We start from the raw sequence: 115,343 nt of genomic DNA, 5'->3' as shown, positions 1-115,343 counted from the left end.
GGGCGCAGCACTCTCGATGTTGCCCCAAAAGTTGAGGACGGGGAAGTTGTGAAATCAAAGCCTCATGCCAAAGTCTCATGGGAGTCTCCTTTCAGTAAAGTCGAATGTTGCAAGTAGGTATTGGGATAGCGTTCAAGCAAGTATCGAGTCTTAGCAATCAAGTCTTCCTTAGAAGCCTGACCAAAGCGGTAGCGATCCAGTAAGAGCATATAGTCCTTACGCTCGGCATCTGTCGCTTTCTTTTTGAAATAGCCCCAAACATGCTGGAAGGCATTGCAAACCTGACCCTTGTGTTCTGGGATTTGACAGGCACGGTCAATCATCTCTTGAACCAGACTCAGCTCCACCTGTTCATTCTTCAAATATTGACGAATCTCATTGTAAATATTGCTAGAATGGCTCAAAACGAGGTATTTATTTCTAGCCCAGAGTTGTTGGCACTGGGATTTTTGATTAGTTTGTTCCATCTTTCTCCTTGTTTTCTATCCGTTTCCAGGAAATATGGAAACAAAGTTGTATTTAAAAAATGAGTGAATTATAAGCGAATCAATATTTTTTGTAGCTCCTGATTTTTCTAATAAATCGTGTTCGACAACCCCTTAAATACCTGAATAAGTCTCTACTAACAACTGAATCTTACGTAAAACTTCTTGCTTTTTCCGTTCACGCGCTCCCTGTCTACGAGAAGTTGGTGGAATAATCGAATCCAAATCAGTCCCACTATTTTCAGCATAACCTCGTTGAATTGATTTGTCGATAAACAATTGATAGTCATCTACAAGTTTCTCAGCCTCAGCTAGGTCTTGAATCGCGATTTTCTTGCGCTCCTTGCCATATTCGTAGAAAGCATGGATAATCCCATCATGGTCTTTCAATTTTTGCAAATCGGTGTCATTGATAAATCCAATAACCAACTCTTCTTTGGCACGGATATCAATACTAGAACGAATCACACGACTAACTTCTGCTTTCATTACTTCTTTAGACTCAGAATTCTTCGATTTTTCAACAATCAATGCCAAGATATAGTCTAGGTTAATCTCATCAGTTTTTAGTAACTCAATTTCAAATTCGACATCTGAAAGGTCAACATCCAAATCCTTAGTCTTTTCATAGTTTTTAAGATTCAAAAATTCATCTCGAATTTCCACATAGGCACTTCTTAAATCTTGAAGATAACCTTCAGAAATAGGTTTGTCGATTTCTTGGAATTCGTCATAATTTCGAAGAACATTATCAAGTTTCAATAACTCACCAAATAACTTAACAAACTCTTTTTTATCGTGCTCTGTTTCAATCTCTTGCGGATTTGGGAATTTTTCCAGAATTTCCTGACAAACCGCAGTATATCCTTTGACCTCGATACCCGTTACCTGATCGACAAAACCATCCATGTATTCACTAAAGCTTTTTTCTAAGATGATTTCAAGCTTATTTGTGTCTCCAAAAGTCTTAATAGCTTCTTGCGTAGCCTTTTCTAAATCACGAAAACAAACAATATTTCCAAAAGGTTTAACCCTATTAAAAATTCGATTGGTTCTCGAGAATGCCTGAATCAATCCATGATAACGAAGGTTTTTATCGACAAAGAGAGTATTCATGGTCGGAGCATCAAATCCTGTCAAGAACATACCCACTACAATCAGTAAATCCACTTCCTTGGACTTAACTCGTTTAGAAAGGTCACGATAGTAATTTTGAAACTCTTTACCATCTGTCGAAAAGTTCGTCTTGAACATTTGATTATAGTCGTAGATTGCCTTAGCCAGAAACTCTTTAGAAGATAGAGACATAGCTGTATCTTGAGGGTCTAGCTCTTCGTCTTGAATTTCCCCATAAGCTGACTGTTCTTCGTTAGGTGCAAAGCTAAAAATGGTTGCAACTTTTAAGCGTTTAGCTTCTGGTAAAGCTGCTTGTTGTCGCTGGATTTCTTCATAGTATAATTTTGCTGCTTCAATACTTTGTACAGCCAGCATGGCATTAAATCCAAACAGTTGTTTTTGCTTATGAGTATAATGTTGATTTCGATGCGTTTTGTCATTATAAACTCTCAACAGGTACTCTGTGATGGTTGCTATCCGTTCTGGATGCAAAAGGAGTTCCTTCTCCATCTTTTTGAGTTTCTTCTCATCAAGCTCTTGACCAACTGCTTTTTCTGCTTCTCTATATTTATTGATTTCAGGCTTGATATAGTTATAGTCAACCTTGAACTTCAATACTTTTTTATCTCGAATAGCATCTGTGATAACGTAATTATGAAGTTGTTCTCCAAAAACTTCCTGGGTCGTTTCACCCGTTAAGCTATTTTCTGGGAAAATCGGTGTTCCTGTAAATCCATACAAAGCATACTGTTTAAAGGCCTTCTTAATCCGCTTCTGCGCCTTCCCAAACTGCGAACGATGACACTCATCAAAAATCAAGACACATTTTTTAGCATAGACTTCATGATTTGGATTTGCTGTTATAAACTTGTTTAACTTTTGAATGGTTGTGACAACGATTCGATCATCATTTTCTTCGATACTTCGTTGGAGTTCTTTGGTATTGTTGCTACCATTGACTGAATTTGGCTGGAATTTTTGATACTCCTTCATGGTCTGATAGTCAAGGTCTTTTCTATCAACGACGAATATCACTTTGTCAATGTAGTCCAACTCTGTTGCCAAGCGTGCAGTCTTAAAGCTGGTCAAGGTTTTCCCCGACCCTGTCGTATGCCAGATATAGCCACAAGCATTGATAGAGCCAAAGTTCTTCATTTCATTGGAAGAATGAATCTTGCGCAAGATACTCTCAGTTGCTGCTATCTGATATGGGCGCATGATGAGCAAGGTATTATCAGCATCAAAAACACAATACTTGGTCAAAACTTCTAAGAGGACTCGCTTACTTAAGAAAGTGACAGTAAAGTCCTCGAGGTCATGAATTGTTTTATTTTTGCGGTCCGCCCACTCACAGGTGAACTCATAATGATTTTTATTTTGAGCTGTCGTATTTGCAAAGTAGCGTGTATAAGTGCCATTGGAAATCACAAAAATCTGAATATATTTGTATAAAGAATTTTCACTATTGAAACTTTCCTTACTATATCTATGAATTTGTTCAAAAGCTTCTTTAAGACTAACCCCTCGTCTCTTCAATTCAATCTGAACTAACGGCAGACCATTCACTAAAATAGTCACATCATAACGGTTGGTATGACTGCCCACTTGGGTCACCTGGTTGATGACCTGCATGCTGTTGTTATGAATGTTTTTCTTATCAAGGATGAAAATATTTTTAATTTGCCCATCATCAAAGACAAAATCATAGATATGATTTTCTTGGATTTTTCGTGTTTTTTCAACTAACCCTTCATTGGGACAGTCTAAATACTCCATTACAAAGCGATTCCACTCAACATCCGAAAAAGTCACCTTATTAAGTTTTTCTATTTGCACCTTGGCATTGGCTAAGAGTTCGGCAGGCGTATGAATATCTAGTCGCTCATAGTTTAGGCTATTAACCAGATCAGATATCAGCTGATTTTCCAAGTCTGCCTCAGACTGATATTCTCTATCTGTGCGATACTCTGGTTGATACTCAGCCAAGAGAATCCCTTCATTTGTTTCCGCAATTACTTCATGTATTTTTGAATAATCAACCATATCATGCTTCCTCGGTATTCTTTGTATATTCTAGTGCAAATGACTAATATCTTTATTGAAATAGTATTTCTCAATAAACTTCTTGTAGATCACTTTAAATTGTTCTTTATCATCTTCTGTAATATCGGGAAACTCTTCAACCGATTGTTTATCATGACTAAATAAATTTAAGTATCTTCTATGAACCTTATCTCTTTCACTTTCAGGTATAATTTCTTCCCACGATTTATATCCTAAAAAAGTAGAAGTTTTTTCAAAAAGTGATCTTAATAAATTATAGTGATATTTTTCTAATTGATTCACTTTAATAGCTTCATCTATTATATCTATAACCTTCAAGTGGTAAGCAAACGGAGAATCAGAGGTCTCTTTCAAATGATAGGTTTCATCACCAGTAGTCAAATCCAACTTGTGTTCAAGTACAAATCTACTACATGAATCACCTTTTAATTCATTAAATAACACGTTAAAAAATAGTGGATGATGAGTTGTGATAATAAATTTTAAACCACTAGATTCATGAACGGTTTCAGTCGTTTTTTCAAACTTACTTTCCTTTATTAAACTAGCTAAATCAACAGCCATTTCAATTATTTTTCTGTCATCTAAAGAGGAAACAGGATCATCTATAAAAATATACTTTAAATTTGGGAAAGAGTCCTGAGCATTCTTACTTTGAATAACTTCATTCAGAAAAGTATAGAAAATACTCCAGATAAAACTATTTTCTTCTCCTTTAGAAATTTTTATATTATTCTCTGTAATTCTTTCATCTTCACCATGTTCATTTTTGGCAGTATAGGTTTTTGAAAATTTAACTGTCCTAAAGTTGTCTTGGAAATTTGGTGAAATAATTTGCTGTTTACTTCTTAAATCATTACCTTCAGGGAAAATTCCAAGGTAATCTTGAAATAAATCAATTATCTCATTTTCCTTTCCCTGATCTTCAAGAATATACTTCAAAAATGTTGATTCCAGATTTATATTTAATTTTCTATCCCAATCGTCTTGCAAATCATTATCCCAAGAAAATAAATCTTCTGTAAATGCATTAAAATAAAAAATTTTCTTTTCGTCTATCCCCTTATTCTGAAGTTGACCAAGTTCATCGCCATCCAATTTTTCCTTAACAGCCATAGATAGTCTAGTTTTTCCACTTCCATTAAAAGCATATAGAAGGGAACTCTTTGATTTTTTTGAAATAAGATTATCCGCAAGGCTTTCCAATGTTTCGAATTCTGTCATAGTATACTGTCACCTTTTTTATTAAAATTGAACATCATTTTTCTCCAATATTCATATTGTTTTTGACGCAGTTCAATCTCCTTAGGCAATCCGATGTTTAGGTCATTACAAACCTTGTCAAAGTTGTCTAGAACTTGAACAATACGAGATTGGATTTCGAGAGAAGGGACTGGAATTTTCAATGATGAAAATGTAGATAAATTAAGATTATCCTGTGCACTACCATAACTCTTATTTGCAAGATAATCTTTTATTGAATTTAAGTAATAGTAAACATATTCTGTAATGGCAAATTTTGGATTTGCAACAAACCCTATAATACTATCAGGGAAACAAGCATCAAATCCTAATAATCCAGTTTCCGCTATATTAGCAGCAATTGTGATACACAATGTTCCCTTTTCCCACTGCTTACTTTGTTGCAATCCAAAAGCACTATAAGTTTGAGAATAGTTTTCAATCCATTTACCAGCCTCTCTTATATCTCCCGTCTGTATGAACGGTATATCGCCACCATATAATCTTGCATCATTTCTAGGCCTATGTTTCGATTTCCCTCGACCAAAATCTTTTGCTACTTCTTCTAGAGTCTTCCACTCAACCTGATAGAACTCATCCTCAAATGATAAAAGCTTATCTCGATAATAAGAATATTGCTTTTTACGTGAGGTCAATTCTGAGGTCAATTCTGAGGTCAATTCTGTAACATAATCAGTCATTTTGTCAAGTGTTTGCACTATTTTTTCTTGGATTTTTCTAGGAGGGATAGGGATTAATAATCCCTCTAAAGATGATTTATTTAAGGCTGGTATGCCATCAAACGTGCATAAGTTTTCAATTTCTTTGGAACTATTCTTTAAATAAAAATATAAAAATCTAGGTAGTAATACTTCCTCATCTTTAGCTGTCGCAGAATAATTCAAATTTCCTCTAAAATACTTACCTTCATTCCAAGAAACATAACCAACACCTGCTCCTCGTGAAGTTATTCCAATAGGATCATTTTGTGTGTTAAAAATATTGATATAACCTAACGGTTCTTTTCCACTATTAATTACCGGGAAATTCCCTAAATTATTTTGAATAAAAGTCTTATTTATATTTTTTCCTGCCTTTACTTCACACACTTCCCCCAACTCTTTCCACTCAACGGGACAGTTTTGGATTTCTTCTAGGATGTTCATCACTTACCTCCTTCCTTGGCTAGATTTTCAATGCTTTTAATTTCTTTGAGGTAATCTTTTTCAACTTGACTAAGGGTTTTGGCTTGGTAGCTCTTATATTCCTTATCTACCTTCTGCTTCATCTGTTCACGAGAGATCGAACCACTGTTATCCAGTAAGTCTTCTCCAGTAGCCTGAAGGATACGATCTACATGTGTCGCCCAGTCCGCCATAGTCATGACTTCTTCTCGCTCTGCCTGTCTTTCAGCAAAGTCTAGATATCCTGATACAAGCTGATTGAGTCCACGGAGTTCCTTTTCTGTCAGATAGTTCTTGGCAACTTTTGCTTCAGATAGGGTAGGGAGGTCGCCCTTAAAAGTGGTCAAGCCCATAAACTCCTTTTCACTATCAACACGATTGTAGATGAGTTCGCTCGCAGTATTGTGGTGAATAGCATAATGCATCTTGTTTTGTACTGTCGCAAAGAATTTCTTTGCCTCTGGTGAGTTTGCATTGTAGTCACTTGATGTAGCAAAGAGATCCAAAACCTGACGGTAAAAGACTTTTTCACTCGAGCGAATGTCTCGGATTCTTTCAAGGAGTTCTTTAAAATAAGAGCCTCCACCCAAGTTTTTCAAGCGCTCATCATCCATAGCGAAGCCCTTGATCAGATACTCTTTCAAGACTGTCGAAGCATAATGTCTGAACTGGATTCCACGAAGAGAACGCACACGATAGCCAATTGCCAAAATCATATCGAGATTATAGTAGGCGACTTTTTTTGACTGAGTTTTACCTGCTATTGCACCGTGACGAGTGGTTGTCAACTGATAGTTGACAACCACTGTTTCATCCAATTCACCATCTTCAAAGATAGCCTTGATATGTTTACTAATGTTTTGCTTGGAAGTCTGAAAAAGCTCAGCTAGTTCTTGTTGGGTCAGCCAGACCGTTCCATTATCCAAGTGGAGTTCAATAGCGGACTCCCCGTCATCAGTTCTATAGAGAATCACATCATTAGTCATGGCTCAATTCCTCTACAATCTTATCTATCTCTACACGCAAGTGGTCAATCTTGGCAACAGTCTCAGCGATTTCTTTATTGAGCACATCTATATCAATCTTCTCACGTGTGTCTTCTTGTTCGACATAAGTTGACACAGATAGATTGTAATCCTGCTCTGAACCAATCACATCATTATCAACAAGAGCTGCTTTATAGTCTACACTTTGATAATTAGCGAACAATTCAACAATATGCTCAATATTGCTATCTGTTAAAACATTGTTATTGGTCTCTTTTTTGAACTCTTTACTCGCATCAATAAAGAGTGTTTTATTTTCAAGTTTATTCTTCGCCAGAACTAAAATCGTAGTTGCGATAGAAGTGCCAAAGAAGAGATTATCTGGAAGGGCAATGACTGCTTCAACAAAGTTGTTATCTACCAGATACTGACGAATGGTCTTTTCAGCACCTCCACGATAGAAAATGCCTGGGAAACAAACAATTGCTGCCCTACCTTTATTAGACAAGTGGTTGAGACTATGCATGATAAAGGCAAAGTCAGCTTTTGACTTAGGAGCTAGTTTCCCTGCTGGAGCAAAACGGTCATCGTTTATCAGAGTTGGATCTCCATCTCCCACCCATTTAACAGAATACGGAGGGTTAGAAACGATAGCATCAAAAGGCTTTTCTTCCAGATGCTGAGGATTTAAAAGGGTATCTCCTCGCTTAATATCAAAGTTATTGTAGTTGATATTGTGTAGGAACATATTCATACGAGCCAAGTTGTAGTTGGTCATATTGATTTCCTGACCAAAGAAACCATCCTCCAAGATATGGTCTTCGTATTGTTTTTTCATTTGAAGAAGGAGAGAGCCTGAACCACATGTTGGGTCATAGACCTTGTTAATCTTGTTTTTTCCGACCATGACTAGTCGAGCTAACAGTTTAGATACTGTCTGTGGTGTGAAAAATTCACCCCCACTTTTTCCTGCATTACTAGCATAGTTTGAAATCAAGAACTCATAGGCATCACCAAAGGCATCAATGTCATTTTCCTCAAAATTGCCAAAGTTAATACTATTGATACCATTAAGAATGTCAGAAAGGCGTTTATTTTTTTCTGGAACAGTTCCACCAAGGATATTGCTTCGTGTGTCCAAGTTATCAAACAAACCTTTGATATCGTCCTCTGATTTGAACCCAATCGCTGACTTCTCAATGTCTTGGAAAATATTAGCTAAGTCTTCGTTTAGATTTTCATTTTGCGAGGCGTTCTTGACGACATTTTCAAATAATTGACTTGGAAGGATAAAGAACCCCTTATCCTCAACTGTCCCTGGTTTGAAATCTTGCTCAGCTTCTTGGTCACTTAAGTCAACATAACGGAATTCTAAATCACCAGCTTCGTGCTCAGCACGGTCAAAATAGTCTGCCATATGCTCTGAAATAAAGCGATAGAATAGGATACCTAGGATATACTGCTTAAAATCCCAACCATCTACAGCTCCACGTACATCGTCCGCAATCGCCCAAATTTTACGATGCAGCTCCTTGCGTTCTGCATTTTCTTTACTTGCCATTTTTACTTTCCTTAATTAATGTATTATCTTTTCTATTTTATCATATTTTCGATAGTAAAAAGCAAACGAACTAAGAAAAACCACTCGACCTGAATAGAGCGAGTGGGGTATAAACTATTTTTTAAATATGATTTTATAATTATACTCTATAAATTCAATTATTTTTTGACCATATTAAGGTAGTAGCACTTTTTCCATACCAGCCTTATCATCACTCTTTATAAATACAACATTTCGTTTTCCTGTTAACTCTACTAGTTTTTCCTTACCAAGAATGATTGCAAGATTCTTAATAATCGAACGTTTTGCTGTCTCATCAAAATAAGTGAAAATAAATCTATAATCAGACTTTCCATTTTCTGCTAATTCAAAACATTTTTGAAATATTTCCTTATCCAGAGGGTCAACAGAATGACCAAACACAACTATGTTTTTAGAAGTTATATGTCTAATAGGGATATTTGTTCCTGGTATAGATGAATTCTCCTTAGTATAATTTGTTCTACTAAAAAATTTCTCAAATTCACTTCCTGTTTCTTTAACAACTCTTTGATAATATTTTTGATAAGGTATCAAATCACTGTTGACATCATTTTCTTTATCTTCAATTCCAAAGACCATAGTATTGATGCGACTGAGGGTTCTATCTAAATCAATTCGCCCATGTATAAAATGTGTTCTTTCTTCAACAGTTGCAAATAAATAAGCTGACGTGTTAGTATAATTAAAGTTTAAAACATAAGAACTTAATAAATGAGGTACTGCATCCAAAGCCGTTGGTCTTACTTGAATATTTCGTACACTAAAATCAAGATAGTCCAAATATGACAGATAGATTTCTAATAGTTCAATTAGTAAATCAAGTTGTCTGATAAATTCGTTATTAAATTTATCCAATGCAAGTTCTCTTTCTAAGGAACTCCAGCATTTTTCATCGAATAGGGAGAGAAAAGTATATGCAATATATAATTTTGAACTGCAATTAGCACTCATACGCCAATCAGTCTTATGTTGCTGTATAATACTTGCTAGCGGTCTATTTAATTGATTAGAGTATAACAAACTACTATTTTCTTTAAAATACATTATCGCATCTGCAAGTTGAGAAATCATGATTTCAAGATTAGACCAATTATCTCCAAGAGTACCTTTATTCTCATTGATAAATTTCAAATATAAATTATCTTTGTATTTCTCAATCTTTATATTTTTAACTTTTAAAAACTCCAGTAACTCCTCATTTGGATTAGAGAATAATTGTTTTTCAAAGTCAATAAAATCTGTATACTTTGTTTTTCGCCCCATTGCAATATCAAAGCCATTACCTAAAATTAAAATTGTATCTGCCATATTTTCTCCCTTTGCTTTTTTATTTTCTAGAGGGGTATATTTTACCTCCCCTACTCCAATCGGCTTTTAACCTTCTTCTTAGTCAAGGTACGGTCATTTTTATTGGAGAGAGCTTTGATACGAGCTTCGAGAAGAGTTTTCCGTCCTGCCTCTGTTCGTGTGTAGACGAGATGATAACGTCCGATAGTCGGCGTCAGAAAGTCGAGGAATTTCTGTGCTTCATCCTTGCGCTTGTCAAAAAGACTAGGCACGGCATAGTAAGGTGACTGACCTTGTCGGACTTTCTCTGCCTTCAAGAGATAACGCTGGTTATCCACTGGAGCAAAGAACTCTCCCACAGTCTGCGCAAACAGCTCCTTGTCCCTCATGCTTCCTCCCTTGAGATAGGCGAAAACCATATAATTTTCCTTGTCCTCCTCTACCTGAACACGGGATTGATCATCCGTTAGATGCCCCGAATCTAGCAGAGCCGTTCGGATTTGCTCCCCCAGAGACTGCAAGCGTTTATAGGGACTTTTATAACGGAGGTAGCGCCAAGATGCAAAGACCAAAAAGAGGAGACAGGCTGCTGTAAGCCACCAAACACCGATCAGTCTCAGTCTAAATAGCAAGACTAACAAATCTACTGCCAACAAGAGCAATGACATGCGAACCCATTTTAATGCATCAAGCAAGAGCATGACTGGGACCTTCTGTTTTTGAGTCGCGACTTCTGTAACTATCTCGAGCTGATCCGCTACGACAAGAGCATCTTGCCATTTTTTTCTCAATCCTGCTCGATCCTTGGAGAGACTCTTAACTCGCTCATTGTACTCACTAATTTGCTTTTTCTTAAAAGGGGGCTTTGGAAAATCCAAACGATCCAAACCGGTCTCAATACTCTCCTGATTATAAGCCAAGCCAAGAAAATGCTCCATCCTTCGCGACAAGGTCTGCAGATCCTGATTGCTCTCTGGTATAAGCTCCTCACCAGGAAGAGTGATGAGTGCTTGCGCTTGTACGGCTACCAGATGCCAGATGTTGCTGGTCTTTTCTGGATGCCCCGGCCAGATACGAATGGCACGGCCACGCATCTGGTTACTCAGCATAAAGCTCCCCACAAAGCTTCCGAGGATTAGGGAATTAACACAAGGAGCATCCCAACCCTCTCCGAGGAGAGATTTGGTTCCGACTAGGACTTGAATCCGCCCTCGTTGAAAAAGCTCCGTCACTGCCGCTACGATTCCCTTAGCTGAGCTCGGAAAACCGACCTGCACATAATCTTTTTGATCCAAGTGACCAATAGATGAGAAACTAAGAGGGACCTGAGGCAAGAGTTCCTTCAACTCTGCTGCCACATCGGTAGGCAAAATAACGACACTACCTGACAAGACAGCCAAAGACACAGGTATCTCTTGCTCCTGAGCTTTTCGACGAATGCTTTCAAAATAAGGGAGAACCCCCAACTGAGAAATGGTTGCCTGATTATCTCCCAGATAGGTAGCAAAATCCTTGCGAATATAGTCAGCTAGTACTAACTGTCTCAGTTCCTGACCTAGACTCTCATACTCCGTCAAAAAGATATCGACAATGGCAGACAATTTCCCCAGAGATTGGGTTAAAAGCTGGTCAGAAGCCTTAGACTTAACCAGATAAACCTGACGTTTTTCCACCAACCCACGCGCCTTCAAGTCAGCCTCTAACTTTTTCCTATATCCATCTGGATCCTCATACCAATCTGGTGTCTGATAGAGTATGCTCTGCAACAGCGTCTCCAGCCAGTAGGAGGTCAATGCTGGAAGCTTCTGGGTTCCCAGTAAATTTTGTAAAGAGGGAGGAATCGTTAATCCCTGAGAATGCATATAAATCAACATAGCGGACAAATACTTAGGATCTTCTAAGAGCAAATCAGATGAAATATCCCCTTTAAGGACCTTTGAATCTGCTACAAATGTTTGAAAATCAGGATCGACTATAAGGCGATGAATATAGTCCCACTTAGTCTCCTCAAACCGTTTGAGACGTTCCGCCTCTTCAGCTGTTGGTGAACACATATAGACAAAATCCTGATGAGGACAAAGAGTGTCTTCCTTGACTAGTTCAGGTACCGTGATTTCTTGGTCGATTTCCCCACACATACGGATATAGCGTTCCCAGAGTTCAGGATCGCTGTCATAAGGTGGTGTCGCTGTCAAGGAGATGAGTTTCAGCGGTCCATACTGCTTGCGAAAGGCTTCCAGACTTTTCCACCATTCATTGCGCAGGTGGTGGCATTCGTCCAAACAAAGAGTCGCAACTTTCTGAGCTCTTAGGCTTGCAAGCAAATCAAACCCCACAAAATCCTCTGCTTCTCCATCTTCTTGTGATTGCAGTTGGTTCATGGCACTATGAAAAGCCTGATAGGTCACAATCGTTAATGCCTTCATCTCCTTTAAGTTTTGGGAAACGAGGTCTGAAAGCCTCTGACCATCCTCTAGAAAAGCAGCTTGAATCCTATCTACCCATTGTTCACGAATGGTGACAGTCGGAACTAAGATGAGGGCTGGGTTGCCAAAACGAGCGATTAGCTCGATACCAATGGTGGTCTTTCCAGACCCTGGGGCAGCCACTAGATGAACATGACCGTCTGCTTGATAGTCCTGAAAACGATCCAAGACCTGTTTTTGATATTGGCGCCAGCTTCCTTTAAAGTTTAAATCTAACATGATACCCCTCATTCTATACCGTCATTTTCTTATTCTCATTTTACCACACTTATTTCTCCAGTCAGATAATACAGATAGTTTTTCTCCTCAAAATATGGTATAGTAGAATCATACTATCTATGAGGAGTTTACATGTCACAGGATAAGCAAATGAAAGCTGTTTCTCCCCTTCTGCAGCAAGTTATCAATATCTCATCTATCGTCGGGGGAGTCGGCACCTTGATTTTCTGTATTTGGGCCTATCAGGCGGGTGTTTTACAGTCCAAGGAAACCCTGTCGGCCTTTATCCAGCAAGCTGGGGTTTGGGGACCACCACTCTTTATCTTTTTACAGATCTTACAAACCGTCGTTCCGATCATTCCGGGAGCTTTAACCTCAGTGGCTGGGGTCTTTATTTACGGCCACATCATCGGGACTATCTATAACTATATCGGCATCGTAATTGGCTGTGCCATTATCTTTTACCTCGTGCGTCTCTATGGAGCTGCCTTTGTCCAGTCCGTCGTCAGCAAACGCACCTATGACAAGTATATCGGTTGGCTAGATAAGGGCAATCGTTTCGAACGTTTCTTTATCTTTATGATGATCTGGCCTGTCAGTCCAGCTGACTTTCTCTGTATGCTGGCTGCCCTTACCAAGATGACCTTCAAACGCTATATGATTATCATCATTCTGACCAAGCCCTTTACCCTAGTGGTTTATACTTATGGTTTGACCTATATTATTGATTTCTTCTGGCAGATGTTTTGAGAATAGAAAATAGCCTGATACTAAATATACTTTGGTATGGAAATCATGCCTATTTGTCAATAGTGAAGCGAGGACTTACCTAGCCTTTCCGCCGTGATAAAAACACCTGAAATCTAATGGTTTCAGGTGTTCGGAAACTTTGAGACATTAGGCTCAAAGTTAAGGTATGGAATTTCGAAGAAAGTCGCTACCGTCCGTCATCACTTAAGGAAAGGCTCAAAAACGTTTTCGTCAAACAAAACATCCGTTTGGTTTCCCAAGCGGATGTTTTGTTTATTTTATTTTGCGACACTCTTAGCAAGGACAAAGTTTCCAAGTGTGGCAGAACCATTTCCTGCAACTGCTGGAGTGACAATGTAGTCACGCACGTCTGGTACTGGTAGGTAGCCATTAAGAAGAGCAGTGAATTTCTCACGTACACGGTCCAGCATGTGTTGTTGGGCCATAACCCCACCACCAAAGACGATGACATCTGGACGGAAAGTCACTGTAGCATTGACCGCAGCCTGAGCGATATAGTAGGCTTGAACGTCCCAGACAGGACTGTTGAGTTCGATGTTTTCACCACGAATACCTGTACGAGCTTCAAGACTTGGTCCAGCCGCAAAGCCTTCCAAACAGCCCTTGTGGAAAGGACAAACGCCGTTAAACTCTTTCTCCTCGTCCATTGGGTGTTTGGCCACATAGTAGTGACCCATCTCAGGGTGACCCACACCACCGATAAACTCACCACGTTGGATAACACCTGCACCGATCCCTGTACCGATCGTGTAGTAAACCAAGTTTTCGATACGGCCACCAGCATTGTTACGGGCAACCACCTCACCATAGGCAGAGCTATTTACGTCCGTTGTGAAATACATGGGTACGTTGAGGGAGCGGCGAAGGGCACCAAGTAGGTCTACATTTGCCCAGTGAGGTTTTGGAGTCGTTGTGATAAAGCCATAGGTTTTTGAGTTTTTGTCGATATCAATCGGACCGAAGGAACCGATGGCAAGACCTGCAAGATTATCGAATTTAGAAAAGAATTCGATGGTTTTATCGATCGTTTCGATAGGAGTTGTTGTAGGAAACTGTGTTTTTTCTACAACATTAAAATTTTCATCTCCGACAGCACAGACAAACTTTGTACCACCCGCTTCTAAGCTTCCATATAATTTTGTCATGATAAACCTCTTATCTTTGTTTTCTCTATTATAGCACATTTTAAAGAGCTAGATTTCTCAATATTTTAGATTTTCCTCTGTAAATCTTACCATCCAAGTAAAAACGAACAAACATGATATTTGTTCGTTTTGTTTTTAGATTTGATTTTCGAAGAGGACTAGGCTTTCACTTCGATGATAGCGTCACCCTTGACAACTGAACCGCTTGCGACTGGTGTCACAGAAGCGTAGTCTGCTGTGTTGGTTACGATAACCATTGTTGTGTCATCAAGACCTGCAGCAGCGATTTTGTTTGAGTCAAAGGTTCCAAGAACATCACCAGCTTTAACCTTGTCGCCTTGAGCAACTTTTTGTTCAAAGCCTTCACCGTTCATAGTCACCGTATCGATACCAACGTGGATCAAGATTTCAGCTCCATTTGCTGTCTTCAAACCATAAGCATGTCCTGTAGCAAAGGCGATTGATACTTCTGCATCAGCTGGTGCATAAACTACACCTTGGCTTGGTTTTACAGCAATCCCTTGTCCCATTGCACCACTTGAAAAGACTGGGTCATTAACATTCTCAAGAGCAACTACGTCCCCAACGATTGGAGTTTGGATTGTTTCATTTTGAGGAGCTACTGGAATGTTACCAGTTGTTTCTTCTTGAACCAAACGTTCTGTTGCCACTTCAGAAGCAACTTCTTTTTCGTCCTCGTAACCAAACATGTAAGTAAGTGCAAAACCAAGAACGAATGATACAGCTACCATAAGGATGTATTGGAATAATTGACCGTTACCAATGTACAACATTGTACCAGGGATGACTGTGATACCATTACCAGTACCAGCAAGTCCAAGGATTGAAGCCAATCCACCACCGATAGCACCAGCGATCAATGAAAGGAAGAAAGGCTTACGGAAACGCAAGTTAACCCCGAAGATAGCAGGCTCAGTAATACCTAGGAAGGCAGAAAGAGCAGCTGGGAAAGCAAGAGTTTTCAGTTTAGGATTCTTCGTTTTAACACCAACGGCAACAGTTGCAGCACCTTGAGCAGTCATAGCTGCAGTAATGATAGCGTTGAATGGGTTAGCGTGGTCAGCAGCAAGCAATTGAACTTCAAGCAAGTTGAAGATGTGGTGAACACCTGATACGACGATTAATTGGTGAACTCCACCAATCAAGAAACCACCAAGTCCGAATGGCAAGTTAAGAATAGCTTTTGTTCCAATGAGAATGTAGTTTTCAACAACGTGAAAGACTGGTCCGATAACAAACAATCCAAGGATTGACATTACAAGGAGTGTTACAAACGGTGTTACCAAGAGGTCAAGTACATCTGGAACAACCTTACGAACTGCTTTTTCAAACTTAGCTCCGACAACCCCGATGATGAAGGCTGGAAGAACTGAACCTTGCAAACCAACAACAGGAATAAAGCCAAAGAAATTCATTGCAGTTACTTCACCACCAGACGCAACAGCCCAGGCATTTGGAAGTGAATCAGAAACGAGCATCATACCAAGAACGATACCAACAGCTGGGTTACCACCGAATACACGGAAAGTTGACCAAACAACCAAACCTGGCAAGATGATGAAGGCTGTATCTGTCAAGATTTGAGTATATGTTGTCACGTCAGCTGGAAGTGTCATTCCAAGAGCAGTCAAGAGACCACGCACACCCATGAAGAGACCAGTTGCTACGATAACTGGGATGATTGGTACAAAGACGTCACCGAAAGTACGGATTGCACGTTGGAACCAGTTTCCTTGTTTAGCAGCTTCAGCTTTCATATCTTCTTTAGAAGAGGTTGGCAAACCGAGTGCAACGACTTCGTCGTACATCTTGTTTACTGTACCAGTACCAAAGATGATTTGGTATTGACCTGAGTTAAAGAAAGCTCCTTGAACTTTATCCAAGTTCTCAATCACTTCCTTATTGATTTTCCCTTCATCTTTGACCATGACACGTAGACGAGTCGCACAGTGGGCTACACTGTTGACATTTTCACGTCCGCCAAGGGCTTCGATGACCTTTTTTGCAATATCCTGATTGTTCATTTGCAAAAATCTCCTTATAAAATTTTGTTCTTGTTTGAAAGCGATTTTATTCGCCCTACGACTATTATTTTATCACGTTTCCAAGATATGTCAAGCGTTTTGCAGAAATTTTTATTCCCTTTCTTTTTTCTCTGATTATTTTTGCTCGTTTTTGAGGGTTATTCTCTTTTTCCTCAAAAAAATATCTTTATACTTGAGGAATCAAGGCTTTTATTTACATTTTCTTTCATTTTTTCGTGAAAATTTGTTAGATTTCCTTTACTTAATTTCTGGCAATCGTTTAACATATTTTTCTTTTTTTTAACATAAAAGACTTGCTTTTTTTGCCGAAAACGTTTACTATTAATAGTAGAATAGAACTTATGGAGGAAAGATAAAATGGAATGGACAACTGAGCGCCGTTATAGACGCTATGAAGACTGGTCTAATGATGAAATCAAACAAATCAAGGAAACGATGGCACAATCTCCTTGGCATACTCGTTACCATGTCGAGCCTAAAATGGGGCTTCTCAATGATCCAAATGGCTTTTCTTATTTTGATGGCAAATGGATTCTCTTTTACCAGAACTTCCCCTTTGGTGCAGCTCATGGGTTGAAGTCTTGGGTGCAGCTTGAAAGTGATGATTTAGTGCACTTTACAGAAACTGGAGTCAAAGTTTTGCCAGATACTCCATTAGATAGCCACGGTGCCTACTCTGGTTCTGCCATGCAGTTTGGCGATCAGTTGTTCCTATTCTATACTGGAAATGTCCGTGATGAAAACTGGATCCGTCACCCTTACCAGATCGGGGCTCTTTTAGATAAGGATGGCAAGATTACAAAGATTGACAAGGTCTTGATTGACCAGCCAGCAGACTCTACTGATCACTTCCGTGACCCACAAATTTTTAACTTCAAAGGTCAATATTATGCTATCGTCGGTGGACAGGACTTAGAGAAAAAAGGCTTCGTCCGTCTCTACAAGGCTGTGGACAATGATTACACAAACTGGCAAGCAGTTGACGACCTTGACTTTGCTAACGACCGCACTGCCTACATGATGGAATGTCCAAATCTAGTCTTTGTAGGGGAGCAACCTGTTCTTCTCTACTGCCCACAAGGATTGGATAAGAGTGTTCTAGACTATGATAATATCTATCCAAACATGTACAAAATCGGGGCTTCCTTTGATCCTGAAAATGCTAAAATGGTAGAGGTGTCTCCATTGCAAAATCTAGACTATGGTTTTGAAGCCTATGCAACGCAAGCCTTCAACGCTCCAGATGGACGTGCACTAGCAGTAAGTTGGCTTGGGTTGCCAGATGTTTCTTACCCATCTGACCGTTTTGACCACCAAGGAACCTTCTCATTGGTCAAAGAACTCACTATCAAAGATGGCAAACTCTACCAATATCCTGTCTCAGCCGTCAAAGAACTTCGTTCTTCTGAAGAGGTCTTCTCAAACCGTACTCAAACCAATAACACCTATGAACTCGAGCTCAACTTGGAGGCCAATAGCCAAAGCGAGATTGTCTTGCTCGCTGATAAAGAAGGCAAGGGGCTTTCAATCAACTTTGACCTTGTCAATGAACAGGTGACAGTGGATCGTAGTCAGGCTGGTGAACAGTATGCTCAAGAATTTGGTACGACTCGGTCTTGCCCTATCGATAACCAAGCTACTACTGCCACTATCTTCATCGACAAGTCGGTCTTTGAAATTTTCATCAATAAAGGAGAAAAAGTATTTTCTGGTCGTGTCTTCCCACATGCGGACCAAAATGGTATCCTCATCAAGTCTGGAAACCCAACTGGAACTTACTATGAATTAGATTATGGTCGCAAAACTAACTGATGTCGCAAAACTTGCAGGCGTCAGCCCCACTACCGTCTCACGGGTCATCAATAAAAAGGGTTATCTATCTGAGAAAACCATTCAAAAGGTAAATGAAGCCATGCGAGAGCTAGGCTACAAGCCCAATAATCTGGCTCGAAGCCTTCAAGGAAAATCTGCCAAGTTGATTGGACTTATTTTTCCAAACATCAGTCATGTCTTTTATGCAGAGTTGATTGACAAGTTGGAACACCAACTCTTCAAAAATGGTTACAAAACCATCATCTGTAACAGCGAACATGACTCTGAAAAAGAACGGGAGTACATTGAAATGCTGGAGGCCAACCAGGTCGATGGTATCATTTCTGGAAGTCACAACTTGGGAATCGAAGACTACAATCGTGTGACGGCACCGATCATTTCCTTTGACCGAAATCTATCACCAGACATTCCTGTCGTCTCCTCTGATAACTACGGTGGCGGGGTCCTCGCCGCCCAAACCTTGGTCAAGACTGGCGCCCAGTCTATCATCATGATTACAGGAAATGATAACTCGAATTCACCGACTGGACTTCGTCACGCTGGCTTTGCCTCTGTTCTTCCGAAAGCGCCTATTATCAATGTTTCGAGTGACTTTTCACCCGTCCGAAAAGAAATGGAAATCAAGAATATCTTGACCCATCAGAAACCAGATGCGATTTTTGCTTCGGATGATTTGACAGCTATCCTGGTTATCAAAATCGCTCAAGAACTAGGAATTTCTGTTCCTGAAGAGCTCAAGGTCATTGGCTATGATGGGACTTACTTTATCGAGAACTACTATCCTCACCTGACAACGATTAAGCAACCTATGAAAGAGATTGCCCACCTCACTGTTGATCTCCTCTTGCAGAAGATTGAAGGCAAAGAGGTCGCGACAACTGGTTACTTCTTACCCGTCACCCTATTACCTGGAAAAAGTATTTAAACACAAAAAAACTCAGACTGATTCGTCTGAGTTTTTTATGATCTTAAGTTTTCTAGATAACGCTGGGCTGTCTCTAAGTTAAAGGTTTTATCTGCGATGAGGCGCTCAACGAGGGGAGCAACTTCAGACTCACTAGCACCAGCTAACAGAGCTAAGGATTTGGCCTGCAATTTCATGTGGCCTTGCTGAATGCCCGTACTTACCAAGGCTTTGAGAGCCGCAAAGTTTTGGGCGAGACCGATGGATACGATAATCTGAGCTAATTCTTTGGCAGAAGGATTTCCCAGTAGTTCATGACTGAGGGCTACACGTGGGTTGAGACCGATAGAGCCCCCCTTGGTCGCTACGGGCATAGGTAGTGTTATCTCACCGACCAATTCTTCTGTGTCCCTATCTAGACTCCATCGACTGAGACCTTGATAGTGTCCATCTCGACTGGCAAAGGCATGGGCACCAGCTTCGATGGCACGCCAGTCATTACCCGTGGCTATTAAAATGGCATCAATACCATTAAAAATCCCTTTATTGTGAGTCGCTGCTCGGTAGGGATCAGCCTGCGCAAACTGGCTGGCCAAGGCTATTTTTTCCGCAATTTCTCGTCCTTGATCCCTTTGAGGGCTCAAGTAGCGAAAGGCGATACGACAGCTTGCAGTCACCAGAGAATCGGTCGCGTAGTTGGACAAAATTCCCATAAGGCTCTGTCCTTGACTGAGTTCTTCTAAGACTGGTTTCAAGGCTTCCAGCATGGTGTTGAGCATATTGGCTCCCATGGCTTCCCGAGTATCAACATGGAGATAAACAACGAGAAAGTCTGTTTCACCTTTGATCTGCTCTACATGCAAATCACGCGCCCCGCCACCACGTTTGACGATAGAAGGATAGGCTTGATTTGCAAGTTCCAAGAGCTCCGCTTTCTTATTGGCAATCTTCATTTGAGCTTGTTCAAGATCAGCAACTTGATAAAGGGCTACCTGACCGATCATCTGGCGCTCATGTACTTGAGCAGTAAAGCCACCTGCTCGCTTGATGATTTTGCTGGCATAGCTGGCCGCAGCAACCACTGAGGGCTCTTCTGTCACATAGGGAACTGTGTAGTCCTGACCATTCACCACAAGCTCTGGAATGATCGAATAAGGTAGAGAAAAAGTTCCCACCACATTCTCACTCAGCTGATCTGCAACAGCCAAGCTGACTTGTTCATCCTGCTCCAGACTCGTTTGCTTTTCAGGACTAAGGAGCGCCTGAGCTTTCAATAACTCAAGGCGCTCATGGTATGTTTTTTTAGAAAATCCATTCCAACTTATCTTCATCATTTTTCAACCTTGCTATAACGGCGTTGGTGGTCGAGAATTTCAACCAAGGCATAGTCTTGATTTTCAAAATCTGCAAATTGAGCTGAACCAGACTCATCCAACTCCACCTCTTCAAAGAAGACTTTTTCATAGTCTGTAACAGACAATGCTGTACGTTGCTTGAGTTTGGTCAAACGATCCTTATCAAGGTAGGCCTCATAGCCTTCAACCAGTTCTCCACTAAAGAACTCTGAAACCGCTCCACTTCCGTAACTGTAGAGGACAATTTTATCTCCAGCCTTCAAATTCTCTGCATTTTCCAAAAGGGAGAGAAGCCCAAGGAAGAGAGAGCCTGTGTAGATATTCCCAATCATCTGACTGTAGAGAATGGACTTATCAAAGTTTTCTTGCAGACTATCCTTTTTTTCCTGAGACAAAGTCTTATCCATCATCTTGCGCAAGCCTTTTAGGGCTAATTTGGGATAAGGCAAGTGAAAGCAGATAGCCGCAAAATCATTCATAGTCCAGTCATAGCGTTTCTTGTATTCATCCCAAGTCGTCGTAAGACTGTCAAGATATTGCTGAGTTGAGTACAAGCCGTTTACATAAGGAGTAGTTGAATAGTTCGGACGCCAGAAATCCATAATATCACGCGTTTGGGCAACATTATCATTGTTAAAGGCCATGGTACGCGGATTTTGCGTAATCAGCATCGCCACACTCCCAGCTCCCTGAGTTGGTTCACCTGGAGTCGCTACACCATACTTGGCAATATCGCTGGCGATGACCAAGACCTTGGACTCTGGAGAATTTTCCACATGCAACTTGGCATAATGGAGGGCAGCTGTTGCTCCGTAACAAGCCTCTTTGATTTCAAAACTGCGAGCGAAAGGCTGGATACCTAATAGACCGTGAACAAAGACTGCCGCTGCCTTACTCTGGTCAATCCCTGACTCGGTCGCCACGATGACCATGTCAATTTCTTCTTTTTCTTTATCTGTCAAAATAGAGTTACTTGCACTGGCAGCTAAGGTGACAACATCCTCAGTCAATGGTGCAATGCTAATTTCGTTTAATAAGAGACCCTTACTATATTTATTCGGATCAACTCCTCTTGCTTCTGCTAGGTCTTGTAATTTCAAGACATATTGACTGGTTGCAAAACCAATCTTATCAATACCGATTGTCATATTTACCTCTGTTTTTTCATTCATTGTAAAAAATCGTTCTATTCTATTTTATCACAAATAGGAACAAATGAGAGAAAAAAGACTTGATTCAACAAATCAAGCCTTTGCTTTGACTGCATTAGGAGGAGATTCCTCGTTGTTTTCGGATGTAGTAATAGAGCTTTAAAATCACCGTTCCACTTGCCATCCCGATAGAAATGACCAGAGCCAACATAACCACTAAAGTCGCACTGGCAAGGGCATGACTGTAATCGCCTGTTACAAAAAAAGCAGTCGTCCGATAGGATAAATAACCTGGCACCAAGGGGGCAAGAATGGCCAGAACAAAAACCACTGCTGGCGTCTTATAGAGAATACTTAAAATCTGACTGATGCAAGAGCCAACCACCGCCGCGATAAAGGTCGCAACAATAACATTGGTTGGTTCTTTGAGGACGAGATAGAGGAGCCATACGCCCATCCCCAAAACTCCACCAGGAAGGAGCATGGAGCGTTGGACATTCAGTACGATTAGAAAGGTGATAATGGCGAGTAAACTCGCCACCGCTTGGAGTAAAATACTTGTTAGAGTCATCTTATGTCATCAAAACCAGGGCGACTGAAGTGCCGGCCCCTAAAGCGAGGGTAATGAGCAGAGATTCAAACATCTTGCTCATACCAGAGTTGATATGGTTAGTCATGATATCCCGAACCGCATTTGTCAGAGCAATCCCTGGAACAAAGGGCATGACTGCTCCTGCTATGATCAGGTCTGCTGTCGAAGGAAATCCAGTGTAGCGAGCCCAAAACTGAGCAATCAAGCCAAAAACAAAGGCGCCCGCAAAGGCTGTTACAAATGGAATTCGGACAAACTTCTCGACATAGAGAGAGAAGGCAAACCCAAACAAGGTCGCAATGGCAGCACCAAATGCGTCATAGACATTTCCCCCAAACATAATCGAGAAGAAGGGGGCACTAAGGGTCGCTGCGATGGTTACTTGAAACTTGCTATAAGGAAGGGGTTGATTGCCGATTTCTTTGAGCTTTGTAAAGGCTGTAGAAAGATCAATCTGCTCACCCACAAGTTCACGAGATACTTGGTTGACATCACAAACTTTTTCGATGTTATAGGAGGATGATGTCACCCGCTTCATTCGAGAAATATTAGTATTTTCAATAGAAAAGAAAATAGCAGCGGGCATGGCAAGAACATTGCAATCCATAATCCCTTGTGAATGGGCAATACGAATCATGGTATCCTCAACCCGATGAATCTCCGAACCACTTTTCAAGAGAATGGTTCCAGCTAACATAATGACATCAATGACGGCATTCAACTCTCTCGATTCGTCCATTTTCTCCTCCTTTTTTCTACTCCCTATATTTTATCACAAAATCTTGTTAAAAAAAATCTTTGTCATGAAATCATGACAAAGATTCGTTTAATCTCGAGAACTTTCACGGGTTCCTTCACTATTTGATTGACTAGTTGAAGGAGTGTTTCCTTGTTGGTTCCCCTGATTTGGAGTTGTAGAAGAACCTTGGTTCCCACGTTGTGCAGAACTAGAAGATGAAGTTGACGGTGGTGTTTTCGGTTTGTAGATGGAAAGTTTGATACGCGTGCTAGCAAGGTCAACCTGTTCACCCGCTTTTGGTGTTTGATCTACAACTGTACCTTCTGCTGTCCCTTCAGGAGCAGTCGAAACCTCGACAACCTCAATATTAGCCTCTTTTACACCGACAATCTGAGTCAAATTATTCTTTGTAAATTCGAGACTTGAACCAATATAACTTGGCATAGAAACGCTTGTTACTTTCTTAGCAACCGTTAAAGTAATTATGCTAGCTTTTGAAAGATCATAAGTCGTACCTGCCGCAGGACTTTGTTTGAGAATGGTTCCAGGTTCGCTTTCGCTGGATTCTTCCTCTTCCATCTTGATTAGATTTTCAGGAACCTTCTTCTCCTTGAGTTCAGCTACAACATCCGTATACTTACGTCCGACGTAATTGCTCAATTGGAAGGATTGCTTGCCAGAAGAGACAACCAAATTGACCTTGGTCCCTTCTTTGCGGCCGCTGCCAGCTTCAGGATCGGTTCGAATAACGCGTCCTTCCGCTACTGTATCACTAGCTTCAGATTTCTCCTCACCAGCTTCAAACTTAGATTTTTTGAGTGCTTCTTTGGCCTCTGCAACAGTTTGTCCAGCCACATCAGGAATAGGAATCGTTGCAGGTGTTCTAGACAAAATCCAGACCAAAGAGGCTGCAACCAATAGAAGACTGGCCAAAAGAATCATATAGCGAGCCTTAAACTTCCGTTTCTTGGCAGGTTTTGGCGCTGGAGCCGGTTCTGCCACTGGTTGAGTTGGTTTCTTTGACTGAGGACGTTCTTCCTGCGCCGGAGCTTTTGGAATCGAGGTCAATGTACTTTGTGGGACTTTAGGTAAAGTCTTCGTATCCGCCTTACTCGCATCGTCAAAGACCAGTTTCGGTTCATTCCGACGATTATAAGACAAGCTAGTTGACAAGTCCATATACATTTCTGAAACAGACTGATAGCGATCAGACAATTTCTTAGCAGTTGCCTTGATGACAACATTTTCCAAAGCCTGAGGGACAGATGGATTTTCAGCAATGACGGACGGAAGTGGCTTCTGGAAATGCTGGAGTGCAATCGTAACCGCGCTATCTCCATCATAAGGGATATGTCCCGTCAGCATCTCATAGAAGATAATCCCCATCGCATAGATATCGCTCTGGAAAGTCGCTTTAGAACCACGCGCTTGCTCAGGTGACAAATAATGAACCGAACCCAGCATCGAGTTGGTCTGGGTCAGACTCGTCTCTGCAAAGGCCACTGCAATCCCAAAGTCAGTAACTTTAGCAGTTCCATCTGGTGTCAAGAGGATATTTTGAGGTTTCAAATCTCGGTGAACAATTCCTCTAGCATGAGCTAAACGCATAGCCAAAAGAATCTGTCCCATAATCCGAACCGCTTCTTCATTTGAAAGAGGATAGTGTTCTTTGATATAACGCTTGAGGTCGAGTCCTGCTACGTATTCCATAGCTAGGTACTGTTGGCCATCTTCCTCACCAATATCTGTTATCCGAACGATATGAGGATGGTCCAGATCCGCCATAGCCCTCGCTTCCCGCTGGAAACGTGCCACAGCAATCGGGTCCGTCTGGTAGTTGGTCCTCAGGACCTTAACTGCCACTTCTTCCCCATCTAGGATCAAATCCTTGGCCAAGTAAACATCTGCCATGCCTCCTCGACCAATCTGCTTGACAATCCGATACCGCCCGGCAAAAATCTTGCCGATTTGGATCATTCTGCCGCCTCCTCGTTCATGTAAACAAGGGCAACCGTAATGTTGTCTAAACCTCCTGCATTGTTAGCGAAGCGAATGAGGGTTGCCGCCTTGTCTGCTAGAGAAATATCGCTGGTTACGATATCATAAATCTCACTTGCCGAAATCATATTGGTCAAACCGTCACTATTGAGCAAGAGATAATCTCCTGACTCCAGTGTAATCATCCCAAAATCAGGCTGGATTTCATCTTTTTGTCCGATAGACTGGGTGATGATATTCTTTTGAGGGTGAGTTTCTGCTTCTTCTGGAGTCAATTGACCAGCCTTGAGCAATTCGTTGACCAAAGAATGGTCACTTGTCAACTGGTGGTATTCTTCCCCACGAATCAAACCGATACGAGAATCTCCAATGTGAGCATAGATGGCTTGGTTGTCAATAAACGCAACAGCTTCTAGCGTTGTTCCCATGCCTCTGTAGGCTTCGTCCTGACCTAGTTGATGAATTTTTTGATTTTCAATCTCCAGGTAGTGGGCAAACCACTCACGAACTTCATTGACTGAGTCAATTTGGGTATCCACCCAATCTACACCGAGGTCTGTTACCGCCATCTCACTAGCGATATTTCCTGCACGGTGCCCTCCCATCCCGTCAGCCAAGATGATCATAGTGCGTCCTGCTCGGTTGACAAAGTGATTGACATAGTCCTGATTATTTGTCCGTTTCTGACCAACATCTGTTAATAATGCTATTTCCATTGTGTCAGTTCCTTCCTATTCTGATATCTTGCGAAATTGGCTGATAAAGAATCCATCACTTCCATACAATTCAGGAGTGATCAGGATGCAGCCATCTTTCAGGATATCTTTACATTCGTGTTCTAGTTTAACCTGCTCGAACTCGGGATGACTTTCTAAAAACGCCTCAACGACTTGAAAGTTCTCCTCAGAGACAATAGTACAGGTACTATACGTTATTATACCACCTTTTCGTAGTGTTTGACAAACACTACCTAATATTTCCAGCTGAATTTCCTGTAGGGACGTGAAATCTGCCGTTTCTTTATTGTATTTGATATCTGGTTTGCGGCGCAAGAGGCCGATTCCAGAACAAGGGGCATCTACTAAAATCTTATCAAAGGAGTCTTTTTCAAAAAACTCATGTACTTTTCTGGCATCCAATTTTTGCGTTTGCACTCGTTCTGCCACACCTAAACGCTCCGCATTTTCTTGGATCAAGTCCAACTTATGAACATAAAGATCCAAAGCCGTCACCTTACCAGATGTGAGGTAGGAAGCCATATGGGCTGTTTTCCCACCTGGAGCGGCACAGGCATCCAGGACCTGTTCATCACCTTGTAGATCAAGAGTCGGAGCAACCAATTGACTGGACTCGTCTTGGATGGTTATAGCCCCTTCTGCGAACAAATCATGTCCTGCAAAGTGGCCTTGCTCCTTGACCAGACCAGTGGCTGCCAAAGGGGAATCAGCCGCCTCTAACACGGCTTTAATTTCCTCTTTTCGGCTCAAGTTGGTCACCCGGATGCTAGCCTTATTGCGTACCAAGAGACTTTTAAAGATGGCTTGTGCTCGCTCTTCACCGTATTCTTCCTTGAGCTTAGATACTAGCCAAACTGGGAGAGAATAGGCAATGGAATCACGCTTATTTTTGCGTTTGATGCTGTCAATATCTGGCCAGCCTTCTCGCAAAATACGACGAAGGACAGCGTTGACCAATTTTTCACTACCTTTTTTACGGGCTTTAGCTAGCTCTACCGCTTCATTGACTACAGCATGATTAGGAATCTTATCCAGATACCGAAGTTGGTAAGCGCTCAGGAGGAGCAGGATATAGAGCCAGTTATCTAGCTTATCCCGGTCTTCGATAAAGTGGGACAGGTACCATTCCAGAGTCAGTTTTCGGGCTACCGTACCGTAGACAATTTCTGTCACCAAGCCCTTATCTGCTGCTGAGAGTTGACTCCCCTTAAGGTGTTTGTTTAAGGCAATATTGGAGTATGCTTGGTTAACCAAAACATCCTCTAGCACTGCTAGAGCTAGACTTCTAGCCGTTTCTACTTTAGTCACCAAATCGTTCTCCTACAGTCAATGTCCGTCCCACTCCGTTGAGGAAGGAAGAAATATCCATCTTAGGCTTACCAGCTGGCTGCACTTGCTTGAGAGACAGAGCACCTTCAGCCGTTGCGACAATCAATTCCTTCTTGCCAATAGACAGAATCTCACCTGGAGCTCCCTGACCTTCTACTGGCAGGGCTTCATAAATCTTAAAGCGATCACCCTTGAGAAAAGTGTGAGCAACAGGCCATGGATTCATGCCACGTATTTGGTTGAAGAGTTGACGATTGGTTTTAGTCCAATCGAGTTTCTCTTCCTCTGGTTTGATATTTGGCGAGAAAGTGACTTGGCTTGGGTCCTGAGGCACAGGTTTGATCTCCCCGGCAATATAGCCAGGCAAAGTGTCCAAAAGCAAGTCACGGCCAACAATCGCTAATTTCTCAAACAAGGTGCCGACATTGTCCTCATCTGTGATAGGAATACTGCGACGAGAAATCATATCCCCTGCATCCATTTCCTTGACCATCTCCATAATGGTCACACCAGCTTCCTCATCCCCTTGAATCAAGGCATAATGAATGGGAGCTCCACCACGGTGTTTGGGAAGAAAGGAAGCGTGAACATTGACCGCAAAGTCCATGCTATCAAGAAGTTTACTTGGGAGAAATTGCCCAAAAGCAGCGGTCACAATCCCATCTGCTCCTAGCTTCATAATGGCTTCCATCTCTGGACTTCCAGATAATTTTTCAGGCTGGTAGATAGGAAGGCCTGCTTCTTTGGCAGCCTGCTTAACCGGGGTTTCTTGGATCACTTTTTTACGGCCGACAGCGCGATCAGGCTGAGTCACAACTGCTAGAATTTCATAACGGTCGTCTGATAACAACCCCTTCAAAACTGTCGCTGAAAAATCGGGAGTCCCCATAAAGATTAGTTTTGTCATTTCTTCTCCTTCTTATAAAAATTGCTGCGGTTCATGGTCAATGCTGAGACGAAGCTCACTATTTTCCCGTTCTTGAGTCAAGGCCAAAACCCGATTGAGAGTCTGTCCCAGCTCATCTTCTAAACGGTATTTAATCAAAATCTGGTAATGATAAAGGTTGTGGGTACGGGCGATGGGTTTTGGCGTTGGTCCAAGGATTTTACTAGTTTCCGATAAACCTGAGCGTAAAATTCCCATAACTTCATAAGCACGTTTGACAACCTCTTCTTCTTTCTTGTGAGAGAGGGTAATCCCAATCGTAAAATAATAAGGCGGATAGCCGAGTTGGCGCCTGATTCCCATTTCATAAGCATAAAAGCCTTCGTAGTCCTGATCCTTGGCAAAACGAATGGCATAGTGCTCCGGATTGTATGACTGAATCAAGACCTGCCCAGCTTTTTCCGCACGACCTGCCCGTCCTGCCACCTGAGTTAAGAGTTGGAAGGTTCTCTCAGAAGAACGGAAATCAGGCAGATTCAAGGCTGTATCCGCATTGAGGACTCCGACTAGGGTCACATTTGGAAAATCCAAGCCCTTAGCAATCATTTGAGTTCCCAGCAAGATATCTGCTTCCCCTCGGCCAAACTGGTCTAGAAGAGCTTGGTGACTGCCTTTCTTGCGAGTCGTATCCACATCCATCCGCAGAATGCGAGCCTGAGGAAAGAGCTCTGCTAGCTCATCGTAGGCTTTCTGAGTCCCCGTCCCGTAGTAACGAATACTGCGACTCTGACAGTTGGGACAGACCTGAGGAATCCCCTTGGAAAAGCCACAGTAATGGCAGTTCATGGTCTTGGTATCCATGTGGAGAGTCAGAGAAATGTCACAGTTGGGACAACTATCCACCGTCCCACACTCCCGACACATAACAAAGCTAGAATAACCCCGACGGTTGAGCATGAGGACTACCTGCTCTTTTTTATCCAGGCGGTCTTGGATGGCCTCTAGCAAAGGGGGCATAAAGTTTGACGTCTCATTCTGCCCGATATAGTCACGAAAGTCAATCACTTGAACCTCAGGAATAGTGGCTAAAGGATTGGCCCGTTGGGTCAGGCGTAAGTGTTGATAGACACCTTTGCCAGCCCGCGCACGGCTTTCTAAGCTCGGTGTTGCCGAACCAAGGACTAGGGCTGCTTGATTGTACTGGGCCCGTAAAATGGCGACCTCTCTGGCATGATAACGGGGATTGCTGTCTTGTTTGTAGCTGGCTTCATGCTCTTCGTCAATAATCATAACACCTAGATTTTTCAAAGGAGCAAAGATAGCTGATCGAGCGCCAACGACAACTTGGGCATCTCCACGCTCAACCTTGCGCCATTCGTCGTACTTTTCACCATTGGATAGGCCTGAGTGAAGAATGGCTACTTTCTCACCAAATCGAGCAATAAAACGCTCCGTCATTTGTGGCGTCAGAGAAATCTCAGGTACCAGCAAAATGGCCGTCTTACCCTTGTCCAAGGCTCCTTGGATAATCTGCAAGTAAACCTCAGTTTTCCCACTTCCTGTAATCCCTTGAAGGAGGAATGGAGGCTGTTGACTGCCAATAGCACTGACAACGGCATCACGCGCCTGTCTTTGTTCCCGATTCAATTCCAAAGGTATACTTGCTTCAATGCCTTCAAAATAAGCGGCTGAGCGTTGCACTTCCTTTTGGACTAGGGTTAGAGCGCCTTGCTCCACAAAGAAGTTGACTTGCTCGCGTGAGTAGGACTCTAACAAACTAGCCAGAGGAGCACTCTTAGGATGAGACAGCAAATAGTCTCTCAGCTCTGCTTTTTTCTTAGCACGCGCAGAAATCTCAATCTGCTCTAGTCGAGTAGCATCAACCTCATACCAAGACTGGGTCTTGACCTTCTTTTGATCGACTGCCTGGTATTCTAAACGGAGCAAACCTTTCCTGGTCAAGCGCATCATTTCTGCCTGCTTGGCCAAATCTAGGGAAGAAAAGGCTAGCGAATCTTCTGAACCAAACAGACGCTCTCGTTCTGCCTGGCTCAGACCTTCCAGAGGATAGAGAATCTTATCATAACTGGAGTTTAAAAATCCTGGAAGCATGGCCTTTAGGATGGAGATTTTGTAAGAAAAGACGGACTTGCGTAATTCCTCAGCCAACCAGAGTTGCTCTCGAGTCAATACTGGAGAAAAATCCAGCACTTCCGCAATCTCTTTCAAGTTCTGATTGGCAGCTTCTTCATCCGACTGGGACTCCAAGCCTAGCACAATCCCTTGAATCAAACGATTGCCCTTGCCAAAAGGAACATGGACCCGCATACCGACTTCCAGCATCTCTACAAATTCCTCTGGGACCTTATAACTATAGGGCTGGTCCGTCTGCATCAGGGGAACATCCACGATAATCTTTGCGATAGCCATTCTCTCACCTCCTTCTTGTCAGTAAATTCTTGCAATAGAAAAAATAAGATTGAGTCCCCCCAACCTTAAATTTTTTCACCATCTTCTTTTTCTTTAGCAATTTGCTCTTTGATTTTCTTTTCTTCTTCTTCTTTGCGGCGTTTTTCTTCTTCGATACGGAGACGAACCGCTTCACGTTTTCCTTCTGGATCTGGGTGAATCGTAACATTTCCTGACTCGATTTCTTCTAAAGCACGAAGAGTTGATTTTTCGGACTTAAACTCTTGAGTCGCTGGCGCACCTGCTTCTAGTTCGTGGGCACGTTTTGCTTCCAAGATTACGAGTGAATATTTTGATGGTACCTTGTCTAGCAAGGTATCAATAGAGGGTTTTAACATCATTTGCTTGTACCTGTTTCCTATAGTTTATCGAGTAGTTGGAGATTTTGGCAACATCTCCTGGTAGTGACCAATGACACGGTCCACACGGAAGTGTTCTGCTTCGATCACACGCTTGACACGTTCAGCAGCGAGGGGCACCTGATCGTTGACAATGGCATAATCATACTCACGCATGAGAGCAATTTCTTCCTTGGCTTTTTCGATTCGTTGGGCAATCACTTCTGCACTATCTGTTCCACGACCTACCAAGCGGTCTTGCAATTCATCCAAATCTGGTGGCGTTAAAAAGATAAAAACAGCATCTGGAACCTTTTTCTTAACCTGAAGTGCTCCTTGGACTTCAATCTCAAGAAAGACATCGATTCCCTTGTCTAGGGTTTCGTTGACATAGGTCAGCGGAGTTCCATAGTAGTTACCGACATATTCTGCATATTCCAACATCTGACCTTGACGGATCAGCTCTTCAAACTCTTCACGAGTACGGAAGAAATAGTCCACTCCGTCCACTTCACCAGGACGTTGCGCACGCGTCGTCATCGATACAGAGTATTGAAATTGATTCTCAGAACTCTCAAAAATCTCTCTTCTAACCGTTCCTTTCCCAACTCCTGAAGGACCAGAAAAAACGATTAGCAAGCCTCGGTCTGCCATTATGTCTCCTTTAGTTAGTCTGTGAAATAAAGTGAAATTTCTCTTGGATACTGATGATAGCGTCAGTTATCCTTCTACAGTCTTTCTATCTAGTGTAACAAAAAAGCAGTAATATTTCAACTGCTCTTTCTTATTTATTTAGCATAATCTACTGCACGAAGTTCGCGGATCACGGTTACCTTGATATTTCCTGGGTAATCGAGATTGTTTTCAATTTTCTCACGAACTTTGTGAGCCAAGATTGTGACTTTGTCGTCCTTGATTTGTCCTGGATTAACCATGATACGGATTTCACGTCCTGCTTGAAGAGCAAAGCTATTTTGCACTCCTTCAAAGCCGTTGGCGATTTCTTCCAAATCATGGAGACGCTTGATGTAGCTTTCAAGAGATTCACTACGAGCACCTGGACGCGCTGCACTCAAGGCATCTGCTGCAGCAACAATCACTGCAATGACACTTTCGGCTTCGACATCACCGTGGTGGCTAGCAATGGTATTCACCACAACTGGGTGTTCCTTGTACTTACGAGCCAACTCTGTACCAATCTCAACGTGGCTACCTTCAACCTCGCGGTCAATAGCTTTCCCGATGTCGTGAAGGAATCCAGCACGACGGGCAAGAGCTGCATTTTCACCAAGTTCACTCGCGATGATACCAGATAACTTAGCAACCTCAATCGAATGACGCAAGACATTTTGTCCATAAGAAGTACGGAACTGCAAACGTCCCATGATCTTCATCAAGTCTGGATGGAGGTTTGGCGCACCAATCTCATAGGCAGCAGCCTCACCGTATTCACGGATTTTATTGTCAATCTCTTGACGGTTTTTCTCCACCAACTCCTCGATACGAGCTGGGTGGATGCGACCATCCTTGAGCAACATTTCCATAGTCATACGAGCAATTTCACGACGAATCGGATCAAATCCTGACAAGGTTACCACTTCTGGTGTATCGTCGATAATCACATCGACCCCTGTCAAACTTTCAAAGGTACGAATATTACGCCCTTCACGACCGATAATACGTCCCTTCATGGTATCATCTGGTAGGTGAACTGTCGAGTTTGTTGACTCTGCCACATACTCACCAGCGATACGCTGCATAGCCTGAACCAAGATATCTTTCGCAATCTTGTCTGAACGTTCCTTGACTTCTTGCTCAGCCTCACGGATGCGGCTAGCAATTTCCTTAGTTAAGTTTTCCTCTGTTTGAGCCAAGATAATATCTCGAGCCTCAGTTTGGGAAAGGGAGCCGATACGTTCAAGTTCAGCTTCTTTTTGTCTTTCGACTTCCTCTAATTGCTCTTCACGTGCATCAAGGTTTTTTGCTCTATCAGAAATACTTTGTTCTTTTTGTTCAAGTGTTTTTTCTTTGTTCGTCAAATTGTCGTCCTTACGGTCAAGGCTCGTAGCTCTCTCCGTCAAACGACTTTCAATTTGCTTGAGCTCCTGACGTTCTGACTTAAATTCAGCGTCCACTTCTTCACGGTATTTTCTGGCTTCCTCTTTGGCCTCCAATAGTGCTTCTTTTTTAAGAGACTTGCTTTCGCTCTTGGCTTCATTTAGCAGTAAATCCGCTTCGCGCTCAGCTTGTCCTCGTAAATTAGTTGCTTCTTGTTCAGCATTTAGAAGCATCAACTCTGCAGCCTCTTGAGATGATTTCATCTTAGCTGAGATGCTGACATATCCAATGACTAAACCAATGATGACGGCAAAAACAGCAATCGCAAGTGTCATGATTTCCATGTTTTTACCTCATTAAATTTGTTTATCGAATGACATACATTCCTTAATATTCTATCATAAAAAACCGATTTTCACAAACCCAAATTGAAGAGTTTTGTGTGAATTTTAGGACTACAATTCTTCGGATCCCTTCAAACTTTTATACACATCATCAAAAAATATATTTGCTACTCTCTTCTTGAACGAATCATTATTTAATAGAGCACCATACAAATCCTGACTCTGAGAGTACCCTTCTATCAAGACATTGTCAATTTCTTCTTCAAAGGCAAATACGAAATCATCCCTAGAATTAACACGCGCAGATTGTTTAAGCCTTGGATTCTTTTTCATCAATTCACGAATCGAAACAGCTCCACTTAAGCCAACTTGCTGGTCAATGTTCAAATTTAACTGTTCGTTCATTTCGTCTAAGATTTCAGATAAATGTTTTTCTTGATCTCCAGTAACATCGCTCAAACTTGGTTTAGGAAGAGTTAATTCAGGCTGATATTCTAATTCAGAAACTGCCCTGAAAGAACCTGTTTGCTTATGTTTCATATAATCAACGACAATCTTATCTGCAATTGTAAAATCATTTCCTCCTAAACGAACATCAATCATCTTAACAAGACTTTGAAGATAGTTATATCGTTCGTGTAAAACCTCATTTTGATAAGCCGTTGCCTGAATCAAGAAAGTATACATCCGAAGAAAACCGCGAATAACCTTTCGAATAGACAATTGTTCTTTTTCATCAAAGCGTTTCACTCTATCATAACCTTTATTCAACAAAGCGACCATCTTTTGTTTTTCTCTACTTGAACGTTTTTCTTGATATAAAAATTGATTAAACTCTTGAACCTCTTCGCTGTCCAGAATACCATATTCATCAATTTTACGATCCAACTTTAAGACATCACTAGGAGCAATGGTATCAGCTAAAATCGTCTCTCGATAGTAGGGAGCAAAGGCTGAGCGAATATCGTCGTAGGTATTTTTAAAATCAAGGATAAATGTTTTCTTGTTATAGCCTCTAAAGATCCGATTCAGGCGCGACAACGTTTGCACCGCAGCCACACTACGCAATTTTTTATCCACATACATGGCAACCAACTTAGGTTGGTCAAAACCAGTCTGATACTTGTTCGCAACTATCAACACCTGATAAGCATCAGTATCAAAACGTTCTTTTAAATGCTCTTCCTTAAACTGATTCATTTGAGATTCCGAGAACTCTCTCCCTAGATAATCAACCTTACCAGAAAAAGCAATCAAGGTACCAATGCTGGTGATACTGTGATCTTTAAAGTATTTTTCAAAAGCCAACTGGTACTTGACCGCCACTTCACGACCAGATGTCACAAGCATGGCTTTTCCTTGACCACCCAACTCTGCCATAATATCATGACTGATAAAATGGTCCATGATAATTTCAACCTTTTGATTGATATTCTCATCAGATAATTCCACGAATTTAGCAATCTTACGCTTAGCAAGCGTAGTTTTTAGTTCAGGATCTTCTTCTACTACTTTATTAAGTTGGTAGTAGGTTTTATAAGTCGTATAGTTATCTAAGACATCTAGGATAAAACCTTCCTCTATAGCTTGCTTCATACTGTAGACATCAAAAGGGGCTTTAGAGCCATCGGGCTGTGTTGTACCAAACAACTGTAGGGTAGTTGCCTTAGGAGTTGCCGTAAAAGCAATGATTGAAACATTGTCTTGCTTTCCTGTACGCGCAATCTCCTGCTCAATGGCATCCGCAACTGTCACTTCCTGAATCTCATCAATAGTTCCATCCTCCGTATCCGTTTCAGTCAAGACCTGACTAACTGAACTCATGTAGGAGCCTGTCGTTGAACTATGGGCTTCATCAATCAGGATGGCAAATTTCTTTTTCGCAGTATTCCCTACAGACATCCAGTTGGATTGGTTGATTTGGGCAAACTTATGGATAGTCGTTGCAATGATCTTTGTGTTCCCAGCAATGGCATCAGCTAAATCACTAGATGTCTCACGATCACCCATCACCTTCACAACACCGTTCTTATGGTCAATCTGTCTAACAGCATCTTGTAACTGACGGTCTACTACTATACGGTCTGTGACAATTAAAACTGTATCGACGATATTTCTATTTTGGTCATCATGAAGTGAAACCAGACTATGAGCTAACCATGCTATGGTATTGGTTTTACCAGAACCAGCCGAATGCTGAATCAGATAATTACTATCAGTATGGTTGACTTTCATGTCTTCTAGGAGACGACTAACAGCTCTACGCTGATGGTACCTAGGAAAAATTAGTGTTCTCTTTTTAGCATCATTCTTATCAAGCTCAAAGAAGATAAAACTTTCAATCAGCTGAAGAATACTATCCTTGGTCAATACATCAAGCCACAAGTACTCTGTATCTACACCATTAGGGTTGTGAGGATTGCCACTCCCCATATCAATACCTTCCCCTTTCCCCATATTAAAGGGAAGGAAGTAGGTTTCTTGACCCTTTAACTGAGTTGTCATGTAGATTTCCATAGTATCTACAACAAAGGAAGCTAAGACTCCCTGCTCAAAACGAAAGAGACGATTATTAGGATTGCGACCTTTGAGTTGTTTGATGGCATCCTGAACTGACTGACCACTAGGATTAAACTTGAGCTCGATAGCAAATAGCGCTAACCCATTGATAAAGATAACAAGGTCAATGCGGCCACCCTCTTCATAAACCACTTCCTCAATTACCGACAAACGATTGGCATTATATTGCTGAACAGCTTTTTCATTAAAACTAGTAGCTGGTTTACGATAGAGGAGGCGCAGTTGCTTGTTTTCAATAAAGACTCCCTCTTTTAAGGCGAACAAAAAACCACCCTTGACGATTTCCTTATTGATAAGAGTGATAATCGTCTCCTTGCTCAGTTTTTTAAGGAGATAATCCACGGTCTCTTCCTGAGTCTCCATCAGAAAATCCCATAGGAGTTCCTCATCCATGGCTAATCGAGGATTGTACTGAGCATTATCCCGCTGAATATAGCCATTCTTATCTTTCAAGTCTTTGATAATCCACTGCTGGAAATCATAGCGCTCCTTCAAGCCCAAATTTGCCATAGTTTCTCACTTTCTTGATTTTAAAATTATATTATTCGATACATTCCAATCAAATTTCTATCAGTCAAATAAGGTCATTTGACCAGAAATTTCTTTATTCTTAGATTTTATACGGTGTTCAAATTCGACGACATGTTCATCATCTACAGCATAATGAGTAACTTCCAGAACTTCCCATGCACACTGCTCCTTACCAGCAATACTTTTATCAATCTTTCGTAATTTACATCTTATGAAAAAACCTGTGTTGAACGAGATAACTTTGTTTTGTGATTTTTCTAAAAAATCCTTGTCCTTGATACTAAAACGTATTTTATCCCCTTCATACTCACCTGTCCACTTTTCTGTTACACCAGCTACTAACACAGGAGATATAATATAAACTTTAGCATCGTAAATAACTGTCTCACTAGTCTGGTTATTAGAAATGTAATTATTAAATTCGCCACTACCTATATTACTGGTTACTTGCCCTTCTTGTGTTATCTCGATTTCTGAAATCTCTTTATCAATTTTATTTGCTTTAAAAAAAGCATTTTTGTACTTAGCAAGGCTAGAAAATTCTTCAATGTATGTCTTTGCCTGTTCTAGTGTCAGATCTCCCTTATTTATTTTTTCTTGTAAATCAAGTACTAATTTTTCACGATCTAACGTTGTACTTTTAGGTTCTTGAACTTGTTGAAAAAAAGCAGTAAGACTTATTGAAATAATAGACGTAATACCAGCTATAAAAATTTTGTCTAGATTCTTTTTCCATAAAATTTTAAACTCCGATTTAAAACTGCCTTTATCTCTCGCCAATGCTCTAATTTCAATTGAGAGACCAAATTGATTGGTTATTTCATATAAAAAATCAGCTAAATTTTGTTCAGATTTTAATAGTGTCTTAGCATCTAACTCATGTTTTTTAGAATCCTCAAAAATCCATCGAATGGAATAACTATATTCTCCTATTTCTGTATCCATTACACCCTCCTCTTCCCTGTCACATAATCATAAATAAGAGTTTGTCGTTGTTTGTTAATATTTTTAATTTGCTGATTCTTGATTTGTATAAGGTTATCAATTTGAGCGGTTTTTTCATACAAAAGATTAGCAATTTTTTGTTGCTCAACAAGACTTGATGGAAAAGTAATTTTCATATTTTTTATATATTCCCAACTTGCTCTAGGCATTTTACTACCATAAGTAGAAGTATTAACTTCTTCAATAAAACTATCACTTTGAATAGCATAGTAGAGAAAATTCATGTCTAATTCTGAAGATTGAAACACAAGAAATTCTGAACTAGCTGTTGAAGGGAAGGTAGCTCGCCAAAATTTTCTCAAATATGGTCTTAGCTTTCCAAATAAAACATCTCCAATTTCGACTACAATATTTTCACTCTTATCAACTTGTATACCAGTTTCAACAAATTTCCCAGTTTGACTTTCTATATTTTCTAATCCTATGTAAGGTATAGAAGAGTCTGTTATTCTTTTTTCACTTCGAGTAGTTACTAAATATCTTATTTTAGAAATCTCCCACCCTTGAGGAACCTGTCCGATCCAGTCGATTCCTGAATCTTTCATTGGGACTGTTTTGTCCAGTCCCTTTGTGACAGTCTCATAAATCAAGCTTGCGCGGTAGTCTTTTAGTTTTTGAATTTGCTCCTCCAGTAGATTTTTTGCCTTATCCAGCTGGGCCGTTTTCTTATCAAGAAAACCAGCTATTTTTTGTTGTTCAACAAGACTTGTTGGAAAAGCAATTCTCATATTTTTTATATATTCCCAACTTGCTCTAGGCATTTTACTACCATAAGTTGAAGTATTAACTTCTTCAATAAAACTATCACTTTGAATAGCATAGTATAAAAAATTCATATCTAATTCTGAAGATTGAAACACAAGAAATTCTGAGCTAGCCGTTGAAGTGAAAGTGGCTCGCCAATATTTTCTTAAATATGGTCTTAACTTCCCAAATAAAACATCTCCAATTTCGACTACAATATTTTCACTCTTATCAACTTGTATACCAGTTTCAACAAATTTCCCAGTTTGACTTTCTATATTTTCTAGTCCTATATAAGGTACAGAAGAGTCTGTTATTCTTTTTTCACTTCTAGTAGCTACTAAATATCTTATTTTAGACATCTCCCACTCTTCTGGTATCTGTCCGATCCAGTCGATGCCACTCTCTTTCATCCTAGTCATGTTTTAGTTCCTCCAAGAGAGTCTGTAGCTCTGCTTCTAGGTCATAGAACTCTTCCAAAAGCTTCTCTGCACTTTCTGGTGCTTGGTATTTATAGAAATAGCGGGTAAAAGGAATCTCGGCTCCATAGCCCTTTTCTTCATCAAACCAGTAGTGGGCGTCAGGTACATGGGGATAGACCTCACGAGCAAAGTAGTCTTCCACATCCTCTGTCAGTTTGACGATTTCACTGTCCTTGGTGGTCTTATCATAGACAATCCCTCCAGCAATCTCATTTGGCTTGTCCTTCTTCTTAGTACGGATGACTTCTGCCGTCTTGTCCATTTCACTCATAGCCAAAGCTAAAGCATTTATGTTGGCAGGCGTTACCTTGATGTCTCCCAACAAGTCCTTAATGACTTGGACAAAGCTTTCAAAGTTAGGATAACTGTCATCTGTAATTCCCTCACGAAGAGCATCTAAGATAGCTTCTTGCTTGGCCTTCCCAGCTTCAAAGTCTTGTAATTTCTTCTCATCCTTGGCTGAGCGTGGTTCCATCTCTAGCAATTCTTGAAACTGGTATTCGTCAAACAGTTTAGCTAGGAAAGGAACGCTTTTTGCCTTTTCAATGGTTTCTTCAGTAATCCAGCCACGACGTTGCAGAGGTTGCATGACTGTATATTCTCGGTAAAGAAACTCTTCCTTATCAAAGATTTTCACATGGTCATTTTCTTTGAAATCATCATACCATTGGAGGATCTGGCGGATATTGTCTTGAGACAACTCACGACGTTTTTGTCCAAGTGACTTACGCAAAGGGACAAACTCCTCTGTCGCATCGATAAACTGGACCTTGTTTTGACGCTCAGGAGATTTATTTTTATTGTAAATCCAGATATAAATTCCAATCCCTGTATTGTAGAAAAACTGTCCTGGAAGGGCAATAATAGCTTCCAACAAGTCATTCTCAAGGATGTAACGGCGGATCTGACTTTCCCCAGATGAAGTACCTCCAGAAAAGAGAGGGGAACCATTTGAGATGATAGCAGCTCGACCATTTTCTTCTAATTTCGCTAACGCATGAAGATGAAAAAGCAGTTGGGCATCGCCAGTTCCCGGAGTCGCTACAAAACGTCCTTGTTGACCTTCTGTACTCTCAAAGAGATTATGGTCTCTTTTAACTGCGTCTTCTACGCCATCATCTGCATCTTTCCCGCCCCAGGATTGACCAAAAGGAGGATTGGCAATGACAAAACTCATCTTCTTATCTGGGAATGGATCCGGATCTTTTAAGGTATCGGTCTTCACGAAATAGTCCGAGTCTTCCTGACGAATCAACATATCCGCTTGACCAATCCCGAAAGTCTCAGGTAAAACTTCCTGACCAAAAAGACGGACAGTTGCCCCTGTATCGAGCTTACGGATATAACTTTTGGCTGTCGCTAGCATACCACCTGTCCCAGCAGCCATATCTAAGATTTTCAACTCTTTTTTATCGACAAATAATTCTTCATCGGCTTCGATCAAGAGAAGATTGACCATTAGAGCAATTACTTCACGAGGCGTATAGTGGGAACCTGCTTCCTCATTTTCAGAAAAACGGCGGATAATATCCTCGAACATATAGCCCATCACCATAGAGTCAACAGAACTTGGCGATAAATCAATCTGAGAAAATTTCTTAATCACTGTAAAAAGACGTCCAGACTGTGCAAGTGTGCGGACCTGCTCTTTAAACTTAAGGTTTTCGATAATGTCCTTCACACGACAAGAATAACCATCTAGGTAGTCGATGAAATTTTCTTCTATCGCATTAGGATCATTTTGGAGATTTTCTAGCGTGAAAGAACTGGTATTATAGTATTTGTAGCCAGATTTATTCTCAAGAACTTTTTCAGGCGTATTGGGATTTGACTTATAAAGTGCAACTACTTCATCTTTCGTTGGCAATAAAGCAGCTTCTAAGCGAGTCAAGACAAACATCGGAATGATGACATCTCGATACTTATCTGCACGGTAAGCCCCACGTAAGGTATTGGCAATCGACCAAACTGCATTGACTACATTTGAAATCTGAACATCGTTCGACTGGAATAGCGGTAGTTTTTCTTTGAAATTAGACATTTGCTTCCCCTGTTTTTAATATTAACAATTCTCTTCATTATACCACAAAATAAGAGTTATAAAGCGGATTCAAGGGACAAGAATCTAATTATTATACTAATAATTTTTCACTGATTTTCTAACTTAGGAAATCTATCATTTTCCAAAAAACTTTATCTTCAATTGACTATCTAAAATTTCTAAAATAAAAAAGCCTACCTTTCAATAGACTTAGTAATAATCTTTAAAGGATAAGAAAGCCACGCTATCTCCATCCATCATATAAATCAAGCGATTTTCTGCATCAATGCGCCGCGACCAAGCTCCTTGATAGTCATACTTGAGTGGTTCTGGTTTCCCCATTCCTACAAAAGGATCGCGTTGAATATCCTTGATTAATTTATTGATTCTTTTTAATGTTTTCTTATCTTGGTTTTGCCAATAGCAATAATCCGCCCGGGCATCTTCTGTAAATTTGAGCAGCATTCCTCACTCCTCAATCACATGCACCTGAGTGCTTCTAGCACGAACTTGAGCCATTCCTCGCAAGACCTTGTCAGAAAGTTCCTTATTTTGAGCGATTCTCAGGGTTTCCTGAATACTATCCCACTCGCTCTTTGAAAGGACTACAATATCCTCATCTGGATTTTTATTGACCACCGTTAAAGGCTCAAACTCATCGTTTACCTTTTTCATGTAGTCCTTTAAATGATTTCGGAATGTTGAGTAAAGAACTGCTTCCATAACCATACCTCGTTTTACCTCTTTTCCACTATTATACACAAAAAGAAAGAAATTGTCAGGAACTTGTACAAGATTTTTCTTTTCTATCTATTTATTCGAAAATCTTCTAAAAAAGCCTACCTTTTAGTAGACTTAGTTTGTTTCTATTCTAATCGGAACCCTGCCAAAATTCTGTTCTGCTATACTTGGGTGTCCTAGTTGGTAAATCTGGTCTGCCTTTTGAGTCATGGCATCCCAAGGTTCTTTGCCAATTCGGCTGACTAGATTAACCTGCCCTTTCAGAGACTTGAGATGCTGTCTACCTTTTTCGGTAAAGCCAAGGACATGGATGCCTTCTGGCAAGTCGCTTTCTCTGGCCTGCACCAAGATATAGGTCAAGAGGCGTCTGACACGCGCCTTGGTATAACGCTTGGTCACAACTGCCTCGACCAATTCTTCAACAGACTGGGCTATCTTGATGGCATCCTTGATACGCACTGCCATTTCTTGATTGACCTGATAGATGGTCGTTAGGTCTGGATTTGACAAAATTTGATAGCGGAGCAAGGGAAAATAGTCATCCCAACTCACCTTATTAGCATTTTCAAAGAGGGCAACAGAAGGCATAAAGCGTTCTAAGAAATCTTGGTCTGATTGATGCTGACGGAGAGCTGTTGCCGAGGCAAAGTCCACTTCCTTGTCCACAGAATGATAACCAGCCCCCTGACGCTGAATCGGATGGAGTTTGATTCTACGTCCCGCAACCCCCTTGGCATAGGCCAAAGCTAGAACATGATTGGGTGTATTGCCTGAAAAATCAAGACCTGCAAATTCCTTCCACATGGCTTGGGTTTTCTGAGGATAGGAAAGGGAATCAGGCAGATTTTCCACAAATTTCTCCATCTCAGTGCCTTGCTCCGTGTATAGGTCAGCAATTTTCTGATAATCCAGAACTTCCTCCGTCCCGAAAGCGAGGGTATCAATGCCCAAGCGAGCCAAGATATCCACAGCTCCTTGGCCAAAGAAATCTGCCGCCTGAACACTGACTAAAAAGGGCAATTCCACTACCAGATCTGCTCCATTTTCCAGCGCCATCTGAGCCCGTGTCCACTTGTCTACGATAGCAGGTTCTCCACGCTGCATGAAATTCCCAGACATGGCAACGATTTTCAGTCCCTCCGCCTGCTCAAGCAAGTATTTGTGCCCATTATGAAAAGGATTGAACTCTGCGATAATACCTGTGATGGTCATGATGTTCTCCTACTTCTGCGCGACAAAAAACCAACGGGTGCTGGTTTCTGTTGGCTCCTTGTCCTCAAAGTCCGCATAGAGTTTGAAAGACTTGAAACCAGCCTGCTCCAGCAAAATATCATAGGTCAAAACTTCATAGGTCCGCTCCTCATGCACTTCATCGTGACGACTAAAGGAACCGTCAGCCTCCTTGATAAAGAAAGTCAACTCATGCACGATGGAGTGAGGAGCTTCGTCCTCATAGGTATCCCAAAGCATGGCAAAATCTTCCGCATTTTCATGGTAGGAATAGCCTGGAAAAACCTCATCTGTCTGGTAGGTCGAATGCACATCAAAGATGAATACTCCGTCTTCATTGAGGGCATTATACACTTCTTTAAATACGTCCCCTACCTCCACCTCATCCTGCATGTAGCAGATAGAGTCCGAGTAACACGTAACAAAGTCGTACTTACCAGCCTTGGATAAATCCAGCATATTACCTTCGATAAAATCAATCTTTTGCTTGGCTGAAGTAGCTCTTTTCTCCGCAATCTTCAGCATATCAGCGCTCAAGTCAAGTCCTGTCACATCAAAACCAGCTTGAGAAAAGCGGACAGACTGGATACCTGTTCCACAAGCCAATTCCAAGAGTTTCTTTCTCTCCTTGGTCTTTGGCAAATGACGGAGGGAAAAATCCGTCCATTTATCGTATAAACTGTCATCCATGACCGCATCATAAACAGCCGCAAAGGTTTCATAAGTTGCCATAATCATGATACCAAGTCCGCCCGTAATCGGAATGAAAATTAGGAGCTTGACGATGGAGCCGAGCTCCAAGGAAGGCTATCTATTTTCCGACGATTACAGGACGGGTTCAAATCCTTTCTAAGATACAAAGAGCGTTAAAGACTAAGAGAAAATAGGAAACTTTCTGCTGTATCATCAGATACAAAGGAAGTTACTCTTTTTCTCGCAGCTTTTAGCTCGTGTTCAGTTTCAAGATCAACCAAACACGTCGCCCTCACCTTTCCATCAATTTCTTTTAAAATAAGCAAAGAAACCCAGTTGACTGCAACTGAGTTCATATCCTATGCTAAGGCTTCTGAAATGTCTATTGAGCTCGCCTCATGCCATAGTTTTTCTAAGTTATAATGGGCACGCATTTCTTCTGAGAAGATATGCACAACGACACCACCGAGGTCTAGCAAAACCCAGCCTCCAGCTGCATCGCCTTCGACATGGCTGCCTTTAACACCAGCTTCGGCTACTTTTTCACGGATATTGTCAGCGATAGCATCCAACTGGCGGCTATTCATTGAGCTCGTGATGACAAAGTAGTCCGTCACGCTGGTCAAATCTTGTACATCAAGTGCGAGGATATCCTCCGCACGTTTCTCATCAGCCGCTTTCACGACTAGTTCTAGTAATTCTTTTTCGTTCATTTAGTCCTCTTTCAAATAGTGCACAAAGGCGTTATAGGTTTCAAGGGTTTGGGGATAGATGGGTAATCCCTGATGAGCTAGATGCTCCACGGTACGAGCTGTTTCGTAGGCCACTGCCTTATTGAGCGATAGCTCAGCAATTTCACGCGCCACATCCACACCTGGAAAGGCGCGGTTATGCTCGATATAATCTGCAACGTAGACAACCTTGTCTAGGTCTGTCATCTGACCAGCACCGACTGTATGGATTTCAATAGCTCGCAGGATTTCTGAATCATGCAAATCCAAATCTTCCTGAATCTTGTAGATACCAACCATGCCATGCCAGACATTATTGCCCCAGTTTTTGAGGTCAGGGTCTAGCTGATAATGGTCAATCAAGTCTAGAAATTCCTGATCTGACAGCTTTTTAGCATAATCATGAAGAAGGCCTGCTAGACCAGCTTTCTCGGCATCGACTCCAAATCGTTTCGCAAGTTCTATGGCTGCACGCTCTACACCCAGACAATGGGTTAAGCGTTTTTCAGGCAGAAGCTCTGCCATTTTTTTCAACAAAGCCTCGCGGGAGCAGTTGATATAGTCTTGGTATGCCATCAGTAAAGCCCCTCCTTCTCGATGTAGTCTAGCACTGGCTGAGGTAGGAGAAAGTTAGGTTTCCGACCTTGGGCAATGAAGTCACGCACCATGCTGGACGAGATGTCCATGAGAGGCACATCCACCCAGATAACTGGATAGGAAGTCCCTGCCTTGTAGCGTGGACGCTGAACCCCTACAAACTGAACCATGTCGACCAGCTCATCAATTCGGTACCACTTAGGCAGATAGTCCACCATATCAGCCCCGATAATGAAGTAATAATCCGTATCTGGATGTTGCTCTGTCAAAATCTTCATGGTGTCGTAGGTGTAGGAAATGCCCTTACGCTCTAACTCAATGGTTTCAATGTCCAGACCTTCAATCCCCTCAATCGCCAACTCAAGCATCTTGAGCCGATGGTGCTCGGGAATGGTTTCCTTTTTATCTACATGAGGTGGTTGGTATTCGGGCATAAGCAGGACCTGATCTAGTCCCAACTGTTGTCGTACTTGGTCCGCCACAACAAGATGGGCATTGTGAACAGGGTTAAAATTTCCGCCTAAAATCCCGACTTGTTTGCGTTTTTTCTCCTTGATTTCTGGCTCCAACTCTACCTTGGTAAAGGGAGTCAATAATTCGATTGCCATAGGCTCGTCTTCCTTTAATTCTCTGTATAAACAGTTGTTTGGAGTAGGTTTTAGATTTCTTTGACTTTCTTGGAAATCTTGCGATTTTCTTTCTTGCTAGATTGTTTATACAAAATCAAGATGCGTCCGATTTTTTGGACCGTATCCACACCGATTTCTTCTTCCAAGATTTCAGCTACTTCGTGGATGTTTTCATCTGTGTTTTGCAAGAGCGTAACTTTAATCAATTCGCGAGCGTCAAGAGCTTGACGGACGCTGGTTTTGATTTGGTCGTTGAGACCATTTTTCCCGATTTGGATGATGGGTTTGAGGGTGTGTGCCTGGCTGTTGAGGAAGGCACGTTGTTTTGATGTTAATGACATAATTTCTTAAAAAGAGTTTCTTTTAATACTTTTCTGAAGTGGTGACGGACGTCAGCAAAGTCCTTCGGACTTTCATGACTAAAATTTGAGCCTAAGGTCTCAAATTTTCCGCAGTTGGTACAACTCCTTGTACCAACTGACACCACGGCGAAAAGTATTCGTTATGGGCTCGCAGAGCTCGCCCTAATCCAGACAACTCTTTCCTTTCTGTGTTTAAATGATTGCTTTGCGTGTGACGACGGCGACGCCTTCTGGTGCCCAGACGGCGACTTTGGCGGTGCCTGTTACGCGGATCCAGCCGAGTCCTGAGATGACTAGGTCTGTCTTGTCCTTGATGGTAAATACATGTTGGACTAGTTTTGGAAAATCTTCTTTTTCTTTGCTATTTGGTGGTGTGAGAAGAGTTCCCAGATGCTTGTCATAAAAGGCACTAGCGCCTTCTAGCTTGGTACGGTGGAGTTTGAGTTCATTGTCAAAGAAGGCTGTGAATCCTTGCTTTTCTCCTGATATGAAGTCAAAGCGTCCGAGACCACCTAGAAACAGGGTTTGTTCAGGGTTAAGCTGATAGGTTTTTGGCTTGATTTCCTTTTTAGGGCTGACATACTTGAGGTTTTTAGCCGTCAAGTAGTGGGCCATCTGGTGGCGGTGGATAATCCCCGGTGTATCGTAGATATAAGACCCGTCGTCAAGCGGGATCTCAATCTTGTCCAAGGTTGTCCCTGGAAAGCGTGAAGTCGTAATGACATTCTGATCACCCGTTATTTCTTGAATAATGGAATTGATGAGGGTTGACTTTCCAACGTTGGTTACCCCAACTACGTAGACATCGCGGCCCTTACGATAATGCTCAATCTTATCAATGACTTCTTTGATGGCATGCTTGTTTTGGGCTGAAGTCAGGACAACATCTACTGGACGAAGCCCTTCTTCGTGGGCACGTTCCATGAGCCACTGACTAATCTTGCTTGGCTTAACTGACTTGGGCAGGATATCTTTTTTATTTCCCACCAAGAGGACATCATTGCCCGATACAAAACGTGGTAAGCCTGGGATGACAGAGCCATTAAAGTCAAAGATATCAATGACATTGACCACCAAGGCATCACTGTCTCCCACCTCGTGCAAGAGTTTGAGAAAATCATCGTCTGTCAACTGGACATCCGTGATTTCATTGTAGTGACGGAGACGGAAACAACGTTGGCAATAGACTTCGCCAGTCTCCAAACCTTTTTCAAGTGCCGACTGGGGGGTAAAGCCAAGTCCAGCCTTGTCTGTCGTCTGAATGGCTGCTCCACAACCAATACAGAGAATTTCTTCCATAGTTAGATTCCTTTTTTATATGTAATCGGTCCGTACTTTTCAGTGATTTTTCGCATGACACGGCGCTCGCGAACTCGGTTAATCTGCGTTTTGATAGAGTCATGTTGGACCAAGGGCTTGACCAAGATCGAGCGAATACCTGCACGGTGAGCTGCTCGTATATCCGTCATAAGTTGGTCGCCGACCATGACCACTTCATTTTTCTCATAGTGGAATTCCTTCATGGCACGGTCAATCCCAAAAGTGAAAGGCTTCAAGGCCCAATAAACGTAATCAATCCCAAACTTCTCAACTGCGCGTTGTACCCGTTTTTTGGTATTATTTGAAACAACAATGATGCGAATACCTGCATCACGAAGGTCATGTAGCCATTGCTTCATCTCTGGCGTCCCATCAGGGTTGTTCCAAGCAATGAGGGTATTGTCCAAATCGACCAAAACAGCCTTGATCCCCTGCGCCTGCAGACTTGGGACTGTCAGATCATAAACTGCTTCCACAGCAAAATCTGGCATGTAATTTTCAATCGCCATTCTGGCTCCTTTTCTTTTTAATTTCTAGCAATATTCTTTAAATATTGGGCTAAGACTACCCATAAAATGAGACTAGCTAGCAAAATATAAATCCAAGCATTTGGTTCATTTGCAAACGGTAAGGGAACATTCATTCCGAAGAATCCTGTAATAACCGCAAGGATAGCTAGTAAGACTGAGATAATTGTCAAAGTTGTCAAATTATCATTTAGATTATTATTTAGGATGTTGTTGTAAGAGGCTGAGAGTTGTTGCAAAACTTGAGAAATCAAGTCTGTCATCGAAACCAACTGATGCGCTTCAATCATGGCATCGTCAAACTGTTCTCTCTCAACTTCGTTAAAACTGCGATAAAGGGCATGTCCTTGGATATGTTCCAAGAGGAGACGATTTTGTTTGGCAGCAGCAGTCAGGTAAACCATACCAGTTTCCAAGTCAGAGAGAGCAAAAAGATTTTTTTTAGTTGTTTTTTGACGAAGAAGTGCACTGATTTCATCCTTACCTTTATCCATCTCTTCAATCACTGGATAATAAGCATTGCTAATAATCTCTAAACTGGCAAAAAGAAATTTGTAGATTGAAACAACTTCATGGCTTTCAAGGTAGGATGCCATTCGTTTAATCACATAACTATTCTTGTGGTTGCTAATTGTGATCAGCCGTTGTTTTTCAACGATAAAGGTCATCGGAATCGCTTCATAATATTCTTTGTCTTTTTCTAAGTCAAGAACATTATAAATGAAGGTTACCGTTCCCGTTTCACGGTGATAGTCCATGTGGGCACGCTCATTTCTATCCAGAGCATACTCGATGGTTTCCTTGTCCAATCCATAGACATCCGAAAGGTCTTCCATGTTTTTAATCTTGTCTACATCAAGGTCTATCCACGTACAATCGTGACCTAATTTTTTCTCTACAAATAGCATACTCTCTCCTTTACCAAACTCCTTCTATTGTACCACAAATCTGCTAAAATAGCCGGCCTATTCAGTACGAGATAGATTGCTGACGACGGTGATATTACGATTTGGAACAAAGTGAAGGGCTTGATCGTCACCTCGCAGTTGAGTTGTACGGATCCCTACGCTAACGACCTTTCCAGAAACGGTAATCGGTCCATTTGTGAGAACCACTTCATCGCCCACATCAAGCTGGCGTTCAAAGAGGATGAAAAAGCCATTGATGACATCGGATAGAAAGCCTTGCGCCCCCATACCAATGGCCACCCCGGCAATCCCCGCACCAGCAAGGAGGCTAGAAACTGGCAAACCTAAAATAGACAGGATACAGTAGAGCAGAAAGAAATAAAGAATGTAGTTAAAGACATTCTCCAGCAAACGGGAGATAGTCTTTTGTCTTCCTGCATCTCGATTGGAAAATTTAAGCGAGGGCTTGACAATCTTTCGTACAGTTGCATGAAGCATCTTTTTAGCTATATAAAATAGTAAAAACAAAATCAAAAGAGAAATCACCTTGGTCAAGAGATTCTCTAATATGGTTGTTAAATCAAGTTTATCAAAATAGCGTTGAAAAAAATCTTGCATATAAAACTCCTTTTCCCTATTATACCATAAAATCGCCCTTCTCTTTTCTTTCATAATTATTCAATTATCGGCCCTATTTTCAAAATATCACTTGCCTATATAGCATATTTATACTATAATTATAAACAATACATTTGAAGGAGACTGCTATGAAACGAATCATTAGAGCCTGGACCAAGGCAAGCCTCATCAAACGAATCCTTATTGGAATGATCTTGGGAGCTACATTAGGAATGCTCTTTCCAAACCTTACAGGAATTGGCCTGCTTGGAGATCTCTTTGTAGGTGGACTGAAAGCCATCGCTCCTATTTTGGTTTTTGCCCTTGTTGCCAATGCCCTTTCCCAACACCAAAAGGGACAAAACACCAATATGAAGACGGTTATTTTCCTATACTTGCTCGGAACCTTTGCTGCTGCATTGGTAGCCGTTCTAGCTAGTTTCTTACTGCCTGTACAAATCACCCTGACCAACGCAAATACAGAAGTTGCTGCTCCTGACGGTATTGGTCAAGTCCTCAGCAATCTACTACTCAAACTGGTGGACAATCCCTTGAATGCCATTGTTGAAGCCAACTATATCGGGATTCTCTCTTGGGCAGTTATCTTTGGCTTGGCTATGAGAGAGGCAAGTAAACACAGTAAAGAATTACTGAAAACCATGGCGGATGTCACCTCTAAAATCGTAGAATGGATTATCAACCTAGCTCCCTTTGGGATTTTAGGCTTGGTTTTCAAGACCATCTCTGACAAGGGCATTGCTAGTTTGGCTAACTACGGTGTCCTCCTAGGACTTTTGATTGCTACTATGGCCTTTGTTGCTCTCATCATCAACCCGCTCATCGCCTTTCTCTTTATGAGGAAAAATCCCTATCCCCTTGTTTTGAAATGTCTACGTGTCAGTGGTATTACAGCCTTTTTCACTCGTAGCTCTGCCGCCAATATCCCTGTCAATATGAAACTCTGCCAAGACTTGGGACTGAATCCTGACACCTACTCTGTCTCCATCCCGCTTGGTTCGACCATCAATATGGCTGGCGCTGCAGTTACCATAAATGTCCTGACCCTGGCTGCTGTCAACACACTCGGAATCTCGGTAGACTTTGGGACAGCATTTGTGCTCAGTGTCGTGGCTGCCATTTCTGCCTGCGGGGCCTCTGGAATCGCTGGGGGATCCCTTCTCCTCATTCCTGTAGCTTGTAGCCTCTTTGGGATTTCCAACGACTTGGCTATGCAGGTTGTCGGAGTCGGTTTTGTGATCGGAGTCGTGCAAGATTCCTGCGAAACAGCCCTGAACTCTTCAACAGATGTCCTCTTTACAGCGGTTGCCGAGTATGCTACAAACCGAAAACTTCGCCCCTAGTCTCTGACTCCTCGTTAAACACTTGATTCTATTAGTTTAGGAAATTTTCATGTCTCTCACTCAACGCACGACCAAACTGGTCTTAGCGACCTGTCTCGCTTGTTTACTCGCTTATTTTTTAGATTTATCATCAGCAGTTTCAGCTGGAATCATCGCTCTCTTAAGCCTCTCCGACACACGCAGAAGCACGCTGAAATTAGCACGTAACCGCCTCTTTTCCATGCTCCTAGCGCTGGCTATCGGTGTTCTAGCCTTTCAGCTGACAGGCTTTCACATCTGGAGCCTGGGCCTCTATCTGGCTCTCTATGTACCTCTTACTTACAAAATGGGCTGGGAAATCGGCATCACCCCTAGCAGTGTCTTGGTCAGCCATCTCTTGGTACAGGAGTCTACCTCTCCAGAGCTCTTGCTTAATGAAGTGCTCCTCTTTCTCATCGGGACAAGCTTTGCTCTATTGGTCAACCTTTATATGCCCTCTCGTGAGAAAGCCATCCAAAGCTACCACCTTCAGGTCGAGGAAAAGTTAAAAGACATCCTGCTTCGCTTTAAATACTATCTGTCAAGAGGAGACGGACGCAATCAAGCCCAACTCGTTGACCAATTAGACAAGCTCCTCGATGAAGCTCTTAAACTGGTCTACCTGGATCACTCGGATCATCTCTTTCACCAGACGGACTACCACATCCATTACTTTGAGATGAGACAGCGACAAAGTCGCATCCTGCGAAATATGGCCCAGCAGATCAATACCTGTCATCTGGCCGCAAGTGAGAGTTTGATCTTGGCCCAGCTCTTTTCTAAGATTGCTGCCCAGCTAAGTCAGACCAATCCTGCTCATGACCTACTTGATGACATCGAACGCTATCTGCAAGTCTTCCGCAATCGGAGTCTCCCTAAAACACGTGAGGAGTTTGAAACCCGTGCTACCCTCCTGCAACTACTACGCGAAGCCGAAACCTTTATCCAGGTTAAGGTCGATTTTTACCAAAAATATGGAAACTAAAACGCAAAGAACCTCAGAGAATTCCTCTGAGGTTCTTTTGTTTTGCATTTGGAAGGGAAGTTCTTCCTCTCGTACTATTCTCAATAAAGAAATAGCAACTCCTAGTCGTCCATCACACCACCTGTAAGTTGGTACATGAGGTAAATGTGCTCCAAGACTTTTACCTTATCCATGTGGTCTACATCTTTAAAGCCTCCTAATGCCAAAAGTGGAACGAAACCGAAACACTCATCGTAGGCTAATTGAGCATGTTTGGCAACAGCTTGCCTATATAAATTAAGTTCAAAGTTATCAGTCACATATGAATTATCTAAAAATCGAATGAATAAATCCAGACCCTTACAAATAATATCCATATCCTGAATATTATATTGGACAATTCCCACGTAGGCATTCTTTTCCCAAGTAATAATATCTCCAAATGCCGTCACAAACATTGGAAAAGCAATGTCTCCTCTGAAATAGCTATTTTGGAGAAGCTCTAGATAATCATCTGGATTGATGACTTTTAGATAACCATCTAAAAAGGTTCCCAGACCATCTTCCTGCCAAATTTGTAGCAACTCCGCTGGAACTTGACCCTTATACTTTTCAATCACTTCTTGGGGCATGTCTGACACTTTAATAAAGTTTTCTAGCATGTTTTCCTCCTTTTTCAGTTTATAGACAAAACTATTAGATGCTATTCCCCTCATTCATAGAAAATCTAAAATAGGTTGCTTTCCCTCCCAAATAAGTCGGGTAGCTTTACGAAGCAGAAAAAACTTCCTCATCTTGCTCATTCAGAATCGCTTGAATATCTCCACCATTAACTACTACTAGGTAGTCCACTGGTAGAATCAAAGATTTTATTAGTTTTGGATTCTTTTTCAATATTTCAAAAGCATACATAGCAACAAAATCATCTGTATCTTGATTTTGATAGCCAATAAACCAGCCCGAATCACCTTTTCGATCAGTGTCTTGTCTCTGCAAATAGTAATGTTCGCACTCAAAGACACCTTTGGCCAACACTATTTTCTCATCAAATCTGATTTCAGAAGCTTCAATATTAAGCTCTTTAGCTAGTGTGCTTTGTTCAGACTGAATCCAAAGAGCCAAGGTCAAATCATCAGTAAACTCTTTAAAAGGGGTTGTTTCATAGTTGACTGACACTATCCTAAATTGGTCCATGTTCAATTGAACAAGTTTATATATGTTGAAACCGATTTGTATTAGCAGGCCATCTTGTATTCGTTCCTTCGAGGGCAGTACATTCACAACTTTGAGCCATTCCTCAAAAAGACCTTCAGAGAATGTCCCGTAAAAGATCAAACCATTCTTCTCTACTTTTGTATCAAGCACTTCCGTCATTTTTCAACCTCCTGAAAATTTCATTTTGTAGCTTCGTTCTAGCTTCACGCTCCAAAGCTATCATTTTTTCTCTTATCTCAGCCGGAATATCTCCTAATTTGGAATGCCCCTGCCAATCACTCCAAGTTTTAGACCCTTTGGAACTATTGGTAGGTTTACCTAATCCCATAAAATTATCCTCAAGATTCAAAACCTCTACCTTATCAACATCAGATAGAGGAGCAAATCCATCCATTTCGGTAATTTCTTTCATAGAGACAATATGGTCTGCTTCGAGGGTTTCAACTGGATAACCATAAATTGGATCAAATTTTTCTCCATCAATATTATTGACATGATCGCGTATCTCTTGACTTGGTGTTTTCTTGCGAAGAGAATTATATTCTTCTTTTGAAATTCCTTTAGAAGTACTCGCTACATCATCACTATGCTTAGCCAACTGCTCGCTGGCTTCTTGGCGGAATTCTTTACTTGCTTTCTTGCCGACTTGTTCTGCCGCTTCTTTCATGCCTCGAGCGACATCATCAGATGCATTGTGGACACGGGCACCACTTTTTGTAAAGTTGTCACTAAAGTTTGCTGGCTCTACAAACCTAGTATACCATAAAACCTATAGACCAACGTTTGATAAACCAGAAAAGACCACCATTAAGGTGGTCTTTTCTCCAATTTCGTGCCTTATTTCCAATTACGAAGGTCGCATGTCAACTGGGAGCGAGGTTGGACTCACAACTGATATTGATGAGGTTAAAAATAGGAAAAACTCCCCTCCGACCCCCTAGACGAAGATAAAAAATTTATTACACTACAGAAGGTCTCATAAAATCATAAACATCTATCTGATGTTCTTCAAACAATTCCTCTAACTTCTGTGCTCCCACTTCGGCTCCATGCTTTTCTATAAATTGAAGCTCAGCTTCTGTAATCGGGATAGCTTGTAACCACGTAACATACTCTTCATCAAAATCAAAAGATTCTAAATCCCACAAGAAAGGCTGAGTGAAGAATATATGATTTACTTTCGCATTGGGATAGTAATTTCTAATAATATTTGGATAGACTGCACCTGGAGAGATGCTGTACTCTCCCCTCACAATATTAAAACCACAGTCTGCTATAATATTTGGAAAATATTCCAGCTCCGCATCAGCTGCTCCAATGATTTCAACTCTTAAAGGCTTACCATTTATTCGACGATAAATGGTATATTCTGATAAACCGATTGTTGCTGCAGTTGTTAAATAATCATCCGGACAATTCTCTCCAATGAATAAATCTAATTTGTTATCGTGATTTCTAAATGTATAGGCTTGAGGAACTCCCCCTACAGCCCTTGCAATTTCCTGTGCAATTTTAATTTTATCGTATTTCATTTGATTCTCCTCTTAAAGTTTGCTGGCTCTACAATCCCAGTATACCATAAACCTTATGGACCAGCGTTTGATAAACCACAAAAGACCACCTAAATGGTGGTCTTTTATCAAACAAACTATTTCCCATTATGTTCTCTTTGGAAGGCTTCCATAGCCTTGAACTGTTCTAGTTCTTTTTCATTAGCTGGTTGCTTGCCGAGATATTTATATTCAAACAAGTCCATTCGAGCACTTGGACCATAACCACTTTCCAACCATGGGGCATAATCGAAGTCTACTGATAATTTATTATTTTCATCTAAGTGAATAATACAAATATACCAATCTGCCAAGTCGTTCTCAACAAATACTTTTTTTAATTCTTGCGACTTCTCAAACAATCGATCTGTTTGACTATAAATTTCGAATTTATCTACACCAAAATCTCTAGGAATGTATAAATAATAGTGATATTCATTCTTATATTTAAAATAAAAATAAACTTCTCCACTACATGTTTTGTCCATTTCAATTACAATATACAAATCATCCCACTCAACTGGAATCATATCATTAACTTGATGCACGATTTCGATAATTTTTTCATTCATTTGTTTTTCCATATTTTCCTCCGATTTAGATGTATTTTCCCCGTCTCTAGTATCCTCTATCTGTGAATGGTACCGCGTTCTTACTGATAGGTCACCATCATAAAAACGAGGAGCAAGACAAACAAGGCTAGGCTAATCAAGAGGGTCACCATTTTTACCAAGCGGTTATTCTGCCAGTAGCCTGGTTTTCCGATATTGCTGGTCGCATCCATGGAAAAGAGTTGGCTTTGGCGAGGTTGGATGAGAACCAGGACAATTAAGGCGACGGCTAGGATTATTCCTATAAGCATCAAAACTTCCATCATTTTCACCTCAAGATTCCTAATAATGTAAAGATCAGGGTAAGAAGGATGAGCATGCCGAGTAAAATGGAGAAAGTTTTACTGATCTTTTCTCCTCGGGTAGGCTTTTCTTTCTTAAGCGCTCCTTGCTTTAACTCTTCCATGCGTCCTTCGACATCCTTGTAAAATAAATCTTTTTTAGTCATGCCCTTCCCCTATTATCCTTTCCATCCTCTCTTGGTAAGTAGCCAAGTCCACATAGTTGGCATGGCGGCCTTGATGTCCAAGGGCTTGGCCCATCTTGTCAAGACTGCTGAGAGCTTCTTGAATCTTCGCAATCATGTCTCCAACAGCCTGGACATCAAAGAGGTGTTCTGGAGCTGTGTAAGGTCTGTTATGAGCTGTTTGGTCAAAGGCTAGGATGAGCATATTGTGCTCGAAGGCTTGACGGACAGCATCCAAAAGCTCGTTTCCGTAATTGATGTCTAGATAGAGATCCGACAGCTGGTAGAGTTCTCGAATCTTTTGCGGACTAGCGTTTTGATAGAGAACGACATTGGGATAGGAAAGCAAGGTCAGCAACTTGGACGACATCTCAGTCACTGCCGCGATTCGGAAGTTCACCATTGGCAAGGACTCAATCAGGGTTTCGATATGCTCGATCTGATCTGAGTTGGTAACAATCAAGGCATCTGCTCGAACGAAGTTTTCTCTTTTGAACTGATAATGATAACCTAGATGGACAAACTTGTCATGATAGGCTGGATTGGTCAAGGCCAAGGCCTGTTCATAGGTAGCCTTGTCTGGTATGAGGATCTGCTTAGCTCTCAGCCCCTCTTGCTCCAGTAGCAACTGCATATTTCCAGGAAGACAATCATCTAGCGGTTCTTGCCAGACTAAAATATCCCGTCCAGTCTTATCTGGATAATGGTATGAGACCAAGAAAGAGGTGGCTAGAGTATTAAAGAGAAGGTGGCGAGTGTCGATTCCCAAGTCTTGCAAAAAGAAAATCGTGAATTCTACTCGATTTTTAAAATGGCGCAGGGCTTGTCCGGGCAAGGTTAGGAGGATATCGCCTGTCACATGGTTTTCTAGTACAATTTCCTGTCCCTTTGCATCCTGGTACTTGGTCAGGATAGCCTGTCCATCTGCACTATAGGTGGTCTTGGCAAAGCAGGCTCCGTATCGGTTATAGTGGTCTGCTTGGTAGATACCGCCGGATAGGTCCTTCCAGTCGACTTGCTTGACCAAACGGGCCTGAGGAGCATCCACATAGTGAATCACGCCCCTCTCCCGAGAATCCTCTAGGATATGCGCCGACTGGTTATTGCCCGCAATCTCCCAAAACTCAGGTACGGCTACTTGGTTGAAATAAAGAGCTTTTCCCGACTCGTAACCTAGATAGTAGGTAAAGGGAGAAAGAATCCCATCTGGGAGAAAGCCATCTGGCTCGATCACAACCGTGACATGGGACAGACCAGCAACTTCTAAACTTTCATGTAAATCTCGACTTTCCTGGCCATATCGATCAAATAGTTGAATCATGCAGGACCTCCTCTATCGTTTTCTTCCACTTGTCCCTTACTTTATCTGTTAAAAATCCTCTAGCTAGCTCATAAGATGCTGTTCGCATAGCTGGCAAATGATTTTCCTGATAGAGCTGGCAGATCTTTTCTGCAAAGGCCCTTTTAATCGCCGTTTCAACATGGTCATCCGAACTTAGAATCAAGTAGCCATTTTGACCGTCCTGGATAAAGGTCTGGTTTCCATAAGGCACATCAAAACCAATCAGGGGCAAGCCTGAACCAACTGCCTCCATCAAGGTCAGACCAAAGCCTTCACTGGTTGAGGCTGTCAGATAGACCTCATACTGGGGATAGATCTGAGCCAGGTCTGCATGCCCCTTGAGCTGGATATAGTTCTCCGCTTGGTGAGCCGTGATGATTTCCCTTAAAAGGGACTCCTCACCCCCACTGCCATAAATGTCAAAGGTGAGCTCAGGGAGGACTTGATGCGCTTGGATAACCGCCTTGACGAGCCAGTCAATGTGTTTTTCCTTGGCCAGACGCGAAGCCGTAATGAGAGAAAAGGGCTTGCGTTCCCTAGCAGGCTCGGTCAGCTGATCTATGCTCCCAACTGGAATCGTGACGATTCGTGGGCGATGCTGGCTGTACTGGGCAAATTGACCTTCGAGAACTTCCTTCTGCCGATCCGTAGACACGATAAAGCAATCGACCTTGTCCGCATTTGTAAACTGATACTCATAGTAGTTGTTCCAGAGGAGATAGTCTTGGTTACTAGCATTTTCACTATAGTGCTCTGCGTGAACGACAACTGCTAGATGGGCCTTTTGTGCTTCTTCAAAAACAGCCTGACCAATCCCTGTTTCCCTGTCCAAGATGACCAAATCAGACTTGCTCAAGTTCAAACGTTGCATAAAATAGCGCATAAGGGCTGGCTTTCCATACAGAATCCGGTCCTTAAATCGATAGACCTCTTCCTGTCCCTCAGTCAACAAGATATCGTAAGCAGTGCTGCCATCTTCATTGAAAAAGCTTCGTTGATAGAGCCTAGCCACTTGGTCTTTGGGCGCGAAATATTCTGTACAGTAGCGCGTGTAGGAAAAATAATCCTTGCGAACCAAGTTCCCCCCAAACACATACTCTGCATGCTGCACCAGATTCTTAGCCGAGTCTACCAAGTAGCAGGTCACAAACTTATCCTCGTCTGAAAAGTAGACACGCAAGACCTTGCCGTCCTGCTCCCTATGACTCTCAAGGCCACCAAAAGAGGCCAAGACCTCATCAACTGTAACACTGGTCGGTGCTAGCCTGATATCTGTAAAATGATTGTAAAGCCAGATTACCTGATCATCCGCAAAGCCGATATTGGCCGTTAAATGCTGGATATTGTCTGCTAGAATTAAGTCTGTAAAGATAAACTTAGATGCTAGGTCTAAACTTCTAAAAATCCCTGCTCGGTAGGCCTGGGCATACTCGACACCACTACTCGCCCAACCGATTCCTAGATTTATATTGTAAATTGTCATATGATCCTCTTTTTATGGAAAATGGGTGAGAATCTCACCTTTGGGCGTTACTTCCACAATCCCCATGAGAAGATTGCGTACCATATCTGTACGAATTTGTTGCTTCATGGTTTCAAAGCCTGCATAGGCCTCCTGATAGTACTCCACGATAGGGTTCTTTTGAGAAGCAGACTGGCTCCCGATTGCTAGACTGAGCTGTTGGAGATAGTCGACTTGCTCAACCCAGTTGTCATCAATAGCCTTGAGCATGGATATTCTCAGAAAAGAGTCATAGAGCTGGTGAGGTTGGAGGACTTCCTTTTTAGCTGCAATTTCCTTGGCTATTATTTTCTCTAGTAACTCCCGAATCTGATCTGCATCAGCTAAATCCAAATCAGCTGGTAATTCTCTCATCCCAAAGCTAATATTGGTCACGATGAAGTGAAAGAGCTCTTGGGGGCTACTATAGGCTTTTTCTGAGATTTGTTTGGTATAGTCTGCCAATATATCCTCAAGGATATGCTCTAAATCACGGCTCCCATCCAGCAAACGATCTCTTTCTTTGTAGACCATTTGGCGCTGGATATTGACACTTTCCGCATACTCTAAGGTTTGTCTGCGCGCTGAGCGACTGGCACTATCACTAGCCTCTTGGGCTTTTCTGACGAGGTTGCGGTACTTGCGATCCTTAAGTAGGATGGGTTTGCTAATATCTTCCACTTGGTAGTCTTGATACAGGTCGTGAACCCAAGACGGCCCGAACTTTTTGATCACATCATCTTCAAGCGACACGAAAAATTGAGACATTCCTGGATCACCCTGGCGGCCAGAACGACCTCTGATTTGCAGGTCAATCCGTCGGCTCTCCATCCGCTCGGTACCAATCACAATCAGACCACCCAATTCTGCGACTCCTGGACCGAGTTTGATATCTGTCCCTCGACCTGCCATAGAAGTCGCAACGGTTACTGTCCCTATCTGTCCAGACTCTGCGATGATCTGGGCTTCACGCGCTGCATGATTGGCATTGAGGACATTGTGAGAAATCCCCTCTCGCAAGAGCAAGGACGAGTATAGCTGGGACATTTCAACAGATCCGACAAAGATAAGGAGTGGATTGCCTTTGGCGTGATAGGTCTTGATTGCTTCCAGAGAGGCATACACTTTCTCAGGGAGGGTCACATAGAGATTGTCCGGATGGTCCATTCGCCTAAGTGGGCGATTGGTCGGGATGCGAATGACGGCCATGTTGTAGGTTTCGAAAAATTCTTTCTCTGCCACCTTTCCCGTTCCTGTCATACCTGAGATTTTACGAAACATTTTAAAGAGACTCTGGTAGGTGATCGAAGCCATGGCTCTGGTTTCAGGAGAAAGCTTCACATGTTCCTTGGCTTCGATGGCTTGATGGAGACCGCCTTGAAGCTTGGTCATTTCCATCAAACGCCCTGTTCCCTTGTCTAACAAGACCATTTCTTGCCCTCGAACCAGATAGTCCTTGTCCTTAGTAAAGAGCGTATGGGCTCTAAGAGCATAGACCAGATGCCGAACATAACTAGCATACTCTTCCTTATAGAGATGATCGATTCCTAGGAAACCTTCGACCGTCTGGGCACCTTTTCGGGTCAACCAAACCTGGTCTTTTTCTTCCTTGTAGATGTAGTCTTCTCCCTCAACCAAGGTCGTCACTAGGGTATCAATCATCCTATAATAGTTAGACTGGACGCGGGGAGAACCTGCGATAATCAAGGGAGTTTGGGCACTATCGAGTAGAATGTCATCGATCTCATCAATGATGACATAGTTAAAGGGAGGCAGGAATTTCCCCTCACGAGTGGAGGCAAGATTGTCATTGAGATAGTCAAATCCCAGGACACTATTGGTCGTGTAGACGATGTCCGAGGTGTAGATCTTTCTTCTCTCTTCCGCAGTCAAGTCCTCTTTTGGGTCCTCTGAAAAGGGAAGACCGACAGTTAGACCTAAAAATTGGTAGACTGGGCCCATTTCGCTTGCATCCCGTCTAGCCAGATAGTCATTGGTCGTGACCAGCATGCTGCCTTTTCCCGTTAGGGCATTGAGGTAGAGGGGCATGGTGGCAGTCAAGGTCTTGCCTTCACCCGTATTCATCTCTGCCACATTTCCTTGATGGATCACAATGGCACCCATGACTTGCACATCATAGGGAAAGAGACCCAAGACACGTTTATCGGCCTCACGAACAAGGGCATAGGCTTCTACCAATAGCTCATCCAAGGTTTCTCCCTGGGCAAGACGCTGGCGAAACTCCTCTGTCTTTGCAGCCATTTCCTCATCACTGAGGGCTGCCATCTCTTCTTTGAGGGCATTGATTTGGCTTAAAAGTTTCTTGACCTTTCTCAGTTGTCTTTCCTGATACAAATGATTAAACACCAGCATCCTCCTCAATAGAAAACGAAACAAAGTCAAGAGCCTCAAAACCTGCGCTAATCAAGGAGAGGCGATAGGTGTAGGCCGTTTCAGGATAGGTGAAGCTAAAAGAAAATTGTCTTTCAATCTTCTCCTCGATGATTTCCTCATAACGGTTTAAAAAGGTCAGTTTGATATAAAGTCCATTGACTGGTTGAACCTGCATCTTCATAGAGAGACGGTAGGTATGATTTTTCTTAAGAAGAGGGAGACTGGGCTGACTCCTAGTAGCCTGGTAATTGACACTAGAAAACCAGGTTTTAAGGGTTTCACCTGAAGCCAGCAAAGGATTTTTCAGGGTAACATGACCGTCTGCATGATAAGTGATCTGGCTCCCGTAAAGATAAGTGGCTCCCATCTCACCCCACCTAATATCCTCTCTCTTGATGATAATCATGTCTCACCTCTTCCGTATTCTTCTAGTATCATCTTGTAAAAATGAATAAACCAGGCAACGTTTGTTCCTGTATCATCATTGTGTCGACCTGCTGTCCCTTTCGACAAAATCTTAGCTCCTGTCTGGCAAAGAGTCTCCACTAGCTGGTCATAGGCACCACTATCCATATCCTCGTCCTTCATGTAAGAAAGACCAAAGGTCGTCTGGGAAAAATCAGCTTGTTCAAATCGGGTCCAAAAACGTTGATCCAAGTCCTTCATGTCTTTCTGACTCACTCCTCCAGTCTGAAGGTGCAAGACATCAAAGCTAGTTGGAAAGACTCCTGGCGCCTCTAGTCGGCCCCGCTGTGCGATGGTTCCTAGATTGGTCAAGGGTTTTCCGACTACAATCCCCTTGGGTTCAAAGTAGGCTCCGTAGTAGAGGGCTGGGAAGGTTCCCATTGACAGGCCAGATAGGATCAAGTCACTTCTATCTAAACCTAGATAGTCTAAATAGTGCTGGATGGTTGCTTGAATTTTATCTTCTAATTCCTCAGTTCCTAGGTAAAAGGCTCCTCCTTCTAATCGAGGGTCCGAAAAGAGGAGAAAGGGGCATCTGAGATTCTTCATCATCCAGTAACCCTCAAAACCTTCCGCCGGACGGTAACCTGAGAAATAGACTGCTAGAGGAGGCTTGAAATCCCCCGGGTGAAAGAAATAGTTGATTTCCTCACGTTTTTTGTCATGCAGGATATTGCCTCCGAGAACAAACTTTCCAAACTGTTTCCGGCTCCAGCGTTGGTGGAGATTGCCGATGTTGACCTTCCCTTGACCACGCGCTTCAAGAGAAATACTCAGATAAGCATCATAGTCTTGTTCCACAATGATTGCTGAGGCAAAGTCTGCTTCCTCAAGGAGAATGCCCTGACTAATCTCGGAGACAGATCCTGCTGGGATCTTTCGCAAACGCAGGCGCAAGTCCACTGGTCCACTCTTTTCATATTCGAGCCAGAGTTCGATTGGCGAATGGGCTTGGACGGTCTGATTGTAGGCCCAAGAGACTATCTGGGTATAGGTCTTGCCAAAGTCTCCTTCCAGCTCCAGATACTCAAATCCTTGATAGGAGACAGATCCTTGGAATCTCGGGTGAATTCGTATCGTAGCTGGACTCAGCTTGTCTCCATAACCACCTTCAAAGAGGGAGGTGGAGAGGTCTCGAACAAAGCCCTGTTGGTCTGACAGGTCCATCGCTTGCATGCAGTGCTGTTTGATGAGGTTTTGAAGACTTTCATCCTGACTTGCAAACTGTTCTGGATAGAAAACCGTATAGGGTTCCAAGCTAGATGCAAAAGGCAACAAATCTACTAGGTAAGCCCCATCCGTGAGAATGACAGCATGAAAGTGATCTAGGTCATTCTCATCCATGATTTTCTGGATGGCAGACGGTGTGTTGGGAGGAACATGATACCAGTCTAGTTGGGCTGGTAGGGCAAGTGCATCTCGCCAATCCTCTGGACCGATTTGCAAGATTTTATACTTCTTTTCCATGAGTCACCTCCTCCAACCACTTCTCTAGTTTGATTAGGAATTGCTCCCCAGTGTGTTCCTTTATCTTTTCAATGGAATGGATTAAAGCATCATTCCACACCTGCAGACTATCGAGATAGTAATGGGCCGCTTGAGCAAAATCAGCTATATTTTCCAACAGATAGCCATTCTTCTGATGGCTGACATACTCTGTTTTGACCCTGTTGATTTGAGGGATACCAGCACTAATCCCCGCTATCTGAGTATAGAGAAGAGGCTGACAGTTCAAATCGACAATCAAACGAACAAATTCCAGCTGCTTGATTAACTCCGATTCATCCTTCATATTGACAAATGAATAGCGCATGGCCTGGTGGCGATTGTCCTCAAGCGGATTTTCAGCTCCTTGGTAATCAACTTCCTTCTCTAGCTCCTGACTTTGAAACTGGTCTGCAATCATCTCTGCAACTCGTGTTTCCAGCTGCTTCATTTCTTCTTGATTAGCAGCAAAGGCTCCAAAGACCAGCTCCGTATCCTTGTTTTCAGAAAGGAAATGCAAGACCTGATAGAACGCTTGGTCCTCTATCCCCTGCTCAAAGTCCAGTTGATAGTAGATGAGCGACTCCCTCCGAGTCTGGCTCTTTCCTAGCTCCAAGCGGGTATCAAAAGGCGATAAATGACGAAATTTCGTTGCTTGTTCTGAAAAGGCAGACTGAACCAAGCGCAAGGTGTCCTCTCTGTCGACCAGAACAAGGTCCACCTTATCCAGCAGACCTGCCAACTGAGATAATTGCTCTTGAGGATTTCGTCCGATAAAAAGACTGAGAACCTTGGTGGTTTGGTGAGGCAACCGATCTAATAGGAAAGCATTGTGCTGATCATAAGCAGGCAGAAAATAGGTCGCTCCTTCCTCAGGGAGTTGAGCTATTTTCTTCTCAAAAAACTCCGCAATCAATTCTCCCATATCTTGGTAAGACTCTTTTTGGAAGCGAAAAGCAAAGATAGGATTGACCTCGATACGGCCCCCATCTTGCAAGTGCTCTCTAAACTGCCACAGTCCCTTGGGATTGAGGTAGTCTTGGTAGAGAGCCTGACCCTCTTCGTAGTAAATCACACTAGAAACCAGCCCCCGATCATCCATCAGGTAGTTGGCAGACAAAAGCCCATCTTCCTTGAAATACTGAATCGTACTGATAAAACCTTCTATCCCATGCTCCACCTGGGCATAGGGCTTGCCATCCTTCAGCACCAGAATAGTAAAGGGACTGTAAACAAAGTCGCAATCCTCATCCCACTCAATATCTCTTAGTTGCAAGACCTGTGGTCGAATCTCATGAAAATCCTGCAATTCATCAAATAAGGAATAAACCGGTGCTTCTAAAATGCCTTGGCGATGGAGAAAATAGCGCAGATGAGGCTGATAGGACAAAAGGAGGACCTGGGCAGGGATCCCTTGGCGTTGCATCAGGCGAATCTGATTAAAGGTGTCATCAAATTCTAGCTTGAAATGAGAAAAATACCAAGGTGTCAAATCAGCATGCCAGGGACGTTCCTTGCCATACCAGGCTGGGATAAAGTAATACATCAAAACCTCCTAGAATAGTGGCCGATACCTTTCATTTAATCTGAGCGCCTGCAATTCATCATGAATCGTAAACAGCATACCACTCAAAATTAAAAAGAGTCCAGGAATCATGCTGACTTTTAACAGACTCTCATCCTTCAAGACAAACAAGATCGGAAGTCCAGCCAAGGTAACGTTAAAGACTGCACCTATCAGAGCAAATCGTAGAACCAAGCGGTTGATAAAGCGACTAGTATCCTCACCGGGATAGACTCCGTAGATGTAATCTCCTGATTGCTTCATCCGATCTGCGATCTGTTGACCACTCACATTAACAAAGGCAAAGGCAATGCTAAAGACAAAGAGGATAAGGATATAAGCATAGATCCACAAGGGTTTCCCCATCGCATACTGCTCCAGTATGGCAGGGTAGAGAGGATTGCCCTTATCCAGATGTTGAAGCAAGAGCAAGAGATAAGAAGGCAAGCCCATGAGACTCATCACATACATATAAGGCATGCCACCTGCAGGATTGAGCATGATTTCCAGATAGGAATAGCGTTTAAAGCGAGAATGAAGCCCGATTTTATTGATAGGGATGCGGTATCGCGCTCGGTAAAAGAGAACGACTAGATAGGTAAAGAGGACACCAAGCACTACCAATAGGAAAAGCAGCCAAGGAGAGATCTTATGAACTTGGACCGATTGGAGGATGTCCTGAGGGAGTGAAGCCACCATACTTGCCAATAAAATGACGACAGGGCCTCCAACTCCGATAGACGCATTGATGTCCGACAGCCAAACTAAGAAGAAGGTCCCCGCAACCAAAAGGCTGGTATTGAGGAGAAAGACCAAGAAGGGATTGTAGGGAGCTTGGACAGGGAGGTTTGTAGTCAAGGCCAAGGCCTGAATCAAGGCAATCCCTAACGTCAAGTACATTTTCCGTCTATCCTGAACTTCCGAAGAAACCGAGTTTAAGCCCAGCTTCTTTGAAAAGGAAAACATCTGCCACAAGATCATAGCTGACATCCAAGGTGAAAGCCCGATGGAAAAGAGAGAGACTGCGAAGATTTCCACCAGTCAGAGCTACTGAAAAGTCCAGATAGGCTACGCTTCCCCCGAGAAAATCCCGACTATTGAGATCAACAAAAGGAAGAGCCAGACGACTCCCGAGCACATAAATAAAGAGCAAAAACAGGGTGTGCATCCCTTTTTTTACTGCTATCGATGAACGAAATTCTTTCACTGGCTCCTCCTTTTCTTTTTATCTTTCTGTCCTGTCACACGGGGCCAATCCAGCCTTTTTATCTTAGCACATTCAAATCTCTATCTCAGTTTTCGTGAGTTTTTCGTCCAGATAAGCTGTCAGAGCTGCTACCATTTCTTCTGGCCTTTCTGCTGAGAAAATACCTGCATAGGCACTTTCAGGTAGTTCCCGCGACTGGGTATTGTCAAAAGTCAAGATTGGTTTCTCAAAGCGTGAAATATAGTCATAAACAACACTCAGCTTGTCATCGTGGTTAATATCGAGGTAGACATCTGTCTGCTGGATCAGTTTCTCGACCAAGAGGGGGAAGGTGTTGGGATAGAGGGTCACATTTTCAAAACGTGACAAGAGCATGAGTTCCGGTGCCATCGTCGTATAGGCTGCAATGTAGAAATGCACATCTGGCAAGGCTTGAACCAGATAGTCGATTTTCTCAAGATTCCAGGAATTGGTCAAATTAACACAAGTCATAACTGGCTGATAGACTGTGACTGGGTAGCCAATTCCGGCCTGACGCCATTTTTCAGTAATGGCAGACCACTCCATCAGATGATAGAGCCACCAAACCTCACGCAAACGCCCGACCGAATGAGTATTCCAAGGTTTGTCCTGAGAGAGGAAATGCAAGATGGCTGGCAGGGGCTCTAGGGGAATCTGGAAGATGAACTCATGCCCATGTGAGGCAGCCCCACTGTCAAAACCAATCTGGAAATTATAGTTCTGATCCAGAGGAGCATAGCTGTCATGAAAGAGCATATTGAGTATGGACTGGTCTCCTTCACTCACATTTTGGTGTTCCCGCTCCGTCAACTCAACTAACTCTTGTCTCACAGCTTCTGCCCGCCATTTTTTGTTATTGATCAAGAGTACACCTGCATTAAAGCCAACCCCAACTCCAAAACAAGATGGTGCTGCAGCCAGGTAGTTTTCTCCTAAGTCCATTTCAAAGAGAGCCGTCAGATCAGCCGTTACTACCAAATCACTGTCCAAGTATAGAACCTTGTCCTCTTCGACAAAATCAGGGATAAAATAACGAGCAAAGGTCATGTGATTGATATGGGGCAGTTTGTTGCTCCAGTTCATCTGAAACTGGGCGCCAAGCATCTTGACATCCTCCAACTCACCGCCCATTTGCTCTACTATCGGTCTGAGAGTGCGGAACCACTCCTGGGGAATATCCTGATTAAAGATATAGACCTTGACATGGCTATTATGATAGCAGAGAGACTTGAGCGCTGTTTCAATCTGACGAATATAGGCATAATCTCCTGCGAGAACAATTGTTTTTTTCATTTAGTTTCCTTCAGTTCACAACGACTGCTTCTGTGATTCCAAAAGCGTGCGGATAGACTCGATCATTTGATCTACGGCTGCTGGTGAGTAAATATGACTGTAACCACTCGAGTCATGACTAGTGGTCTCAAAAGCAAATATAGGGATTTCTCTTTGTTGCACCTCTTGGATAATGTTTGCAATTTCATCCTCATGATTGATATCTAAGTAAAAGTCAATCTTTTCTAGAACTTTTTTGAAATTCATGGGATTAAAGTAAGGATAGAGGCGTACATTCAGATGCGATTGTAAGTTCATGATTTCCGGCGCAAAATTGGTATGAGCTAGGATAGAGAACTCTACATCGGGCAATTCTTGGATCAGGTGTTCGATTTGCTCTATGTGACACGTATTGGTAAAAATAGCGGTCGCATACTGGGGAGCTTGAACTAAAGATGCCAATCCTTTATGGAAATCACATTTTTTCATGACAATATCAGACCACTCTAGTCCGTAGTAAAACCACCAGTCCTCCCTGAAACGGTTGAGGTTGATTTGATACCACGGCTTGTCCCCTGTATAATGAATAATCTGGGCTGTCTTCTCAACAGCAAGAGAATCCCTATACCAAGAATCCATCTGGTAATTTCGAGCCACTGTATCCATACCAACCATAAAATTATAGGTAGCTGGCAGCGGTTTCCAACGACCTTCAAAGAGGTGATTTAACACGCCCTGATCACCAAAAACTTGGTCATGCAGTTGGTCTGTCAAACTCAATAAGTGCTCCGTCACCTTTTCTTGACGCCAGAGAGCCACATTAATCAGCAAGACACCTGCATTAAAAGTGCTAGGAACTAGCGCATCTGCGACAGCAGCTACTGGCCAGTCTGCCATATCTTCTAAAAAGAGTTGATCTAGGTTTGATCTAACGATAATATCCGAATCCAGGTACAAGGCTAGGTCTTCGCTAACAAACTGAGGAATAAAATAACGAAAGAAAGTTGCATAACTTAGGTGGGCTAGTGGCAAACTATACTCTTTCAAACCTTGATGACTAATCTTGACATTGACGATTTTTGAGGCTAGAGGTTCTAAACGTCTCTCCATGAGCTGAAACCATTCTGATGGCAAATCATCATTGAAAACATAAAAAGTCACTGCTCGATTATGGGCGCAGATTGACTTGATTGTTGTCTCAATCTTGTCCATATAAGCATTATCACCACCGAGTACAATGGCTTTTTGAAGCTCTTTTTTCATTTCGTCTCCTTTTCTTTTCACATTCTTTTGGCTACTTTTCTACTACTATAGTTATGATTTTTTCGATGATTATCTCACCTTCCTATTATACCTTTTCCCCTAGTTTATTTCAAACTCAAAAGAGGATTTTCCCCTTCTCACATATAGAAAAAACCTTTGAAAAATCATGTTTTCAAAGGTTTTCCATTTTACTATTTATTCATTGATTTTTATATCTTATCAACGACTTTCTCGATCGTCATTCTGACTCTTCTTAGCAAGAAGACCGATACCTGTCACAGCTGCCAATGCTCCCAACAAAGCAGATGCTACCGAAGTCGACGCTCCTGTATTTGGCAAGACTTGTTTTGGCTTGCTTGAAGCGGATTGACCTTGGCTTGCAATGTTTACCATTGAGAGAGAGGTGCTTGTTGAAGTAGATGCCAGAGCACTTGCTGATGCAGAACTACTAATAGAATCTGAAGTCGAGAGACTAGTGCTAATCGACGTTGACTCGCTCACTGACATACTTGCTGAAATCGAAGCACTTTCTAGAATCGATTCGCTGGCGAACATGCTAGCTGAGAGTGATGCGCTCGTTGAAGTAGATTCGCTCACTGATGTACTTGCTGAGATCGAGGCACTTTCCAACGCTAACTCGTCTGCTAGCATACTTGCAGAAGTTGAAGTACTTGTTGAAGCAGACTCACTCTCGCTTACTGAGACAGATTCACTTGTGCTTACTGAGGCAGACTGGCTGGCGCTCGCTGAAGCCGATTGGCTCGAACTTACTGAGGCTGACTGACTAGCGCTCAATGAAGCGGATTGACTTGAGCTTACAGACGCTGATTGACTAGCGCTCAATGAAGCCGATTGGCTAGCGCTCGCTGAAGCTGACTCACTGGCGCTGGCCGACGCGGATTGACTAGCACTTACTGATGCTGACTCACTGGCGCTCACTGACGCGGACTGACTGGCACTCGCTGAAGCGGACTGACTTGCGCTCACTGAGGCGGATTGGCTCGAACTTACCGATGCTGACTGACTTGCGCTCACTGAATCTGATTGGCTAGCGCTTGCTGAAGCGGATTGACTGGCACTTACTGAGGCTGATCGGCTTGAGCTGACTGAGGCAGACTGACTTGCGCTCACTGACGCTGATTGACTTGCGCTCGCTGAGGCTGATTGGCTAGCGCTCGCTGAGGCTGATTCGCTTGAACTTACTGAGGCGGATTGGCTTGAGCTTACGGATGCAGACTGGCTGACACTTACTGAGGATGACTGACTAGCACTCAATGAAGCAGATTGACTCGAGCTGACTGAAGCTGATTGGCTCGAGCTCACTGACGCTGATTGACTCGAGCTCGCTGATGCAGATTCACTTGCACTTACTGAGGCTGATTGACTAGAGCTTACCGATACAGATTGGCTCGCACTCGCTGAGGCGGATTGGCTCGAACTTACTGATGCGGATTGACTTGAGCTCATTGACGCTGATCGGCTAGCACTAGCTGAGGCTGACTCACTTGCGCTGGCTGAAGCGGATTCGCTTGCGCTGACTGAGGCTGATTGGCTTGAGCTTACAGACGCCGATTGGCTAGCACTAACCGATACAGATTGGCTTGAGCTTACTGAGGCCGATTCGCTTGAACTTACTGAAGCTGACTGGCTCGCGCTCAATGACGCTGACTGACTCGCGCTCGCTGAGGCTGACTCACTTGCACTCGCTGAAGCTGACTGACTTGAGCTAACTGATGCCGATTCGCTGGAGCTTACTGAGGCTGATTGACTGGCACTCAATGAAGCGGATTCGCTGGAGCTTGCAGACGCTGACTGACTCGAACTTGCCGATGCAGATTGGCTCGAACTTGCTGAAGCAGATTCACTTGAGCTGACTGATGCCGATTCGCTTGCGCTCACTGAAGCAGATTGGCTGGCACTAGCTGAGGCGGATTCGCTGGAGCTTACGGACGCTGACTGACTTGCACTTACTGAAGCGGACTCACTTGCGCTCACTGACGCTGACTGACTAGCACTTACTGATACTGACTCACTTGCGCTCACTGATGCGGATTGACTGGCACTAGCTGAAGCAGATTGGCTTGAGCTCACCGATACAGATTGGCTCGAACTTACTGACGCGGATTGGCTCGAGCTTGCAGATGCAGACTGACTAGCGCTTATTGAGACTGACTGGCTCGCACTCAATGAAGTCGATTGACTTGAACTTACCGATGCTGACTGACTAGCACTTACTGAAGCAGATTCACTTGTGCTTACTGATGCCGATTGGCTCGAACTCGTTGACGCTGATTGGCTGGAGCTTACTGAGGCTGACTGGCTGGAGCTTGCAGATGCAGACTGACTGGCGCTCACGGATGCTGATTGGCTGGAGCTCGCTGAGGCTGATTGACTAGAGCTCGCTGAAGCGGATTGACTTGAGCTCACCGATACAGATTGGCTCGAACTTACTGATGCAGACTGACTAGCGCTTACTGATGCAGATTGGCTGGAGCTTATAGATACTGATTGACTAGCGCTGGCTGAGGCTGACTGACTCGAGCTGGCTGACGCAGATTCACTTGCGCTCACTGAAGCGGATTGGCTCGCGCTTGCTGAGGCAGATTCGCTTGAGCTGACTGAGGCTGACTGGCTTGCGCTTACTGAGGCAGACTGACTTGAGCTGGCTGAGGCTGATTGACTAGAGCTCGCTGAAGCGGATTGACTTGAGCTCACCGATACAGATTGGCTCGAACTTACTGATGCAGACTGACTAGCGCTTACTGATGCAGATTGGCTGGAGCTTATAGATACTGATTGACTAGCGCTGGCTGAGGCTGACTGACTCGAACTTACCGATGCAGACTGGCTCGCACTTGCTGATGCTGACTCACTTGCGCTTACTGAGGCTGACTGACTCGAGCTGGCTGACGCAGATTCACTTGCGCTCACTGAAGCGGATTGGCTCGCGCTTGCTGAGGCAGATTCGCTTGAGCTGACTGAGGCTGACTGGCTTGCGCTTACTGAGGCAGACTGACTTGAGCTGGCTGAGGCTGATTGACTTGAGCTCGCTGAAGCGGATTGACTTGAGCTCACCGATACAGATTGGCTCGAACTTACTGACGCGGATTGGCTCGAGCTTGCAGATGCTGACTGACTTGCGCTTACAGATGCTGACTGACTCGAGCTGGCTGACGCAGATTCACTTGCGCTCACTGAAGCGGATTGGCTCGCGCTTGCTGAGGCAGATTCGCTTGAGCTGATTGAGGCTGACTGGCTAGCGCTGGCTGACGCTGATTCACTTGCGCTCACTGACGCTGATTGGCTAGCGCTCACTGAGGCGGATTGGCTAGAGCTGACCGATGCTGATTGGCTGGCACTCGCTGACGCTGATTGGCTAGCACTCACTGAAGCTGACTGGCTAGCGCTGGCTGACGCAGATTCACTTGCGCTCGCTGAAGCGGATTGGCTCGAACTTGCCGACGCAGATTGACTAGAGCTTACTGAAGCTGATTCGCTTGCGCTCGCTGAGGCTGATTGACTTGAACTCATTGACGCTGATTGGCTAGCACTCGCTGAAGCTGACTGACTTGCACTCACTGATGCGGATTCGCTCGAACTTACTGAGGCAGACTGACTCGAACTCAATGATGCTGATTGGCTAGCACTTACGGAAACTGACTCACTTGCGCTCACAGATGCAGATTGACTCGAGCTAGCTGAAGCGGATTGGCTAGCGCTCGCTGAGGCTGACTGACTAGCGCTCGCTGAAGCAGATTGGCTTGAGCTTACTGAGGCGGATTGACTCGAACTTGCAGATGCAGATTGACTAGCACTCACTGATGCTGATTGGCTTGAGCTGACAGACGCTGACTGGCTGGAGCTTACCGATGCTGACTCACTCGAGCTCACCGAGGCAGACTGGCTATTACTTACTGAAATTGACGCTTGATTTGTCGTAATTTGTCCATTAAACACATCTGAAACCAAACCATCCACTGTCGTACTAGCAGTCACTGGTCCACTAGGAAGTCGTCCTCCATTGCGATCATATACTTTCTTCAAGTCAGTTGCAGTAAAGGTTACACTGGTAGAACTCCCCGTTGCCTGTTTGGTAAATGTTTCACCTGCAATTGTTAAAGTAACTGTCCCACCTGGAGCAACCCCATCTACCGTAATCGCTTGATTTGAGAGCCCACCTTTTTCGTTAAGATATTGATTCTCTATCCTTGGCGTCTGAGGGCGCACAGTAAAGCTCACGTCAATTTCATCCGTACTTCCATCTGGATAAGTTACCACCGCTGTCAAAGTATGCCGACCAGCAGACAAATTCGTATTAGTTCCAGATTTCCAAGTATAGGTTGTTCTAGTTCCCTTAGTAATTCCTGTAGTAGGTAATTCTGGCGTCCCTGTAGCATTCGTGATGTACTGACTGGCTTCACCAACAGAAACAGTCCCTGAATTGGCCGTTAGAGTAAAGTTTCGATTCACCTCAGCATTGATAGCTGGTTCGTACTTTTCAGACTGAGCATGGACTTCAAATTGAATTGCGGCAGGATTGGCTGTTAAATCTTTTACAAGACCTACGTCAGTAGTATTTCCGCTAAAATTACCTTCCTGATCATAGGTGAAAACATAACGAGTCCACAAACTATTTACTGCTTGATTTTTTCCAACAGAACCCGTGATTGAAACGGTGAAAGGATTTGATGCTGTAGCATTTCCATCTTTGGCTAGTTTATTTGTCGGAACAATCATGCTGATACTTTGGCCATTACTCGTAGTGAATGAGACAAGAGTTGAAGTAGCCGGATAGGCCGCAGGAACAGCAGTAGGAACAAATTTTGCATGTTCAATTCGACCACTGTTATCAGTAAACTCAATGGTCGCAGAAAAATTTTCTTCTCGATAAATTTTAAATTTTTGTCCTTCTAGAACTGCGCCACCTGTAACGGTTATTTTCTGAAGTTCTGGCTTCTCTGTATCCCTAGCAGCTCTGAAGCTAGCGGTATTTGAAGCTTTGGTCAAAGCTTGTCCGTTTCTGCTGTCACGAAGTCCAGAGTTGGCACGTAACACAGCATTTGCAATGCTATTTCGAGCTTCTGTAGCTTTTTGTAGGATAGTGGCAAGGTTAGAAACCTCCCCTTTCAAGGCCTCTGCTATCTCATTCTTCGCTAGACTAGCCTTCGTGATCGCCTCATCCGAGTTTGGAAGTCCCTGCGCTTGAGCTAGAAATTGCCCAATCTCAGCAGACAAGGCCTCTAATTTCTTCCGTTTTTCTTCACTTTGCTTTTCTGTCAAGGCTACAGAAGTCATTGTGAAACTCGATTCAGCCGTCACACCTTCATTCTTTACACGACCAGACTGACTTTGAGGTAAGGATTCTGTAGAAAAATCAACTGCTTCTAATTCTTTCGAAGGTTGTGATTCTTTCACTGTCTCCCGAGCTGACTCACTTGCTTGGTACTGACTTTGAACACCAACTGAAGCTCTCTCTGACAGACCACTATTCGCTTGTTTCTGTGTTCCAAGGGATTCACTTGAACTAGCAGTTACACTTTGACTGTTTGCCAAGGATTGACTAGTAGAAGCAGATTGGCTCATCGACTGGCTCACGCTAGAAGAGTTTGAGGCACTGATAGACTGGCTCGTAGAGGCAGATTGACTGGCGCTCTGCGAATTGAATTCTGACAATGACTGGCTTTGACTGGTAGACAGAGACAAGCTAGCGGCATCTTGATGATCCTGTGTCGTCCCCAGCACTACTGAATCTCTCGTCGCCAGGGTATCTTTTGATTCGACAGTCTTTTCAACAGCGACTGCATCATTGGCATAAACACGCGTTTGCGTCGCAGCAAAACCACCTAAGATCGTTCCCGTAGCTGCTATCCCTTTCAAGACATCCAAGCCGGTCAACTTCTGACCTTCTTGCTTTTCAACCATTTCTGTCTTTACTTGGCTCGTATCCGCACTTCCACGCATCACCTTAAATAAGCCAAAAAGGGAAGTCGAGGCCCGTAGCCAATGCTTCCCTGATTTGATTAATTTGAACCGAGTTACACGGTCTGTTTCTCTATATTCACCCTTCTGGCGTCTAAAAAACATGTTCATCCCCTCAACTTGAAAAAGATCTATTCACCTATAAAATACTATCTCCTTATTATATACCAAATATACCGACAATTCAATATCTATAATATATCCTAAAGAAAGAAAATGATTTCAAAAATAACTTGATTTCAAATCTATTCTATTTTTTCAATATAATCCTCATTTTATTGTTCTGTTAATATATTTTATTTATTTTTTAATCATTTCTATATGCTTTAAAAATTGAGCAAATAATTCCAATCACTCAGGGAATTGATTTTTATTCAAAATATAGAAAAAGTCCATGAATCAATAGCATCCACAGACTTTTAGGAGTGGAGTATTTAAAGGCAGTTTCACAAATGAATTAATGAGGCCGGTAGCCGAGGTAACTTTCTATCCTTTCCAACAAAAAAATCCACGAATCAAAAACATTCGAGGACTTTTCTTACGACATATTTAAGCAAAATGCCATACTAATTAATAGCCTTAATCTACGACACTGAGTTTTACAAATCGATTTCATTTGTAAAACGTGGTTACGACGGAAAAATCCACGAATCGATAATATTCGTGGATTTTTCCTAGTGAAGCGTTTAGAAAAACTGAACACGCCCTAAAAGCATCGAGAAAAAGATAAAATCTTCTAGAAACTACGTTCCTTCGGCGATTTTCCTATTTTCTTCTCGCTTTTTTACGGGCTTTGTATCTTCATCACATTTTCTCTTCCAACTCTACGTCTGGATATTTATCCGCAAACCAGCGGAGGGCAAAGTCATTTTCAAAGAGGAAGACTGGTTGGTCAAAGCGGTCCTTAGCCAAGATATTGCGGCTTGAGGACATCCGTTCATCCAAGTCCTCAGGCTTGATCCAACGAACAGTCTTTTTACCCATTGGGCTCATGACCACTTCTGCATTGTACTCGCCTTCCATGCGGTGCTTAAAGACTTCAAACTGGAGTTGTCCCACAGCACCCAGCATATACTCGCCTGTTTGGTAATTCTTGTAAAGCTGAATGGCTCCCTCTTGCACCAATTGCTCAATCCCCTTGTGGAAGGATTTTTGCTTCATGACATTCTTAGGCGAAACCTTCATGAAAATCTCTGGAGTAAAGGTTGGTAGTGGTTCAAACTCAAATTTGTTTTTTCCAACGGTCAAGGTATCTCCAACTTGATAGGTACCCGTATCATAAACCCCGATAATATCTCCAGCCACGGCATTGGTTACATTCTCACGACTTTCAGCCATAAACTGGGTAACATTCGACAGCTTAGCTCCCTTACCAGTACGAGGAAGGTTAACACTCATCCCACGCTCAAATTCACCCGATACGATACGAACAAAGGCAATACGGTCACGGTGACGAGGATCCATGTTGGCTTGGATTTTAAAAACGAATCCTGAGAAATCCTTGTCATAAGGATCCACAATTTCGCCATCTGTTTTCTTGTGTCCGTGTGGTTCTGGAGCAAACTTGAGGAAGGTTTCAAGGAAGGTCTGCACCCCAAAGTTTGTCAAGGCTGAACCAAAGAAGACTGGTGTTAATTCACCCGCTAAAATAGCTTCTTCTGAAAATTCATTTCCCGCTTCTTGCAAAAGTTCGATGTCGTCCTTAACCTGAGCGTAGAAAGGATTGCTTCCAAAGAGCTTATCCCCTTCTTCCAGACTGGCAAAACGCTCACCCCCTTTATAGAGCTCCAAGCGTTGGTTATAAAGGTCATACAAGCCTTCAAAGGCTTTCCCCATCCCGATTGGCCAGTTCATAGGATAGCTCGCAATACCTAGGACTTCTTCTAGTTCTTGCAAGAGGTCCAGTGGCTCACGACCGTCACGGTCCAGCTTGTTCATAAAGGTAAAGACTGGGATGCCACGGTGCTTCACAACCTCAAACAATTTCTTGGTTTGGGCCTCGATACCCTTGGCAGAGTCCACGACCATGACCGCAGCATCCACCGCCATCAAGGTCCGATAGGTATCTTCTGAGAAGTCCTCGTGCCCTGGGGTGTCAAGGATGTTGACGCGCTTGCCATCATAGTCAAACTGCATGACAGATGAGGTTACCGAAATACCACGTTGTTTCTCGATATCCATCCAGTCAGACTTGGCAAAAGTCCCTGTTTTCTTTCCTTTTACCGTACCAGCCTCACGAATCTCGCCCCCAAAGTAGAGCAACTGCTCAGTAATGGTTGTTTTCCCCGCGTCCGGGTGAGAAATAATGGCAAAGGTACGGCGTTTCTTGATTTCTTCTTGAATAGTCATAAGTTCTCTTTCTTTGATTTTCTATTTTTAGTTGTTTCAGTAGTTAAGAATGATTTTTACATTGGATTTTACTATTCCTTTCAACTCTCCATTATATCGGATTTTGGGGAGTTTTTCAATTGCTCATCCGATGAAAAGGCAAGCTAGAGCACAGATTGCGCCTGATTTCTCTTTTTCCACCGTTTCTTGAACAAGATATCAAAGAGAACAAGAGCCAGTGAAATGATGGCCGACACAAGGAGGTACTTTAGCCATAGAGGAGCATTCGAGATAAACGGTGTATCTCTTAAGAGACCATAATTTCCACCCGTCACCTGATTAACCCCAACTAGAAAGAGATTGAGGATAAAGGTATAGGCTACAATCATATATTTCTTGAGCAAGGTCTTATCATAGTGATTCATCAAGTAAACCAAGGAATTCACCAAAAGGGCATAGTGGCCAATCAAAAATGAAAAACTGGTAATATGAGGAAAATCATAGGGGTCAAAAACGGGGTAAACCAAAGCAAAGACCGCTCCACTTGCTCCTAAAAGGGCAAAATATTGCTTGCTCCGCCATTTATCAGGCAAGAAAACCACCGCAAACATAGCCAAACGACAATGATAAAATGGAAGGCTATTAGAAAATGGAATCCCAAAACCAACATACCAACTATATAGGGCTAGCAACTGGAGAATCTGAATCCACTTAAACAAGCGGACAAATTTCGGATTTTGGTGATAAGCAAGTGCTCCATAAATACAAAGCACTAAAAGAAGCATCATAGCCCCATACCAAAAGAGTGGAATAGGAGGAGGAACCGTCTGAGATCTGGTGATAAATTGATGGAACATATTTTTATCCTAACTCTTATTTTCTCTATTCTCTAGTTTAACCATTATAGCGAATTAAAAGCGATTTTTCAATTTCTATTTCTTTTCAGTTTGGCTCCCTTATTTATAGGAAAATATGGTAAAATAGAACAGACTAAAAATCATCATTTCACGAAAGGATGCAAGATGAAAATTACGCAAGAAGAGGTAACACACGTTGCCAATCTTTCAAAATTAAGATTCTCTGAAGAAGAAACTGCTGCCTTTGCAACAACCTTGTCTAAGATTGTTGATATGGTTGAATTGCTGGGCGAAGTCGACACAACTGGTGTCGCACCTACTACAACCCTGGCTGACCGCAAGACCGTACTCCGCCCTGATGTGGCCGAAGAAGGAACAGACCGTGACCGCTTGTTTAAAAACGTACCTGAAAAAGAAAACTACTATATCAAGGTACCAGCTATCCTAGATGATGGAGGAGATGCCTAATGACTTTTAATAACAAAACTATTGAAGACTTGCACAACCTCCTTGTCTCTAAGGAAATTTCTGCTACTGAATTGACACAAGCCACGCTTGAAGATATCAAGTCTCGCGAGAAAGCTATCAATGCTTTTGTCACTATCGCTGAAGAACAAGCCCTTGCTCAAGCTAAAGCCATTGATGAAGCTGGAATTGACGCGGATAATGTCCTTTCAGGAATTCCACTGGCTGTTAAGGATAATATTTCTACTGACGGCATCCTCACAACTGCTGCCTCAAAAATGCTCTACAACTACGAGCCAATCTTTGATGCGACAGCCGTTGCCAATGCCAAAGCTAAGGGTATGATTGTTGTCGGAAAAACCAACATGGACGAGTTTGCCATGGGTGGATCAGGTGAAACTTCTTACTACGGTGCCACTAAAAATGCTTGGGACCACAGCAAGGTTCCCGGTGGTTCATCAAGCGGTTCTGCCGCAGCTGTAGCTTCTGGGCAAGTCCGCTTGTCACTTGGTTCTGATACGGGTGGTTCCATCCGCCAACCTGCTGCCTTCAACGGGATCGTTGGTCTCAAGCCAACCTACGGAACGGTTTCACGTTTCGGTCTCATTGCCTTCGGTAGCTCATTAGACCAGATTGGACCTTTTGCACCAACTGTTAAAGAAAATGCCCTCTTGCTCAATGCGATTGCCAGCGAAGATGCTAAAGACTCTACTTCTGCTCCTGTCCGCATTGCCGACTTTACTTCAAAAATTGGTCAAGACATCAAGGGAATGAAAATTGCTTTGCCTAAGGAATACCTTGGTGAAGGGATTGACCCAGAGGTTAAGGAAAACATTCTGAATGCAGCCAAACACTTCGAAAAACTTGGTGCTATCGTCGAAGAAGTCAGCCTTCCTCATTCTAAATACGGTGTTGCCGTTTACTATATCATCGCTTCATCGGAAGCCTCATCAAACTTGCAACGCTTTGACGGTATCCGTTATGGCTACCGCGCAGAAGATGCAAGTAACCTTGATGAAATCTATGTAAACAGCCGTAGCCAAGGTTTCGGTGAAGAAGTGAAACGCCGTATCATGCTAGGTACTTTCAGCCTTTCATCAGGTTACTACGATGCCTACTACAAGAAGGCTGGACAAGTCCGTACCCTCATCATCCAAGATTTCGAAAACGTCTTTGCGGATTACGACTTGATTTTGGGACCAACTGCTCCAAGCGTTGCCTATGACTTGGATTCACTCAACCACGATCCAGTTGCCATGTACTTAGCTGACCTCTTGACCATTCCTGTCAACTTAGCAGGTCTCCCAGGAATTTCGATCCCTGCTGGATTCGCTCAAGGTCTACCTGTCGGTCTGCAATTGATCGGTCCTAAATACTCAGAAGAGACCATTTACCAAGCTGCTGCTGCCTTTGAAGCAACAACAGACTACCACAAACAACAACCCGTGATTTTTGGAGGTGACAACTAATGAACTTTGAAACAGTCATTGGACTTGAAGTCCACGTAGAGCTCAACACCAATTCAAAAATCTTCTCACCTACTTCTGCCCACTTTGGAAATGACCAAAACGCCAACACTAACGTGATTGACTGGTCTTTCCCAGGAGTTCTGCCAGTTCTCAATAAAGGTGTTGTCGATGCCGGTATCAAGGCTGCTCTTGCCCTCAACATGGACATCCACAAAAAGATGCACTTTGACCGCAAGAACTACTTCTATCCTGATAATCCAAAAGCCTACCAAATTTCTCAATTTGATGAGCCAATCGGCTACAACGGCTGGATTGAAGTGGAGCTAGAAGACGGTACGACCAAGAAAATCGGTATCGAACGCGCCCACTTAGAAGAAGACGCTGGTAAAAACACCCACGGTACAGATGGCTACTCTTATGTTGACCTCAACCGCCAAGGGGTGCCATTGATTGAGATTGTATCTGAAGCGGACATGCGTTCCCCAGAAGAAGCCTATGCTTATCTAACTGCCCTAAAGGAAGTCATCCAGTACGCTGGCATTTCTGACGTTAAGATGGAAGAAGGTTCCATGCGTGTGGATGCCAATATCTCCCTTCGTCCTTATGGTCAAGAAAAATTCGGTACCAAGACTGAGTTGAAAAACCTCAACTCCTTCTCAAACGTTCGCAAGGGTCTCGAATACGAAGTCCAACGTCAGGCTGAAATCCTTCGCTCAGGTGGTCAAATCCGCCAAGAAACACGCCGTTACGATGAAGCCAACAAAGCAACCATCCTCATGCGTGTCAAAGAAGGTACTGCAGACTACCGCTACTTCCCAGAACCAGACCTCCCACTCTTTGAAATTTCAGACGAGTGGATTGAGGAAATGCGTACTGAACTGCCAGAGTTTCCAAAAGAACGCCGTGCGCGCTACGTATCTGACCTTGGCTTGTCAGACTACGATGCCAGCCAGTTGACTGCAAACAAAGTCACTTCTGACTTCTTTGAAAAAGCTGTTGCCCTCGGTGGCGATGCCAAACAAGTCTCTAACTGGCTCCAAGGTGAAGTCGCTCAGTTCTTGAATGCTGAAGGCAAAACACTGGAACAAATCGAATTGACACCAGAAAACTTAGTAGAAATGATTGCCATCATCGAAGATGGTACGATTTCTTCTAAGATTGCCAAGAAAGTCTTTGTCCACCTGGCTAAAAATGGCGGTGGCGCGCGTGAATACGTGGAAAAAGCAGGCTTGGTGCAAATCTCAGATCCAAATGTCTTGATCCCAATCATCCACCAAGTCTTTGCGGATAACGAAGCTGCCGTTGCCGACTTCAAATCAGGCAAACGCAACGCAGACAAGGCCTTCACAGGATTCCTTATGAAGGCAACCAAAGGGCAAGCCAATCCACAAGTTGCCCTTAAACTCCTTGCACAGGAATTGGCCAAGTTGAAAGAAAGTGAGTAATTTACTCTTTATACACTTTTTTCTACTTTTAAGACGAGAATGAGACAAGGAGAATAAATGAACAAATTTTTACGATTGCTATTTGTCTTAGTCATCATCGCTATGTTAGGCGCTTCTATACTACAAATTTTCTTTCCATCGTACATGGGAAGCCACTCCGGGTACGGAATATCTGCTGGTTGGCAACGAGAAATTGGAATATGGAATTTAGCTGTATTGATTATTATTCTCGCTATCAATATTAAATACGATTGGTTCTATCTACGAATCGCACTTCTTGCTCTCATTATTGGCGGAATTGGAATAGGAACAAATCACTTACTCAATTATATGGAGTATCACTCTCCTGTAAATGCTATCGGTGTTTTTGAAAATTACTTGCTAGCAATAGGATGGATTGTGGGATGGCTCATCGAACGCCATTCCATAAAGAAGCTAAATGCTAGTAAATAACGCCTAGTATATCTTAAATGATTTTTAAAGGTTATTAAATAGTTTAATAATCATTCGAATTCAGAATGCTACCTTTTCAATCATATAGTTAGGAGACACATGAAAAAGTTTTACGCTCTTTTAATGACCTGCTTATTACTTGTTTTTCTATCCGTGCCTCAAATCGTTGATGCGGGTGTCGGACATTCCAGAAGTGGAGGGAGCAGCCGCAGTAGCTCCAGAAGTAGCAGCCGCTCAAGTGGAGGTGGAAGTCGTTCTGGCGGCTCATCCTACCACTACTACCGCTCTGGATACGGCTCATCCTCTGACAGTTCTACTAGCTCTCCCTATCTAGGATTTATGTTCATATTAGTTGGAGGAATCATACTAGTTGTTATCGTCAAATCCTTGCAGAGTAAGTCTGGAGATTCGAGTTCAACCTACACTAATAATGATTATCAAACGCTCCATCGTCGAGTTGAACACAACACACTGGCCATTAGTCGTGTTAAAAATGGGGATCCAAACTTTGACGCTGATGCCTTCACATCTTGGGTTAAGGAAGTTTATCTTAAATTGCAGGTTGCCTGGACTGAGAAAAACTGGAATTCAGTCCGTGCGCTAGAAAGTACTAGTCTCTACTCCCAACACAGTGCCCAACTCGAAGACCATATTCGTGCTAAAACAACCAATGTTTTAGAGAAAGTTTGTATCGAAAATGTTCGCATCAAGGAGTTTATTGAAAATCCAGACGGAAACGATACCTTAGTGGTGATTCTATCATCAATTTTACGAGACTATGTCATTGACGATGAGACTCGCCGTGTTCTTGAAGGAGATCCTAAAAAAGATCTCTTCACCGTGTATCAATTGAACTTTATCCGTCAACACGGTAGCCAAACGCAAGCAGTCAATCCAGACCAAGTTGTGAGCGACCACTGTCCAAACTGTGGCGCCCCATTGAAAATCTCTGCAGTTAGCGAGTGCGACTACTGTGGTGCCAATCTCTCACGCAGTCCAAACCAATGGGTACTCGATACCTATGATGTTGTGGATGAAGACGAGCTTTATAATTAGGAGGAATTATGGGATTTATACGTGCAGCCTTATCAGCAGGCTTAAATAGTTTTAATGATAGTAAATTCAAGGAAGCCATTGTCCTTCCAGATAATGTCTCTGGCGACGCCTTGGCCGTCAAGGGACAATTACTCACAAAAGACCCAGATGGACGTTCTCGTCACAGCAATCAAAATACTGGACTCTTGTCGGATGGCAGTGTGGTTATCGTTCCCCAAGGCTATACCGCTCTTTTGGTAAACAACGGTACCTTCCTTGGTGAAGTTCTCGAAGCTGGTAGCCACGAATGGCAAGCTGGTGATAACGCCTGGCTCCTTGAAAAAGGTGGTTTAAAAGGCACTTGGGAAAACTTTAAAAACCGTTTCTCTTTTGGTGGACAAGTCATCACCCAACAAGAAATTATCTTTATCCGCATGCAACCTATTGCAGGTAATAAGTTCGGCACACAAAATGCGGTCGAATATTTCAGCGAACGTTATCAACAACTGCTTAACATCCGTTTCTATGGCTTGTTTGATGTAAAAATAGCAGATCCAGTCCTCTTCTACGTGAGCTCTGTTAGCCGTCAAATTACTGACGGACAGCCATTTACTCTCCAAGATGTAGCTCAAGGAACGCTCCGTCAAAATATCGCACCGAAAATCGCGATTGCCATTGCCAAATATACCAACGAAAACAAGGTTGATATCTATAGCCTCAATGCCAACCAAGACACCTTTAACGAACTCGCTAAACAAGAGGTCAACAAGGTTTGGACAGGCCTCTACGGGATTGAAGCAACTAATATCTTGCTTGAAGACCTCAGCTACGACCAAGAAAGTCTTGATATCGTTCGCAAGCTTGATAGTGAGCTCGTGGCAATGAAGTACAACACGATTGAAATCGAAGAACGCCGTGCGCGTAACGAAGCACTCATTGCTGCAGCTTCCAACGAAGGAAATGGCAATGGGATGAACATGTTTATGGGCATGAATCTTGGCCAAACTCTCGGTGGTCAACTAAGCCAACAAGTTCAAAATCAAGCACCGGCTCAAAATACTGGGCAAACTGCCAGCAAGAATTTTTACATCGAAGTCGATGGAAAATACGTCCTCGTTACTAAAGACGAAGATGGAAATATCGTACCAGTCAACTAATTAAGCTCCTTCTGATATTTGAGTAATGTTGTCTTTTATGGTACAATAAAGAGTAAATTATTTTATTAAAGAGGTAAAAACATGATTGAAGCAAGTAAATTAAAGGCTGGTATGACCTTTGAAACAGCTGACGGAAAATTGATCCGCGTTTTGGAAGCTAGCCACCACAAACCAGGTAAAGGAAATACCATCATGCGTATGAAATTGCGTGATGTCCGTACTGGTTCTACATTTGACACAAGCTACCGTCCAGAGGAAAAATTTGAACAAGCTATCATCGAGACTGTCCCAGCTCAATACTTGTACAAAATGGATGACACAGCCTACTTCATGAATACAGAAACTTACGACCAATACGAAATCCCTGTAGTCAACGTTGAAAACGAATTGCTTTACATCCTTGAAAACTCAGATGTGAAGATCCAATTCTACGGAACTGAAGTGATTGGTGTCACCGTTCCTACTACTGTTGAATTGACAGTTGCAGAAACTCAACCATCTATCAAAGGTGCTACGGTTACAGGTTCTGGTAAACCAGCAACGATGGAAACTGGACTTGTCGTAAACGTTCCAGACTTCATCGAAGCAGGACAAAAACTCGTTATCAACACTGCAGAAGGAACTTACGTTTCTCGTGCCTAATCTCTAGAAAGAGGTCATTCTATGGGAATTGAAGAACAACTTGGCGAAATTGTTATCGCCCCACGTGTACTTGAAAAAATCATTGCTATTGCTACTGCAAAAGTAGAGGGTGTTCACTCTTTTTCAAACAAATCAGTATCTGATACCCTCTCAAAACTTTCACTCGGCCGTGGCGTTTATCTAAAAAACGTGGACGAAGAACTCACAGCTGATATCTACCTCTACCTAGAGTACGGAGTAAAAGTTCCTAAAGTAGCGGTTGCTATCCAGAAAGCGGTCAAAGATGCCGTCCGTAATATGGCTGATGTAGAACTCGCTGCTATCAATATTCACGTTGCAGGTATCGTTCCAGATAAAACACCAAAACCAGAATTGAAAGATCTATTTGACGAGGACTTCCTCAATGACTAGTCCACTATTAGAATCTAGACGCCAACTCCGTAAATGCGCTTTTCAAGCACTCATGAGTCTTGAGTTCGGTACGGATGTCGAAACTGCTTGTCGTTTCGCCTATACTCATGATCGTGAAGATACGGATGTGCAACTTCCAGCCTTTTTGACAGAGCTAGTTTCTGGTGTTCAAGCTAAAAAGGAAGAACTAGACAAGCAAATCACACAGCATTTAAAAGCAGGTTGGACCATCGAGCGTTTAACACTCGTGGAGAGAAACCTCCTTCGCTTGGGAGTCTTTGAAATCACTTCATTTGACACTCCACAGTTGGTTGCTGTTAACGAAGCTATCGAGCTTGCAAAGGACTTCTCAGATCAAAAATCTGCCCGTTTTATCAACGGACTACTCAGCCAGTTTGTAACAGAAGAACAGTAAAAAGAAAAAGTGTTTGATAGATATCAAACACTTTTTCTTTACTTCCTACTATCTAAAAATCAAATAATAAATATAAAATAAGATTGACGGAGCATAGGGAATAACATTATAGAAACTATGACAAACAATGGTAAATCGAAGACTGCCTGTAACTCGATAAGCAACTGCAAATAGAAGACCGAGAATACTATAAATGATGAGACTGATGGGATCACGATGGGATAGAACCAAGTGACTGAGCCCGAAGATGAAAGAAGACAAGATCACATCCAAATAAAACTCCGACTTCGGAAAGAAAGTATTCATAAAATAACCCCTATAGATTGTCTCCTCAACAACAGGTACAATCGAAATGTTAAATATTAAAAATATAAGACTTGATAGAGTCGTTTCTCTTCCGTTTGAGTAAAGTTCTGAAAGAAGGTCTTGGAAAATAAAGCTATGGTCAATTAATCGAATATTCTGCATTCTAAATCCATTTAAAAAAGAATAGATAAGAAAACAAGCCACTAAGAAAGCGAGATAAGACCAGCGCCAACTCTTTTTCTCGAAGATAAAGAGCATCTTCTTCTTTTTCAACCACAAAACGAATAAAAAGAAAATAAGTAACACTTCTCCAACTAGGAAGATTATATAGCTGTCCATTCCTAAACCAAAGGTCCTAGCTAGAGTTATAGCCCCTAATGGAGTTAAATAAATGTACAGGAACATTAAAATCATACAGATTCCTAAATGTATTGTCTTTTTCATTCTTTCTCTCCTAATGGTAAACTCTCTATTAGGGCAATATAGAGGATAGACCATTGATTGTTTTTCTTATTTATCTAGAGTATTCATGTTTATCCATGCTCTATTATCAAAATAGCTAGAACAAAATGTTCTAGCTTTTAAATTTTCTTAGTATTTTCTAAAGCGTTGGTAACGTTCTTCAATAAGTTGGTCGAGTGGTAATCCTTGCAACCTATCTAGTTCTGCACGCAATTCATTTTTAACACAAGCTAGCAGTTCTTTACTTGACAACCCTGCCTCTGAGATTACCTTGTCTACGATTCCCATTTCTAGAAGTTCATGCGAAGTGATTTTCATCAACTCTGCTGCTTCCATAGCACGACTTCCATCCTTCCAAAGGATAGAGGCAAATCCTTCAGGGCTAAGTACGGCGTAGATTGAGTTTTCTAACATCCATACACGGTTAGCTACAGCTAGAGCTAGGGCTCCACCAGATCCACCTTCACCGATAATAATCGCGATGATTGGAACCTTGAGGTCACTCATTTCCATCAGGTTTCGAGCAATTGCTTCACCTTGTCCACGTTCCTCGGCTCCTACACCTGGGTAAGCACCCGCCGTATTGATAAAGGTCACAACTGGACGGCCAAACTTTTCCGCCTGTTTCATCAGGCGCAAGGCCTTACGATAGCCTTCTGGATGAGGTTGCCCAAAATTTCGTTTGAGGTTGTCATGAAGACTCTTCCCCTTTTGGATACCAACGACAGTTACTGCTTGATCACCTAACCAACCAATTCCACCGATAACCGCACCATCATCTCGGAAAGAGCGATCTCCATGCAATTCGATAAACTCGTCAAAAATTCCATTGGCAAAATCAAGTGCTGTCAAACGACTCTGCTCGCGTGCCTCTCTGACTATTTTTGCAATATTCATCCGCGACTTCCTCCATGCAATCTTACTAATTTAGCAATTGTTTCAGGCAATTCTCTCCGTTTGACAATTGCATCAACAAATCCATGTTCCAGCAAAAATTCTGCCTTTTGGAAGTCATCCGGCAAGGTCTCACGAACTGTATTTTCAATAACACGACGCCCAGCAAAACCAACCAAACTCTGTGGCTCCGCTAGGATAATATCACCTTCCATAGCAAAAGAAGCGGTCACCCCACCTGTTGTCGGATCGGTTAAAATAGTTAGGTAAAAAAGTCCGGCCTTGGAATGACGTTGAACTGCCGCAGAAATCTTAGCCATCTGCATCAAGCTCATGATTCCTTCTTGCATACGGGCTCCACCAGAAGCTGTGAAGAGAACGACTGGCAAGTTTTCTACCGTTGCATACTCAAACAAGCGCGTGATTTTTTCACCCACAACGGTTCCCATAGAAGCCATGATAAAGTTTGAATCCATGATCCCAAGGGCAATTTTTTGTCCCTTAATGCTAGCTGTACCAGTCAGTACTGCTTCATCCAGACCTGTCTTTTCACGCATAGTAGCCAATTTTTTCTGGTAGCCAGGAAAGTTTAATGGATCTTGAGTTTCAATACCTGTAAACATCTCCACAAAGCTACCAGAATCAATCGTCAAATCCAAGCGTTCCTGAGCTGAAATACGGAAAGTATAGCTACAATGGGGACAAATTCGTTCGCTCCCAAGATCCTTTTGGTAAATGGTGTGTTTACAACCAGGACACTGGGAGAAGAGTTCATCCGGAACCTCAGGCTTGGCTTGTGGTTTCTGCCTTACGGAACGGTTAGGATTGATCCGAATATACTTATCCTTTTTACTAAATAGAGCCATAACTCCCCCTTTTAGTTCTCATACTGTTTGAAAGTCTATTCTTTTTCTTGGTATTTTGGCAAGAAAGTTTCCATCAAGAAGGAAGTATCGTAATCACCAGCGATAACTCGGCGGTCTGAAATCAGATCCAACTGGAAGTCTGCATTGGTTTGCACTCCTTCAATATCAAGTTCATAAAGTGCCCGTTGCATCTTCATAAGAGCATCAAAACGATTCTCCCCATGAACAATGATTTTAGCAATCATACTATCATAGTAAGGAGGAATGGTATAACCTGGATAGACTGCAGAGTCTACACGCAATCCAACTCCTCCACTTGGAAGGTAGAGGTTGGTGATTTTTCCTGGGCTTGGAGCAAAGTTAAATGCTGGATTTTCCGCATTGATCCGGCACTCGATAGCATGACCTCGTAGGACGATATCTTCTTGTTTGAAAGGTAAAGGTTGCCCGGCAGCAATGCGAATCTGTTCCTTCACGATATCAACACCTGAAACAAACTCTGTGACTGGGTGTTCAACTTGCACACGAGTATTCATTTCCATGAAGTAAAAATTGCCACTGGCTTCATCGAGAAGAAATTCAATCGTCCCTGCATTTTCATAGCCTACAGACTCTGCTGCACGAACGGCTGCAGCACCAATTTCATGACGAAGGGTTTTGCCAATCGCAATAGATGGGCTTTCTTCTAAGACCTTTTGGTTATTCCGTTGGAGTGAACAGTCCCGTTCACCAAGATGGACAACATGACCCTCTTGGTCCGCAAGAATCTGAACTTCGATATGGCGAGCTGGATAAATCACACGCTCAAGATACATAGCGCCATTTCCAAAGTTGGCCTTGGCTTCGCTGGATGCTGTTTCAAAGGCTGCGACCAAGTCTTCTGCCTTTTCAACCTTACGAATCCCTTTTCCACCACCACCTGCCGATGCCTTAAGCATGACTGGATAGCCAATTTTTTCTGCAACTGCAAGTGCCTCTTCAGCCGTGTGAACTTCACCATCAGATCCTGGGATAACTGGAACTCCAGCCTTGATCATTTGCTCACGCGCATTGATCTTATCTCCCATGGTATCCATTACAGCCCCAGAAGGGCCGATAAACTTAATCCCCACTTCATCACACATCGTAGCAAACTTGGAGTTTTCGCTAAGAAAACCAAAACCTGGGTGGATGGCTTCTGCTTCTGTCAAGACTGCAGCAGACAAAATAGCGTTGATATTGAGATAAGATTCTGTCGCCTTACCAGGTCCGATACAGATAGCTTCATCCGCTAGGAGTGTGTGAAGGGCTTCCTTATCAGCAGTTGAATAAACTGCCACGGTCGCAATGCCCAATTCACGCGCAGCTCGAATAATGCGAACCGCAATCTCACCACGGTTGGCAATCAAAATTTTACGAAACATGGAGATCCTCCTTAGTTTCCAATTGCAAAGGTAAGAGTACCACTCGCTGCAAGCTTACCATCTACTTCAGCCTTTGCTTCAACCACAGCAATCGTACCACGACGTTTGACAAAAGTAGCCGTCATGACTAATTGATCACCTGGTACAACTTGCTTCTTGAACTTAACCTTGTCCATTCCAGCGTAGAAGACCAGTTTCCCTTTATTTTCAGGTTTGGACAATTCCAAGACACCAGCAGTCTGAGCCAAGGCTTCCATGATAAGAACACCTGGCATAACTGGGTATTGTGGAAAATGACCATTGAAGAAAGGTTCGTTGATGGTGACATTTTTAATGGCAACAATGGTATCCTCGCTCACTTCCAAGACACGATCCACTAGGAGCATGGGGTAGCGATGGGGTAGAGCTTCTTTGATTCCTTGAATATCGATCATTTGATGCGTACCAATCCTTTACCGAACTCAACCATTTCTTCATTTGAAACGAGAATTTCTGTCACCACACCATCCTTAGGTGCAGGAATTTCATTCATAACCTTCATGGCTTCGATAATCACCAAAGTCTGACCTTTTTTAACACTGTCTCCGACTGTGACAAAGGCAGGTTTATCTGGTCCAGCAGCCAAGTAAGCCACCCCTACAAGTGGACTTTCAACGACATCACCCTCTGGAGCAACCGACGTTTCAGCTGGTGCTGGAGCTTCTTCCACTGCACTCTCTACTGGAGTTGAAGGGGCCGAAACTACTGGACTTGCAGCTACTGCAGTTGGCACTGGAGCAACTTGAGCTGGTGCTTCAGAAGCCATTCTTACTTCATTCTTACTGAACTGCAATTCGTCCGTTCCATTTTTATAAGAAAATTCTCTCAAACTTGATTGGTCAAATTGAGCCATCAAGTCCTTGATTTCATTTAAATTCATAATTATTTATTCTCCCAACGTTTGAAAGCAAGAACCGCATTGTGTCCACCAAAACCAAAAGTGTTTGAAATAGCATAAGGGATTTCTTGCTCCAAGCCTTGTCCATAAACGACATTCGCTTCGATATAGTCTGATAACTCACTTGTTCCAGCGGTCATTGGTACATAGTTATGACGCATGGCTTCGATGGTAGCGATGGCTTCTACTGCTCCTGCAGCACCAAGTAAGTGTCCTGTAAAGGACTTGGTTGAAGATACAGGTACTTCTTTACCAAGAACAGCTACGATCGCTCCACTTTCTCCTTTTTCATTAGCAGGAGTTGAAGTTCCGTGGGCATTGACATATGCTACTTGCTCTGGAGAAATTTCTGCTTCTTCCAAAGCCAATTTCATAGCCTTAATCGCACCTTGACCCTCTGGATGAGGTGAAGTCATATGGTAAGCATCACAGGTATTACCGTAGCCAACTACTTCAGCCAAGATAGTTGCGCCACGTTTTTCAGCATGTTCAAGACTTTCAAGAACCAACATACCTGAACCTTCTCCCATCACAAAACCATTACGATCTTTGTCAAATGGGATAGAAGCACGAGTTGGATCCTCTGTAGTTGATAGGGCAGTCAATGCTTGGAAACCAGCGATAGCAAAAGGAGTAATAGATGATTCTGATCCACCAACTAACATGACATCTTGGAAACCAAACTTGATGGAACGGAAGGCATCCCCAATGGCATCGTTTGATGAGGCACAGGCTGTATTGATTGATTTACAGATACCATTTGCTCCGAAACGCATGGCAACATTTCCTGAAGCCATATTTGGCAAGGCTTTTGGAAGTGTCATTGGTTTAACACGTTTTGGACCTTTTTCATGAAGACGGATAACCTGATCTTCGATTTCTTTAATTCCCCCAATACCAGAAGCCACGATGACACCAAAGCGATCCTTATCAATTGCTTCTACATCAAGATTTGCATTCGTCACTGCTTCTTGAGCCGCATACAAGGCATACAAAGAATAGTTGTCAAAACGGTTGGTATCTTTTTTAACAAAGTATTTATCAAATGGGAAATCTTGGACTTCTGCTGCATTGTGCACAGCAAATTCGCTGTGGTCAAATTTAGTGATTTCTCCAATTCCAATTTTTCCAGTTTGCAAACTGTTCCAAAATTCTTCTGGAGTATTTCCGATAGGAGAGGTCAATCCGTAACCTGTTACTACAACTCGATTTAGTTTCATCTGTCTTACCTATATCTTTCCTTATTTTTTACATGCTAAGTCCGCCATCAACAGCGAGAACTTGTCCAGTCAAATAATCCTGTCCAGCCAGGAACACTGTAGCATCTGCGATATGTTCTGCTTGACCAAAATGTTTCATTGGGATTTGGGCCAATGTCGCTTCCTTGACCTTATCAGATAAAACAGCAGTCATATCTGACTCAATCATCCCTGGTGCAAGAGCATTTACGCGTACGTTGCGATTGGCAACTTCACGTGCAACTGACTTGGTAAAACCAATCAAGCCTGCTTTAGAAGCTGCATAGTTGGCTTGTCCGATATTTCCCATCAAACCGACCACACTAGACATGTTGATAATCGCACCTTCACGTGCCTTGATCATCTGTTTCAAGACTGCTTGCGTCATGTTGAAGGCACCTGTCAAGTTGATCTTAAGCACTTTTTCAAAGTCTTCTTCGGTCATCTTGAGCATAAGCGTATCTTGAGTGATCCCAGCATTGTTGACCAAGACATCAACAGAACCGAGTTCTGTAATCGCTTGATCTACCATACGCTTGGCATCTGCAAAGTCTGAAACATCACCTGAAATCGGTACTACTTTGACACCATAGTTTGAAAACTCAGCCAGCAATTCTTCTGAGATTGCTCCGCGACTATTCAAAACTACATTAGCACCTAGTTGGGCAAATTTGTGAGCAATGGCAAGTCCGATACCACGACTTGAACCTGTTACAAAGACATTCTTATTTGTAAGTTGCATTCTATTTCTCCTATTTCCTGTTGTATTTTGTGGGAGAAGGGATCATTAGTTTCCTAACAAAGCATCCAAGCTTGCTTGGTCTTCAACGTTAGCTAGCTGAGCTGTTTTATCGATTTTTTTGACAAAACCTGATAGGACCTTACCAGGACCAATTTCAATAAAGTTGGTTACCCCAGCATCCTGCATCACAGCAATACTTTCATAAAAACGAACAGGTTCTTTCACCTGACGCGTCAAAAGCTCTTGGATTCGACCTTTTTCCATAACAGCAGCTTCCGTATTGCCAACTAGTGGGCAAGTAAAATCAGAGAAACTCACTCCCTCAAGAGCACCAGCTAGTTGCTGACTGGCTGGCTCAAGTAGGGCTGTATGGAAAGGACCCGATACATTTAAAGGAATCAATCGTTTTGCTCCTGCTTCCTGCAAGAGTTCAACTGCGCGGTCAACCGCAACCACCTCGCCACCGATAACGATTTGGCTTGGGGTGTTGTAGTTAGCTGGAGTCACTACTCCAACTTTAGAGGCTGTTTCACAAGCTTCCTCAATCACTTCGACTGGAGTATTCAGAACGGCAACCATCTTTCCAGAGCCTGCAGGTGCAGCCTCTTCCATATAAGCACCACGCTTAGCAACCAAGGCAACAGCATCCTCAAAGTCCAAGGCACCACTTGCTACAAGAGCAGAATATTCCCCAAGAGACAATCCTGCTACCATATCCGGCTGGTAGCCCTTTTCTTTCAATAGTCGGTAAATAGCAACCGAAGTCGCTAAAATAGCTGGTTGCGTATAGCGAGTCTGGTTTAACTTGGTTTCTTCCTTATCAATCAAGTCACGAAGGTCATAACCCAAAACCTGACTGGCTTGGTCAATTGTTTCCTTGACGATAGGGTAGTGATCATAGAGATCACGCCCCATCCCTAGATACTGAGCACCTTGACCCGCAAATAGAAAGGCTGTTTTAGTCATTTCTTACAACTCCTGCCCAACGAGAGGCTTCTTCTTGAATTTTTTTGGCTGCGCCATAGTATAGATCTTTTAGGATTTCTTCGACAGTTTCCTCTTTAGAAACCAAACCAGCAATCTGACCTGCCATGACAGATCCACCTTCTACATCTCCATGAACAACGGCTTTAGCAAGAGCACCAGCTCCCATTTGTTCAAAGATTTCTAGATCTGGATTTTCTTGTTTAAAGGCATCTTTTTCAGCCTGCTCAAAGTCACGTGTCAATTGGTTTTTAATGGCACGAACAGCATGTCCAAAGTGTTGAGCTGAAATAGTCGTATCAATATCACGCGCCTTTAAGATTTTTTCCTTGTATTTTGGATGGGCGTTAGATTCTTTAGCTACCACGAAACGCGTACCAACTTGAACGGCCTCAGCACCAAGCATAAAGCCTGCAGCGACACCTTCACCGTCCGCAATTCCTCCAGCTGCGATAACTGGAATTGAAACAGCTGCAGCAACTTGGCGAACCAAGGTCATCGTCGTTAATTTACCAATATGCCCACCGGCTTCCATTCCCTCTGCAATAACTGCATCTGCACCAATTTTTTCCATGCGTTTTGCCAAAGCAACACTTGGAACAACAGGAATAACAGTAATTCCTGCATCATGGAAACGAGTCATGTATTTACTTGGATTACCTGCACCAGTTGTCACCACCTTGACCCCTTCTTCAATCACGAGGTCAACGATGTCTTCTACAAAAGGTGACAAGAGCATGATGTTGACACCAAAAGGTTTGTCCGTAAGTGATTTGATTTTATCGATATTAGCCTTTACGACCTCTTTCGGTGCATTCCCACCACCGATGATCCCTAGACCACCAGCTTTTGATACTGCACCAGCCAAGTCACCATCCGCAACCCAGGCCATTCCTCCTTGAAAAATAGGATAATCAATGTTCAATAATTCTGTAATACGTGTTTTCATAGTGCCTCCATCATTCCTTGCTTACGTAATAGTTCGATGAGTTTATCATTTGAGTTTCAAACTATTACCTAAACAAGAGGGAGTGGGTTTCCCCTACTCCTTCTAGTAATATGTTAATTATTTTGTTTGCTCTTCAACGTAGGCAACCAAGTCACCAACTGTTTTCAAGTTATCTTCTGCTTCGATTTGGATATCGAAAGCATCTTCGATTTCAGAGATTACTTGGAACAAGTCCAATGAATCTGCATCCAAATCATCAAAAGTAGATTCAAGTGTTACTTCTGATGCGTCTTTCCCAAGTTCTTCAACGATAATTTCTTGTACTTTTTCAAATACTGCCATGATAGGACTCCTTTAAAATATAAAAAATTTATAACTATGTGTTTACCACATGATTACCTAGATTGTAAGAATGAGTGTGCCCCATGTCAAACCTCCACCGAAGCCTGATAGGAGAATCGTCTGGCTACCATCTAAACGAATCATGCCATTCTCCACACACTCTGAGAGCAAAATCGGGATACTTGCTGCACTGGTATTTCCATACTCCATCATATTGGCAGGAAGTTTGTCTCGGTCTACGCCGATCTTCTTAGCCATCTTATCCAAAATGCGGATATTTGCCTGATGAAGCAAGAGATAATCCAATTCTGAAGCTGCGATTGGACCATTTTCAATGGTTTCTTTGATCGATTTAGCAACATCACGATTTGCAAAATCAAAAACTGCTCGTCCATCCATTTTCAAAAAAGCAGGAACTGCTTCTTGATCTGAGAAAGGAGAAGCCAAAGCCGTTTGACCATAGGTCAAACACTCGCTCCGAGAGCCATCTGTATAGAGACTTTCCACAAGGAAGTGACGTATTTCGCTCGCTTCCAAGAGAACCCCTCCAGCACCATCCCCAAAGAGAACAGCTGTTGAACGATCTGACCAATCAACTGCCTTGGATAAGGTCTCAGCCCCGATAACAATCCCTTTTTTGAACTGTCCAGAACTTAAAAACTTTTCTGCAGTTGAGAGAGCGAATACAAAGCCACTGCAAGCTGCTGTCAAATCAAAGGCGAAAGCTCTATGCGCTCCGATATTTGCCTGAACTCGAGCTGCTGTGGAAGGCATCATCGAGTCTGGGGTAATCGTCGCTACAATGATAAAATCAATCTGATCCGCTGTTAAGCTCCCTTTAGCTAACAAGCTCTTAGCAACTTCTGTCGCCAAGTCACTTGTAGACTCTAATTTTGAGATATGTCTCTGTTTAATTCCTGTTCGACTTGAAATCCACTCATCGCTTGTGTCCATGATTTGGGCTAAGTCATGATTAGTGACCACTTGCTCTGGAACATAATGAGCAACCTGGCTTATTTTTGCAAAAGCCATTATTTCAAATCCTCCAAAAATTGATAAAGGTTCGTTAAACCTCTGCCCATGACCTCTTTTTCCTCAGGGCTCATGCCATCGATGATTTTTTCGACCATAGCCTTGTGGAACCGTTTATGAAGGCGGTGAACCAAACGACCTTGCTTTGTCAAATGCAGATAGACCACTCGACGGTCTTGGTCAGAACGAATACGCTCAATATAACCTTTTCTCTCCAGGTTATTCAAACTCGTCGTCACTGTCCCAAGAGTTACCATCAGTTCTTTTGAAACCTTACTTGGCGTTGCCTCCGGGAACTTCCCAATCACATCGATCGTGTGCATTTCTTTGATGGAGATGTCTTTGAATCGACTACCTCGTAAGCTAACCTCCTCGATCACAAGGACGTTATTAAAAATAGATGTTAGATAATCATTTACTTGTTGGTAGTCCAAACTTTTTCCCTCCCCCTCAAAAAGCTTTTACAATCAAAACATTTGATAAAAGAAGTATAACAAACTTCAAAAAATTATGCAAGTATTTTTTTATTTTCCTGAAAATTTTGGTCTTCTTCTTTCAGAATGTGCTCGAACCCCTTCTTTAAAATCTTCAGTTAAAGATAACGATTCTTGTAATTTCAATTCTAATTCAGCATAATTCTGCCAATCCTTGAATTGACTTTCCCAAACTAACTTTTTAATCGCTGCGTATGAGTTTGCTGAACCTCTTCTTAATTTTTTCAGAACTTGTTCTCTTGTTTTTTCTAATTTGTCAACTTCACAAACACGGTATACCACGCCCCATTCTAGCGCTTTTTCAGCAGTCAAGGCTTCACCTGTCATGGCAAGTTGTGCAGCCCGTGTTACCCCGATGCTACGACTCAAGAGATGAATCCCACCAGCGTCTGGCGCCAATCCCACTCCGACAAAGGCTTGGATAAATTTTGCCTTGTCAGTCGCTAAACAGAAATCAACTGCTACTGCCATATTTGCTGCAGCACCAGCAACCGCTCCATCTACCTCCATCAAAACAGGTTTAGGAATTTGCTTGATTTTAAAAGAAATTGTATTGACTAATTCTGCAATCTTATTCAAAGAAGGGATATCATCTTCGTCTACTGCTCGTTTCATCTCAACCAAGTCTCCCCCAACTGAAAAAACCTTCCCATTAGCATTAATCAAGATGAACTGCACAGCTTGATCCTGCTCTGCTAGAGTCAAAGCTTCTAAAATCTCCTCACACATTGGGATATGGAAACCATTTGCCACTTCGGGACGATTCAAAGTAATGATAGCCAGATCATCTACGATCTGATATAAGATATGATTCATAGCTTCTCCTTTTCTTTTATAAGGCAATAAAATTGTTTTATCATCAAAGTATACCTTTTTTTAGATAAAGAGGCAAGGAAAAACTAAAGGAAAGTGTCTCAGCTGATTATTTACCCATCATTTATGAGTGTGAGTAAAATTTGACACTCTTACTTTTAAACGGTTATCGCTTTTCAGAATAAGTTAGTGTTTTCTTCTATTATAATAGGAAGTTATTTTCTTCATTGAAAAATACCCCTCTTTCTGCTATAATCGTATAAAATACTTACTTGAGGAGTCCTTATGAAGGTTGTAAAATTTGGTGGAAGTTCGCTTGCCTCTGCTGGTCAGTTAGAAAAAGTTTTAAACATCGTTAAAAGTGATAAGGAACGCCGTTTTGTAGTCGTTTCTGCACCCGGAAAACGCAATGCTGAAGATACTAAAGTAACCGATGCCTTGATTAAATACTATCGCGACTATGTGGCTGGAAATGACATCAGTGCTAGCCAAAGCTGGATCATTGACCGTTATGCCGCTATGGTTAGTGAACTAGAGTTAAAACCTGCTGTTTTAGAAAAAATCTCTAAAAGTATTCGGGCCTTGGCAACTCTTCCTATAGAGGACAATGAATTTCTCTACGATACTTTCTTAGCAGCTGGAGAAAATAACAATGCCAAACTCATTGCAGCCTACTTTAACCAAAACGGCATTGATGCACGTTATGTTCACCCAAGAGAAGCTGGGATTGTTGTCACAAGTGAACCAGGAAACGCACGTATCATTCCATCTAGTTATGACAAGATTGAAGGCTTGGCTGATAGCACCGAAGTCCTTGTCATCCCTGGTTTCTTTGGTGTGACTAAGGAAAATCAAATCTGTACTTTCTCACGTGGGGGTTCAGATATTACTGGTTCCATTATCGCAGCAGGTGTTAAGGCTGATCTCTATGAAAACTTTACGGACGTAGACGGTATCTTCGCTGCCCACCCTGGTATTATCCATCAACCACACTCCATTCCTGAATTAACCTACCGTGAAATGCGTGAGTTGGCTTACGCCGGATTTTCTGTCCTTCATGATGAGGCCCTTCTACCTGCCTACCGCGGAAAAATTCCTCTTGTTATCAAGAATACCAACAACCCTGATCATCCAGGAACTCGTATCGTTCTAAAACACAGTAGCGATAAATTCCCAGTCGTTGGGATCGCTGGTGATTCTGGATTCGTCAGCATCAACATGTCAAAATACCTCATGAACCGCGAGGTTGGATTCGGTCGTAAGATTCTTCAAATCCTTGAAGATCTTAACATTGGTTGGGAACATATGCCAACAGGTATCGACGATCTTTCAATCATCCTTCGTTCCCGTGAATTGACTCCTATCAAGGAGGAAGAAATTCTGCGTCAGTTAGTTCAAAAAGCCGAAGTGGACCATGCTGAAATCGAACACGACCTTTCAATCATTATGATTGTCGGAGAAAAGATGAAGAGTCATATCGGGGTAACAGCTACGGCAACACGCGCTCTATCTGAAAACAAAATCAACATCCAGATGATGTCCCAAGGCTCAAGTGAAGTTTCCATCATGTTTGTTGTCAATAAAGAGCAAGAAAAGGCAGCTATCAAGGCTCTCTACCACGCCTTTTTCGATGAAAGTAAGGAAGATTAATCATGGCCCAATCACTCAATAAAGTCATTGACTTACAAACCACTGGAACATCCTATCTTTCCATCTCGGGAAAAGTCGGAAAATTTCTAGTTGGGGATCAAGCCTTAGAGTTTTATCCTGATGTCAATGTCGAACAATATATCCAAATTCCCTGGTCAAGTATTCAGCAAATTGGAGCCAACGTAAGTGGTCGCAAAATCAGTCGCCACTTTGAAGTCTTCACTGATCAAGGAAAATTCCTCTTTGCTTCAAAAGACTCAGGTGCCATTCTTAAAATTGCTCGCGAAAAACTGGGCAATGACAAGGTTGTGAAACTTCCTACTTTACTCCAGACCATTGGTCAAAAATTCAAAAATCTATTTGCAAAAAAGTAGAAACTTTAGTATAATCATAGCAACGGATAAGTAGGTTATCCTCTTCTTCCAGAAAGTCTGCGGGTGCTGCGAGCAGATAGGAGGGGTAAGTGAAATTCTACCGTTAGTAACAATTACATACACAATCAAGTGCACACCTGTGAAGTTGGATGGAACCGTGGCCCTGCCACTCCAACGCTTTGTCAGGTGTGTTTTTTTCATAAAGGAGTTCTTATGTTAGATATTAAACGTATTCGTACAGACTTTGATGCTGTCGCAGAAAAATTAGCTACACGTGGTGTAGATTCTGCTGCCTTAAACGAGATGAAAGAAATCGATGCTAAACGCCGTGATATCTTGGTCAAGGTTGAAAACCTTAAGGCAGAACGCAACACAGTTTCTGCTGAGATTGCCCAAGCCAAGCGCAACAAGGAAAATGCCGATGACAAGATTGCTGCGATGCAAACCCTATCTGCTGAAATCAAAGCCTTGGATGCTGAATTGACGGACATCGATGCTAAATTGACAGAATTTACCACTACTCTTCCAAACATCCCCGCTGACAGTGTTCCTATCGGAGCTGACGAAGATGACAATGTAGAAGTCCGCCGTTGGGGTACTCCACGTGAGTTTGACTTTGAACCAAAAGCTCACTGGGATCTTGGTGAAGATCTTGGTATCCTTGACTGGGAACGTGGAGCAAAAGTTACTGGTGCTCGCTTCCTCTTCTATAAAGGCCTTGGTGCTCGTTTGGAACGTGCCATCTACAACTTTATGTTGGATGAGCATGGAAAAGAGGGCTATACTGAAGTCATCACACCATACATGGTTAACCATGATTCTATGTTTGGTACTGGTCAATATCCAAAATTCAAGGAAGATACTTTTGAATTGAAAGATACTAATTATGTCCTTATTCCTACCGCAGAAGTGCCTTTGACAAACTACTATCGCGATGAAATCCTTGACGGTAAAGACCTACCAATCTACTTTACCGCTATGAGTCCTTCATTCCGTTCTGAGGCTGGTTCAGCTGGTCGTGATACACGTGGCTTGATTCGTTTGCACCAATTCCACAAGGTTGAAATGGTCAAATTTGCCAAACCAGAGGAATCGTATGAAGAATTAGAAAAAATGACGGCCAACGCTGAAAACATCCTTCAAAAACTCAATCTTCCGTACCGCGTTGTTGCACTCTCTACTGGAGACATGGGCTTCTCAGCTGCTAAGACTTACGACTTAGAAGTTTGGATTCCAGCGCAAAATACCTATCGTGAAATCTCAAGCTGTTCAAATACAGAAGATTTCCAAGCCCGTCGTGCCCAAATCCGTTACCGTGATGAAGCCGATGGCAAGGTTAAACTCCTTCACACCTTGAACGGTTCTGGACTTGCAGTTGGGCGTACAGTAGCTGCCATTCTTGAAAACTACCAAAACGCAGATGGTTCTGTGACCATCCCTGAAGTTCTTCGTCCATATATGGGTGGCGCTGAAGTTATCAAACCATAAAAAATAAGGCCTAGCTATTTCTAGCTAGACCTTTTTTCGTAACCAAATCAGATAACCAACCAAGACAAAGAATAAAATAGTGAGGCATATAACCGTTTCAGCCAACACCAGATAATCCAGAAATGGAAGTTTCAAAATTCCTTGAGCCATCTTGAGCGAGGTAGCTGTGATAATGGTTGGGAAGGTGAGGGCTGAGAAGGCTGGTTGAAAACCTTGTTTTAAAATATTAGGCAGGCGAGTTAAAACAAAGAAAAAGAAGGACTGAGATGCCAAAATCATGACAATCAAGAGCCAAGTCGGTAGGCTTGCTCCTCCAACTCGAACTAGGGAAGCCAAGAGTAGGGAAAAGGGAGCACAGTAGATTCCTTCCTGTCCAAGCAAGGCCACTGGGAGGGGATCTTTCTTTAAATCGCTATAAATAAGGGGATAGAGATAAAAGGTCAAGACAAAACCAAAACTCAAGGTTGCATAGGCAATTTCAACGATACCTACCAGAGGATAGGTTAAGGCTGCCACAGCTATCCCCACATAGAGCACCGTCCAGCTTGGAGTCGCATTGACCTTCCGACCTGGACAGGCAAATTTGATGGTAAAAATCGCAATCAAAGTCAAATCCAAGAGAAATGAAAACCACCAGATCCCTTGTGCTACCAAAGGAAGAGCAGGGAATACGCGAAAGACATAGGTCGCTAAAATCATCCCAGCCATAGGAAAAGTGGCCATTCCAGATAAAAGAGGGGGCTTGGTCAATTCTTGCTTGGTTTCTTCCCAATTAAAAAGATGAAGAATCAGAAAGAAAATCCACAAAACTAAACCAGTCAGACTCAATAAATGCGACGGAACAGGCAAAGTATCTGCAAGCAGATTTCCTGCACCTGCTAAGCCTAGTAAACAGCCAGAAAATACCAAGGGGAACTTTTTCATCCGAGCCTCCAATAATCATGTTATTATTAGTATAGCATAAAAGCGCTTAAATGAGAGCCTAAAAAATGAAGCCCGATTATTTCAGACTTCATTTTTTCTCAGATATGAATTAAGCATAAGGTTGTAATTCTGGGTTAATAGGCGTATTGGCTAGGTTGTTGGCGTAGTTGCAAAGGCTGGCAAGACTAACACCGAGAACCACATCCAAGGCATTTTGTTGCGTGTATCCAGCTTCCAAAAATTCACTAAGGGCTTCATCTCCTACACGCCCTTTGGTATTGATGACCGCCAAGGTAAACTTAGCTAGGGTGTCCAATTTAGGATCTGTTTCAATCGGAGTGCGGTTGCGGAGGGCTTGAAGAAGATCATCATTCATCTGAATTTGTTTGATTGAAAAGGCTGTGTGACCTGCGACGCAGAAAGCACAACCATTGGTTACAGCAGCTGTGATTTGTACTACTTCGCGTTCCACTGGTGTCAGGCTATTGCGACGGTTGATGGCTCCGACAGTTCGGTAGGCTTCAAGCGCGGTTGGGGCATTGGCCAAGAGACCGATTAGGTTGGGAATATAGCCGTTGTTGTCTTTTTGTACTGTTTCAAGAACTTCTTTTACTTCTGCTGGTGCTGATTCTACTGTGTGGATGGTAAATATTGTCATAAGAAACCTCTTTTCATTTTATTGTCATTTAGTCTATCATAGAATTTTCCACTTGAATAATATATATTTTCAATCGCCTTGATAGGAAATGTCTATGAAATGAAAAAAATCACACTAAAAGTGTGATTGGGTTAGTGTTTAAAATACTTTTTAGTCTCAGCAATGACGACTGGCGACAAGACTAAGAGGGCAATCAAGTTTGGTAAAGCCATCAAGGCATTGACGATGTCTGCGATAATCCAAACCATATCCAACTCGATAAATCCTCCCAACAAGACCATGACTACAAAGACTACACGATAGAGCCAGATAAAACGAACACCAAAGAGAAACTCAAAACAGCGTTCTCCGTAGTAGTTCCATCCGAGGATCGTCGTAAAGGCAAAGAGTACAAGGAAGATGGTCAAAAGAGCTGGTCCAAAGTGTGAAAAAACTGTTGAGAAGGCTGACTGAGTCAAGGCAACTCCATTCAAATCACCACTCCAAACACCAGTTACCAAGATTGTCAGACCTGTCAGAGTACAGATAATCAAAGTATCAATAAAGGTTCCTGTCATGGAAATCAAGCCTTGCTCTACTGGTTCATTTGTCTTAGCTGCAGCCGCTGCAATGGGAGCTGATCCTAGGCCAGATTCGTTAGAAAAGACTCCTCTCGCCACACCATTCTGGATAGCCATCCGAATGCTGGCACCTGCAAAGCCACCTACCGCAGCCGCTGGACTAAAGGCTGAAGTAAAGATGAGAGCAAGTGTAGCTGGGATTTTCTCGATATTAAAGAGAATAACTGTAAGAGTTCCCAGAATATAGACAATAGCCATAAAAGGAACCACTGCTGTCGAAACTTTTGATATGGATTTGAGACCACCAAAGACGGCAATCCCTACAAAAATGGATAAAATCAAAGCCGTGATAGCTGGATCAACTTGGGCTGTATTTTGAATGGATTCTGTAATCGAATTGACTTGGGTAAAGGTACCAATCCCTAGAAGGGCTACCAATACACCCGCTAGGGCAAAGAAGATAGCAAGTGGACGCCACTTTTCTCCCATCCCCAAAAGGATGTAATGCATGGGTCCTCCAGCTACAGCTCCATTTGCATCCTTTGTGCGATATTTGATGGCTAGCAAGCCTTCGGCATACTTGGTCGCCATCCCAAAGAAGGCTGCCATCCACATCCAAAAGAGGGCTCCTGGTCCTCCAACCTTAATGGCTGTTGCGACCCCGATGATATTTCCCGTACCAACGGTGGCTGCTAGAGCCGTACAGAGAGCAGCAAAGCTCGACACATCGCCATGCCCCTTATCCTTGGTAAAGATCAGCTGAAAGGCCTTAGGGAGACGAGCCACCTGCAAAAGGCCTAGTCGGATGGTCAAATAGATACCCGTTCCGACCAATAAGATCAAGAGGGGAGGCCCCCAAACGAAAGCATCAAGCGCTTTTAGCAATTCTAACATATCCTTCTCCTATCTTTCAACCCCAAAAGAAAGAGCACATGCAAGATACATGTACTCTGGAATGCTTAGATAAATGCCAAAAAGCGGTCTATCCTAGCTCTGTCCTTTTACCTGAGAGTTTGAGCAGTTACCTGCCTTGCCCCTTCGGTGCCTTTACGGTCTCTCCAGAGTTCCGTCCATTTACAGTCATGGAAAACAAACCTTTCTCCACTTCTATTAAACTTCATTCGGTGTTGGTATTTTATTTTTTATTATTCTACAAGAAAAGTTAGCCTTTGTCAATATATTCTATGAAAATTTTTGACTTTTCACTTCTTTTTTCAGAAAGAGTGAATCCTTCTTCTCTCTATCCTTTAAAGGTTACAATGGTGGCGCCACTGCCGCCAGCATTCTGTGGAGCATAACCGAAACTCTTAACATGCTTGTTTCTTTGCAAGTATTTGGTGACGCCCTCACGGATGACACCCGTTCCGATACCATGGATGATGTCGACTTGCGCCATGTTATTGAGCAGGGCTTGGTCTATAAAGGCGTCCAGCTCATTCATGGCCTCTTCGTACCGTTTGCCTCGGAGATCCAATCTGGCTTGCGGACCACGACCAGAAGCACGTTTGACGACATTGACTTGTTTTTTCTTGACTGGGGCTTCTTGCTGAGTCTGAATAAGGTCAAATTCTTTCTCTTCCAAGGTCATCTTGATCAAACCAACTTGGGCTTCCCAACGGCCGTCCTTAAGTTGATTGGTCAGGGTTCCACGTTGGCCATAACTGAGAACCACAATGTCATCTCCCACCTTTGGAGCTCGTTTTTTCTTGGCCTTTTGAAGGACCTTGTTTTTAGACAAGTCGACTTTTTCAGGGGCCAATTTCTTCAGCTCAGCCTTGGCTTCAATGATTTCATGGGGTTTGAGTTGAGACTTACTATGGAGGTTCTTGAGAATCTGGTCACTCTCACTTAGAGCAAGTTCCACAATCTCGGCAGCCTGTTCACGCGCCTTGTTGAGCTCGGTTTCTTTTTCACGATTGAGCTCATTGTAGAGTTTTTTGAGTGCTCGGTTCATCTTTAGGTTTTCTTGCTCCACCTCACGGATATTGTCCAAGCGTTTACGGCTTTCAAGCGTCTGCTCTTCCAATTGTTCAATGATGCGATTGACGTCATTATCTTGATTGACCTGCTGGCTGGCATCTCCTACGATGACATCTGACAAGCCCAGACGTTTAGCAATTTCAAAGGCATTGCTTCGGCCAGGAACTCCCTGCATAAAGCGATAGGTCGGACGCAGACTGGCTGTATCAAACTCCATACTGGCATTTTGCACAAAGGCTGTTTCGATACCGTAGGCCTTGAGCTCTGGATAGTGGGTCGTCGCCATAGTCTTGACCTGACGCAGACGAAGATCCTCCAAAATAGCCATGGCAAGGGCTGCTCCTTCCTGCGGATCGGTACCTGCGCCAAGTTCATCTAGTAATAAGAGCGAGTGCTGATTGACCTTGCCAAGAATATCTACGATATTGGTCATGTGGCTAGAGAAGGTAGACAAGCTTTGTTCGATAGACTGCTCATCCCCAATATCTGCGAAGATTTCCTCGAAAATACCGACACGGCTCCCCTTGTCAGCTAGAATGGGCAATCCAGATTGGGCCATGAGTTGAGTCAAGCCCAGAGTTTTGAGCATGATGGTCTTCCCACCAGTATTGGGACCTGTAATGACAATGGCTGTTAATTCCTTACCAAAGTGTACATCGTTTGCAACAGCATTTTTGACCAAAGGATGGCGAACATGAAGGAGTTGAATCTCTTGATTCTCTGAAAGTTGAGGAACGACTGCTTGTCTTTCTTGGATGAAACGCACCTTGGCACGAATCAAGTCTAAATGGCCGATAATCCAAGCGTCATTAGCAATCTCTGCAGCATGAGGGCGGATCCGTTCTGAGAGCTCCTGCAGGATACGAATCATCTCATAGCGTTCGTCTGCTCGCAGACTAGCGATTTCTTCGCTCAGCTTGACCACCTCACGTGGCTCGATATAAACCGTATTCCCACTAGCAGAGATGTCATGGACAACACCTGCAATCTTATTGCGATAGGTGTTCTTGACTGGTAAGACTTGACGACCATTTCTGCTAGCGATTATACCTTCCGTCAACATCTGCGCTTTTTGCTTGAGCAAGTCTTGCAAGACATCTCGAACTTGACTCTCGCTATCATGGATTTTTCGACGGATGCGTGCTAGCTCTTCACTGGCAAAATTTTCGATAAATCCTGCATCATTTAGAGCTTGGAGACTGCCTTGCAAGTGTGGGAAATCATGTAGTTTTTCAAACCATCTCGCCAACTGCTCCAAGCGTACGTTTTCGAGATTGGTATAAAAACCTTGCAACTCCCTGCTAGCCAGCAAGACCCGTTTGAGGAGCAGGAACTCCTCAATATTGAGGTCCGCCCCCATCTCCAGACGCTTGCAAACCGCTGATATCTCACGCGTCGCTAGGATGGTAAAGTGAGGTTGCTCCACAAATAGGGCTTGCATTTCCTCCATCTCTGTAAAGGCTTGTTTGATCTTATCCACCTTGGCAGTTGGGGCCAAGCCTTTTAGCTCCTCTAGTCCTTGTTCTGTCAGGAGATGAGGTTCAAACAAGGCCTTGATTTTATTAAATTCTAAGGTTTCTAGTATTTTTGTATTCATATTCTTTCCTTGTATGCTGGTTTACAAGATTATAGCAACTAGGGGTTTTGACTTAGTCGTCCAATCTGTAAACAAAGGGCTAGGAAAAATCCCGCCCTTTTTATCCGATTAAATTTGTCACCCAGAGTTGTTTGATAAGGTTTGTCGTAAAAGGGACACTTTGGATGATGTGTTTGGCTACTATACTTTTTTCGAGTGAATTTTGAATGACTGCCAGAGGCACCGTTGCAAGGATGGTCAGAGCCATTTGCAAGACAAATAAGGTTACCAATAGAGACAAAACGCCTGATCCGATACGCAACCATTTGACATCGAGCTTTTTAGTTGGAATCAAGTGCAGGAACAAACCGATAAAACGTCCGATACTATAACAAATTCCGAAAACTAAAAGATAGGCTAGACCCGCATAAAAGACCTTGTCTAGATGAAAAAGCTGGTCTGAAGGGAAGAAAAAGGTGCCCTGTCCTTCCTGAGGATTGGCATAAGGGACAAGTAAGTGGAAGTGTTCTCCCAATGATTTATAAAACTGTCCCGCAACAAAGGCTGAAATCACTGCAAAGAGGAAATAATAAACTTGCAGGACCAAACCTCTACGGTAGCCAATGTAAAAGCCCCAAGCCAGAACCAATAAGAGTAGGATTGAAATCATAGGGAGTCCTCAATCTTGCTCTGTTCTTGTTTGACAGCAATCAACTTGTGGCGGAGTTCTAACAACTCTTGCTCCTTGTCATCAAATTCAATCTCACGGTTGAGCTGTGTAGACAGACAGTTGACCGCCAAAAGAAGCGCAATGGTTTCATCATCCGCCCCAGGCATTTGTTCTTTAATTGCTTGGTATTTTTCAGTCGCAACCTTGGAAATTTCCTCCATAAAGAGGTTGTCATGCTCGGTTGTCAAGGTTAATGTCTTTTTCCCGAATGTAAACTTATATCGATTTAGATTTGCCATAAAATTCACCTCACGATATTATACCAAATTTCGCTAACTTTGTCAGTTTTTACCAATTCTCCTGCTTTTGTGGTACAATAGAGACTATGGCAAGTATCACACTCATACCAAGTGAACAAGAAATTCAGAGCTTTTTAAGTCAGTATCAGAAGGCTCTCAGTCCTAGTAAAAATCCCTATATCCGCTATTTTTTGCGCTTCCCTCAGGCAACAGTTTCCATCTATACTTCTGGAAAAGTCCTCCTGCAAGGCGAAGCTGCTGAGCAGTACGCCAGTTTCTTTGACTATGAGGTTCAACAAGAAAACAGTGGACAAGATTTTCCTATGATTGGGACCGATGAGGTGGGAAATGGTTCCTACTTTGGTGGACTGGCTGTCGTGGCTTCCTTCGTGACATCTGACCAGCATGACTTCTTGCGAAAACTCGGTGTGGGGGATTCAAAAACCCTGACAGACCAAAAGATTCGTCAGATTGCCCCCATCCTTAAAGAAAAGGTCCAGCACCAAGCGCTCCTCCTTTCACCGAGCAAGTACAACGAAGTTATCGGAGAACGTTACAATGCTGCTTCTGTAAAGGTTGCCCTTCACAACCAGGCTATCTTTCTCCTTCTCCAAAAAGGAGTCCAGCCAGAAAAAATCGTGATTGATGCTTTTACAAGCCCTAAAAACTATGACAAGTACTTGGCGCAAGAAGCCAACCGTTTTCCAAACAAAATTAGCTTAGAAGAAAAAGCCGAGGGCAAATACCTGGCTGTTGCAGTTAGCTCTATCATCGCGCGGGATCTCTTCCTCGAAAACTTGGAAAATCTTGGACGAGAACTAGGCTATCAGCTGCCAAGTGGCGCTGGAACTGCATCTGATAAGGTCGCTAGCAAAATCCTTCAATCCTATGGCATGAAGGGACTTCATTTCTGTGCCAAACTGCATTTTAAAAACACTGAAAAAGCCAAAGCACTTCTAGAAAGGTGAGTTATGAATTCGTTTAAAACATTTCTAAAAGAATGGGGAGTTTTCTTCCTGATTATTGCGCTGGTCGGCCTTAGCCGTATCTTCCTTTGGAGCAATGTCCGTGTGGAAGGACACTCGATGGACCCTACCCTAGCCGACGGAGAGGTTCTCTTCGTTGTTAAACACCTCCCAATTGACCGCTTTGACATTGTAGTTGCGCATGAGGAAGACGGAAATAAAGACATTGTCAAAAGGGTCATCGGCATGCCTGGAGATACCATCCGCTACGAAAATGACAAACTCTTTATCAACGGTGAAGAAACGGATGAACCCTACCTAGCTGAGTACCTCAACTTGTTCAAAACAGAAAAGTTGCAAAACACCTATACTGGAAAAGGATTTGAAGGCAATAAGGGAGTTTACTTTAGAGAACTTGCTCAAAAAGCACAAGCCTTTACAGTCGATGTCAATTCCAATACCAGCTTCAGCTTTACTGTCCCTCAAGGCGAATACCTTCTCCTTGGTGACGATCGTCTAGTCTCTAGCGACAGCCGCCATGTCGGTACCTTCAAGGCCAGCGATATCAAGGGCGAAGCAAAATTCCGTTTCTGGCCGCTTAACCGTATCGGAACTTTTTAAGATAAGGAAGAGGCCGAGAATGCTAAGTCTCAGCCTCTTTTTCTATTCGAGAAGAAGACCTTTTAGTCTCCTAGCTTGTTCAAATAAGCTAAGGGTACAACTCTCACGAACTCATGTAAAGGAAACCTATGGAAGTTTATTTTTCAGGCACCATTGAACGTATTATTTTTGAAAATCCCAGTAATTTTTATCGCATTCTCCTCCTAGATATCGAAGATACCGATGCGGAGGACTTTGACGATTTTGAAATCATCGTTACAGGAACCATGGCGGACGTGATTGAAGGAGAAGACTACACTTTTTGGGGGCAAATCGTTCAGCACTCCAAGTATGGGGAACAGCTGCAAATCAGCCGTTATGAACGGGCGAAACCAACTAAGAATGGGCTAGTCAAATACTTTTCTAGCAGTCATTTCAAGGGGATTGGTCTCAAAACGGCCCAAAAAATCGTTGATAGCTATGGTGACAATACCATAGACGAAATTCTGGAGCATCCTGAAAAGCTGGAAAGCATTGCTGGACTCTCTGCCAAAAACCGTGAGACTTTTGTTTCCACCCTCCGTCTCAACTATGGGACAGAAATGGTCTTGGCTAAACTTGCCAACTACGGCATTCCCAATAAACTGGCCTTTCAGATTCAAGACTTTTACAAGGAAGAAACGCTAGATATTGTCGAAAACTATCCCTACCAACTGGTTGAAGATATCAAGGGCTTAGGTTTTACCATTGCAGACCAATTAGCTGCCGAACTAGGCATCGAAAGTCAAGCTCCTGAACGCTTCCGTGCTGGCCTTGTCCACAGTCTTTTTCAGGGATGTATGGAGACAGGCGATACCTATATGGAAGCCCGAGATTTGCTGGAACAAACCCTGACTCTCCTCGAGTCTTCCCGTCCCGTGGAACTCGATCCCAGCCAAGTTGCTCAGGAATTATCTCATCTGATTGAAGAAGACAAGGTTCAGCAGATTGATACCAAAATCTTTGATAACAGCCTCTTTTTCGCCGAAGAAGGCATTCGCAGTCATTTGGTTCGTATCCTCGAAAAAGGAAAGAAACAAAGTCAGGATTTAGAAACCATTCACAAGCATATCGCTACTGTTGAGCAAGAATTAGCTATCCAATACGATGACATTCAAAAACAGGCTATCTGCGACGCTATCCAGAACAAGGTCTTTATCCTGACAGGTGGGCCTGGTACAGGTAAGACGACTGTTATCAATGGAATTATCGCTGTTTATGCCCTTTTAGAAGGGCTTGATCTCAGGAAGAAAAGCAACCTTCCGATTCTTCTCGCTGCTCCAACTGGTCGAGCGGCTCGGCGCATGAATGAATTAACAGGTTTGCCTAGCGCGACCATACACCGTCATTTGGGGATGACAGGAGACGATGATACCAGTCATCTGGAAGATTATCTGGATGCCGACTTTATTATCGTGGATGAGTTTTCTATGGTGGACACTTGGCTAGCCAACCAACTCTTCTCCAATATCTCTTCTAACAGTAAAATCCTCATCGTGGGAGACAGTGACCAGTTGCCTTCTGTTAGTCCCGGACAAGTCCTTGCTGACCTGCTCCAGATACCCCTGATTCCACAGACCCGCTTGGAACGGATTTACCGTCAGAGTGAAGAATCAACTATCGTTACCTTGGCTAGTCAGATTCGACAGGGAATCTTGCCAGCCGACTTTACCCAGAAAAAACCTGACCGTTCCTACTTTGAAATTGCTAGTGGCCATATCCCAGCTACCATTGAGAAAATCCTCGGTGCTGCCCTCAGAAGTGGCATTCCGGCTCGAGATATTCAGGTGCTAGCGCCTATGTATCGAGGAACTGCTGGTATTGACGCCATCAACCAACTCATGCAAGACCTGCTCAATCCTCAGCAAAAGGGGCAAGTTAGCTTTGAAGCAACTCAGTGTCACTATCGAACAGGGGACAAGGTCATTCACCTAGTCAACGATGCCGAAGTTAATGTCTTTAACGGAGACCTAGGCTACATCACAGACCTGATTCCTGGAAAATACACCGAGTCCAAACAAGACGAGATTGTCATTGATTTTGATGGCAATGAGGTCATCTATCCACGCAACGAATGGTACAAGATTCGACTAGCCTATGCCATGAGTATTCATAAGTCTCAGGGAAGTGAGTTTCCTGTTGTCATCCTGCCCATCACCAGTGCTAGCAAGCGCATGCTGGAGCGAAATCTCATCTACACAGCTATCACACGGGCCAAGAGCAAGCTCATCCTTCTTGGTGAATTACAGGCCTTTGACTATGCAGTCAAGCATATCGGGACTGCCCGCAAGACCTATCTGACTGAGCGTTTCAGTGGTTTAATTGAAAATAAAATTGAAGAAAGCAAACAAGCCTTCTCTGAAACTGCCACAGCAAGTAACTCTGAACAATCCTACATCCTCACCGAAGAAAACTGGTCTAGCATCCCCGCTATGATTGGGATTACAGATACAGATCTCAAAGAGATTTTTGGAAAATAGTGCAACAGAAAACCCACCTAGGCAGGTGGGTTTTTTCTCTTTTGAGATTATTTTACTGTTGCTGTGCTTGTAATCAATTCAACAGCTTTTTTGATAGTGATATCGTGTTTCAACATGTCAGCTGAAAGCAAGTTTTGTACTTGAGCCACTTCCATGTTGTAGTCTGCTGCCAATTGCTCAATTTCTTTTTGGATTTCTTCTTCTGAAGCGTCAAATCCTTCAGCTTTGGCAACTGCTTCGATAACAAGGTTAGTCTTCGTACGTGACTCAGCTTCTGCTTCGTATTGTTTGTGAAGGTCTTCTTGAGTAGTTCCAGTGATTTGGAAGTACATGTCAGGGTTGATACCTTGGCGTTGCAAGTTTCCAAGGAATTCATTTACTGAACGGTGAACTTCTTCGTGGATCATTTCTTCTGGAAGTTCTACGATTTCAGCGTTTTCTACAGCTTTATCAATTGCTGCACCTTCAAGGGCATCTTTGTATGCTTCTTCTTTCGCAGCAGTCAATTCTTTGCGGTATTTTTCTTTCAATTCAGCAAGTGTTTCCACTTCTTCATTGATATCTTTTGCAAGTTCATCGTCAAGAGCTGGAACTTCTTTAGCTTTTACTTCGTGGATAGTTGTTACGAATTTAGCTTCTTTACCTGCAAGGTCTTCTGCTTGGTAGTCTTCTGGGAATGTTACGACAACGTCAACAGTTTCGCCAGCTGAGTGCCCTACCAATTGGTCTTCAAAACCAGGGATGAATTGACCTGATCCAAGTCCAAGTGAGAAGTTTTCACCTTTTCCACCGTCGAACTCAACACCATCGATAGAACCAACGAAGTCGATGACAACAGTGTCGCCATTTTCAGCAGCGCCGTCTTTGATAACCAATTCAGCCAAGTTGTTGCGTTCGCGTTCGATGCGTTCTTCAACGTCAGCGTCAGTTACTTCTTTTTCTACATCAACTGATACTTCAAGGTTTTTGTAGTCACCCAATTTAACTTCAGGTTTTGTCACAACTTCGGCAGTGATAACCCAGTCTTGACCTTTTTCCATTGAAGTCACGTCAATTTTTGGTTGCGCAACGACTTCAAGACCAGCTTCTTTTACTGCAGCTTCATAAGCATTTGGCAAAAGTGCGTTCATTGCATCTTGATAAAGAGCTTCTTCACCAAATTTTTGGTCGAAGATAGGGCGTGGAAGGTGACCTTTACGGAAACCTGGAACGTTAAGAGTTTTCTTTACTGAGTTAAATACACGGTCCAATTCTGGTTTGATTTGGTCTTGAGAGATAGTGAAAGTCAAGACACCACGGTTTGTTTCTTTGTTTTCAAATGATACAGACATTCTGTCATTTCTCCTTAAAATTTTTAATACAGTCCATTATACCATATAATAGCGACTTTTTTCAAGTAATGAATGCGCTTTGAGTGTGTCTGTTTTTGGGAGAAAATGAAAAATCACCAAGAGAACGGAAATAAAAGACCGAAACTTTCAACTTTTTCCTGCTCCAGTCTTGATTTATTGTTCTTTTGATGATACAATAGATTTAAACTGATTGAACAAGTAACGGTTGTTTAATCGGTAGGCGTTTGAGTGTTACTAGCACTCAGCGCCTTTTGTTCGTGTTTTTATAAGTCTATTATACCACTTTGGGAGGAAAATGCAAGCATTTTCCCAAACTTTTTATCTAAAAGGCTTGACAATTCATGGTTTCATCTGATTTTTAATCCCTTTCATCGGTAAGAGCTCCCCAATACTTCGGTTTTCGGTTTGAGCGATTGACCTGTGGTAGTGTATAATCTGATTTTTGAGTATGTTGAAAGTGACCAGGATAATCTTTTTCCTGGTCTTTTATTGTTTGGTAGGATTTCCTCCACTCTCCGAAAAAGAGGTCTCTCAATTCTCCTGTATGGTTTAAAAGAATGGTTTGGCTCATAGTATCAGCGCCTTTCTCACTCCAATACATACCTCTATTTTTCATTCGATACGTCACTTTGCGATGCTGAGATTCCATGATACCAATACCCTTGCTACTGAGTCCAAAGCTCTCAGGATGATCAGTATATTTAAAGTTTTTTAGAAGTTGTCTTTTGAAGCGTTGAAAAGACTCTAATTTTTTGTCTGATTTAATCAAAGATTCAGCCGTATCAAGTACCGTTTCTAGTAAACCCTTATCTCGGCTCTTGACCGCTTTAAAGGCTTGTTTGGTCAGCTCTAAAGGAAAAGTACGTAAATTCTTTTTCAGGGATTGATTCACGTGAAAAGCATCCCAAAAGTGCAAATGCTCTTTAGGCTTAAAAGCACTAACTAACTCCTTAAAGTCCGTAGGAGAATAGCCTTTACCACCATCAGAATTAGTCACAATGACCGTTTCGGGAGTAATTTCAAAATGCCTAGTCAACAAATCCATTAGTCTATCTTTGGCTTTATGACAGCGTGTAGAGATAACTTCTATCTTGTCTTTTAAGATATTCCTCTTCCCCTTCTTGTTTCCAGTATGGACGACAAAATGACTTAACTCAATAGACTTCTTTTTCCTGTCAGGTATTGCCTGTTTGACCCAAACCCCATCACCTTCAATATAGACTTTCTTTGCTCTCACTTTGTCCTGGTTATCTTCAGACCAGTCTGAAGCTGACAAGGAGTCGTACTCCTCTTTTTCAGCTAGGAGTTCACCTGCCACGTCTAAAGCGTGCTGAACTGTATTCTTGGTGATATAGATTTCCTTTAACATTTCCATCACCGATACAACTTTACGATAGGGCATAAAATTAGCAAGCTTGGTCACCTGGTAAAGTAGCTCCTGAGAAAACCTCGACCTTGGTTCTAGTCCTAGCTTTTCATCAACAGGGATTCGGATGGTGTCATCTTTCTTCCATCTGCTACGTGAAAAGGTCATTTCTCCAAAAGAAAAAATAACTGTCCGCTCTTTTTGATTGATTCTTTTGTACCCCTGCGCTCGCATACTAGGGGCAATGAATTTTTCATAGTTTTCAATCATCTTCAAAAAAGCCCGTTGATTATTTTGGTTCAATTGCCTTGAAAATTCTCTTTCGTCTAACACGGTTATATCCATTTTTGTCACCTCAATCATCGCTACCGCCTATTATACCCCAAAAACAAGACAAGAAGAAAGACCACTCCAAACGGAAGGGTCTATATTTTTATAGTGATTTTAACATTGGTTTATATCATGATTTTAATAGTGATTAAAATCAATATCTAAAGTGATAAACCTTGGTCTTTTTGGTTCTTTGGAGCGGATGCAGTTGGTAAAACCTCTTGATACATTTTCTTTAGAGATAGCTCGTGTTGACCACCTAACAACAGATTTTCAAAAAATCTATCCAGGTATTCAGGATTTTTCTTCAGCAATTTTGCATTGTCCAAAACCAGGGCATCCCTGAAGTAACGTGCATTCTCTTTGAACGGGCTATTATCAACTTCAAAGCCTAGTGAACGTAGGTACTTAATCATGAAGACCGTAACAGTTCGGGTGTTGCCCTCTCCAAACGGATGGATCTGCCAAATTCCCGATACAAACTTTTTCAAGTGCTTGACCATTTCTTCAGGTGTCTTCCCTCGATAGTCAAATTGTGACTCCTGGTCAAAATCATAGGTTAAGCTAGCCGAGATAGTTTGATAATGGTCATAGATAACGCTATCTCCCTCTAAAATCGGCTCTTTTTTAGTGATGTTATAATGGCGATATTCTCCTAAAGGGATACCTTGACTTAGAACGCCAAAGAATAGCTCTTTATGGATTGATTTTAGAGTGGTTGGGGCAAACTTGAAGGCGTTGCTTGATAACAGCTCTACAATCCTTAAAGAGACAATATCAGCTTCTTTCGTGCTATCATCGGTCTCTTCATGGTATTTGGTAATTTGGTCATAAATTTGTTGATACTCAATCTTACCTTCAATCTGCTCTTTAGCCAATTCAACCATATAGCGTGATGGCTCAAGACCGTCCACTTGCTGAAGACCAAAGCCAGTCTGCCATAAGTCAAGTTTAGTCTGATAGGAAAGGTTGGGGTTATCAATTTCATAGGTTGGTTGCATAGGTCACCTGCGTAAATAATATTTATAGACATTTTTATCATGATTTTAATAATGATAAAAATATTGACGGTTATTCTTCAGAACTCTCAATATAACTCTCAATCCAATCATCAAGGAAAGTTGATGCTCCGCTATATCCTGCTTTCAATGCAATCCTATCTAGCTTTTCTCGATTTTGGGGCTTCAAGGTGAACTGATAAGGATGTTTGGTCTTCCCTGATGGACGACCTGCTCTTCGCCCTTGTGATTTTGCCTTAGGGACTGACGGTAGTGTCTCGCCTAACGCTTTACTAATTTTGTCCTTTTTGATTTCAAAAGCCATTGCATACCTCTTTTTAAATAGTGATTTATATCATGATTTTAATAGTGATAAAAATATTGATTAAAATCATGTTTTTTATATTGATTGATATCAGGAGTTATCCGAAACGGTCTGAATTTGGATCAGTGTTTCTTCCAAAGCTGAAAAGAAAGCCTTGTGTTCGTTTCGTGATGTTTGGTCAGCCATGATGTCAATAACAGTATTGTCTTTTGATGCACAATTAAACAATTCCTTTTGAGGAATTTGACCAACAACATTGTCATCATTTTCAAGGACAGATAACAACTCTTTCGATTTTGCCGTATTATGCTTTATCATGTTAGGCAAAAAGTAGAGTTTAGCAGTAATTAGAGACTCACGGCTTGGACGTACAATTTCTGTTTTTCTGTACTCGTCAAGACGGACTTCAAGATTTTGTTTCGCTTCAAAAGCAAAATCGCTTGGCGTAATAGGACTGAAAAGAGCATGACTAACAGCGATAGCATTTCTTGTAGCAATCCCGAAGTCAGGTCTGCAATCTAAAATCACATAGTCGTACTGTGCCAGGTTCTTTGCTTCCAGGTTCTCACCTAGCCAGTCATACAGAAACATATTCTGATTAGGATTGGTTTCAAGTCTTCTTTCAGCTTCATCTAGTCTCATAGAACCTGCAATTAAATCAATGTTAGGCGCAACCGATAAAATGTTCACGTCTCCTGAACCAGTAAAGACATTGGCAACCGTTCCTGAATCCTCGTAAACGTCATAAAAGTGTGTTAGGTTACTT

The 115,343-nt window shown here is 42.6% G+C and carries 102 protein-coding genes, 1 pseudogene and 1 riboswitch (2 of these 104 running past the window's edge); of the genes and pseudogenes, 20 read left to right on the top strand and 83 right to left on the bottom strand.

Going from position 1 to position 115,343, the window contains the following annotated elements; genetic code table 11:
- From EKB01_RS05925 to EKB01_RS05885, 9 genes are all read right to left on the bottom strand, one after another.
- Positions 1-79 carry the 5' end (the start) of a TIGR02328 family protein gene (locus EKB01_RS05925; protein WP_109289703.1) on the bottom strand. It extends 284 nt beyond the left edge of the window, so 79 of the gene's 363 nt are visible here — the first part of the coding sequence; its start codon is at positions 77-79; its stop codon lies off the left edge, out of view.
- Positions 63-467, bottom strand: coding sequence for a YbgA family protein (locus EKB01_RS05920; protein ID WP_109289702.1), 405 nt, complete (start codon positions 465-467; stop codon positions 63-65). The genes EKB01_RS05925 and EKB01_RS05920 overlap by 17 nt, the downstream gene beginning before the upstream one ends.
- 132 nt (positions 468-599) lie before the next feature.
- Positions 600-3,644, bottom strand: coding sequence for a type I restriction endonuclease subunit R (locus tag EKB01_RS05915; RefSeq protein ID WP_109289701.1), 3,045 nt, complete (start codon positions 3,642-3,644; stop codon positions 600-602).
- A 30-nt stretch (positions 3,645-3,674) separates the two neighbouring features.
- Complete coding sequence (locus EKB01_RS05910) at positions 3,675-4,889, bottom strand: anticodon nuclease (protein WP_109289700.1); 1,215 nt, start codon at positions 4,887-4,889, stop codon at positions 3,675-3,677.
- Entirely contained in the window at positions 4,886-6,073 is a 1,188-nt protein-coding gene (locus EKB01_RS05905; protein ID WP_109289699.1) for a restriction endonuclease subunit S, read from the bottom strand. The genes EKB01_RS05910 and EKB01_RS05905 overlap by 4 nt, the downstream gene beginning before the upstream one ends.
- Positions 6,073-7,077, bottom strand: a complete 1,005-nt coding sequence (locus tag EKB01_RS05900) for a virulence RhuM family protein (protein WP_109289698.1) — start codon at positions 7,075-7,077, stop codon at positions 6,073-6,075. Before EKB01_RS05900 ends, EKB01_RS05905 begins: the two co-directional genes overlap by 1 nt.
- Positions 7,070-8,638, bottom strand: a complete 1,569-nt coding sequence (locus EKB01_RS05895) for a type I restriction-modification system subunit M (protein ID WP_033583435.1) — start codon at positions 8,636-8,638, stop codon at positions 7,070-7,072. The genes EKB01_RS05900 and EKB01_RS05895 overlap by 8 nt, the downstream gene beginning before the upstream one ends.
- Positions 8,639-8,812: 174 nt before the next feature.
- On the bottom strand, positions 8,813-9,988 hold the full coding sequence (locus EKB01_RS05890; protein WP_167266065.1) for an AbiH family protein: 1,176 nt from the start codon (positions 9,986-9,988) through the stop codon (positions 8,813-8,815).
- A 50-nt stretch (positions 9,989-10,038) separates the two neighbouring features.
- Complete coding sequence (locus EKB01_RS05885; RefSeq protein WP_167266062.1) at positions 10,039-12,672, bottom strand: DEAD/DEAH box helicase family protein; 2,634 nt, start codon at positions 12,670-12,672, stop codon at positions 10,039-10,041.
- A gap of 132 nt (positions 12,673-12,804) precedes the next feature.
- On the opposite strand from EKB01_RS05885, the gene EKB01_RS05880 reads away from it, so the two are divergent.
- Positions 12,805-13,422 (top strand): TVP38/TMEM64 family protein, encoded by a 618-nt coding sequence (locus tag EKB01_RS05880; RefSeq protein ID WP_000076176.1) that lies wholly within the window; start codon positions 12,805-12,807, stop codon positions 13,420-13,422.
- Positions 13,423-13,700: 278 nt separating this feature from the next.
- Here the strand turns inward: EKB01_RS05880 and scrK are convergent, their stop codons facing one another.
- Positions 13,701-14,588 carry a fructokinase ScrK gene (gene scrK, locus EKB01_RS05875; RefSeq protein ID WP_167266060.1) on the bottom strand — a complete coding sequence of 296 codons (888 nt, stop codon included), beginning with the start codon at positions 14,586-14,588 and terminating at the stop codon, positions 13,701-13,703.
- A 158-nt stretch (positions 14,589-14,746) separates the two neighbouring features.
- Complete coding sequence (locus EKB01_RS05870; RefSeq protein WP_167266057.1) at positions 14,747-16,633, bottom strand: sucrose-specific PTS transporter subunit IIBC; 1,887 nt, start codon at positions 16,631-16,633, stop codon at positions 14,747-14,749.
- A 378-nt stretch (positions 16,634-17,011) separates the two neighbouring features.
- On the opposite strand from EKB01_RS05870, the gene EKB01_RS05865 reads away from it, so the two are divergent.
- A complete protein-coding gene (locus EKB01_RS05865; protein WP_167266054.1) occupies positions 17,012-18,466 on the top strand; it encodes a sucrose-6-phosphate hydrolase in 1,455 nt (484 codons plus the stop codon).
- Complete coding sequence (locus EKB01_RS05860) at positions 18,447-19,412, top strand: LacI family DNA-binding transcriptional regulator (protein WP_033606002.1); 966 nt, start codon at positions 18,447-18,449, stop codon at positions 19,410-19,412. Before EKB01_RS05865 ends, EKB01_RS05860 begins: the two co-directional genes overlap by 20 nt.
- Before the next feature lie 35 nt (positions 19,413-19,447).
- Here EKB01_RS05860 and EKB01_RS05855 read toward each other — a convergent pair whose 3' ends face one another.
- The 28 genes from EKB01_RS05855 to EKB01_RS05720 form a co-directional block, all read right to left on the bottom strand.
- Positions 19,448-20,722 carry a hydroxymethylglutaryl-CoA reductase, degradative gene (locus EKB01_RS05855; RefSeq protein ID WP_167266183.1) on the bottom strand — a complete coding sequence of 425 codons (1,275 nt, stop codon included), beginning with the start codon at positions 20,720-20,722 and terminating at the stop codon, positions 19,448-19,450.
- Positions 20,722-21,894 carry a hydroxymethylglutaryl-CoA synthase gene (locus EKB01_RS05850; RefSeq protein WP_167266180.1) on the bottom strand — a complete coding sequence of 391 codons (1,173 nt, stop codon included), beginning with the start codon at positions 21,892-21,894 and terminating at the stop codon, positions 20,722-20,724. The genes EKB01_RS05855 and EKB01_RS05850 overlap by 1 nt, the downstream gene beginning before the upstream one ends.
- 118 nt (positions 21,895-22,012) lie before the next feature.
- Positions 22,013-22,468 carry a threonine/serine exporter family protein gene (locus tag EKB01_RS05845; RefSeq protein ID WP_167266052.1) on the bottom strand — a complete coding sequence of 152 codons (456 nt, stop codon included), beginning with the start codon at positions 22,466-22,468 and terminating at the stop codon, positions 22,013-22,015.
- A 1-nt stretch (position 22,469) separates the two neighbouring features.
- A complete protein-coding gene (locus EKB01_RS05840; RefSeq protein WP_167266049.1) occupies positions 22,470-23,228 on the bottom strand; it encodes a threonine/serine exporter family protein in 759 nt (252 codons plus the stop codon).
- An 87-nt stretch (positions 23,229-23,315) separates the two neighbouring features.
- A complete protein-coding gene (gene pknB / locus EKB01_RS05835) occupies positions 23,316-25,205 on the bottom strand; it encodes a Stk1 family PASTA domain-containing Ser/Thr kinase (RefSeq protein ID WP_061588401.1) in 1,890 nt (629 codons plus the stop codon).
- Positions 25,202-25,942 (bottom strand): Stp1/IreP family PP2C-type Ser/Thr phosphatase, encoded by a 741-nt coding sequence (locus EKB01_RS05830; RefSeq protein ID WP_000401532.1) that lies wholly within the window; start codon positions 25,940-25,942, stop codon positions 25,202-25,204. The genes pknB and EKB01_RS05830 overlap by 4 nt, the downstream gene beginning before the upstream one ends.
- Before the next feature lie 15 nt (positions 25,943-25,957).
- Positions 25,958-27,271 (bottom strand): 16S rRNA (cytosine(967)-C(5))-methyltransferase RsmB, encoded by a 1,314-nt coding sequence (rsmB, locus tag EKB01_RS05825; protein ID WP_167266046.1) that lies wholly within the window; start codon positions 27,269-27,271, stop codon positions 25,958-25,960.
- A complete protein-coding gene (gene fmt / locus EKB01_RS05820; RefSeq protein WP_167266044.1) occupies positions 27,264-28,199 on the bottom strand; it encodes a methionyl-tRNA formyltransferase in 936 nt (311 codons plus the stop codon). The genes rsmB and fmt overlap by 8 nt, the downstream gene beginning before the upstream one ends.
- A gap of 12 nt (positions 28,200-28,211) precedes the next feature.
- Complete coding sequence (locus EKB01_RS05815; protein ID WP_167266041.1) at positions 28,212-30,608, bottom strand: primosomal protein N'; 2,397 nt, start codon at positions 30,606-30,608, stop codon at positions 28,212-28,214.
- Positions 30,609-30,673: 65 nt separating this feature from the next.
- Positions 30,674-30,988 carry a DNA-directed RNA polymerase subunit omega gene (rpoZ, locus tag EKB01_RS05810; RefSeq protein ID WP_002874282.1) on the bottom strand — a complete coding sequence of 105 codons (315 nt, stop codon included), beginning with the start codon at positions 30,986-30,988 and terminating at the stop codon, positions 30,674-30,676.
- Between the two features lie 24 nt (positions 30,989-31,012).
- Complete coding sequence (gene gmk / locus EKB01_RS05805; protein WP_000775041.1) at positions 31,013-31,639, bottom strand: guanylate kinase; 627 nt, start codon at positions 31,637-31,639, stop codon at positions 31,013-31,015.
- A gap of 134 nt (positions 31,640-31,773) precedes the next feature.
- Positions 31,774-33,387, bottom strand: coding sequence for a ribonuclease Y (locus EKB01_RS05800; protein ID WP_033606008.1), 1,614 nt, complete (start codon positions 33,385-33,387; stop codon positions 31,774-31,776).
- Positions 33,388-33,498: 111 nt separating this feature from the next.
- Positions 33,499-36,477: a DEAD/DEAH box helicase family protein gene (locus EKB01_RS05795; RefSeq protein ID WP_044021239.1), complete on the bottom strand. Its 2,979-nt coding sequence runs from the start codon at positions 36,475-36,477 to the stop codon at positions 33,499-33,501.
- 60 nt (positions 36,478-36,537) lie between these two features.
- A complete protein-coding gene (locus tag EKB01_RS05790) occupies positions 36,538-37,443 on the bottom strand; it encodes a hypothetical protein (protein ID WP_044021240.1) in 906 nt (301 codons plus the stop codon).
- A complete protein-coding gene (locus EKB01_RS05785) occupies positions 37,443-38,669 on the bottom strand; it encodes a restriction endonuclease subunit S (RefSeq protein ID WP_167266039.1) in 1,227 nt (408 codons plus the stop codon). Before EKB01_RS05785 ends, EKB01_RS05790 begins: the two co-directional genes overlap by 1 nt.
- Complete coding sequence (locus EKB01_RS05780) at positions 38,662-40,770, bottom strand: class I SAM-dependent DNA methyltransferase (protein ID WP_044021243.1); 2,109 nt, start codon at positions 40,768-40,770, stop codon at positions 38,662-38,664. The genes EKB01_RS05785 and EKB01_RS05780 overlap by 8 nt, the downstream gene beginning before the upstream one ends.
- 210 nt (positions 40,771-40,980) lie before the next feature.
- The gene (locus EKB01_RS05775) at positions 40,981-41,235 is read right to left on the bottom strand and encodes a Txe/YoeB family addiction module toxin (protein ID WP_044021244.1); all 255 of its coding nucleotides are present in this window, start codon (positions 41,233-41,235) and stop codon (positions 40,981-40,983) included.
- 3 nt (positions 41,236-41,238) lie between these two features.
- Positions 41,239-41,493 carry a type II toxin-antitoxin system Phd/YefM family antitoxin gene (locus EKB01_RS05770; RefSeq protein WP_208288069.1) on the bottom strand — a complete coding sequence of 85 codons (255 nt, stop codon included), beginning with the start codon at positions 41,491-41,493 and terminating at the stop codon, positions 41,239-41,241.
- A gap of 132 nt (positions 41,494-41,625) precedes the next feature.
- Positions 41,626-42,723 (bottom strand): nucleotidyltransferase, encoded by a 1,098-nt coding sequence (locus EKB01_RS05765; protein WP_125389445.1) that lies wholly within the window; start codon positions 42,721-42,723, stop codon positions 41,626-41,628.
- Positions 42,724-42,732: 9 nt separating this feature from the next.
- Complete coding sequence (locus EKB01_RS05760; protein WP_008279438.1) at positions 42,733-43,473, bottom strand: class I SAM-dependent methyltransferase; 741 nt, start codon at positions 43,471-43,473, stop codon at positions 42,733-42,735.
- 320 nt (positions 43,474-43,793) lie between these two features.
- A complete protein-coding gene (rsfS, locus tag EKB01_RS05755) occupies positions 43,794-44,147 on the bottom strand; it encodes a ribosome silencing factor (RefSeq protein ID WP_001003013.1) in 354 nt (117 codons plus the stop codon).
- Positions 44,148-44,741 carry a bis(5'-nucleosyl)-tetraphosphatase (symmetrical) YqeK gene (gene yqeK / locus EKB01_RS05750; RefSeq protein ID WP_000331237.1) on the bottom strand — a complete coding sequence of 198 codons (594 nt, stop codon included), beginning with the start codon at positions 44,739-44,741 and terminating at the stop codon, positions 44,148-44,150. It lies immediately after the preceding gene.
- Positions 44,741-45,370 (bottom strand): nicotinate-nucleotide adenylyltransferase, encoded by a 630-nt coding sequence (locus EKB01_RS05745; protein ID WP_000963715.1) that lies wholly within the window; start codon positions 45,368-45,370, stop codon positions 44,741-44,743. The genes yqeK and EKB01_RS05745 overlap by 1 nt, the downstream gene beginning before the upstream one ends.
- A 50-nt stretch (positions 45,371-45,420) precedes the next feature.
- Positions 45,421-45,732 carry a ribosome assembly RNA-binding protein YhbY gene (gene yhbY, locus EKB01_RS05740; protein ID WP_000060171.1) on the bottom strand — a complete coding sequence of 104 codons (312 nt, stop codon included), beginning with the start codon at positions 45,730-45,732 and terminating at the stop codon, positions 45,421-45,423.
- Between the two features lie 213 nt (positions 45,733-45,945).
- A complete protein-coding gene (gene yqeH, locus EKB01_RS05735; RefSeq protein ID WP_000391169.1) occupies positions 45,946-47,052 on the bottom strand; it encodes a ribosome biogenesis GTPase YqeH in 1,107 nt (368 codons plus the stop codon).
- A gap of 2 nt (positions 47,053-47,054) precedes the next feature.
- Positions 47,055-47,582 carry a YqeG family HAD IIIA-type phosphatase gene (locus EKB01_RS05730; RefSeq protein ID WP_000963745.1) on the bottom strand — a complete coding sequence of 176 codons (528 nt, stop codon included), beginning with the start codon at positions 47,580-47,582 and terminating at the stop codon, positions 47,055-47,057.
- Between the two features lie 17 nt (positions 47,583-47,599).
- Entirely contained in the window at positions 47,600-48,508 is a 909-nt protein-coding gene (locus EKB01_RS05725) for a magnesium transporter CorA family protein (protein WP_000899712.1), read from the bottom strand.
- Positions 48,509-48,565: 57 nt separating this feature from the next.
- Positions 48,566-49,126, bottom strand: coding sequence for a mechanosensitive ion channel domain-containing protein (locus tag EKB01_RS05720; RefSeq protein WP_001150569.1), 561 nt, complete (start codon positions 49,124-49,126; stop codon positions 48,566-48,568).
- 149 nt (positions 49,127-49,275) lie between these two features.
- Here EKB01_RS05720 and sstT point away from each other — a divergent pair, with 149 nt between their 5' ends.
- Complete coding sequence (sstT, locus tag EKB01_RS05715; protein ID WP_000821325.1) at positions 49,276-50,487, top strand: serine/threonine transporter SstT; 1,212 nt, start codon at positions 49,276-49,278, stop codon at positions 50,485-50,487.
- Positions 50,488-50,536: 49 nt separating this feature from the next.
- On the top strand, positions 50,537-51,490 hold the full coding sequence (locus EKB01_RS05710) for an aromatic acid exporter family protein (protein WP_000060064.1): 954 nt from the start codon (positions 50,537-50,539) through the stop codon (positions 51,488-51,490).
- A 101-nt stretch (positions 51,491-51,591) separates the two neighbouring features.
- On the opposite strand, the gene EKB01_RS05705 is transcribed toward EKB01_RS05710, so the two are convergent.
- From EKB01_RS05705 to EKB01_RS05615, 19 genes and pseudogenes are all read right to left on the bottom strand, one after another.
- Entirely contained in the window at positions 51,592-52,131 is a 540-nt protein-coding gene (locus EKB01_RS05705; protein ID WP_000892206.1) for a T6SS immunity protein Tdi1 domain-containing protein, read from the bottom strand.
- Between the two features lie 106 nt (positions 52,132-52,237).
- Positions 52,238-52,843: a hypothetical protein gene (locus tag EKB01_RS05700; RefSeq protein ID WP_000141226.1), complete on the bottom strand. Its 606-nt coding sequence runs from the start codon at positions 52,841-52,843 to the stop codon at positions 52,238-52,240.
- Complete coding sequence (locus EKB01_RS05695) at positions 52,827-53,351, bottom strand: hypothetical protein (RefSeq protein ID WP_000656481.1); 525 nt, start codon at positions 53,349-53,351, stop codon at positions 52,827-52,829. The genes EKB01_RS05700 and EKB01_RS05695 overlap by 17 nt, the downstream gene beginning before the upstream one ends.
- Positions 53,352-53,643: 292 nt before the next feature.
- Positions 53,644-54,216 (bottom strand): suppressor of fused domain protein, encoded by a 573-nt coding sequence (locus tag EKB01_RS05690; protein ID WP_000872725.1) that lies wholly within the window; start codon positions 54,214-54,216, stop codon positions 53,644-53,646.
- A 116-nt stretch (positions 54,217-54,332) separates the two neighbouring features.
- Entirely contained in the window at positions 54,333-54,818 is a 486-nt protein-coding gene (locus EKB01_RS05685; protein ID WP_167266036.1) for an immunity protein YezG family protein, read from the bottom strand.
- A 68-nt stretch (positions 54,819-54,886) separates the two neighbouring features.
- Positions 54,887-55,111: an accessory secretory protein Asp5 gene (locus EKB01_RS05680; RefSeq protein ID WP_025169573.1), complete on the bottom strand. Its 225-nt coding sequence runs from the start codon at positions 55,109-55,111 to the stop codon at positions 54,887-54,889.
- Positions 55,112-55,113: 2 nt separating this feature from the next.
- On the bottom strand, positions 55,114-55,293 hold the full coding sequence (asp4, locus tag EKB01_RS05675; protein ID WP_033583412.1) for an accessory secretory system protein Asp4: 180 nt from the start codon (positions 55,291-55,293) through the stop codon (positions 55,114-55,116).
- Positions 55,286-56,632, bottom strand: a complete 1,347-nt coding sequence (gtfB, locus tag EKB01_RS05670) for an accessory Sec system glycosylation chaperone GtfB (protein WP_167266033.1) — start codon at positions 56,630-56,632, stop codon at positions 55,286-55,288. Before gtfB ends, asp4 begins: the two co-directional genes overlap by 8 nt.
- A complete protein-coding gene (gtfA, locus tag EKB01_RS05665; protein ID WP_167266031.1) occupies positions 56,616-58,136 on the bottom strand; it encodes an accessory Sec system glycosyltransferase GtfA in 1,521 nt (506 codons plus the stop codon). Before gtfA ends, gtfB begins: the two co-directional genes overlap by 17 nt.
- Positions 58,137-58,148: 12 nt before the next feature.
- Positions 58,149-60,521: an accessory Sec system translocase SecA2 gene (secA2, locus tag EKB01_RS05660; protein ID WP_167266028.1), complete on the bottom strand. Its 2,373-nt coding sequence runs from the start codon at positions 60,519-60,521 to the stop codon at positions 58,149-58,151.
- The gene (asp3, locus tag EKB01_RS05655; protein ID WP_167266026.1) at positions 60,514-60,954 is read right to left on the bottom strand and encodes an accessory Sec system protein Asp3; all 441 of its coding nucleotides are present in this window, start codon (positions 60,952-60,954) and stop codon (positions 60,514-60,516) included. The genes secA2 and asp3 overlap by 8 nt, the downstream gene beginning before the upstream one ends.
- Positions 60,951-62,480, bottom strand: a complete 1,530-nt coding sequence (gene asp2, locus EKB01_RS05650) for an accessory Sec system protein Asp2 (protein ID WP_167266023.1) — start codon at positions 62,478-62,480, stop codon at positions 60,951-60,953. Before asp2 ends, asp3 begins: the two co-directional genes overlap by 4 nt.
- On the bottom strand, positions 62,464-64,044 hold the full coding sequence (gene asp1, locus EKB01_RS05645) for an accessory Sec system protein Asp1 (RefSeq protein WP_167266020.1): 1,581 nt from the start codon (positions 64,042-64,044) through the stop codon (positions 62,464-62,466). Before asp1 ends, asp2 begins: the two co-directional genes overlap by 17 nt.
- 9 nt (positions 64,045-64,053) lie before the next feature.
- Positions 64,054-65,269, bottom strand: a pseudogene (secY2, locus tag EKB01_RS05640) (accessory Sec system protein translocase subunit SecY2).
- A 72-nt stretch (positions 65,270-65,341) separates the two neighbouring features.
- Complete coding sequence (locus tag EKB01_RS05635; RefSeq protein ID WP_167266017.1) at positions 65,342-66,583, bottom strand: glycosyltransferase family 8 protein; 1,242 nt, start codon at positions 66,581-66,583, stop codon at positions 65,342-65,344.
- 15 nt (positions 66,584-66,598) lie between these two features.
- Positions 66,599-67,825: a glycosyltransferase gene (locus EKB01_RS05630; protein WP_167266013.1), complete on the bottom strand. Its 1,227-nt coding sequence runs from the start codon at positions 67,823-67,825 to the stop codon at positions 66,599-66,601.
- Positions 67,826-68,044: 219 nt separating this feature from the next.
- Positions 68,045-73,909, bottom strand: a complete 5,865-nt coding sequence (locus EKB01_RS05625; protein ID WP_167266010.1) for an accessory Sec-dependent serine-rich glycoprotein adhesin — start codon at positions 73,907-73,909, stop codon at positions 68,045-68,047.
- A gap of 699 nt (positions 73,910-74,608) precedes the next feature.
- Positions 74,609-76,153 (bottom strand): peptide chain release factor 3, encoded by a 1,545-nt coding sequence (locus EKB01_RS05620; protein WP_167266007.1) that lies wholly within the window; start codon positions 76,151-76,153, stop codon positions 74,609-74,611.
- Between the two features lie 143 nt (positions 76,154-76,296).
- On the bottom strand, positions 76,297-76,989 hold the full coding sequence (locus EKB01_RS05615; RefSeq protein ID WP_167266004.1) for a TIGR02206 family membrane protein: 693 nt from the start codon (positions 76,987-76,989) through the stop codon (positions 76,297-76,299).
- Positions 76,990-77,154: 165 nt separating this feature from the next.
- Here EKB01_RS05615 and gatC point away from each other — a divergent pair, with 165 nt between their 5' ends.
- The 9 genes from gatC to nusB all read left to right on the top strand — a co-directional run bounded on the left by gatC (position 77,155) and on the right by nusB (position 84,481).
- Positions 77,155-77,457, top strand: a complete 303-nt coding sequence (gene gatC / locus EKB01_RS05610) for an Asp-tRNA(Asn)/Glu-tRNA(Gln) amidotransferase subunit GatC (RefSeq protein WP_109289680.1) — start codon at positions 77,155-77,157, stop codon at positions 77,455-77,457.
- The gene (gatA, locus tag EKB01_RS05605) at positions 77,457-78,923 is read left to right on the top strand and encodes an Asp-tRNA(Asn)/Glu-tRNA(Gln) amidotransferase subunit GatA (protein ID WP_109289679.1); all 1,467 of its coding nucleotides are present in this window, start codon (positions 77,457-77,459) and stop codon (positions 78,921-78,923) included. The genes gatC and gatA overlap by 1 nt, the downstream gene beginning before the upstream one ends.
- Positions 78,923-80,368 (top strand): Asp-tRNA(Asn)/Glu-tRNA(Gln) amidotransferase subunit GatB, encoded by a 1,446-nt coding sequence (gene gatB, locus EKB01_RS05600; protein ID WP_109289678.1) that lies wholly within the window; start codon positions 78,923-78,925, stop codon positions 80,366-80,368. The genes gatA and gatB overlap by 1 nt, the downstream gene beginning before the upstream one ends.
- 57 nt (positions 80,369-80,425) lie before the next feature.
- Entirely contained in the window at positions 80,426-80,821 is a 396-nt protein-coding gene (locus EKB01_RS05595; protein ID WP_109289677.1) for a hypothetical protein, read from the top strand.
- Positions 80,822-80,920: 99 nt separating this feature from the next.
- Positions 80,921-81,877 (top strand): zinc-ribbon domain-containing transport protein, encoded by a 957-nt coding sequence (locus EKB01_RS05590; protein ID WP_167266001.1) that lies wholly within the window; start codon positions 80,921-80,923, stop codon positions 81,875-81,877.
- 8 nt (positions 81,878-81,885) lie between these two features.
- Entirely contained in the window at positions 81,886-83,013 is a 1,128-nt protein-coding gene (locus tag EKB01_RS05585) for an SPFH domain-containing protein (protein WP_049550251.1), read from the top strand.
- An 81-nt stretch (positions 83,014-83,094) separates the two neighbouring features.
- Positions 83,095-83,655 carry an elongation factor P gene (gene efp / locus EKB01_RS05580; RefSeq protein ID WP_000568640.1) on the top strand — a complete coding sequence of 187 codons (561 nt, stop codon included), beginning with the start codon at positions 83,095-83,097 and terminating at the stop codon, positions 83,653-83,655.
- A gap of 21 nt (positions 83,656-83,676) precedes the next feature.
- Complete coding sequence (locus EKB01_RS05575; protein WP_000510584.1) at positions 83,677-84,066, top strand: Asp23/Gls24 family envelope stress response protein; 390 nt, start codon at positions 83,677-83,679, stop codon at positions 84,064-84,066.
- A complete protein-coding gene (gene nusB / locus EKB01_RS05570) occupies positions 84,059-84,481 on the top strand; it encodes a transcription antitermination factor NusB (protein ID WP_000203659.1) in 423 nt (140 codons plus the stop codon). The genes EKB01_RS05575 and nusB overlap by 8 nt, the downstream gene beginning before the upstream one ends.
- A gap of 48 nt (positions 84,482-84,529) precedes the next feature.
- On the opposite strand, the gene EKB01_RS05565 is transcribed toward nusB, so the two are convergent.
- From EKB01_RS05565 to EKB01_RS05500, 14 genes are all read right to left on the bottom strand, one after another.
- On the bottom strand, positions 84,530-85,231 hold the full coding sequence (locus EKB01_RS05565) for a type II CAAX endopeptidase family protein (RefSeq protein WP_049550250.1): 702 nt from the start codon (positions 85,229-85,231) through the stop codon (positions 84,530-84,532).
- 147 nt (positions 85,232-85,378) lie between these two features.
- The gene (locus EKB01_RS05560) at positions 85,379-86,146 is read right to left on the bottom strand and encodes an acetyl-CoA carboxylase carboxyl transferase subunit alpha (RefSeq protein WP_033583746.1); all 768 of its coding nucleotides are present in this window, start codon (positions 86,144-86,146) and stop codon (positions 85,379-85,381) included.
- Positions 86,143-87,009, bottom strand: coding sequence for an acetyl-CoA carboxylase, carboxyltransferase subunit beta (gene accD / locus EKB01_RS05555; RefSeq protein ID WP_049550249.1), 867 nt, complete (start codon positions 87,007-87,009; stop codon positions 86,143-86,145). The genes EKB01_RS05560 and accD overlap by 4 nt, the downstream gene beginning before the upstream one ends.
- A gap of 35 nt (positions 87,010-87,044) precedes the next feature.
- Positions 87,045-88,412, bottom strand: a complete 1,368-nt coding sequence (gene accC, locus EKB01_RS05550; RefSeq protein ID WP_000488663.1) for an acetyl-CoA carboxylase biotin carboxylase subunit — start codon at positions 88,410-88,412, stop codon at positions 87,045-87,047.
- A gap of 11 nt (positions 88,413-88,423) precedes the next feature.
- Positions 88,424-88,846: a 3-hydroxyacyl-ACP dehydratase FabZ gene (gene fabZ / locus EKB01_RS05545; protein ID WP_000565515.1), complete on the bottom strand. Its 423-nt coding sequence runs from the start codon at positions 88,844-88,846 to the stop codon at positions 88,424-88,426.
- On the bottom strand, positions 88,843-89,331 hold the full coding sequence (accB, locus tag EKB01_RS05540) for an acetyl-CoA carboxylase biotin carboxyl carrier protein (RefSeq protein WP_033583749.1): 489 nt from the start codon (positions 89,329-89,331) through the stop codon (positions 88,843-88,845). The genes fabZ and accB overlap by 4 nt, the downstream gene beginning before the upstream one ends.
- Positions 89,332-89,333: 2 nt before the next feature.
- Positions 89,334-90,569 (bottom strand): beta-ketoacyl-ACP synthase II, encoded by a 1,236-nt coding sequence (gene fabF, locus EKB01_RS05535; RefSeq protein WP_000774052.1) that lies wholly within the window; start codon positions 90,567-90,569, stop codon positions 89,334-89,336.
- 28 nt (positions 90,570-90,597) lie between these two features.
- On the bottom strand, positions 90,598-91,329 hold the full coding sequence (gene fabG / locus EKB01_RS05530; RefSeq protein WP_167265997.1) for a 3-oxoacyl-[acyl-carrier-protein] reductase: 732 nt from the start codon (positions 91,327-91,329) through the stop codon (positions 90,598-90,600).
- A 45-nt stretch (positions 91,330-91,374) separates the two neighbouring features.
- Complete coding sequence (gene fabD / locus EKB01_RS05525; protein WP_033583753.1) at positions 91,375-92,295, bottom strand: ACP S-malonyltransferase; 921 nt, start codon at positions 92,293-92,295, stop codon at positions 91,375-91,377.
- Positions 92,288-93,262 (bottom strand): enoyl-[acyl-carrier-protein] reductase FabK, encoded by a 975-nt coding sequence (fabK, locus tag EKB01_RS05520; protein WP_000857452.1) that lies wholly within the window; start codon positions 93,260-93,262, stop codon positions 92,288-92,290. The genes fabD and fabK overlap by 8 nt, the downstream gene beginning before the upstream one ends.
- A gap of 117 nt (positions 93,263-93,379) precedes the next feature.
- Positions 93,380-93,604 (bottom strand): acyl carrier protein, encoded by a 225-nt coding sequence (locus tag EKB01_RS05515; protein WP_000257840.1) that lies wholly within the window; start codon positions 93,602-93,604, stop codon positions 93,380-93,382.
- A 57-nt stretch (positions 93,605-93,661) separates the two neighbouring features.
- Complete coding sequence (locus EKB01_RS05510; RefSeq protein WP_049550248.1) at positions 93,662-94,636, bottom strand: beta-ketoacyl-ACP synthase III; 975 nt, start codon at positions 94,634-94,636, stop codon at positions 93,662-93,664.
- Positions 94,636-95,070 (bottom strand): MarR family transcriptional regulator, encoded by a 435-nt coding sequence (locus EKB01_RS05505; RefSeq protein ID WP_000386338.1) that lies wholly within the window; start codon positions 95,068-95,070, stop codon positions 94,636-94,638. The genes EKB01_RS05510 and EKB01_RS05505 overlap by 1 nt, the downstream gene beginning before the upstream one ends.
- Positions 95,071-95,160: 90 nt before the next feature.
- Positions 95,161-95,946, bottom strand: a complete 786-nt coding sequence (locus tag EKB01_RS05500; protein ID WP_001015587.1) for an enoyl-CoA hydratase — start codon at positions 95,944-95,946, stop codon at positions 95,161-95,163.
- A gap of 282 nt (positions 95,947-96,228) precedes the next feature.
- On the opposite strand from EKB01_RS05500, the gene EKB01_RS05495 reads away from it, so the two are divergent.
- From EKB01_RS05495 to serS, 3 genes are all read left to right on the top strand, one after another.
- The gene (locus EKB01_RS05495) at positions 96,229-97,593 is read left to right on the top strand and encodes an aspartate kinase (RefSeq protein ID WP_109289670.1); all 1,365 of its coding nucleotides are present in this window, start codon (positions 96,229-96,231) and stop codon (positions 97,591-97,593) included.
- Between the two features lie 2 nt (positions 97,594-97,595).
- Positions 97,596-97,967 carry a DUF956 family protein gene (locus EKB01_RS05490; protein ID WP_000079370.1) on the top strand — a complete coding sequence of 124 codons (372 nt, stop codon included), beginning with the start codon at positions 97,596-97,598 and terminating at the stop codon, positions 97,965-97,967.
- A 213-nt stretch (positions 97,968-98,180) separates the two neighbouring features.
- Positions 98,181-99,455, top strand: a complete 1,275-nt coding sequence (gene serS, locus EKB01_RS05485) for a serine--tRNA ligase (RefSeq protein WP_000884241.1) — start codon at positions 98,181-98,183, stop codon at positions 99,453-99,455.
- 24 nt (positions 99,456-99,479) lie between these two features.
- On the opposite strand, the gene EKB01_RS05480 is transcribed toward serS, so the two are convergent.
- From EKB01_RS05480 to EKB01_RS05455, 6 genes are all read right to left on the bottom strand, one after another.
- Positions 99,480-100,379 carry a TDT family transporter gene (locus tag EKB01_RS05480; RefSeq protein ID WP_000714448.1) on the bottom strand — a complete coding sequence of 300 codons (900 nt, stop codon included), beginning with the start codon at positions 100,377-100,379 and terminating at the stop codon, positions 99,480-99,482.
- A 109-nt stretch (positions 100,380-100,488) separates the two neighbouring features.
- Entirely contained in the window at positions 100,489-101,037 is a 549-nt protein-coding gene (locus tag EKB01_RS05475; RefSeq protein WP_000151890.1) for a carboxymuconolactone decarboxylase family protein, read from the bottom strand.
- 131 nt (positions 101,038-101,168) lie between these two features.
- Positions 101,169-102,491 carry a sodium:alanine symporter family protein gene (locus EKB01_RS05470; protein ID WP_000891448.1) on the bottom strand — a complete coding sequence of 441 codons (1,323 nt, stop codon included), beginning with the start codon at positions 102,489-102,491 and terminating at the stop codon, positions 101,169-101,171.
- Positions 102,492-102,580: 89 nt separating this feature from the next.
- Positions 102,581-102,669, bottom strand: a riboswitch (glycine riboswitch).
- A 168-nt stretch (positions 102,670-102,837) separates the two neighbouring features.
- Complete coding sequence (locus EKB01_RS05465) at positions 102,838-105,174, bottom strand: endonuclease MutS2 (protein ID WP_167265994.1); 2,337 nt, start codon at positions 105,172-105,174, stop codon at positions 102,838-102,840.
- A gap of 100 nt (positions 105,175-105,274) precedes the next feature.
- Complete coding sequence (locus EKB01_RS05460) at positions 105,275-105,823, bottom strand: CvpA family protein (RefSeq protein ID WP_167265991.1); 549 nt, start codon at positions 105,821-105,823, stop codon at positions 105,275-105,277.
- Positions 105,820-106,122, bottom strand: a complete 303-nt coding sequence (locus tag EKB01_RS05455) for a hypothetical protein (RefSeq protein ID WP_167265988.1) — start codon at positions 106,120-106,122, stop codon at positions 105,820-105,822. The genes EKB01_RS05460 and EKB01_RS05455 overlap by 4 nt, the downstream gene beginning before the upstream one ends.
- A gap of 86 nt (positions 106,123-106,208) precedes the next feature.
- Between EKB01_RS05455 and rnhC the strand changes: the two genes are divergently transcribed.
- The 3 genes from rnhC (at position 106,209) to EKB01_RS05440 (ending at position 110,206) form a co-directional block, all read left to right on the top strand.
- Positions 106,209-107,090: a ribonuclease HIII gene (gene rnhC / locus EKB01_RS05450; protein ID WP_167265985.1), complete on the top strand. Its 882-nt coding sequence runs from the start codon at positions 106,209-106,211 to the stop codon at positions 107,088-107,090.
- Between the two features lie 3 nt (positions 107,091-107,093).
- Positions 107,094-107,708 carry a signal peptidase I gene (lepB, locus tag EKB01_RS05445; RefSeq protein WP_001083990.1) on the top strand — a complete coding sequence of 205 codons (615 nt, stop codon included), beginning with the start codon at positions 107,094-107,096 and terminating at the stop codon, positions 107,706-107,708.
- A 128-nt stretch (positions 107,709-107,836) separates the two neighbouring features.
- Positions 107,837-110,206 (top strand): ATP-dependent RecD-like DNA helicase, encoded by a 2,370-nt coding sequence (locus tag EKB01_RS05440; protein ID WP_167265982.1) that lies wholly within the window; start codon positions 107,837-107,839, stop codon positions 110,204-110,206.
- Between the two features lie 47 nt (positions 110,207-110,253).
- Here the strand turns inward: EKB01_RS05440 and tig are convergent, their stop codons facing one another.
- The 5 genes from tig to EKB01_RS05415 all read right to left on the bottom strand — a co-directional run.
- Entirely contained in the window at positions 110,254-111,537 is a 1,284-nt protein-coding gene (gene tig / locus EKB01_RS05435; RefSeq protein ID WP_167265979.1) for a trigger factor, read from the bottom strand.
- Positions 111,538-111,916: 379 nt separating this feature from the next.
- Entirely contained in the window at positions 111,917-113,287 is a 1,371-nt protein-coding gene (locus EKB01_RS05430) for an ISLre2 family transposase (RefSeq protein WP_167265976.1), read from the bottom strand.
- Between the two features lie 128 nt (positions 113,288-113,415).
- Positions 113,416-114,255, bottom strand: a complete 840-nt coding sequence (locus tag EKB01_RS05425) for a Fic family protein (RefSeq protein WP_001183258.1) — start codon at positions 114,253-114,255, stop codon at positions 113,416-113,418.
- A 70-nt stretch (positions 114,256-114,325) separates the two neighbouring features.
- Positions 114,326-114,577: a hypothetical protein gene (locus EKB01_RS05420; protein ID WP_049478273.1), complete on the bottom strand. Its 252-nt coding sequence runs from the start codon at positions 114,575-114,577 to the stop codon at positions 114,326-114,328.
- Positions 114,578-114,667: 90 nt separating this feature from the next.
- Positions 114,668-115,343, bottom strand: the 3' portion of a protein-coding gene (locus EKB01_RS05415; RefSeq protein ID WP_167265973.1) for a ParA family protein. 122 nt of this gene lie beyond the right edge of the window; only the last 676 of its 798 coding nucleotides appear in the window; the start codon falls outside the window, past its right edge; the stop codon is at positions 114,668-114,670.

The organism is Streptococcus sp. CCUG 71758 (assembly GCF_011714815.1).
Taxonomy (GTDB): Bacteria; Bacillota; Bacilli; order Lactobacillales; family Streptococcaceae; genus Streptococcus; species Streptococcus halitosis.
This window is presented reverse-complemented; position numbering and strand designations above follow the sequence as displayed.

Bases quoted from the DNA above. Each gene is read 5' to 3' on its own strand.
- EKB01_RS05620 (WP_167266007.1), bottom strand. From the start codon at position 76,153: ATGACTATTCAAGAAGAAATCAAGAAACGCCGTACCTTTGCCATTATT.
- gatA (WP_109289679.1), top strand. From the start codon at position 77,457: ATGACTTTTAATAACAAAACTATTGAAGACTTGCACAACCTCCTTGTC.
- EKB01_RS05720 (WP_001150569.1), bottom strand. From the start codon at position 49,126: ATGCAAGATTTTTTTCAACGCTATTTTGATAAACTTGATTTAACAACC.
- EKB01_RS05460 (WP_167265991.1), bottom strand. From the start codon at position 105,823: ATGATTTCAATCCTACTCTTATTGGTTCTGGCTTGGGGCTTTTACATT.
- EKB01_RS05680 (WP_025169573.1), bottom strand. From the start codon at position 55,111: ATGATGGAAGTTTTGATGCTTATAGGAATAATCCTAGCCGTCGCCTTA.
- EKB01_RS05690 (WP_000872725.1), bottom strand. From the start codon at position 54,216: ATGAAATACGATAAAATTAAAATTGCACAGGAAATTGCAAGGGCTGTA.
- EKB01_RS05795 (WP_044021239.1), bottom strand. From the start codon at position 36,477: ATGGCAAATTTGGGCTTGAAGGAGCGCTATGATTTCCAGCAGTGGATT.
- asp4 (WP_033583412.1), bottom strand. From the start codon at position 55,293: ATGACTAAAAAAGATTTATTTTACAAGGATGTCGAAGGACGCATGGAA.
- EKB01_RS05510 (WP_049550248.1), bottom strand. From the start codon at position 94,636: ATGGCTTTTGCAAAAATAAGCCAGGTTGCTCATTATGTTCCAGAGCAA.
- EKB01_RS05790 (WP_044021240.1), bottom strand. From the start codon at position 37,443: ATGGATACAGAAATAGGAGAATATAGTTATTCCATTCGATGGATTTTT.
- EKB01_RS05420 (WP_049478273.1), bottom strand. From the start codon at position 114,577: ATGGCTTTTGAAATCAAAAAGGACAAAATTAGTAAAGCGTTAGGCGAG.
- EKB01_RS05920 (WP_109289702.1), bottom strand. From the start codon at position 467: ATGGAACAAACTAATCAAAAATCCCAGTGCCAACAACTCTGGGCTAGA.
- asp3 (WP_167266026.1), bottom strand. From the start codon at position 60,954: ATGATTATCATCAAGAGAGAGGATATTAGGTGGGGTGAGATGGGAGCC.
- asp1 (WP_167266020.1), bottom strand. From the start codon at position 64,044: ATGTATTACTTTATCCCAGCCTGGTATGGCAAGGAACGTCCCTGGCAT.
- EKB01_RS05900 (WP_109289698.1), bottom strand. From the start codon at position 7,077: ATGACTAATGATGTGATTCTCTATAGAACTGATGACGGGGAGTCCGCT.
- EKB01_RS05905 (WP_109289699.1), bottom strand. From the start codon at position 6,073: ATGAACATCCTAGAAGAAATCCAAAACTGTCCCGTTGAGTGGAAAGAG.
- asp2 (WP_167266023.1), bottom strand. From the start codon at position 62,480: ATGGAAAAGAAGTATAAAATCTTGCAAATCGGTCCAGAGGATTGGCGA.
- EKB01_RS05815 (WP_167266041.1), bottom strand. From the start codon at position 30,608: ATGGCTATCGCAAAGATTATCGTGGATGTTCCCCTGATGCAGACGGAC.
- EKB01_RS05730 (WP_000963745.1), bottom strand. From the start codon at position 47,582: ATGGCGATTGAAAATTACATGCCAGATTTTGCTGTGGAAGCAGTTTAT.
- gatB (WP_109289678.1), top strand. From the start codon at position 78,923: ATGAACTTTGAAACAGTCATTGGACTTGAAGTCCACGTAGAGCTCAAC.
- EKB01_RS05685 (WP_167266036.1), bottom strand. From the start codon at position 54,818: ATGGAAAAACAAATGAATGAAAAAATTATCGAAATCGTGCATCAAGTT.
- EKB01_RS05615 (WP_167266004.1), bottom strand. From the start codon at position 76,989: ATGTTCCATCAATTTATCACCAGATCTCAGACGGTTCCTCCTCCTATT.
- fabD (WP_033583753.1), bottom strand. From the start codon at position 92,295: ATGACTAAAACAGCCTTTCTATTTGCGGGTCAAGGTGCTCAGTATCTA.
- fabZ (WP_000565515.1), bottom strand. From the start codon at position 88,846: ATGATCGATATTCAAGGAATCAAAGAAGCTCTACCCCATCGCTACCCC.
- EKB01_RS05585 (WP_049550251.1), top strand. From the start codon at position 81,886: ATGGGATTTATACGTGCAGCCTTATCAGCAGGCTTAAATAGTTTTAAT.
- fabK (WP_000857452.1), bottom strand. From the start codon at position 93,262: ATGAAAACACGTATTACAGAATTATTGAACATTGATTATCCTATTTTT.
- EKB01_RS05490 (WP_000079370.1), top strand. From the start codon at position 97,596: ATGGCCCAATCACTCAATAAAGTCATTGACTTACAAACCACTGGAACA.
- EKB01_RS05470 (WP_000891448.1), bottom strand. From the start codon at position 102,491: ATGTTAGAATTGCTAAAAGCGCTTGATGCTTTCGTTTGGGGGCCTCCC.
- EKB01_RS05440 (WP_167265982.1), top strand. From the start codon at position 107,837: ATGGAAGTTTATTTTTCAGGCACCATTGAACGTATTATTTTTGAAAAT.
- EKB01_RS05910 (WP_109289700.1), bottom strand. From the start codon at position 4,889: ATGACAGAATTCGAAACATTGGAAAGCCTTGCGGATAATCTTATTTCA.
- EKB01_RS05865 (WP_167266054.1), top strand. From the start codon at position 17,012: ATGGAATGGACAACTGAGCGCCGTTATAGACGCTATGAAGACTGGTCT.
- EKB01_RS05590 (WP_167266001.1), top strand. From the start codon at position 80,921: ATGAAAAAGTTTTACGCTCTTTTAATGACCTGCTTATTACTTGTTTTT.
- EKB01_RS05425 (WP_001183258.1), bottom strand. From the start codon at position 114,255: ATGCAACCAACCTATGAAATTGATAACCCCAACCTTTCCTATCAGACT.
- scrK (WP_167266060.1), bottom strand. From the start codon at position 14,588: ATGACAAAATTATATGGAAGCTTAGAAGCGGGTGGTACAAAGTTTGTC.
- accD (WP_049550249.1), bottom strand. From the start codon at position 87,009: ATGGCTCTATTTAGTAAAAAGGATAAGTATATTCGGATCAATCCTAAC.
- EKB01_RS05430 (WP_167265976.1), bottom strand. From the start codon at position 113,287: ATGATTGAGGTGACAAAAATGGATATAACCGTGTTAGACGAAAGAGAA.
- pknB (WP_061588401.1), bottom strand. From the start codon at position 25,205: ATGATCCAAATCGGCAAGATTTTTGCCGGGCGGTATCGGATTGTCAAG.
- EKB01_RS05760 (WP_008279438.1), bottom strand. From the start codon at position 43,473: ATGGCAACTTATGAAACCTTTGCGGCTGTTTATGATGCGGTCATGGAT.
- EKB01_RS05480 (WP_000714448.1), bottom strand. From the start codon at position 100,379: ATGAAAAAGTTCCCCTTGGTATTTTCTGGCTGTTTACTAGGCTTAGCA.
- EKB01_RS05575 (WP_000510584.1), top strand. From the start codon at position 83,677: ATGGGAATTGAAGAACAACTTGGCGAAATTGTTATCGCCCCACGTGTA.
- EKB01_RS05495 (WP_109289670.1), top strand. From the start codon at position 96,229: ATGAAGGTTGTAAAATTTGGTGGAAGTTCGCTTGCCTCTGCTGGTCAG.
- fmt (WP_167266044.1), bottom strand. From the start codon at position 28,199: ATGACAAAACTAATCTTTATGGGGACTCCCGATTTTTCAGCGACAGTT.
- EKB01_RS05560 (WP_033583746.1), bottom strand. From the start codon at position 86,146: ATGAATATTGCAAAAATAGTCAGAGAGGCACGCGAGCAGAGTCGTTTG.
- EKB01_RS05860 (WP_033606002.1), top strand. From the start codon at position 18,447: ATGGTCGCAAAACTAACTGATGTCGCAAAACTTGCAGGCGTCAGCCCC.
- efp (WP_000568640.1), top strand. From the start codon at position 83,095: ATGATTGAAGCAAGTAAATTAAAGGCTGGTATGACCTTTGAAACAGCT.
- EKB01_RS05870 (WP_167266057.1), bottom strand. From the start codon at position 16,633: ATGAACAATCAGGATATTGCAAAAAAGGTCATCGAAGCCCTTGGCGGA.
- EKB01_RS05885 (WP_167266062.1), bottom strand. From the start codon at position 12,672: ATGTTAGATTTAAACTTTAAAGGAAGCTGGCGCCAATATCAAAAACAG.
- EKB01_RS05855 (WP_167266183.1), bottom strand. From the start codon at position 20,722: ATGAAGATAAGTTGGAATGGATTTTCTAAAAAAACATACCATGAGCGC.
- serS (WP_000884241.1), top strand. From the start codon at position 98,181: ATGTTAGATATTAAACGTATTCGTACAGACTTTGATGCTGTCGCAGAA.
- yqeH (WP_000391169.1), bottom strand. From the start codon at position 47,052: ATGGAAGAAATTCTCTGTATTGGTTGTGGAGCAGCCATTCAGACGACA.
- EKB01_RS05465 (WP_167265994.1), bottom strand. From the start codon at position 105,174: ATGAATACAAAAATACTAGAAACCTTAGAATTTAATAAAATCAAGGCC.
- accC (WP_000488663.1), bottom strand. From the start codon at position 88,412: ATGTTTCGTAAAATTTTGATTGCCAACCGTGGTGAGATTGCGGTTCGC.
- EKB01_RS05770 (WP_208288069.1), bottom strand. From the start codon at position 41,493: ATGGAAGCAGTTCTTTACTCAACATTCCGAAATCATTTAAAGGACTAC.
- yhbY (WP_000060171.1), bottom strand. From the start codon at position 45,732: ATGTCATTAACATCAAAACAACGTGCCTTCCTCAACAGCCAGGCACAC.
- gtfA (WP_167266031.1), bottom strand. From the start codon at position 58,136: ATGACAATTTACAATATAAATCTAGGAATCGGTTGGGCGAGTAGTGGT.
- EKB01_RS05775 (WP_044021244.1), bottom strand. From the start codon at position 41,235: ATGCTGCTCAAATTTACAGAAGATGCCCGGGCGGATTATTGCTATTGG.
- gmk (WP_000775041.1), bottom strand. From the start codon at position 31,639: ATGGCAGACCGAGGCTTGCTAATCGTTTTTTCTGGTCCTTCAGGAGTT.
- EKB01_RS05915 (WP_109289701.1), bottom strand. From the start codon at position 3,644: ATGGTTGATTATTCAAAAATACATGAAGTAATTGCGGAAACAAATGAA.
- EKB01_RS05850 (WP_167266180.1), bottom strand. From the start codon at position 21,894: ATGACAATCGGTATTGATAAGATTGGTTTTGCAACCAGTCAATATGTC.
- EKB01_RS05705 (WP_000892206.1), bottom strand. From the start codon at position 52,131: ATGCTAGAAAACTTTATTAAAGTGTCAGACATGCCCCAAGAAGTGATT.
- EKB01_RS05625 (WP_167266010.1), bottom strand. From the start codon at position 73,909: ATGTTTTTTAGACGCCAGAAGGGTGAATATAGAGAAACAGACCGTGTA.
- EKB01_RS05500 (WP_001015587.1), bottom strand. From the start codon at position 95,946: ATGAATCATATCTTATATCAGATCGTAGATGATCTGGCTATCATTACT.
- sstT (WP_000821325.1), top strand. From the start codon at position 49,276: ATGAAACGAATCATTAGAGCCTGGACCAAGGCAAGCCTCATCAAACGA.
- rpoZ (WP_002874282.1), bottom strand. From the start codon at position 30,988: ATGATGTTAAAACCCTCTATTGATACCTTGCTAGACAAGGTACCATCA.
- nusB (WP_000203659.1), top strand. From the start codon at position 84,059: ATGACTAGTCCACTATTAGAATCTAGACGCCAACTCCGTAAATGCGCT.
- lepB (WP_001083990.1), top strand. From the start codon at position 107,094: ATGAATTCGTTTAAAACATTTCTAAAAGAATGGGGAGTTTTCTTCCTG.
- EKB01_RS05475 (WP_000151890.1), bottom strand. From the start codon at position 101,037: ATGACAATATTTACCATCCACACAGTAGAATCAGCACCAGCAGAAGTA.
- EKB01_RS05830 (WP_000401532.1), bottom strand. From the start codon at position 25,942: ATGGAAATAGCATTATTAACAGATGTTGGTCAGAAACGGACAAATAAT.
- EKB01_RS05840 (WP_167266049.1), bottom strand. From the start codon at position 23,228: ATGGACGAATCGAGAGAGTTGAATGCCGTCATTGATGTCATTATGTTA.
- gatC (WP_109289680.1), top strand. From the start codon at position 77,155: ATGAAAATTACGCAAGAAGAGGTAACACACGTTGCCAATCTTTCAAAA.
- EKB01_RS05895 (WP_033583435.1), bottom strand. From the start codon at position 8,638: ATGGCAAGTAAAGAAAATGCAGAACGCAAGGAGCTGCATCGTAAAATT.
- EKB01_RS05785 (WP_167266039.1), bottom strand. From the start codon at position 38,669: ATGACTAGGATGAAAGAGAGTGGCATCGACTGGATCGGACAGATACCA.
- yqeK (WP_000331237.1), bottom strand. From the start codon at position 44,741: ATGGCATACCAAGACTATATCAACTGCTCCCGCGAGGCTTTGTTGAAA.
- fabG (WP_167265997.1), bottom strand. From the start codon at position 91,329: ATGCAACTTACAAATAAGAATGTCTTTGTAACAGGTTCAAGTCGTGGT.
- accB (WP_033583749.1), bottom strand. From the start codon at position 89,331: ATGAATTTAAATGAAATCAAGGACTTGATGGCTCAATTTGACCAATCA.
- EKB01_RS05635 (WP_167266017.1), bottom strand. From the start codon at position 66,583: ATGAAAAAAACAATTGTTCTCGCAGGAGATTATGCCTATATTCGTCAG.
- EKB01_RS05725 (WP_000899712.1), bottom strand. From the start codon at position 48,508: ATGCTATTTGTAGAGAAAAAATTAGGTCACGATTGTACGTGGATAGAC.
- EKB01_RS05800 (WP_033606008.1), bottom strand. From the start codon at position 33,387: ATGGAAATCATGACACTTGCGATTGCTGTTTTTGCCGTCATCATTGGT.
- EKB01_RS05880 (WP_000076176.1), top strand. From the start codon at position 12,805: ATGTCACAGGATAAGCAAATGAAAGCTGTTTCTCCCCTTCTGCAGCAA.
- EKB01_RS05890 (WP_167266065.1), bottom strand. From the start codon at position 9,988: ATGGCAGATACAATTTTAATTTTAGGTAATGGCTTTGATATTGCAATG.
- EKB01_RS05745 (WP_000963715.1), bottom strand. From the start codon at position 45,370: ATGGCAATCGAATTATTGACTCCCTTTACCAAGGTAGAGTTGGAGCCA.
- fabF (WP_000774052.1), bottom strand. From the start codon at position 90,569: ATGAAACTAAATCGAGTTGTAGTAACAGGTTACGGATTGACCTCTCCT.
- EKB01_RS05780 (WP_044021243.1), bottom strand. From the start codon at position 40,770: ATGTCTAATTTCAAAGAAAAACTACCGCTATTCCAGTCGAACGATGTT.
- gtfB (WP_167266033.1), bottom strand. From the start codon at position 56,632: ATGATTCAACTATTTGATCGATATGGCCAGGAAAGTCGAGATTTACAT.
- EKB01_RS05765 (WP_125389445.1), bottom strand. From the start codon at position 42,723: ATGACCATCACAGGTATTATCGCAGAGTTCAATCCTTTTCATAATGGG.
- EKB01_RS05565 (WP_049550250.1), bottom strand. From the start codon at position 85,231: ATGAAAAAGACAATACATTTAGGAATCTGTATGATTTTAATGTTCCTG.
- EKB01_RS05455 (WP_167265988.1), bottom strand. From the start codon at position 106,122: ATGGCAAATCTAAATCGATATAAGTTTACATTCGGGAAAAAGACATTA.
- EKB01_RS05630 (WP_167266013.1), bottom strand. From the start codon at position 67,825: ATGAAAAAAGAGCTTCAAAAAGCCATTGTACTCGGTGGTGATAATGCT.
- EKB01_RS05845 (WP_167266052.1), bottom strand. From the start codon at position 22,468: ATGACTCTAACAAGTATTTTACTCCAAGCGGTGGCGAGTTTACTCGCC.
- EKB01_RS05710 (WP_000060064.1), top strand. From the start codon at position 50,537: ATGTCTCTCACTCAACGCACGACCAAACTGGTCTTAGCGACCTGTCTC.
- EKB01_RS05595 (WP_109289677.1), top strand. From the start codon at position 80,426: ATGAACAAATTTTTACGATTGCTATTTGTCTTAGTCATCATCGCTATG.
- rnhC (WP_167265985.1), top strand. From the start codon at position 106,209: ATGGCAAGTATCACACTCATACCAAGTGAACAAGAAATTCAGAGCTTT.
- EKB01_RS05695 (WP_000656481.1), bottom strand. From the start codon at position 53,351: ATGAAAGAAGCGGCAGAACAAGTCGGCAAGAAAGCAAGTAAAGAATTC.
- EKB01_RS05515 (WP_000257840.1), bottom strand. From the start codon at position 93,604: ATGGCAGTATTTGAAAAAGTACAAGAAATTATCGTTGAAGAACTTGGG.
- rsfS (WP_001003013.1), bottom strand. From the start codon at position 44,147: ATGAACGAAAAAGAATTACTAGAACTAGTCGTGAAAGCGGCTGATGAG.
- EKB01_RS05700 (WP_000141226.1), bottom strand. From the start codon at position 52,843: ATGACGGAAGTGCTTGATACAAAAGTAGAGAAGAATGGTTTGATCTTT.
- tig (WP_167265979.1), bottom strand. From the start codon at position 111,537: ATGTCTGTATCATTTGAAAACAAAGAAACAAACCGTGGTGTCTTGACT.